Origin of the sequence: Bradyrhizobium sp. CCBAU 45384 (assembly GCF_028128665.1) — a bacterium.
GTDB lineage: Bacteria > Pseudomonadota > Alphaproteobacteria > Rhizobiales > Xanthobacteraceae > Bradyrhizobium > Bradyrhizobium manausense.
In genome coordinates, this window is the sequence record NZ_LBIZ01000112.1 from 1 (window position 1) to 109,830 (window position 109,830).

General features: G+C 63.8%; 114 protein-coding genes, 1 tRNA gene, 2 pseudogenes and 1 riboswitch (1 of these 118 only partly in view). Of the genes and pseudogenes, 59 read left to right on the plus strand and 58 right to left on the minus strand.

What is annotated here, in order from left to right; all coding sequences use genetic code 11:
• Positions 1-365: 365 nt before the first annotated feature.
• The 3 genes and pseudogenes from XH80_RS23395 to XH80_RS23405 all read right to left on the minus strand — a co-directional run bounded on the left by XH80_RS23395 (position 366) and on the right by XH80_RS23405 (position 2,281).
• A pseudogene (locus tag XH80_RS23395) lies at positions 366-1,336 on the minus strand (IS110 family transposase).
• 18 nt (positions 1,337-1,354) lie between these two features.
• A complete protein-coding gene (locus XH80_RS23400) occupies positions 1,355-1,918 on the minus strand; it encodes an ImmA/IrrE family metallo-endopeptidase (protein ID WP_271600588.1) in 564 nt (187 codons plus the stop codon).
• A gap of 6 nt (positions 1,919-1,924) precedes the next feature.
• Positions 1,925-2,281: a transcriptional regulator gene (locus XH80_RS23405; RefSeq protein WP_128921257.1), complete on the minus strand. Its 357-nt coding sequence runs from the start codon at positions 2,279-2,281 to the stop codon at positions 1,925-1,927.
• Between the two features lie 156 nt (positions 2,282-2,437).
• Here XH80_RS23405 and XH80_RS23410 point away from each other — a divergent pair, with 156 nt between their 5' ends.
• The 4 genes from XH80_RS23410 to XH80_RS23425 are packed head-to-tail and all read left to right on the plus strand — an operon-like array spanning position 2,438 to position 5,440.
• Entirely contained in the window at positions 2,438-2,866 is a 429-nt protein-coding gene (locus tag XH80_RS23410) for a hypothetical protein (RefSeq protein ID WP_271600589.1), read from the plus strand.
• Positions 2,866-3,372: a hypothetical protein gene (locus XH80_RS23415; protein WP_128921255.1), complete on the plus strand. Its 507-nt coding sequence runs from the start codon at positions 2,866-2,868 to the stop codon at positions 3,370-3,372. The genes XH80_RS23410 and XH80_RS23415 overlap by 1 nt, the downstream gene beginning before the upstream one ends.
• A gap of 2 nt (positions 3,373-3,374) precedes the next feature.
• The gene (locus XH80_RS23420; protein ID WP_271600590.1) at positions 3,375-3,914 is read left to right on the plus strand and encodes a Mov34/MPN/PAD-1 family protein; all 540 of its coding nucleotides are present in this window, start codon (positions 3,375-3,377) and stop codon (positions 3,912-3,914) included.
• On the plus strand, positions 3,905-5,440 hold the full coding sequence (locus XH80_RS23425; protein ID WP_271600591.1) for a ThiF family adenylyltransferase: 1,536 nt from the start codon (positions 3,905-3,907) through the stop codon (positions 5,438-5,440). The genes XH80_RS23420 and XH80_RS23425 overlap by 10 nt, the downstream gene beginning before the upstream one ends.
• A 49-nt stretch (positions 5,441-5,489) precedes the next feature.
• Here the strand turns inward: XH80_RS23425 and XH80_RS23430 are convergent, their stop codons facing one another.
• The 3 genes from XH80_RS23430 to XH80_RS23440 all read right to left on the minus strand — a co-directional run bounded on the left by XH80_RS23430 (position 5,490) and on the right by XH80_RS23440 (position 9,539).
• The gene (locus XH80_RS23430; RefSeq protein ID WP_271600592.1) at positions 5,490-5,936 is read right to left on the minus strand and encodes a hypothetical protein; all 447 of its coding nucleotides are present in this window, start codon (positions 5,934-5,936) and stop codon (positions 5,490-5,492) included.
• Between the two features lie 78 nt (positions 5,937-6,014).
• Entirely contained in the window at positions 6,015-7,049 is a 1,035-nt protein-coding gene (locus tag XH80_RS23435) for an LOG family protein (protein WP_271600593.1), read from the minus strand.
• 114 nt (positions 7,050-7,163) lie between these two features.
• On the minus strand, positions 7,164-9,539 hold the full coding sequence (locus tag XH80_RS23440) for a hypothetical protein (protein ID WP_271600594.1): 2,376 nt from the start codon (positions 9,537-9,539) through the stop codon (positions 7,164-7,166).
• A gap of 470 nt (positions 9,540-10,009) precedes the next feature.
• Between XH80_RS23440 and XH80_RS23445 the strand changes: the two genes are divergently transcribed.
• The 4 genes from XH80_RS23445 to XH80_RS23460 all read left to right on the plus strand — a co-directional run bounded on the left by XH80_RS23445 (position 10,010) and on the right by XH80_RS23460 (position 12,570).
• Positions 10,010-10,873, plus strand: a complete 864-nt coding sequence (locus tag XH80_RS23445; protein ID WP_271600595.1) for a S1/P1 nuclease — start codon at positions 10,010-10,012, stop codon at positions 10,871-10,873.
• A gap of 8 nt (positions 10,874-10,881) precedes the next feature.
• On the plus strand, positions 10,882-11,661 hold the full coding sequence (locus XH80_RS23450) for a hypothetical protein (RefSeq protein WP_271600596.1): 780 nt from the start codon (positions 10,882-10,884) through the stop codon (positions 11,659-11,661).
• 367 nt (positions 11,662-12,028) lie between these two features.
• Complete coding sequence (locus tag XH80_RS23455; RefSeq protein ID WP_271600597.1) at positions 12,029-12,415, plus strand: SGNH/GDSL hydrolase family protein; 387 nt, start codon at positions 12,029-12,031, stop codon at positions 12,413-12,415.
• Positions 12,391-12,570, plus strand: coding sequence for a hypothetical protein (locus tag XH80_RS23460; protein WP_271600598.1), 180 nt, complete (start codon positions 12,391-12,393; stop codon positions 12,568-12,570). Before XH80_RS23455 ends, XH80_RS23460 begins: the two co-directional genes overlap by 25 nt.
• A gap of 234 nt (positions 12,571-12,804) precedes the next feature.
• Here the strand turns inward: XH80_RS23460 and XH80_RS23465 are convergent, their stop codons facing one another.
• From XH80_RS23465 to XH80_RS23475, 3 genes are all read right to left on the minus strand, one after another.
• Positions 12,805-15,456, minus strand: a complete 2,652-nt coding sequence (locus XH80_RS23465) for a caspase family protein (RefSeq protein ID WP_271600599.1) — start codon at positions 15,454-15,456, stop codon at positions 12,805-12,807.
• Positions 15,457-15,471: 15 nt separating this feature from the next.
• Positions 15,472-15,870, minus strand: coding sequence for a hypothetical protein (locus XH80_RS23470; RefSeq protein WP_271600600.1), 399 nt, complete (start codon positions 15,868-15,870; stop codon positions 15,472-15,474).
• A gap of 526 nt (positions 15,871-16,396) precedes the next feature.
• Positions 16,397-17,446 carry a hypothetical protein gene (locus tag XH80_RS23475; protein WP_271600601.1) on the minus strand — a complete coding sequence of 350 codons (1,050 nt, stop codon included), beginning with the start codon at positions 17,444-17,446 and terminating at the stop codon, positions 16,397-16,399.
• Positions 17,447-18,221: 775 nt separating this feature from the next.
• Between XH80_RS23475 and XH80_RS23480 the strand changes: the two genes are divergently transcribed.
• Entirely contained in the window at positions 18,222-18,353 is a 132-nt protein-coding gene (locus XH80_RS23480) for a hypothetical protein (RefSeq protein WP_271600602.1), read from the plus strand.
• A 177-nt stretch (positions 18,354-18,530) separates the two neighbouring features.
• Here XH80_RS23480 and XH80_RS23485 read toward each other — a convergent pair.
• Positions 18,531-18,754 (minus strand): annotated as a pseudogene (locus XH80_RS23485) (zincin-like metallopeptidase domain-containing protein); the annotation flags it as partial.
• A gap of 26 nt (positions 18,755-18,780) precedes the next feature.
• Between XH80_RS23485 and XH80_RS23490 the strand changes: the two are divergent.
• Together XH80_RS23490 and XH80_RS44080 are read left to right on the plus strand one after the other, a co-directional pair.
• A complete protein-coding gene (locus XH80_RS23490; protein WP_271600603.1) occupies positions 18,781-19,872 on the plus strand; it encodes a ThiF family adenylyltransferase in 1,092 nt (363 codons plus the stop codon).
• Positions 19,860-20,360, plus strand: coding sequence for a Mov34/MPN/PAD-1 family protein (locus XH80_RS44080; RefSeq protein WP_442869169.1), 501 nt, complete (start codon positions 19,860-19,862; stop codon positions 20,358-20,360). The genes XH80_RS23490 and XH80_RS44080 overlap by 13 nt, the downstream gene beginning before the upstream one ends.
• Here the strand turns inward: XH80_RS44080 and XH80_RS23495 are convergent.
• Positions 20,326-21,282, minus strand: a complete 957-nt coding sequence (locus XH80_RS23495) for a hypothetical protein (RefSeq protein WP_271600604.1) — start codon at positions 21,280-21,282, stop codon at positions 20,326-20,328. The two genes, XH80_RS44080 and XH80_RS23495, sit on opposite strands and share 35 nt — an antisense overlap.
• A gap of 89 nt (positions 21,283-21,371) precedes the next feature.
• On the opposite strand from XH80_RS23495, the gene XH80_RS23500 reads away from it, so the two are divergent.
• Complete coding sequence (locus XH80_RS23500; RefSeq protein ID WP_271600605.1) at positions 21,372-21,932, plus strand: hypothetical protein; 561 nt, start codon at positions 21,372-21,374, stop codon at positions 21,930-21,932.
• 83 nt (positions 21,933-22,015) lie between these two features.
• Here XH80_RS23500 and XH80_RS23505 read toward each other — a convergent pair whose 3' ends face one another.
• From XH80_RS23505 to XH80_RS23525, 5 genes are all read right to left on the minus strand, one after another.
• Positions 22,016-22,240, minus strand: a complete 225-nt coding sequence (locus XH80_RS23505; RefSeq protein WP_271600606.1) for a DUF6527 family protein — start codon at positions 22,238-22,240, stop codon at positions 22,016-22,018.
• A 62-nt stretch (positions 22,241-22,302) separates the two neighbouring features.
• The gene (locus XH80_RS23510; RefSeq protein ID WP_271600607.1) at positions 22,303-23,358 is read right to left on the minus strand and encodes a nucleotidyl transferase AbiEii/AbiGii toxin family protein; all 1,056 of its coding nucleotides are present in this window, start codon (positions 23,356-23,358) and stop codon (positions 22,303-22,305) included.
• Complete coding sequence (locus XH80_RS23515; protein WP_271600608.1) at positions 23,355-24,137, minus strand: DUF6088 family protein; 783 nt, start codon at positions 24,135-24,137, stop codon at positions 23,355-23,357. Before XH80_RS23515 ends, XH80_RS23510 begins: the two co-directional genes overlap by 4 nt.
• Before the next feature lie 373 nt (positions 24,138-24,510).
• Positions 24,511-24,587: transfer RNA gene (locus XH80_RS23520), tRNA-His, on the minus strand.
• 365 nt (positions 24,588-24,952) lie between these two features.
• Complete coding sequence (locus XH80_RS23525) at positions 24,953-25,384, minus strand: phasin (RefSeq protein ID WP_271600609.1); 432 nt, start codon at positions 25,382-25,384, stop codon at positions 24,953-24,955.
• 579 nt (positions 25,385-25,963) lie between these two features.
• On the opposite strand from XH80_RS23525, the gene XH80_RS23530 reads away from it, so the two are divergent.
• Complete coding sequence (locus tag XH80_RS23530; protein ID WP_271600610.1) at positions 25,964-29,443, plus strand: PAS domain-containing sensor histidine kinase; 3,480 nt, start codon at positions 25,964-25,966, stop codon at positions 29,441-29,443.
• An 8-nt stretch (positions 29,444-29,451) separates the two neighbouring features.
• Here XH80_RS23530 and XH80_RS23535 read toward each other — a convergent pair whose 3' ends face one another.
• The 13 genes from XH80_RS23535 to XH80_RS23595 all read right to left on the minus strand — a co-directional run bounded on the left by XH80_RS23535 (position 29,452) and on the right by XH80_RS23595 (position 43,387).
• A complete protein-coding gene (locus XH80_RS23535) occupies positions 29,452-29,673 on the minus strand; it encodes a hypothetical protein (protein WP_409363906.1) in 222 nt (73 codons plus the stop codon).
• Between the two features lie 260 nt (positions 29,674-29,933).
• Complete coding sequence (locus XH80_RS23540; RefSeq protein WP_271600611.1) at positions 29,934-31,907, minus strand: methyl-accepting chemotaxis protein; 1,974 nt, start codon at positions 31,905-31,907, stop codon at positions 29,934-29,936.
• 196 nt (positions 31,908-32,103) lie between these two features.
• Positions 32,104-33,276: a thiolase family protein gene (locus XH80_RS23545; protein ID WP_271600612.1), complete on the minus strand. Its 1,173-nt coding sequence runs from the start codon at positions 33,274-33,276 to the stop codon at positions 32,104-32,106.
• A 292-nt stretch (positions 33,277-33,568) separates the two neighbouring features.
• Positions 33,569-35,158, minus strand: a complete 1,590-nt coding sequence (gene serA / locus XH80_RS23550; RefSeq protein WP_057741507.1) for a phosphoglycerate dehydrogenase — start codon at positions 35,156-35,158, stop codon at positions 33,569-33,571.
• A 152-nt stretch (positions 35,159-35,310) separates the two neighbouring features.
• Positions 35,311-36,483, minus strand: coding sequence for a phosphoserine transaminase (locus tag XH80_RS23555; protein ID WP_271600613.1), 1,173 nt, complete (start codon positions 36,481-36,483; stop codon positions 35,311-35,313).
• A gap of 79 nt (positions 36,484-36,562) precedes the next feature.
• The gene (locus XH80_RS23560; RefSeq protein WP_271600614.1) at positions 36,563-36,754 is read right to left on the minus strand and encodes a hypothetical protein; all 192 of its coding nucleotides are present in this window, start codon (positions 36,752-36,754) and stop codon (positions 36,563-36,565) included.
• Positions 36,755-36,924: 170 nt separating this feature from the next.
• Positions 36,925-37,389: a GNAT family N-acetyltransferase gene (locus XH80_RS23565; protein WP_057741516.1), complete on the minus strand. Its 465-nt coding sequence runs from the start codon at positions 37,387-37,389 to the stop codon at positions 36,925-36,927.
• Between the two features lie 17 nt (positions 37,390-37,406).
• Positions 37,407-37,997 (minus strand): glutathione S-transferase family protein, encoded by a 591-nt coding sequence (locus XH80_RS23570; RefSeq protein ID WP_271600615.1) that lies wholly within the window; start codon positions 37,995-37,997, stop codon positions 37,407-37,409.
• Between the two features lie 74 nt (positions 37,998-38,071).
• A complete protein-coding gene (locus XH80_RS23575) occupies positions 38,072-38,956 on the minus strand; it encodes an outer membrane protein (protein ID WP_271600616.1) in 885 nt (294 codons plus the stop codon).
• A gap of 168 nt (positions 38,957-39,124) precedes the next feature.
• Positions 39,125-39,961, minus strand: coding sequence for an outer membrane protein (locus XH80_RS23580; RefSeq protein WP_271600617.1), 837 nt, complete (start codon positions 39,959-39,961; stop codon positions 39,125-39,127).
• Between the two features lie 218 nt (positions 39,962-40,179).
• Complete coding sequence (locus tag XH80_RS23585) at positions 40,180-41,424, minus strand: MFS transporter (protein WP_271600618.1); 1,245 nt, start codon at positions 41,422-41,424, stop codon at positions 40,180-40,182.
• A 228-nt stretch (positions 41,425-41,652) separates the two neighbouring features.
• Positions 41,653-42,996, minus strand: coding sequence for a phosphoglucosamine mutase (gene glmM / locus XH80_RS23590; RefSeq protein WP_271600619.1), 1,344 nt, complete (start codon positions 42,994-42,996; stop codon positions 41,653-41,655).
• A gap of 220 nt (positions 42,997-43,216) precedes the next feature.
• Positions 43,217-43,387 carry a hypothetical protein gene (locus tag XH80_RS23595; RefSeq protein WP_271600805.1) on the minus strand — a complete coding sequence of 57 codons (171 nt, stop codon included), beginning with the start codon at positions 43,385-43,387 and terminating at the stop codon, positions 43,217-43,219.
• 101 nt (positions 43,388-43,488) lie between these two features.
• Between XH80_RS23595 and XH80_RS23600 the strand changes: the two genes are divergently transcribed.
• Entirely contained in the window at positions 43,489-44,625 is a 1,137-nt protein-coding gene (locus XH80_RS23600; RefSeq protein WP_271600620.1) for an alpha-hydroxy acid oxidase, read from the plus strand.
• A 326-nt stretch (positions 44,626-44,951) separates the two neighbouring features.
• On the opposite strand, the gene XH80_RS23605 is transcribed toward XH80_RS23600, so the two are convergent.
• From XH80_RS23605 to XH80_RS23625, 5 genes are all read right to left on the minus strand, one after another.
• Positions 44,952-45,578 (minus strand): hypothetical protein, encoded by a 627-nt coding sequence (locus XH80_RS23605; protein ID WP_271600621.1) that lies wholly within the window; start codon positions 45,576-45,578, stop codon positions 44,952-44,954.
• Positions 45,579-45,633: 55 nt separating this feature from the next.
• On the minus strand, positions 45,634-46,473 hold the full coding sequence (locus XH80_RS23610) for a shikimate dehydrogenase (RefSeq protein WP_271600622.1): 840 nt from the start codon (positions 46,471-46,473) through the stop codon (positions 45,634-45,636).
• 337 nt (positions 46,474-46,810) lie between these two features.
• Positions 46,811-48,859: an elongation factor G gene (locus tag XH80_RS23615; RefSeq protein ID WP_271600623.1), complete on the minus strand. Its 2,049-nt coding sequence runs from the start codon at positions 48,857-48,859 to the stop codon at positions 46,811-46,813.
• 191 nt (positions 48,860-49,050) lie between these two features.
• Positions 49,051-49,533, minus strand: coding sequence for a DUF992 domain-containing protein (locus tag XH80_RS23620; protein ID WP_271600624.1), 483 nt, complete (start codon positions 49,531-49,533; stop codon positions 49,051-49,053).
• A 169-nt stretch (positions 49,534-49,702) separates the two neighbouring features.
• Positions 49,703-50,905 carry a pyridoxal phosphate-dependent aminotransferase gene (locus XH80_RS23625; RefSeq protein ID WP_057741950.1) on the minus strand — a complete coding sequence of 401 codons (1,203 nt, stop codon included), beginning with the start codon at positions 50,903-50,905 and terminating at the stop codon, positions 49,703-49,705.
• Between the two features lie 608 nt (positions 50,906-51,513).
• Between XH80_RS23625 and XH80_RS23630 the strand changes: the two genes are divergently transcribed.
• From XH80_RS23630 to XH80_RS23655, 6 genes are all read left to right on the plus strand, one after another.
• Positions 51,514-52,164, plus strand: a complete 651-nt coding sequence (locus XH80_RS23630) for a glutathione S-transferase family protein (RefSeq protein WP_271600625.1) — start codon at positions 51,514-51,516, stop codon at positions 52,162-52,164.
• Between the two features lie 155 nt (positions 52,165-52,319).
• A complete protein-coding gene (locus XH80_RS23635) occupies positions 52,320-52,496 on the plus strand; it encodes a hypothetical protein (protein ID WP_254134336.1) in 177 nt (58 codons plus the stop codon).
• Between the two features lie 72 nt (positions 52,497-52,568).
• Complete coding sequence (locus tag XH80_RS23640; protein WP_271600626.1) at positions 52,569-52,724, plus strand: hypothetical protein; 156 nt, start codon at positions 52,569-52,571, stop codon at positions 52,722-52,724.
• A gap of 129 nt (positions 52,725-52,853) precedes the next feature.
• Positions 52,854-53,666: a PAS-domain containing protein gene (locus XH80_RS23645; protein ID WP_271600627.1), complete on the plus strand. Its 813-nt coding sequence runs from the start codon at positions 52,854-52,856 to the stop codon at positions 53,664-53,666.
• A gap of 78 nt (positions 53,667-53,744) precedes the next feature.
• Entirely contained in the window at positions 53,745-54,200 is a 456-nt protein-coding gene (locus XH80_RS23650) for a GNAT family N-acetyltransferase (RefSeq protein ID WP_271600628.1), read from the plus strand.
• Positions 54,201-54,454: 254 nt separating this feature from the next.
• A complete protein-coding gene (locus XH80_RS23655) occupies positions 54,455-55,396 on the plus strand; it encodes an aldo/keto reductase (protein ID WP_271600629.1) in 942 nt (313 codons plus the stop codon).
• Positions 55,397-55,431: 35 nt separating this feature from the next.
• Here the strand turns inward: XH80_RS23655 and XH80_RS23660 are convergent, their stop codons facing one another.
• The 3 genes from XH80_RS23660 to XH80_RS23670 all read right to left on the minus strand — a co-directional run bounded on the left by XH80_RS23660 (position 55,432) and on the right by XH80_RS23670 (position 58,660).
• Positions 55,432-55,755, minus strand: a complete 324-nt coding sequence (locus tag XH80_RS23660; RefSeq protein ID WP_057741548.1) for an antibiotic biosynthesis monooxygenase family protein — start codon at positions 55,753-55,755, stop codon at positions 55,432-55,434.
• 137 nt (positions 55,756-55,892) lie between these two features.
• Entirely contained in the window at positions 55,893-57,110 is a 1,218-nt protein-coding gene (locus XH80_RS23665) for a DUF1501 domain-containing protein (RefSeq protein WP_271600630.1), read from the minus strand.
• Positions 57,111-57,112: 2 nt separating this feature from the next.
• Positions 57,113-58,660 (minus strand): DUF1800 domain-containing protein, encoded by a 1,548-nt coding sequence (locus tag XH80_RS23670; protein ID WP_271600631.1) that lies wholly within the window; start codon positions 58,658-58,660, stop codon positions 57,113-57,115.
• A gap of 114 nt (positions 58,661-58,774) precedes the next feature.
• On the opposite strand from XH80_RS23670, the gene XH80_RS23675 reads away from it, so the two are divergent.
• Positions 58,775-58,981 carry a cysteine-rich CWC family protein gene (locus tag XH80_RS23675; RefSeq protein ID WP_271600632.1) on the plus strand — a complete coding sequence of 69 codons (207 nt, stop codon included), beginning with the start codon at positions 58,775-58,777 and terminating at the stop codon, positions 58,979-58,981.
• 78 nt (positions 58,982-59,059) lie between these two features.
• Here XH80_RS23675 and XH80_RS23680 read toward each other — a convergent pair whose 3' ends face one another.
• The 3 genes from XH80_RS23680 to XH80_RS23690 all read right to left on the minus strand — a co-directional run bounded on the left by XH80_RS23680 (position 59,060) and on the right by XH80_RS23690 (position 60,898).
• Positions 59,060-59,758, minus strand: a complete 699-nt coding sequence (locus XH80_RS23680) for a glutathione S-transferase family protein (RefSeq protein WP_271600633.1) — start codon at positions 59,756-59,758, stop codon at positions 59,060-59,062.
• A gap of 133 nt (positions 59,759-59,891) precedes the next feature.
• Positions 59,892-60,122: a hypothetical protein gene (locus XH80_RS23685; RefSeq protein WP_057741557.1), complete on the minus strand. Its 231-nt coding sequence runs from the start codon at positions 60,120-60,122 to the stop codon at positions 59,892-59,894.
• Complete coding sequence (locus tag XH80_RS23690) at positions 60,119-60,898, minus strand: sulfite exporter TauE/SafE family protein (RefSeq protein ID WP_271600634.1); 780 nt, start codon at positions 60,896-60,898, stop codon at positions 60,119-60,121. The genes XH80_RS23685 and XH80_RS23690 overlap by 4 nt, the downstream gene beginning before the upstream one ends.
• A 168-nt stretch (positions 60,899-61,066) precedes the next feature.
• Here XH80_RS23690 and XH80_RS23695 point away from each other — a divergent pair, with 168 nt between their 5' ends.
• From XH80_RS23695 to uvrB, 4 genes are all read left to right on the plus strand, one after another.
• Entirely contained in the window at positions 61,067-61,978 is a 912-nt protein-coding gene (locus XH80_RS23695) for a LysR substrate-binding domain-containing protein (RefSeq protein ID WP_271600635.1), read from the plus strand.
• 107 nt (positions 61,979-62,085) lie between these two features.
• Entirely contained in the window at positions 62,086-62,310 is a 225-nt protein-coding gene (locus XH80_RS23700) for a hypothetical protein (protein ID WP_220004565.1), read from the plus strand.
• A gap of 59 nt (positions 62,311-62,369) precedes the next feature.
• Positions 62,370-62,600 carry a hypothetical protein gene (locus XH80_RS23705; protein WP_271600636.1) on the plus strand — a complete coding sequence of 77 codons (231 nt, stop codon included), beginning with the start codon at positions 62,370-62,372 and terminating at the stop codon, positions 62,598-62,600.
• 91 nt (positions 62,601-62,691) lie between these two features.
• Positions 62,692-65,595, plus strand: coding sequence for an excinuclease ABC subunit UvrB (gene uvrB, locus XH80_RS23710; RefSeq protein ID WP_271600637.1), 2,904 nt, complete (start codon positions 62,692-62,694; stop codon positions 65,593-65,595).
• Positions 65,596-65,624: 29 nt separating this feature from the next.
• Here the strand turns inward: uvrB and XH80_RS23715 are convergent, their stop codons facing one another.
• Both XH80_RS23715 and XH80_RS23720 read right to left on the minus strand, forming a co-directional pair.
• Positions 65,625-66,011, minus strand: coding sequence for a hypothetical protein (locus tag XH80_RS23715; protein ID WP_271600638.1), 387 nt, complete (start codon positions 66,009-66,011; stop codon positions 65,625-65,627).
• 149 nt (positions 66,012-66,160) lie between these two features.
• On the minus strand, positions 66,161-66,397 hold the full coding sequence (locus XH80_RS23720; protein ID WP_271600639.1) for a hypothetical protein: 237 nt from the start codon (positions 66,395-66,397) through the stop codon (positions 66,161-66,163).
• A gap of 412 nt (positions 66,398-66,809) precedes the next feature.
• On the opposite strand from XH80_RS23720, the gene XH80_RS23725 reads away from it, so the two are divergent.
• From XH80_RS23725 to XH80_RS23740, 4 genes are all read left to right on the plus strand, one after another.
• On the plus strand, positions 66,810-67,250 hold the full coding sequence (locus tag XH80_RS23725; RefSeq protein ID WP_271600640.1) for a nuclear transport factor 2 family protein: 441 nt from the start codon (positions 66,810-66,812) through the stop codon (positions 67,248-67,250).
• 211 nt (positions 67,251-67,461) lie between these two features.
• The gene (locus tag XH80_RS23730; protein WP_271600641.1) at positions 67,462-68,382 is read left to right on the plus strand and encodes a hypothetical protein; all 921 of its coding nucleotides are present in this window, start codon (positions 67,462-67,464) and stop codon (positions 68,380-68,382) included.
• Between the two features lie 172 nt (positions 68,383-68,554).
• Positions 68,555-68,980, plus strand: coding sequence for a hypothetical protein (locus tag XH80_RS23735; protein ID WP_271600642.1), 426 nt, complete (start codon positions 68,555-68,557; stop codon positions 68,978-68,980).
• A gap of 316 nt (positions 68,981-69,296) precedes the next feature.
• Complete coding sequence (locus tag XH80_RS23740; RefSeq protein WP_164933651.1) at positions 69,297-69,434, plus strand: hypothetical protein; 138 nt, start codon at positions 69,297-69,299, stop codon at positions 69,432-69,434.
• Positions 69,435-69,470: 36 nt separating this feature from the next.
• On the opposite strand, the gene XH80_RS23745 is transcribed toward XH80_RS23740, so the two are convergent.
• From XH80_RS23745 to XH80_RS23755, 3 genes are all read right to left on the minus strand, one after another.
• Positions 69,471-69,617, minus strand: coding sequence for a hypothetical protein (locus XH80_RS23745; protein ID WP_164938884.1), 147 nt, complete (start codon positions 69,615-69,617; stop codon positions 69,471-69,473).
• Positions 69,618-69,818: 201 nt separating this feature from the next.
• Positions 69,819-70,298 (minus strand): MaoC family dehydratase, encoded by a 480-nt coding sequence (locus tag XH80_RS23750; protein WP_057741575.1) that lies wholly within the window; start codon positions 70,296-70,298, stop codon positions 69,819-69,821.
• On the minus strand, positions 70,298-70,750 hold the full coding sequence (locus XH80_RS23755; protein WP_271600643.1) for a MaoC family dehydratase: 453 nt from the start codon (positions 70,748-70,750) through the stop codon (positions 70,298-70,300). Before XH80_RS23755 ends, XH80_RS23750 begins: the two co-directional genes overlap by 1 nt.
• A gap of 153 nt (positions 70,751-70,903) precedes the next feature.
• Here XH80_RS23755 and XH80_RS23760 point away from each other — a divergent pair, with 153 nt between their 5' ends.
• Both XH80_RS23760 and XH80_RS23765 read left to right on the plus strand, forming a co-directional pair.
• On the plus strand, positions 70,904-71,200 hold the full coding sequence (locus tag XH80_RS23760; protein ID WP_092230128.1) for a DUF4282 domain-containing protein: 297 nt from the start codon (positions 70,904-70,906) through the stop codon (positions 71,198-71,200).
• Positions 71,201-71,445: 245 nt separating this feature from the next.
• Positions 71,446-72,006, plus strand: coding sequence for an acyltransferase (locus XH80_RS23765; protein WP_271600644.1), 561 nt, complete (start codon positions 71,446-71,448; stop codon positions 72,004-72,006).
• Positions 72,007-72,192: 186 nt separating this feature from the next.
• On the opposite strand, the gene ychF is transcribed toward XH80_RS23765, so the two are convergent.
• From ychF to XH80_RS23785, 4 genes are all read right to left on the minus strand, one after another.
• Positions 72,193-73,290 carry a redox-regulated ATPase YchF gene (ychF, locus tag XH80_RS23770; protein ID WP_057741581.1) on the minus strand — a complete coding sequence of 366 codons (1,098 nt, stop codon included), beginning with the start codon at positions 73,288-73,290 and terminating at the stop codon, positions 72,193-72,195.
• A gap of 118 nt (positions 73,291-73,408) precedes the next feature.
• Positions 73,409-74,014 (minus strand): aminoacyl-tRNA hydrolase, encoded by a 606-nt coding sequence (gene pth / locus XH80_RS23775; RefSeq protein WP_271600645.1) that lies wholly within the window; start codon positions 74,012-74,014, stop codon positions 73,409-73,411.
• 61 nt (positions 74,015-74,075) lie between these two features.
• On the minus strand, positions 74,076-74,801 hold the full coding sequence (locus XH80_RS23780) for a 50S ribosomal protein L25/general stress protein Ctc (RefSeq protein ID WP_271600646.1): 726 nt from the start codon (positions 74,799-74,801) through the stop codon (positions 74,076-74,078).
• Between the two features lie 261 nt (positions 74,802-75,062).
• Positions 75,063-75,314, minus strand: a complete 252-nt coding sequence (locus tag XH80_RS23785) for an accessory factor UbiK family protein (RefSeq protein WP_057741966.1) — start codon at positions 75,312-75,314, stop codon at positions 75,063-75,065.
• A 176-nt stretch (positions 75,315-75,490) separates the two neighbouring features.
• On the opposite strand from XH80_RS23785, the gene XH80_RS23790 reads away from it, so the two are divergent.
• From XH80_RS23790 to XH80_RS23825, 8 genes are all read left to right on the plus strand, one after another.
• Entirely contained in the window at positions 75,491-76,222 is a 732-nt protein-coding gene (locus tag XH80_RS23790; RefSeq protein WP_057741587.1) for a dienelactone hydrolase family protein, read from the plus strand.
• A 14-nt stretch (positions 76,223-76,236) separates the two neighbouring features.
• Entirely contained in the window at positions 76,237-77,082 is an 846-nt protein-coding gene (lgt, locus tag XH80_RS23795; RefSeq protein ID WP_271600647.1) for a prolipoprotein diacylglyceryl transferase, read from the plus strand.
• A 21-nt stretch (positions 77,083-77,103) separates the two neighbouring features.
• Positions 77,104-78,222, plus strand: coding sequence for a class I SAM-dependent methyltransferase (locus XH80_RS23800; RefSeq protein ID WP_271600648.1), 1,119 nt, complete (start codon positions 77,104-77,106; stop codon positions 78,220-78,222).
• Entirely contained in the window at positions 78,222-78,989 is a 768-nt protein-coding gene (gene pgeF / locus XH80_RS23805) for a peptidoglycan editing factor PgeF (RefSeq protein WP_271600649.1), read from the plus strand. Before XH80_RS23800 ends, pgeF begins: the two co-directional genes overlap by 1 nt.
• Positions 78,990-79,147: 158 nt before the next feature.
• Positions 79,148-79,756 carry a hypothetical protein gene (locus XH80_RS23810; protein WP_271600650.1) on the plus strand — a complete coding sequence of 203 codons (609 nt, stop codon included), beginning with the start codon at positions 79,148-79,150 and terminating at the stop codon, positions 79,754-79,756.
• Positions 79,757-79,949: 193 nt separating this feature from the next.
• Entirely contained in the window at positions 79,950-80,903 is a 954-nt protein-coding gene (locus XH80_RS23815; protein WP_057741970.1) for a ribose-phosphate pyrophosphokinase, read from the plus strand.
• A gap of 240 nt (positions 80,904-81,143) precedes the next feature.
• The gene (locus XH80_RS23820) at positions 81,144-82,172 is read left to right on the plus strand and encodes a putative zinc-binding metallopeptidase (RefSeq protein ID WP_057741601.1); all 1,029 of its coding nucleotides are present in this window, start codon (positions 81,144-81,146) and stop codon (positions 82,170-82,172) included.
• The gene (locus tag XH80_RS23825; protein ID WP_271600651.1) at positions 82,169-83,203 is read left to right on the plus strand and encodes a D-alanine--D-alanine ligase family protein; all 1,035 of its coding nucleotides are present in this window, start codon (positions 82,169-82,171) and stop codon (positions 83,201-83,203) included. The genes XH80_RS23820 and XH80_RS23825 overlap by 4 nt, the downstream gene beginning before the upstream one ends.
• 263 nt (positions 83,204-83,466) lie before the next feature.
• Here the strand turns inward: XH80_RS23825 and XH80_RS23830 are convergent, their stop codons facing one another.
• The gene (locus XH80_RS23830; RefSeq protein WP_271600652.1) at positions 83,467-84,012 is read right to left on the minus strand and encodes a 6,7-dimethyl-8-ribityllumazine synthase; all 546 of its coding nucleotides are present in this window, start codon (positions 84,010-84,012) and stop codon (positions 83,467-83,469) included.
• Positions 84,013-84,086: 74 nt separating this feature from the next.
• A riboswitch (FMN riboswitch) is annotated at positions 84,087-84,245 on the minus strand.
• 410 nt (positions 84,246-84,655) lie between these two features.
• On the opposite strand from XH80_RS23830, the gene XH80_RS23835 reads away from it, so the two are divergent.
• On the plus strand, positions 84,656-85,156 hold the full coding sequence (locus tag XH80_RS23835) for a YbjN domain-containing protein (RefSeq protein ID WP_057741605.1): 501 nt from the start codon (positions 84,656-84,658) through the stop codon (positions 85,154-85,156).
• A 212-nt stretch (positions 85,157-85,368) separates the two neighbouring features.
• Positions 85,369-86,193 (plus strand): pyrroline-5-carboxylate reductase, encoded by an 825-nt coding sequence (proC, locus tag XH80_RS23840; protein ID WP_271600653.1) that lies wholly within the window; start codon positions 85,369-85,371, stop codon positions 86,191-86,193.
• Between the two features lie 144 nt (positions 86,194-86,337).
• On the opposite strand, the gene XH80_RS23845 is transcribed toward proC, so the two are convergent.
• The 4 genes from XH80_RS23845 to XH80_RS23860 form a co-directional block, all read right to left on the minus strand.
• On the minus strand, positions 86,338-86,730 hold the full coding sequence (locus XH80_RS23845) for a thioesterase family protein (protein ID WP_271600654.1): 393 nt from the start codon (positions 86,728-86,730) through the stop codon (positions 86,338-86,340).
• Between the two features lie 112 nt (positions 86,731-86,842).
• Positions 86,843-87,085, minus strand: coding sequence for a tautomerase family protein (locus tag XH80_RS23850; protein ID WP_083513895.1), 243 nt, complete (start codon positions 87,083-87,085; stop codon positions 86,843-86,845).
• An 80-nt stretch (positions 87,086-87,165) separates the two neighbouring features.
• Entirely contained in the window at positions 87,166-88,686 is a 1,521-nt protein-coding gene (gene hisS, locus XH80_RS23855; RefSeq protein WP_271600655.1) for a histidine--tRNA ligase, read from the minus strand.
• A 183-nt stretch (positions 88,687-88,869) separates the two neighbouring features.
• Positions 88,870-89,952: a branched-chain amino acid aminotransferase gene (locus XH80_RS23860; RefSeq protein ID WP_271600656.1), complete on the minus strand. Its 1,083-nt coding sequence runs from the start codon at positions 89,950-89,952 to the stop codon at positions 88,870-88,872.
• 340 nt (positions 89,953-90,292) lie between these two features.
• On the opposite strand from XH80_RS23860, the gene XH80_RS23865 reads away from it, so the two are divergent.
• Genes XH80_RS23865 through XH80_RS23875 form a run of 3 tightly spaced genes read left to right on the plus strand, consistent with a single transcriptional unit; the run spans position 90,293 to position 92,967 of the window.
• Positions 90,293-90,832 (plus strand): MarR family winged helix-turn-helix transcriptional regulator, encoded by a 540-nt coding sequence (locus XH80_RS23865; RefSeq protein WP_057741615.1) that lies wholly within the window; start codon positions 90,293-90,295, stop codon positions 90,830-90,832.
• The gene (locus tag XH80_RS23870) at positions 90,829-91,560 is read left to right on the plus strand and encodes a response regulator (RefSeq protein ID WP_271600657.1); all 732 of its coding nucleotides are present in this window, start codon (positions 90,829-90,831) and stop codon (positions 91,558-91,560) included. Before XH80_RS23865 ends, XH80_RS23870 begins: the two co-directional genes overlap by 4 nt.
• Positions 91,561-91,578: 18 nt before the next feature.
• Complete coding sequence (locus tag XH80_RS23875) at positions 91,579-92,967, plus strand: ATP-binding protein (protein WP_271600658.1); 1,389 nt, start codon at positions 91,579-91,581, stop codon at positions 92,965-92,967.
• A 97-nt stretch (positions 92,968-93,064) separates the two neighbouring features.
• On the opposite strand, the gene XH80_RS23880 is transcribed toward XH80_RS23875, so the two are convergent.
• Together XH80_RS23880 and XH80_RS23885 are read right to left on the minus strand one after the other, a co-directional pair.
• Positions 93,065-93,595, minus strand: coding sequence for a DUF3617 domain-containing protein (locus tag XH80_RS23880; protein ID WP_271600659.1), 531 nt, complete (start codon positions 93,593-93,595; stop codon positions 93,065-93,067).
• Between the two features lie 176 nt (positions 93,596-93,771).
• Positions 93,772-94,077 carry a hypothetical protein gene (locus XH80_RS23885; protein WP_271600660.1) on the minus strand — a complete coding sequence of 102 codons (306 nt, stop codon included), beginning with the start codon at positions 94,075-94,077 and terminating at the stop codon, positions 93,772-93,774.
• Positions 94,078-94,259: 182 nt separating this feature from the next.
• On the opposite strand from XH80_RS23885, the gene XH80_RS23890 reads away from it, so the two are divergent.
• From XH80_RS23890 to XH80_RS23905, 4 genes are all read left to right on the plus strand, one after another.
• Positions 94,260-94,721 carry a hypothetical protein gene (locus XH80_RS23890; protein ID WP_271600661.1) on the plus strand — a complete coding sequence of 154 codons (462 nt, stop codon included), beginning with the start codon at positions 94,260-94,262 and terminating at the stop codon, positions 94,719-94,721.
• Between the two features lie 132 nt (positions 94,722-94,853).
• On the plus strand, positions 94,854-95,555 hold the full coding sequence (locus XH80_RS23895; RefSeq protein ID WP_271600662.1) for a ribonuclease T2: 702 nt from the start codon (positions 94,854-94,856) through the stop codon (positions 95,553-95,555).
• Positions 95,556-95,714: 159 nt separating this feature from the next.
• Positions 95,715-96,575 carry a 23S rRNA (adenine(2030)-N(6))-methyltransferase RlmJ gene (locus XH80_RS23900; RefSeq protein WP_271600663.1) on the plus strand — a complete coding sequence of 287 codons (861 nt, stop codon included), beginning with the start codon at positions 95,715-95,717 and terminating at the stop codon, positions 96,573-96,575.
• A 253-nt stretch (positions 96,576-96,828) separates the two neighbouring features.
• Positions 96,829-97,044, plus strand: coding sequence for a cold-shock protein (locus XH80_RS23905; RefSeq protein ID WP_027534220.1), 216 nt, complete (start codon positions 96,829-96,831; stop codon positions 97,042-97,044).
• 86 nt (positions 97,045-97,130) lie between these two features.
• Here XH80_RS23905 and XH80_RS23910 read toward each other — a convergent pair whose 3' ends face one another.
• On the minus strand, positions 97,131-97,754 hold the full coding sequence (locus tag XH80_RS23910) for an outer membrane protein (RefSeq protein ID WP_271600664.1): 624 nt from the start codon (positions 97,752-97,754) through the stop codon (positions 97,131-97,133).
• Between the two features lie 244 nt (positions 97,755-97,998).
• Here XH80_RS23910 and uvrC point away from each other — a divergent pair, with 244 nt between their 5' ends.
• The 9 genes from uvrC (at position 97,999) to XH80_RS23955 (ending at position 106,799) form a co-directional block, all read left to right on the plus strand.
• Positions 97,999-100,083: an excinuclease ABC subunit UvrC gene (gene uvrC / locus XH80_RS23915; RefSeq protein WP_271600665.1), complete on the plus strand. Its 2,085-nt coding sequence runs from the start codon at positions 97,999-98,001 to the stop codon at positions 100,081-100,083.
• A 92-nt stretch (positions 100,084-100,175) separates the two neighbouring features.
• Positions 100,176-100,793 carry a CDP-diacylglycerol--glycerol-3-phosphate 3-phosphatidyltransferase gene (pgsA, locus tag XH80_RS23920; RefSeq protein WP_057741644.1) on the plus strand — a complete coding sequence of 206 codons (618 nt, stop codon included), beginning with the start codon at positions 100,176-100,178 and terminating at the stop codon, positions 100,791-100,793.
• A complete protein-coding gene (gene moaD / locus XH80_RS23925) occupies positions 100,790-101,041 on the plus strand; it encodes a molybdopterin converting factor subunit 1 (RefSeq protein WP_220006456.1) in 252 nt (83 codons plus the stop codon). The genes pgsA and moaD overlap by 4 nt, the downstream gene beginning before the upstream one ends.
• A 3-nt stretch (positions 101,042-101,044) precedes the next feature.
• A complete protein-coding gene (locus XH80_RS23930; protein WP_271600666.1) occupies positions 101,045-101,527 on the plus strand; it encodes a molybdenum cofactor biosynthesis protein MoaE in 483 nt (160 codons plus the stop codon).
• The gene (gene prmB / locus XH80_RS23935; protein ID WP_271600667.1) at positions 101,527-102,486 is read left to right on the plus strand and encodes a 50S ribosomal protein L3 N(5)-glutamine methyltransferase; all 960 of its coding nucleotides are present in this window, start codon (positions 101,527-101,529) and stop codon (positions 102,484-102,486) included. The genes XH80_RS23930 and prmB overlap by 1 nt, the downstream gene beginning before the upstream one ends.
• 79 nt (positions 102,487-102,565) lie before the next feature.
• Entirely contained in the window at positions 102,566-103,153 is a 588-nt protein-coding gene (locus XH80_RS23940; RefSeq protein WP_271600668.1) for a phage holin family protein, read from the plus strand.
• Positions 103,153-104,283: a YihY/virulence factor BrkB family protein gene (locus XH80_RS23945; RefSeq protein WP_271600669.1), complete on the plus strand. Its 1,131-nt coding sequence runs from the start codon at positions 103,153-103,155 to the stop codon at positions 104,281-104,283. The genes XH80_RS23940 and XH80_RS23945 overlap by 1 nt, the downstream gene beginning before the upstream one ends.
• A 152-nt stretch (positions 104,284-104,435) precedes the next feature.
• Positions 104,436-105,929 (plus strand): EAL domain-containing protein, encoded by a 1,494-nt coding sequence (locus XH80_RS23950; RefSeq protein WP_271600670.1) that lies wholly within the window; start codon positions 104,436-104,438, stop codon positions 105,927-105,929.
• A gap of 15 nt (positions 105,930-105,944) precedes the next feature.
• Positions 105,945-106,799: a TIGR01459 family HAD-type hydrolase gene (locus XH80_RS23955; protein WP_271600671.1), complete on the plus strand. Its 855-nt coding sequence runs from the start codon at positions 105,945-105,947 to the stop codon at positions 106,797-106,799.
• A 73-nt stretch (positions 106,800-106,872) separates the two neighbouring features.
• Here XH80_RS23955 and XH80_RS23960 read toward each other — a convergent pair whose 3' ends face one another.
• Positions 106,873-107,268, minus strand: a complete 396-nt coding sequence (locus XH80_RS23960) for a response regulator (protein WP_027551917.1) — start codon at positions 107,266-107,268, stop codon at positions 106,873-106,875.
• A gap of 229 nt (positions 107,269-107,497) precedes the next feature.
• Between XH80_RS23960 and XH80_RS23965 the strand changes: the two genes are divergently transcribed.
• Both XH80_RS23965 and ileS read left to right on the plus strand, forming a co-directional pair.
• Positions 107,498-108,469 (plus strand): bifunctional riboflavin kinase/FAD synthetase, encoded by a 972-nt coding sequence (locus XH80_RS23965; protein ID WP_220006451.1) that lies wholly within the window; start codon positions 107,498-107,500, stop codon positions 108,467-108,469.
• Between the two features lie 219 nt (positions 108,470-108,688).
• A protein-coding gene (gene ileS, locus XH80_RS23970; RefSeq protein WP_271600672.1) for an isoleucine--tRNA ligase crosses the window boundary here: on the plus strand, positions 108,689-109,830 show its 5' end (the start). Its footprint extends 1,867 nt past the window's final position; 1,142 of the gene's 3,009 nt are visible here — the first part of the coding sequence; the start codon lies at positions 108,689-108,691; the stop codon falls past the right edge of the window.

Sequence of the window (109,830 nt, forward strand, 5' to 3'; positions counted from 1 at the left end):
AACTTCGAAGACATACTTCGCCAGATCTAGACCTATCCGAACGACCTGCATGATATCCTCCTTCACTGCACTTGACGCTCGAGCTTCCACCGCGGCAAGGGCCGACTTGCAAGGATTGGCTCTGGCAGCATGCTCGGCTCGCCTGCGCTCATATGTCCGGCCTGTTTTTGGGTCTTGCGATCACCGGCCAAGATGGGCTTCGCGGACAGTGAGATCCAAACAGAGCGGCATTTTCTGCCGGTAAACCGAGCGGAGCATTCCACTGACCGGCTTGCGCCGAACTTACCACCTCTTCCTGTCCTGCAAGTTCCGCCCCCAGCGTCAGACCTGCCGGTCTGGCGCCAAGCTCTGCTTTTCGTTCAAGTCTATGTCGACATCTGCGCGACGTTGCTTGCGGGCCGATACCGCTCGCCGCTGACCATCAGTTTCCAGGCAATCCGCGCCAGCTTGTTTGCCAACGCTATGGCCACCAGCTTCGGCGGCTTGCGTGCGATGATGTCGTTCAGCCAGGGCCAGGAGCGAGTTTCCCGTCGGCGCATATCTGCGATCACAGCCGTCGCGCCGGCCACCAAAACGGTTCGCAACATGCCGTCGCCGGCGCGTGTAATCACGCCGAGCCTGTTCTTTCCGGCCCTCGAGTGATTCTTTGGTGTCAGGCCGAGCCAGGCGGCGAAGTTTCTTGCCGACTTGAACCCGCGTGCGTCCACGACCTTGGTCGAAAGCAGCGTCGCACCGACGCCCGGGATTGCCGCCAGCCGTCGGCTCATCTCGTTACTCCGGTGGAGTTGCATGAGCTTCTTGTCGAGCCTGGCGATCTGTTCGTCGGCGCGCGCCAGTTCTGCTGCCGGAGCATCCACCAGCTCCTTCGTCAATTCGGGGATTGTTGCGTCGGCCTGAATGTCGATCAGCAATTGTTGAAGCCGCGAAAGCCCCTTGGGCGCGGTAAAGCCGAATTCCGCGGCGTAGCCGCGGATTGAGTTGGCGAGTTGGGTCCGCCTGCCGATGAACTGGTTGCGCACACGCGCCAACATTTGTCGCCCTGTTGCTCAGGACTTTTGATAGGTACAAAGTTCTTGCGCAGTTTCGGCCGGCTTGCCGCCTCGCAAATCGCTTCCGCGTCCGCAGCGTCGGATTTCCCGCGCTGCACATAGGGTTTGACATATTGCAGTGGGATCATCGCCACTTCATGCCCGAGCGATTGCAGCTCCCGCCCCCAATAGTGCGATGCCCCGCAGGCCTCCAGAGCCACAAGCGCAGGCGGCAAACGCCTGAAGAACTCCAAAACCTGCCCGCGCCTCAATTTACGCCGCAAAACCGGCTGCTCGGTGCCATCAATGCTTAAACAGCGCCGGGATCAACGGTCAGACACCCGCCGCATTTGGATGTCTACGCCGGTCATGCGCAAGCGGTATTCGCAAAGCGCTTTGCTTACGCCATATTGGATGCCGATCTCGGCGGCGCTCTTGCCACGTGAGCGCAAGCGAAAGATGCCATCGCGTGGAAGCAGGAACGAGCCTGCATACCAATCGGCTTCCTGCTCCTGCTCGTCCGAGAAGTCGCTCAGGAGCATGAGACCCGATGGCGAAACTTCAACGCGCGCGGGCACGTGCTTGAGCTCGATATGCGCCAGTTCATGCATGAGATCGTAGCGCCGCCGGGTATCGGCATGGGCCGGATTGACGACGACGCCGAACACGCCATCCTCCTGGATCGTCATGGCGGACCAGCCATCCTGATCGGTAACCGTCAGTTGCCGCACCGCATTGGCGGGGAGGCCCAAAACTTCGAAATCGAGGATGATAATGCCTAGATGCTTGGCATAAGCCCAAGGATCGAACGGCACGTTCACCGACAGGCCGAGCAGTTGCCGGGCCGCAGCCGCTGACCTTTCCGCCTGTGCTTTGAAGCCGCGCCGCACAGGAGTTTACCGCCCGACCAGATCCTCGCGGGCGCGTAGCGCGCGCTGGGCTGCCAGGATCAATTCACCTAGCGCCTTCGCGGTCTCCATTTGAACGGTTTTCTTTTTCTTGAAATGCACGACAGCCCTGCGTTGCCCGGCGACGTCGTGGACCTCATTCGTCTCCATACCGAGGAACTCGCGCGGATCGCGTTCAATCCATTTGCACAGGGCCGCGAAGGTCTTGAGATCGGGCATGTGGCCGTTTTCGACCCGGGACAAGGTGGCGGGGCTGACGGCGGCTTCCGCGGCGGCCGCGCGAATGCCGCGGCCTCCCCGCTTGGCGGCGACAAGCCTCCCAAACTCCTCGATCGTCAGTGACATCCAAGCTCCCTTGCGCAGAACCAAGCCCGCCTTGACGGCGGGGCGAACAAGGCGTTACTGTTTCATTAGTGAGACAGATCGTATCATGACCGATGCGCCTTATCTCTGCAACGGCGGTCTGTTGATCAATGTGCCACCAAACGACGAGGATTCGCAATGTCCGACGGAATGCACGGTAAAGACGGCTCCAAATCACTCGAACAGATTATCGAGAAGCTGGAACATGCGGAAACGCGCTTGGCCAAGCCTCGTCTCGAAGAGGCCGAGGCCGAGCGTGAGATCCAGGAAGCGCTGGACGAGCTGAAAGCCTTTGAACACCATGTGGTTGAGGTTCACGTCGTTCATGTGAACGAGGTGGAGAAGACGTCGTTCAAGGCACATATTGAAGCGACCCTCCAGGCGGTCTGGGACAAGGCTTACCGCAAGCTCGAGATCCCGCATCAGCCGAAGGACGTGTTCCAGACCGGCGGCGAGCACCCCAAATCCTTGATGAGCCATTTGTCCCTTTCGCTGAAGGAAGCGAAGGACACGGGAATCATCGAGAATTACCACTTCGGCATTGCGTCCGAGACCGGCGGCGCCTGATGCCCGCGGCAACCCCGCCCACCATCGATGTCCTCGCCGGTGCTGCCGCGCTCGACGAGGATATTCCACGCGTCCTTTCCCTGCTCGGGGCCGAAAGCCTCGAGCAGCTCGGCTGGTCGCGCGTGGACAAGCTGACGCTGTTGGTGCCGATGTGGGGTGAGAGCGGCACGACGCGTGACGACTACGTGCTTCGGCTTGGATTTCAGGCTTATCGGCGCTGGCCGCCGAGCGCCCTGTTCGTCAACCCGGGCACCCTCGCCTACCAGTATCCGGACGACCAGCGGTTCGTCCCGCGTTTGACGAGCAACGAGTGCCACACGCACACAGCCTATGAGAAGCCGGGTGGTGGCCGCATGCAGCTTGTGTGCTGCTCGGCCGTACTCGAATTCTACGAGGTTTTGCATGAGGTCGCGGACGATCATGTCTGGCGCCCGACCGATACCTTCTACAAGACCATTATGGCGATCCGGAAGGCCTTTGGTTCGGCCTATGGCGGGAGATCATGACAATGGATGCCGAAGACAACCTCCGTCGCCCGCCGCCGAAACGGCCCTACGCGCCTGTTGATCAGGTCCTGAAGGTTCCGGCTCAGGCGCTGGAGGCAACGCTATCACTGCTGCAACGTGCCGGAGATCGCGAGAGTGGCCTCTTCTGGTATGGCGCTCGCGATGCAGCCGGGAACGGAATTGTGCGCCACGTGGCGGCTCCCCGTCAGACGATGAGCTGGGGAAACTTTCATATTGCGCCCGAAGCGCTGGCAGAGATCGTGCATCGCTTGCCTCAGGGCTGCAAGCCACTTGCCCAGGTCCACAGCCATCCCGGCATGCGGGTCGAACATTCGAACTACGATGATCGCATGATGAGCAGCCGGCGTTCGCTCTCGCTGGTGTTTCCCTCTTATGGCGCGTCGCGCGGGGTTTTTCCCGAGGGTATCGGCGTCCATGAATGGCAGATCGATTATTGGCATCTGCTCGGCGATACCGAAGCCCGCCGGAGGGTCGTTGTGACCGATGGATCCGCCACAATGGAGGATCTGCGATGGCTGTAGCCGCAGGCATATCGGACCGGCATCTGCGCGAAGCCGAAGGGCTGTCGGATAAGCCCCTGCATCTCGCGCAGCGCGTCAGGATCACGATGAATGCCGCATGGGCTTCATCGCGGGCGGGACAACTGCTCGCGTCCTGCCTTGTCAATCTGCTGGCGCGTCAGGTGGACCTCGTCAGCGAAATCGAGCTTTTGCTTCCGACGGTTCCGACCATCATCAGGTTACCGAATGGCGACATTGCGGATGGCCCTCTGGACCAGTCGCTTGTTCGGATAGCCGCATGGGCCGTTGACGGCCGTGTCAAGGTATATGCCTCGCAGGCACCCACGATCGATGCCGACATCACCATCGCGATCGGGGATGAAGTGAGCGTCGGCAAGGGCATCACGCTCTTCGCCGCAGGCAATGGGTGGAAGGCTTGGGTTGGCGCCCCCGAGCGTGCACCGAGAGGCATTGTCCCCAGCAAGTCGAACCCGCTCGGACCGTTCCTTGCAGCAGCCCTAGCCGCCGGCGAGGTCTTTAAACGCGGCCGGGGGCTCGTACGGGGCCGTTTTCTTACGGCGAACGGCTATTCCTTATGGACTGGCGCGCAGTCCGACCGCTGGGACGAATTGGGGGACGGGCCTGATGTAAGCGGCGGACAGCTGAAGCCGTTTCACATCGTGGGCGCCGGAGCCGTCGGCAACGGCCTTGCCTACATCCTCGCCTATGCCGAGCTTGCTGACGCTTATGCAGCGGTCATTGATGACGATACGTATGACGCGACAAGTTTGAACCGGTGCCTGCTTGCCGGTCATAAGGATGTAGGGGACCCGAAGGTCGACGCAATCGAGGCATCGCTTATCAAACATGGCGTCGGCGCTTACGGGTTCGACGGCACGATCAGCCGCTATCTCACCGCCGCCCGAACAGGCCTTCGATCCGACCTTGCGCAGCAGGCGAGCAACCTGTCCTTCGATCTTGCGGTGTCGTGCGTCGATCGCGGGGTCTCGCGGCAAGACATTCAGGGGCTCGCACCATCGTCGCTCTTTGGCGGCAGCACGTTGCGGCTCGGCGCGCGGTCTGATTTCTATCCGGATCGCCCGGGGGCCGCCTGCCTCTCATGCTTCAACCCTCCGGAGCAGGACGGCGAAAAGCTGCGGGCCCTGGAAAAGAAACTACGACAGCTCAGCGAAGAGCAGCGATCCGCGTTTCTTCGTGAACAGGGTATCGACCCGGCAGTTGTCGAGGCCTATCTGGCCAGTCCGAAATGCGGAACACTCGGCGAAGCCGCGCTGCGCGACCTGACCACGCGATCGGTTGGTGAATTCTCGGTCGGGTTCGTGTCGCTGGGCGCCGCGATCTTGCTTGCGTCGAAACTCTTTCGTCAGGTGCTACTTAGCTCGCCCCCGGCCGGCGGCGATGTTACCGCCCTGAACTTTCTGAATGGCGGCCTTCAGAGTTCATTTCTCGGCGCGGACGAGCATTGTCATTGGGGTTGCCAGGAACGGCGGCGCAAGATTGGAATATCATGCGACGTTTGCGCGTAGCGCAGTGGCGCGCCGAGTGCTCGACGGCGCTAGCCCGTACCGAGCGCGGTCAGAAGGGCTCGATCACCTGTTTTACTGACGGAGCCCCGTTTGCGAACGTTATGTCGAGGATCAGATTGAAGACTTTACGGTCCCACGCCTCAGGATAGCTGCCATCGGGGAGCCCCAGCCCATAGGCCATATTCGGAATGTTGCCGTGATGCCAGCAGACGACGGTGAGCACCTGTTCATAGCGGTTGTTCTTCAGCAGATGATGGGCCAGCGCTCCATAATCCTGATCGGCAAAGGACGTATCCAGCGCGACCTTGATGTCTGCCGACAGCGGCTCGAGTGTTTCAATGGGCCTGCGGCTGTGTTTGGATTCGGCGGTGGCGAACAGATAGGACGGCTTGTCAAATTCTTGCGGAATATAAGTGACAAGCCGGTGAGCCCGCTGTTGGCCGGCTTGAGACAGGTGTGGATCCTCCGGATCTCCTGTTTTCTCAGCATGGCGCATGATGAGTATCCGGCCCGATTGCATCGGCACTTCCCTCGTTCGAAGTTCAAGAATGGCGCGAGGCCCCTGCTCCGCGCATCAACCTCGGTTCATATGCAACGTGCTTATTTTCAATGGCTCGGCAGCGAGCGCGTAGCTGAGATTGTTCTGGGCTTTTTCAGCGTGCTCCCGCAAGGCGGCGATGATGGCGGCATGATCGGTCGTAAAAAGCAGCTTCTGGATCAGGGAGGCATCGACAGCATCCTTGGGCTTTGCAGGTGAGGTCAGGCCGTAGGTAAGAATGTGCCGGATCATGGGTTCAACCAGAATGCCGGGCTTGTTGGCTCCGGTCGGGCCCATCTCGGCGTCAGTGCGCCAGAAATCATCACCATCGAAGAAAATCATTGGCGTGAGCTCGTCGAGCTTTTTGACGTAGTAGTTGCGTTCAACGTCCTGAAAGATCTCGCGCATGGTGCCGCCGCCGCGGCCATAGATGATGCCCGCGCGGGAATTGTTGATCAGAGCCTCTTCGCGCAGGCTGTTCTGGAAATACTTCGCGTAGTGCGTGGCAAAGGGCATCGTGGGGTCGGCGCCGTAGAGCCAGGTCGGTATCGCAAGGCTGACGGGAAGAATAGCTGGGGCCTTTGCCCGTGCCTCGAGCGCAACCTTGAGCCATTCGCGCGCCTGGGCGATAGCGTCCAGTTTGTCTTTCTTGATCGTCCAGTCATTCTCAAAGAGCTCGTCGAGCGACGGCGCGGTCGGGACCGCACTGACAACGCCGATCGCCTCGTCCAGCGGTCCGGTGTCCTTGGAAGACGAGAAGGCCACGCCGAGATGTGTGGCCTCCATCACGCCGGGGCCCCCGCCGGTGACCAGCAGGAATTGCTCGCGTGCAAGATCGCGGGCGAGGTACGCAATCGCCTTGTAAGCGGCATGGTTCCGCGGAAGACTGTGGCCTCCCATGATGCCAACGAGCGGACGCTGGACGGTCTTCAGGAAAATGCGCAGTGCATCGGCGATTGCGGCGTCATGCTCGGCCTGTGCGGCGCGGACCGCGAGCGAGGCTGGTAGCGGCCCTCCATTGGCGACGAACTCTCGGTAGATCGCAAAATCCTGCGAGAGCGTATAGCCCATGGTGTCCCATGGATTGAAGCCGCCAAGCAGATCGTCGGACGTGTAGAGCTGGTGCGGTATCACTGTCATAGCGAGAATCCTTGGATCGCGGGCGACGTCTCGACTTGACGATGTCTAGGGCGGCGGCTCGAACTTGCCGCTCTTGGCCATTTGATCGAGGCTAAGGCTGGGCACGAACGTGCGGTCGTTGCGGTAAACCGGCTGCAGCTCCTCCTCGGTGTATTCACGGATTTTGTTCTTGGCGATACCGGCGCTGCCGCCCTGCACCCAGGCCGAGGTCCAGAGCGCGGCAAGGACTTGAACGCTGTCCGCCAGGGACACGATCGTCGCCTCGCGGATTTTCTTGTTGTTCCAGAGCGCGGCGGCGCGTTTCGTCGGGCCTTGACTCGGGTCGTCGGCATTGATGATGTCCATCGGCTCGAGACGGTCTTGCGCGTCGGACATCAATTTGATGACCGCCGTCGCCGCATCATGGCCTGTCTTGCCGACGTTAAGGGGGCGCCGGCCTTTAAGCGCGTTATCGATCCCGGCTAGCGCCGTCGCCGTATCCACCTCGAGCATATTCTCTTCATAGATCCCGTGGATCTTGGCTGGCGCCGTTTCCTTGAACGCCTGGAACTCTGGATCATCGCGCGGCACGGGATATTCGCGGCCATTGACCTCACGCATCGGCGGCACGCCGTGATGCAAATAAGAGCAATGCAGCGGCTGCGACGCGTCGCCCACATAGTGAGCCATGACGCCGGCGGCCGCGACGAAACGCAGGACATCTTTCGCCTTGAGGTAGGCGACCATGGCGTCCCAGATTTGCCAGACACGGAACGGCAATACGCCGACTTCTGGACCGACGCCTGCATTGGCAAAGCCTTCGAAGTAGGCCTTCCAGACGCTGGCGGCAATGTCATCCGAGTTCTTGGCACAGCGCTCGAGCATCGAGGGGCCGCCGTTGATGTCCTCGATATCAATGTCGGCGAAATGCTGGATGGATTCGTAGGTGCGCCAGCTATGGACCCAGGCATAGTCGGGCACGTCGGCCAGCGGCACAAAACCTTCGCGGCCGACCTTGAAGGCCTTACCCTGCGCGATGGTGTCGTCCGGGAAGCCGATGCGCGCCTGGTTGAGCTGCATGAGCTCCTTGAGATCGCCAGAGACCTTGTCGCATGCCTTCCAGCCGATCGAGAAATGGCCGACCTTGCCCCAATATTCGTCGTGGCCGAGGCTCCAGTTGCGTACGACTTCCGTGTCGAGCGAACGGCAAATGCTGGAGAGAAACGATCCTAGCGCGTAGGCGCTTTTTTTGCCGTCGGGCGTGCGAACCCGCTGGCCACCCCATTGCATGGCGAGCGGCCGCAAACGCCGGGCGTGAGCGCCCTCCTCCGGGACGTCCGGGGTAGTGCCGAGATCTTCGTTTCCGTCCGCAGGGCGAGGTTTCGCCGGCGGATCGTAGAACCAGAGCGTGCCGGAGTCCCCCGGCCGGGTCAGCGGATGCTCGATCCTGGGGTCTTTCTTCTGGGCCTTATCATCGTCGCGGCGCGGACCGATCAGCATGTCCGTCACATGCTCCTGCCCCCCAACCACCTCGTAACGGAAGAAGAGCGCCCTCACCTCGCCCTCGATGACGCCGCTGACACCGCCGAATGCACGCACGGGGCAGCCGATCATATCGAGCGTGATCGAGTGCTCGGTCGCATCATAAATTTCGCCTATCTCGCCGATACCGAAGGCCTGCGAGGTCCAGTCATTGATGTTGTCGATTTTGACCAAGCCCGCATCGAGCGTCAGAAGCGCGCTTTGCTGGCCCCAGAGCGGGAACATGGATGCCATGGGCTGGCGATCGACGGCGATGTTTGATGTGATGCCGACGGGCTCATAGGCGCCGCGGATATAGGCCTTGACGCTTTCCCCGTCGCCGCCGGCGACATGGCGGTTGGTCAGCGCGTAGTACGAACCGCCCTTGCGCGTGAGGCAGGCGAAGGTGCCGAGCGATTGCTCTCCCTGATGCTCGCGTAGGCAAGCATAGCCGCCCCCGAGCAGATGGCTGGCATGGAAAGGTCCCTCGCTTGGCGCCGGCAGCTCCTCGTCGGGTGGTGCTGCGATCACGCAAGTGGGAACGACGCGTCCGTCCGGCAGGTAGAGTGTGCTGGGGACAAGATCGCTAGCAAGTTTGTGGGGCTGCTCCCACTGGCGCACGAAGACGAGGACTGCCGGCCATGACCAGGGACGGATGACGGAATTCGCCAGGGTGCGCGGCGCCGTGATGCGGTGCACATCTTTCGGCCGTGGCCGGTCGGGTGGATTATGGGCATACCAATCGTCCTGATGGATGCAGTATCGCCCGATCGCGGTGGCAATGACGTTGTCCAACTGCGAGAGATAGACATGATAAGCCTCGCGCGCGTCGAGCAGATCCTTGATGGAGAGCGACGTGTAGTCGCGTCGCGGAGGAAAAATGCTTTTGGTGCCGGCTGGACGGCGGGTCTGCATGGGCATTACCCCCTTCGGGGGGCGTGATGTCTTGGCCATGGAAGGTTCGCTCCCTGGAAAAATGCGGCGGCGATGAAAGGCAGGTCGAGCGAGCGGATCGCTCGCGGTGAAGACAATATGAATTTGATTCTGTGACGTTTTTTCTTCAGGATGATCACAGCCGGACGGCGGCAACGATCCGCAACAAGTGATTGCTCTTAAAAGCCTGTTCTTCCCCTAGAAAGTCTCCGCAAGCAGTCTACAACTGGAAATTGACGGACGGCAAGCGGTCAGCACTTATTTTCCGCAGCTGCGGGCGATGGGTTGGATGTAGCCCGCTCCGCGCTGCACGTATTGCGTGAACCTCAATTTGGTGCATGATAGCGTTTTACGTATCCGCTTAACCCCCGACTCTCTAGCCCGTGTGGCATTCACAGGCGTCTGCGGATCGGCAACGATTGCTGCCCACCGGTGTTATTCAGAGCTGAAAATTGACAATGTCTAATCGGATGCGTCCGGCCGCGAAGCGCCGCCAGCCTTTTTTGATCCTGCTTGTCACGCTTATCACAATTATTGCCCTCCCCATCGCGAAGGCCCGCGCATGGGGTCAGGAGGGGCATTCGATCATCGCCGAGCTTGCCGAACGGCGTCTCGATCAGGACACCCTGCGAAAGGTCAAAACGCTGCTCGGCGGCGTCTCCATGGCCTCGGTTGCCAGTTGGGCCGATGACTATCGCGCCAGTCATCCCGAAAGCGGGGGCTGGCATTTTGTCGATATTCCATTCGATCAAACGGCCTACGATCCGATGCGGGATTGCAAGCCTGAAAAGGGCGATTGCGTCATCCATGCCATCGCACGCTTCCGTGCCGACGTCACCGACTGCTCGAAGTCGCTCGCCGAGCGCGGCGATGCCCTGAAGTTCCTGATCCATTTTATAGGCGACGTGCATCAGCCCCTGCACGCCGAAACGCGCTTTGCCGCTGACGGGACCGACGACCAAGGCGGCAACAAGGTGATCGTCACTTTCTTTGATCAACCCAACATGAAGCTCCATGCGCTGTGGGATACGGGCCTCATCATGCACACCGTCTATAATTGGGGGGCTTATGTCACGCGCCTTCAGACCGGCTGGCTCAATGGGCGCGATGTGAGCTCTCTTGACGGCGGCACGCCGATCGACTGGGCCGTTGAAAGCCACAGGTATGTGGCCCTGGCCTATGATATCCCGGCCAATGGCGTGATTAGCCAAGCGTACTATGACAAGGCCCTTCCTGTCGTAGACCGGCAACTTGCTGTCGCTGCAATACGACTGGTGCGGTTGCTGAAAGAGACATTGCATAACGCCGACTCCTGCCCCTGAGAGCGACCATGATCAGAGTGTTTGGCGTGACTGCCGCGCTTCTCCTGGGCAGCATCGGTGGTGCGCAGGCCGACAAGGCGACGGAATGCACCCGCGCCGGCTTCTGCTATTGCATCAACACAGATCTACGCGGCGCCATCCAGCAGAACATTACCGACATCCGGGCCACGATCGCGGCGCAGCGCGCCGCCGGAAAGGCTGTCGGTTATCTCAGCATCCCGATCTCATCGGTGGCGGGCAGCGTTTTCGGTGAGAACATCAAGGTCGCAGCAGAGGTCAAGGAGCGCGTCGAAGAGCGCCTCGGCGTCCACGCCGCGTGGCTGCTCAATACGGGCGCGAAGGAGTTCTCGCTGCCGGCGCCCGCCAGTGGCGCCGACTACATGCTCATGTGGACCAACGTGCTTGAAGGGCTGGATGGTCTTGGTGATTTCGATTTTGTTTATTTCGTCGGCCCATCGGAGTTTGCGCGGCATTTCAGCCTCACCGGCAAGGCCGATCTGGAAAAGCTCGAGGCTTACTACGACGCAACGGCCAAGACCGACGCCGATCTCAAGAAGATCGACCGCCGTGCATTTCGCGACTATTACGGGCTCCGCGCTTCGGTCGCATTCAGCCTCGGCGCCCACAATGAGTGGGATATCATAAAGACCATTAATCAGAAACGCATTGCCGATACCAGGTTCGGCATTCCTAAGCAGATCGGTGTGTTCTTTGACGGTGCAGCAGTCGCGCCCGGCGGTCTGGAGAGTCCTGTTTCGGCCGGTTCTGCGGGCGCCTGTCGGGACTAAGGCATGCGCGCGCTTGATCTTTACGTCGGAAGGAAGCTGGCAGGACTACTCTACCCCGGTCAATATTTGGGTCACATGATCCTTGGTGTCGGTATTGCAGCCAAGCCACTTTTCGCACCCGCGCCCGCCGCGCATTGAAGGTTCAGTCCAATCGTCGGCGCGGCATTTTTGGTTGGGCTCGCGAACACGTCAGGAGCAATCGTCCATGGGAAACCCTCTCTCCTCAATACCCGTCGTCCCGCCGCCATTCGCCCACGACTTAACCCATTTTTCGCAGGCGCTGCGGGCAGGGTAAAGCAAAGGTCGTCGCCATCGGCTCATCAACGACCGCCGGCGAAGGCAATATCGTGCCCTATCCAGACCAGTTTTGCCGCTCCTGCGCGCACAGTATCCAACCGCTGCCATCGGTCTCGTTAATGAAGGTGTCAGCGGACAAGAAGCGCCGGTGGAATTGCTACGTTTCGATTCAGACGTCATCAGTCATCATCCAGATTTGGTGATTTGGCAGATCGGAACGAATGCGGTCTGGCAGGATCCAGGCCAGGTGCCGCGTCCGCCGACCTTTTTTGAAACGACAAAAGCCATCCAGGACGGGCTCGGTCGGCTGCGCAACGAGACCGAGGCCGACGTCATTCTCATGGACCTTCAATATGTCCCGGCCCTCCTGACGCCGGCCAAAAAGAATAAGGCGATCGCAATGGTGAGTTGGCCCGTGATGGGGGCGTCAACGTGTTTCGCCGCTTTGCCTTCATGAAGGCCCTCCGCGAGATCGAGGGCGCTTCGTTCGACAATATGGTCGATTCGACCGATGACAGCCGACTGCATGACAGCGATTGGGTAACACAACGCCTTGCATGGGCATTGAAGCTCGCGATTGCAGGAGCGTCGATATCGCTTGAGCCGTACTGAGAGTATTTGTTGTTGGCGGATATCCGTCAGAGACACGATCGCGCGACGCGTTGACAGTCGTTACAGCGGTAGCGTAGGGTACGCTTGCCAAGAGGCGCTGGGTTTCGGACAGGATTGATTCCTGCCGCGGGCGGTCCCCCGAGCACGCATCTCATCACCCCGTAGCCGGTCGCTTGCCAGCGATCCAGCGAAGTGCCTTCGGAAGCCTCCTCATATTGAGCGGCTTCATTGAATTTATGGCGCTGCGACCATCTTTATACGCTCTTGATCCAAAGCCTGCTCGAAGCCAAGCCAGATACCATCACTATCAAGCTCCGAGTGCTCCATCCACCCGGCGCGCCAGGCCAGTGCGAAATCTGGCATGGATGCCAGCTCCTTTTTTAGGACATTGATTTGCCTGAGCTTGATTTCAGAGCGAACGAGCGTCACGTCGGCGTGACGTGAGCGTTTGCGCGCCTCTGTCACAACCTCGGCCGCATCTGGTCGCACGACGACGTAGTCAGCAGCAAGATTGCGGACGGGCGGATCGCTAGCATTCAGAAGTCCGACTGCGTCATCAAAACTGCCGATCAGGGAATTGATAATCGTCCGGGCAATTCCAGTTTGGGTGGCGGCAAAGTTGACCAGCGCTTTCTTGTCAGTCGGAGCGATAACGATCGAGGCAAGTGCGGCGAGAAAAGCGCTGTTGATATTTCCAGCAAGAACCAGTCTGGTGAATTCGGCGCTAGCGCGCTGGGGATCGCTGCTCGCCAACCATCGCACCAGTTCGCGGTCCAGATCGGGTCTTTCTGGCAATCGATATTCGAGCGCATCCGCGCCCGACACTCCAAGATAGCGGAGTCGCCGCACTGCATAGATGCGGACATCCGCATTGACAGTCGCCTTGAGCACCGCCCGCAGCACGTTTTCACGTTCGACGCTGCCACTTTCGAGGATTGGAGCCATAACGTTCAACGCGTTTGCACCCAACTCTGAATTTAGCTTCTCCCTGACGATGACACGCTCTTGCGGCCCATCGTGCAGGACAATTGATAGCGCATCGGGCGACACACGTCCTTCGAGAGAAGCACCTTTACAATCACGAGCCGTCGCGACCGCGGCATCAAGCAAGGACTCGGCCGCGAGATTCCATTGAGGATCGAGCAGCCACTTGCCGCAAGCGGCCTTCCCTATATGTCGCCAGTACGTGGCGAGGCGAGCGATCAATTGCGGCCGCTGGCGTATGCCCGATCCCTCGTTTGTCAGCATACCGCCAAGCGTCTGCTGAAGTTCGGCCGCGGCATCAGGATCCGTCAGCCGCAGGGTAAAGATAGCATCCCGGGCGTAGCGTAACGGCGCGAGGAGTGCCCTCTCACTGGACAAGCGGCAACCTTTCGTCTTGACGATGGCTTGGAGCGCCTGGGGAAATGACAGAACCGCCAGAGAATCGGCAAGGATGCCGTCCAGCCAGGTTTGAACTTCAGGGGTGCATTTCCCGTCCCATTTCGCAATAAGGTTTAGCTGAGCACCGCGATTGGCGCTCGCGGGCGATGCCATATACGCCGTGATCGCCAGCCCCGGATCAACAGATTTCAGCGCAAGAACCGGTGCAATTGAGCCTTCTGGATTCAGGCGGCGGACCCATGTCTCCAGTTGAGATTTCTGGTCGGCACTTACGACGTAAGGCAGCAGCGTTAGATCGCCATCCGTTAGAAGGTGTGGATCATTGCCAGCTATCATCAGATCAGACCGTGCCGCGGCGAGATTATTTTGCCAGATCTCAATGCGAGCGCGCGGAGCCGGATTAAGCACCTCAATCAGCGCCGTCTCGGATGATTTTTCGCGGTCAAAAACCAAGGGCTGGCCGACCTTGAGCGCGGCTGAAGAAAGAAGGCCGTCCGGTCCCTCCATGTAAGTCCATTCGTCTTTTGGCAGACCAAATCCGGATAGGCCGGGATATCCATGCACCAGCGTAATATTGTCCCCACGAACCTCGAGATACTGATGTGAGTCGAGGAAAGCCCAGTATCCAATCAGGACAAGCGCCACAACGGAGATGATACTGGCTGCCGTAGTCAGCAGCCGTCGCCTCACGACATCCGGGGTGAGACGCGTCGTCTTGACCCGTACCTGGGCCAGCGTGAGTTCACGATTCAGGAAGAGCAAGGGATCGCCAGCATGGCTCCCGGCAAATACTGGCGTTTGCCTGGTGCCTGCTGGAAGTTCGCGCGCAGCGTCGGCCACGACGCCCGCGTAAAGGTACTCAAAGAGATCGTTAAAGAAGATCATTCCCGACGTATCGAGCCGATCTTCGCCCCGAAGCAGCCGTAGCAGACGGCGCGTAAATAGCGAGCCCTTGTCAGCGAGCTCCCAGGAGGACTCGCCCGCCCTGGATGCACTTATCAAGAGCCGAAAATCGTGCCCAGCCAACCCAAAGAAGAAGTCCGGCGCGGTTTCGGCAAACCCAGCACCACCGCAGCAGTCGAGAACAACGAGGACGCCGCGCGCTTTTGTGTCAGCGAGAGTCCTGACAATATCCTCGCGGGTTATTCCGCGTCGACCATCCTGTTCTCGCGAGCCCGTCCTGAGGATGAAGCTTTCCTCATCCGACTGACCGTGGCCGGCAAAGTAGAAGATCAAGAGATCATCCGCGCCAGCCTGAGCAGCCATCGATGCGAGTGCTGCGACAATGACATCGCGCGACGCATCGGCGTCGGAGACCAGATGCACCTGGGACGATGGAATTGCCCATGTCTGCGGCGCAATGAGCGCCTCAGACAGCTTTCTTGCCTCGCTCGCGCAGGCGGGCAGATCGGGTAGGCCACTCGCCTGGTAATCGGTAACGCCGACCAGCACCGCAAAGGTATTTTGGGAGAATCGGCGAGCGTTGTTGGCGAGACCGGCCATGAACGCTCCACGATGCTACAGCCAGTGGCGGAAGAAGGTCTTTTCCGGCTCGGGAAGGGCATCGGCTGTTGCAATGGTTCCGCCCCGGGCGGTGACCTGCCGACGCGCCGCGCCTCTCGTAACAGCCGCCCCCCCGGCAGAAAGACCCGCAGCCGATGCAAAGACGAAGAAGCCATTCACAACTGCGATGAAGTAGGTGGCGAACGGGCGATCGAACACGATACCGCCGGTGGTCGGATCAATGACGGCGAGCAGGATACAGAATAAGAGCGCCAGGACTAGCCCCAAGGGGGCCGTGTGCCGGATCGACGGAAACACCCTGCAGATGCCGTTTGTGACAGCGGTCGTCGCGGTCGTCGTGCCGGCAAACGTTGCAAGACTTTGCCATGTAAAGAAATCGTTCTGAACAGCCATATCAATTCCCCCGGTAGTACGATGCACGCTAGCTGCAGAGGCTGCAAGCACACAGGAATGAAAAACTCTGCACGATCGTGGTTCGAAGTACCTCGTTGACACGCGCAACCTTCGCTCACTCGGCGAAGACCTGAAGATTGAGGAGGCGTGGAGGCCCCTCGGTTTGTCCCGCTGCCTCTTAGTCAGGCGAGTGGACGACTATTAAGTGGGCAGCAAAGCAGGTGAGAAGGCGCCACAGCGACGAAGTCACGCGCCCTCGTGGACCAATGACAGCCGCGGTCCGGGATCTAATGAGCCGAGATTTTCCCAGTAACTTCGACGGAAACGTGAGTATTCTGAAATTGTTGAGGCAATCGTTCAGAGGTTCGGGCGTCTAGGACAAAGACTTTTAGCTCGTAGGCGCCTGACTTGGTCTTCCCAAGTCCTATTCCAACAATCCCAGGTAAGCTCGCAAATTTCCGTTCGAACTCTGACTGGATGCCGGCCATTTCTTTCAGCGTGTGCCTGCGAGACATCATGATTTCCCTCACGCTACCGCAATCGAGCAGTTCAATGCGGACAACACCGGACCTATTGGATTTGCAAAACTGAAGCCAAGTCCATGGGACCCGCCGACCTGCGAACTCGCGAAGCATAGCCCGACAGGATTTAAGGCTTCGTTCATGACCAGCGCACCCGAGTCGCCTCCCCTTGAGAAAGCGCCCTCAGCCCCCTCGATAGCGATCTGGCCATCGAATCTGGCAAGCTGCTGGCTTCGCTGCGGCATCATTGGGACGTATAGATGGTTCACATTGACTGCAACCACTCGACCACGGGTCAATCCCGTCGTCCGCCCAACCTTCATAACTGATTCGTCGCCGAATAGTTCCTCTGGTTGCGCTTTACATAGCCCGATTGCCGAGTTGCCCTCATAAACTGAAGCATCGACGTTCATGCCGGGCAGCAACGAGGCGACCGCAGCGTCAACAAAGTTTCGCGAGTTGGCCGCGAAGTTGATTCGTTCAAACGAATGAAGCGTCGCGACGCGGTGTGTTGGATCCTTGCCACCGTCACTTTTGCCCGGCTGTACGATGGCATCTCCGGGAGCCGCCTGATTGACGTTCGCCAGAACGTGATTGCACGAGAGAATGCCGGACTGCCCATTGTCGAGCGTGACACGAGCACCAAGCGTACCGGCCGTCACGACCCTGTGCCCAACAGAACACCCCATCCGCAATGGCCGCGTCATCGAATACTGCCACGAGGTCTTTCGAATTCTGCCGATATAGACGATACGAACTTCACCTGCGGCCATTCGCCTGATTTTATCGGTAATAGGCCCGCTCAACTGTTTCTTGTCCTGACAATACACGACGAGCTCGAATTCGCGGTTCGCTCCATGACGCGCGGGCTGCGATGACGGACCAATACCAATCGAGAAAAGCATCGCAGGACCCGCAATGGTCTCGCCACGCTCGGCAGCTTCGATAGCTTGCGGGTTCGCAAAGAACACGCCCGCCTTGTCCTCGATCTTCGTATAGCCGAACGCGCGGTCAAAAACATCCTGCTGCGCCTGAAGCGCGGCTTCAAATTTCATAGTTTAAAATCCCCCTGTCTGGTCACATGTTATGTGACAAGCAGGCCGCCAGCAAGTGCAACAGCAGCAAGCTGCAACTTGCCGCTACAAGACAGCTGAGAGTCAAGTCCGCCGGCGCCTCATGCCCCCGCGCTACCGTCGAACCGGCACCGGCAGCATCCGAGGCCACGCTTGATCGGCACGGCGAATTCATGCCGAATGCTCGCCACTTCGGTCGGAATGGAGTACGGGCCAAACTAAAGCTCTTCCCAGCATACCACAAGCAGGGAGTGAGGGATTTTATTGTTGCAATCTGAGATAAAATCGGATTTGCTGGCTCAGCATAGTTAAGAGAACGCATTTAGCCAGAGCTCACTTGACGTCAGATGGCCGTTTGCCTGATCTTTACAACAACATGCGCCCAGCGATTGATCGCTGTCTACCAGCAGTCATAAGAACGGTCGTCAACGACTTCGCTCCTTCGGGCATAGATGCGCTGCAGCAAATCAACCCGGAGCGACCGATGAGACAGATCCGCTTGCGAGGATTGGACATCGCTGCGACAGACCGCTAAATGACGGGCGGCGCGCCTGAAGCTTTAGGCCGCTTCCCGCCTGAATGCAAAGTAGGGCTGGCCACTTGACCAAACCTCCTGAAAACTGCAGATCGCCGACGCATCGCGCAAGAATAGCCATCTGGGCGCGACGCCTTGTCCTGCCCTTTCCATGACTGATCGAACGCTGTCATCCAGCGCGGTAAAGTCTACGATCACTCTGTGACTCGAAAGGAATTGAGAATGGCCAAAAAGCACTATCCGCGTGGACTCGACAACCGTATGCGGGACAAGGACGGAGAGATCCGCAAGAAACGCGCTGATACTCTTGTTCGGACTCTGCGTGACGAATACGGCGAAGGGTTATCGGAGTGACACCAAGCTAGGCACGGTGCTTGAACAAGAGGGCCTTGATAGCCTGGATCAACTGCTGAAGAAGGGAAGGTGAGGCTCTCTCGAGCCCGCGGAGCATATCGGCGTACAGATTGGCAAAATAATTGCGATAAGTGACACAAGTTCCAGTGGCTTTGACGGTCGTTGCCGCACTTAAGGAGCCGTCCGATGCCAGTTGATGGGCTCGAAATACGCTTGCGGCGGGGTACCTGCAGATAGTCTTCTGTCGGCACGTAGAAGGCGCAGTTGCCGCCAATGCGGAAGTCGATCCCGGTCGCCTTGATCAGGTATTCAACCATCGGCTCGATGAGGCCCAGCGGCGCAGGTGGCGCCGTCGTTGCGATCTCCGAAGGCAAGTCATCGCACTGATCGGTGTTGACGACTACCCCCGTTCCTCCGAGGGGACAAAGTGCGTGAGCTGGTTATTCCTTGGGAGCGTCTTGATACGGCGCCGTTTCCTGACAATGAAGACACTTTGCGAAGCCTCATGGGCAGCGCTGTCGCTTCGTCTTCTCCGGTTTTTCGTTTGTCGCCTCTATCCACGCACCACTTTCGCTTCAATGCTTTCCTGTATCCCTCTGAACTCGAGTGGAAACGACGGGGCGACGGCTGGCTATTCGCTCTGTCTCTCGGCACCAAAAAGGGCTTTCAAGGTCGCAAACCCATCACGGGTGGCGCCGTCAGGACCTTGCGGGCCGGACTTTCCGATTTGGGTTCAAGAGCACCGCAGGCCTCTGCGCTGCGCAACAAGAAGGTTTGTGTCATCGGCACCGGTGCGATCGGCGCTCCCGTAGCCATCGACCTGGCTCGCAACGGGATCAAGGAGCTCCGACTGCTGGATGCCGATATCGTCGAACCTGGGAATTCCGTGCGCTGGCCATTAGGGGCGAGTGCTTGGGGGCGGTCAAAGGTGGAGGCTTTGGACGCCTTCATCAGGAGCGAGTTTCCTTACTGCAATGTCCACATCATCAAGCATCAACTGGGCAGCCAGTCACAAAAATATCCATTCAGGGATGAACGTGCCCTGGGCGACGCAGTCGAAGGGGCTGACCTGCTTATCGATGCTACGGCTGCGTATTGGAATATGGCGCTTCTTCACGATTTCACTGCGCAGCGCGGCCTTCCCCTGATGGCGATGCATGCATCTCCTTCGGTCACAGGTGGTGTCGTGGTGCTTTACGGTTCGGAAGGAGGTTGTCCGGCTTGTCTTCTGCGTGCGTGGGATGACGGCTCAATTGCCAAGCCACCAGGCATCGGTGATGAGAGCGGTCTTGTGCAGCCGCCAGGCTGCTCGGAGCGAACGTTTACAGGGCTGTCTTACGACCTGCGGGAAATCTCGTTACATGCGATGCGAGTCGCTTCGGCCTTCTTAGCCACAGGCAGCATCAAGAGCTCGACGACCGTTCACACGCTGGCATTCGGTGAGCAAGCCGGCGTGAAATTACCGTCCTGGGGCGTCAAGACCTTGAACCGACATGCTAACTGCACATGCAATGCGTAACCGCGTGGATCTCGTCACGATCGCTGGACACATTGCGCGGTGAGGCGGACCGCTCGTACCCTAGAGAGACCGGCGGGGTATTGATCGGGTACTGGGGGGGCGACAACGACGTTGTGATCACAACATGGAAGGGACCGGGCCCCGCAGCCGTCCACAGGCGCTATTCATACGAGCACGATCATGAATGGGAAGCGGCTCAGATCGCAATTGAATATGAACGATCCGAACGTTTGCAAGTCTACGTCGGTGATTGGCACACCCGCCCCGACGCCCTGTCTGGCCATCTTAGCGGCACCGACAAACGCTCACTGCGACGCGTCCTTCGCTCAAGCCAGAGTCGGTTGTCCCGGGCTCTGATGGTTGTGCTCTTCGGAAGCCCGCAGGACTGGCGGCTGGATGTTTGGATCGCTGAGTTCGGGGTGCCGTCCTCTTGGTATCGGCCCTGCAGCTTGTCTATCGAGCGGGCCAGGCTCCAGTTGTATGATTGAGCTTCAAAGCTCCTCTTGGTGCGCTTCCATTGAACTGCTCAGTCGGGCGAGCAATGAAATGGCCTCGGGAAACGCCGCGAGCAAGGTGGCAGCCGCTGACATGAAGAGGGCTGGCATCCTGGATATCTGCCATGCGCGACACCCGGTCGAAATCGATCTGCCGAGCCATAAAAGTGCGGCTGTGCGAGTGGGGATCGAAACATCCGACTGCGGCGAATGAAATAGCATCTTGTTCATCTTCGACGCGGATTTTACGCAGCGAAAGCTCGAGAGCGGCCGCTGGCGCGCTTCGAGTCGCCCGCTCCCAGAGGCGGCGCGCACGGCCGCGGAGGAACGCATTCGCCGCTTCTTCGGCCGCAACCGTTCCTCGCTCCAGCAAGGTCAACAGAGGCATCACAATCGGACGCGGATCGGTATCTTGAAAGGTTAGCTGGTCGAGGCCTCGCGCCCATTCTGCGGGCGAGGTCAGCGAAGCGTTGCGCGGCACGCGCAGCCAGTCGCGAGGCAAGGCATCGAGCGCCGTTCCCTGGCCTGCTGCCAAGGCAAACAGACGCCGCACGCGGGCCTGGCTTAAACCGTGAAGCAGCACATCCGCGAGCGCTGCGCAACGCTGTCCATCAGGGGTGCCAAGACACGGCCTACCGTGCGGAAAACTCACCGGCAGTTCGGTTTCATCCGCCAGCGCCACGATGTACTCGTCCCATTCATCGGTGGTGGCGCCGCAGATCGCGATGCCGCTGGGCCTGGCTTGTCCTGAGGCGATCAAGGCGCGCGCCCAGCGGAAAGCCTCGAGCACCTCGTGCCGCGGATCGGTGCAGGTGACCTGCACCGGCGGTGCCGCCACGGCGGACGCCGTTCTGACCTCACCTCGAAACCAGGCCGTGTCGGCGCCGGGCGGCGCGGTCCAGACAACCGGCGCCAAACGCAGAGATCATGGATCATCGGACGCCAGACCGGCTCGATGTAGTGAACCCCCATAATGGAAACCGGGCCCAACACTGCAGGAGCCCATTGCATTCGGGCGCGCGCCTCGTCACGGAGATCCGTCGGCAGGCGCGCGCCGTCGGGAAGAAAGTCGCGCACGCGGTGCTCGAGCAGAGCGAGATCGCGGACTCGCGCGTTACTGCTGGGAGCGTCAGCGAGACGGGTGTCCGCGTTCCATGCTGCTCTCAACGTTCGCGCGACGGCGCGAGTCATCCCGGGAAGATGCCGAACGGTCTCGATATCCTCGAAACCTCCCGCATCGAGAGCGCAGGCGACAACAAATTCCAGTTCCTCACCCGTAACCTGGTGCAGGAAGCCGCCCGCCAGTCGCGCCGCCAATTGCGTTGCGGTCATGATCTGCAGACCATTCTCGCCGTCGCGTGCGGCGGCCGCGCGGCGGGGGGCGAACGCCAGCCCACCCTGGACGATAACGGTCTTCCTCATTACCACTGTCGGGTCCCCATTACCGGGAAGAAACGTTATCAAAGAACCCGGCCGCCCGAGACGCCCGGCGTTGAGTGCCCACACTCGTTGCGCCGACCCGTACGCGGGATCGTCGTCGGCCCCCGCCAGATTGCGCGAAGATAGTGGCCCCACGGCAGGTTGCCGCCGGGCCTGTCGTTAGGATCGGCCCGAGATCCACTGCCAGACGCGGCGCCAGATGGTTGGCGTTACCTTGGGCGGACTGGGCTGAAGGGTCGGCCGACGCTTGGCGGCTGCCCATGAAAGCGCCCTTTGGCGGCGCGATCGCGGCGCCGTTCGGCCTCGACCTGCTCATCACTCCAGGGGCCCGCTTCGATCACCTTGCCATGGTCGATCACATAGTGAGACCGGCACTTCAGCGTCCAATTGCCGATCGACGGGCGAAGCGAGATGGCCTCACCATCGAACGTCATCTTCCAGTCTGTGGCTTTGCGCCGGCATTGTCGTTTGATCGTTTCATCGCTCCGCTATGCCTTCACCGGCGGTTGTTCAGGCGCGCCTCGAGCGTGGCGACGCTCTCGAGGACCGCCTCGAACCTCGGCGGGTCGCTGAAGATCATGCCGGTCATGGCTCGGTAGTCGACACGCAGCTGCTCAATCATCTCGTCATGTGGTGCAAGCGCAAAGGAGCCGGGCACGGCGCTGGCGAGATCGAAATCGGGGCGGTTGAAGAACATCCGTCCGTGCGCAACGCAGTCGGCTCCGAGCGCCGGGTCCTTGATCGCGGAGGCTCCGGCCCGCGTCGGAAGCAGCTTATGCAGATCATAATAGTGACGCGACACGCGCTGGCCGCCACCGCGCAGTTCCCCGCGCTTGTCAAACCAGCGCCGTAGGCCGTGCAGGATGACGACCTTGTCCCAGAAGGTTCGTTCGGGGTCGACGGTCCGCACGGCCTGAACTGTCAGATCGAGCGCCGGTAGATCATCGTCGACATAGGGCTTGATCGGCACTTCGCTGTTCGGATCGAGGGCGGATTTGGCGCCCGACTCGATCTTGATCGCGGCGCGAATATAATCTGATTTCGGGGTCGCCGTCGGATACCAGATCAGAAGCGTCTGCTTGTCAGCGTCTGTGTCGTCGGCTTCTACCCGTGCGGAAGCTGCATCAAGACCGGCGGCCTTGAGCCGATCGGCGAGGATCTTCGTTAGTTCGTTGCGTAAAGAGCCGTTGATGTAAGCCTGGCAGGCCGCCTTGATCGCGTCCAGCCGCGCGCGGCGCTTGTTGTTGCTGAGAGCATTAAGCTCCTCAATGGTCGCTGGCTCGCCGATGTCGTTTCGAAAAACCGTGACGTCGATATCTTCGGAAAAGCGGTTGATCAGGCCGAAGCCTTTGGACAACGACGTTCCGCCCTTGAAGAGTAGGCGGGGCCCTCCCTCCTTCAAGCCATGGAACAGGGCGTCGAGTGTCCAGCAGACCCAGAAATCCTTTTCGATATTTTGGGATGCCGTGCCGAGGCGCTGCGCGGTCGTATCGAAGGCGCTCAACATGGCATCTGTTCCGGCTGCAAGGACCTCGTCAAAAGCCCGATTCATGTTTTCCTCACCCTGCGCTTGGCTGATTGCACCTTTTTGGTCGGGTCGTCCCTAGGCCGGGCGCCGGCGGCGAGATGATGACGATGATCATCATCGGCAGCATAGTTGGCATCGACATACCGATCTTGAACATTGGTATCGCCTTCGATCAGCGGCTTGAGGAACTCCCACATCCAGGTCGGAAGCGCGGTCTTGCCGACGTTGATATCGGCCTTGAGTGGCGGCCCGGTCGCCGGATCGTCGAAAAGCTTGGCTAGCTTCTGTCTAACCCGATCACTCTCGCCTTCGCGGACCAGGAGATCACGCAACCAGTGAAGTGCCTGGATGACGCGCATGGCGGGCCGACCGGCCCAAAACAGCTTGCTGGCTGCGGTTAGACGGAAAGTGATGGTGACGTTGCCGAGCTTGATCGGTTGTTTGCGAGCGTCGGTGTGGACCACGATTTTCGCTGGCACGGCGTCGGTCAGGCCAAGGTCGTTGGCGGCGGTCATGCCGTCGACGAGCATCCGGGCTTGGTCGCGCCGACCCACGGCGTCGATGACGGAGCGCGGATCGGGGGGGTTGGGCTTCTGGGTCAGCCTGTTGAAACCGAGCTGATCATAGAGCCCTCGGTCAATCCTTCTCAGGCTCTTGGCGTTGGTCAACCGCTGCAACGTTTTGTCGACGGCGTCCCGGGAGGCGAGGTCGACGAAGTCGGTCGGCGTCCAAACCTTGCGTGGCGCATCGGCCCGGATCCGCTCCAGGATTGCGGTTTTCAGATCAGGTGAGTCGTAGGCCATGTCCGAAAAATGTATACCTTTTTCGGACAGGGGTAAAATGAACTGCCCGAAATACGTACACAGATTTCGGACAGTTCACTACGCCGATTTCAGGATAGCAACGAGCGACGCCGGCTCTTCCATTCAATTCCGATAGGGCTTATTTGCTGATCGTCCCCATCCGGGACGATGCCCGTGCGAGTCCGTTCATTCTCATTCCTTCACACCGACGGCAACCTACAGGCCGCCCTAAGCGGCATCTGGACAACGTGCCAGACGCGCGAGTTTCGGTCGCGCTCAAGAGAGCGCAATGCACTAGGGCTCTCGTGGTAGCTATCTGGTAGCTACAACAATCCCTAAGCCTTCGATGATCTCTATAAGTCCTTGATTTCGCTGGTACAGTTGGGTGGGCTCGAACCACCGACCTCCTGTTCCACAGACAGGCGCTCTAACCAACTGAGCTACAACTGCATCCTTGCGAGCCGCGCCTCGGGGCTGCCTGAAAAGGCCTGCTGCCTAAGGGGGGCTGGACGGGGCGGAAACTAGGTGCAACGGGGGTTTTTGGCAAGGCCGCAAGAGCCGTTATTTGCCTCTCGATAGCGCGATAAATGCTTCAGAGTCCGGCCGGCCGTCGGTGATTCACCTCTCCCCGCAGGAGACAGGGCAATCGCATATGGAAGCGGCTTCCCTGCGGCGCATCCTTCGAGACGCCCGCCGATGGCGGGCCTCAGGATGACGGCGGAGTGCGTGGCAGCAGTATCAGGGGAAAGGTGAAGAAAAACCCGGGCCTTTTGGGGGCCCGGGTTTCTTGTTTGGTCGATCCGCCGTTTTTTTGATCAGGCTGCGGGGTAGAACTTCGAGGCGGAGGCCTTGATCGGCTCGGCGGTCGCGCTGGCGGTGCGCTGGGCGATCTCGAACAGCTCCTTGGCCTGGGCCTGGAAGGTCTCGAGCTGGGTCTTGGCGTGGCCGGACCAGAGCTGGAAGACGTCGGTCGGCGACTTGGTGCCGAGCAGCTCCTGGGTGAAGTCCAGATGGGCCGTGGCGTTGGCCTTGGCGAATTCCATCAGCTTGGCGGTGTACTCGTTCGCACCCTTCTGGGCGGAGGCGAACACGGCCTCGATGGTGCCGTTGTGGGTCTCAGCCGCGTCCTTGAACTTGGCGTAGTTTTCGCGGGCCTGCGAAACGCCCTTTTCGGCGAATGCACGCACCTGCTCGGGAACCTCGAACGGGATGATCGAGGCAGAAAACGGATCAGTCGCACCTGTCATGTTGGTCCCTCACGCTAAAGTAAAATGAAGTGAGCCTTCTGGCGCGCCCGCCGGGCCAACCGGGGCCGTTTCTTCTTTGAATGGCGGGTACGAAAGACTGGAAACGCAGAACATCGAGATCCTCTCGTCCAGCGTCAGCATTGTTGCTCACTAACATGTCAACATTGTGCAACGCAATGTGATCCGGGGGTGCGCTGCGAAAAATTTAATCCAGAGGGTGAGGTTCCTGCGGTGGGGAACCGGTGGTTGAGGTACGCCCGTCAACGGGTTGAGGTATGTCCGTCATTCCGGGGCGCGACGAAGTCGCGAGCTCGGAATGACGGGAGGGGGCTAATGCCGCGCCTCGGTCGCGTCCATCGCAGTGCGGCTGACAGGCCGGCCGCTCGCAAATCCTGCGGATGCAACGGAGAGGCGCCTTGCGGGTCCGGCCACATTAAGGTTATCGCGGCTTTAGGGTGCCCCCGTTAAGGTCCGGGCGTGGACCTGCCCGCGCCGGCGGGCGATAGTAACCCTTTCTTAAGGCTGCCATTCCCGGCAGACCTGACGTGAAGCGTGGCGCGAAGAGTTGAAGCCGGTCGGATGACGAATTCGGATTTCCAGTTACGGGGCGTCGGCGATCCCCGGCTGTCCGTGCATGCCACCTCCCCCCTGCCGGCCTGGCTGTGGTCGCTCGACGGCTGCCGCGTGCTGTGGGCCAATGCGGTCGGCGCCAAATTCTTCGGCGCGGCCAATGCGGCTGCGCTGGCGCAAAAAACCTTCGGCCCCGCCGACAGCCATCGCCGCCAGATCGTCCGCCTCGCCCACCGGCTGCCGGGCGGCGGAGCTGTGAGGCTGGAGCGGTTGCGCGGCTTCGGCGCCGGGCTCGGCACGCTGATGACCTGCGCCTGCGCGCGGCTCGAGTTTTCCGATGGCTCATCCGGCGTGCTGGTCAGCGCGATGCAGGGTGCTTGCCGCAGCATGCCGCTGGTCGAGCGGCTGCATCGTCTGGTCGACGGCGCGCGGACGCCGATGGCGGCGTTCGCACCTGACGGCCTGTTCGCCGGCGCCAGCGAGGCGGCGCGCTCCCTGCTCGGCTTTCGCGATCTCGGCGAAGCCGGCCTCGACCAGGCGCGCAACGAGGCGCTGGCGAAGGGCCGCGCCGAGCTGCCTGTCGGCATCGGCAAGATGGTGCTGCAACGGGTCGGCGTCGGCGCCGATGTCGGGCTCATCGCGCTGATCGAGCCGGCCATGGCGCAAGCCGAGCCTGCGGCGGAGCGCGCGCCGCCTCCCGCGGCTGAGCCAGCGCTGCCAGTGCACGGGCTCGATGCCGGGATCGCGATGTTCGATCCGTTTGCCGAACCGGATGAGACGGAGGTGACGGCCGCGGATGAGGCGACGGAGATCGTCTCGATCCAGGACGCCGCGAAGGAGGCCGAGGCGGCTGCTCCGGAAACCCTTGCGCAGACGGTCGATGCCACGCCGGAAACAGTGGTTGAAAACCCGCCTGAAGCCATCGTGCCGCCGCAAGCCGCGCCGATCACGAGCCACATGGTCGAGCCCACAGGACACGCGGAGACGCGGTCAGGACATGCGGAGACACCGCGCCAGCATCCGCTGCGCTTCCTGTGGCAGATAGATGCGCAAGGCCGCTTCGTGCTCGGCTCGGATGAATTCATCCGCCTGATCGGCGCGCTCACCGCCTCCCGCTTCGGCCGGCCCTGGCGCGAGCTATCAGAGGAATTTGCGCTCGACCCCGACGGCCGCGTCGCGCAGGCGCTCGCCAGCCACGACACCTGGGCCGGCATCACCGTGAACTGGCCGGCCGACGGCGGCGAACATCTGCCGGTCGAGCTGGCCGGGCTTCCCGTCTACGACCGCGCGCGCAACTTTGCCGGCTTCAAGGGCTTTGGCGTGTGCCGCGATCTCGATGCGCTCAATCGGCTCGATGCGCTGCGGCGCTTTGAGCTGTTCGCCGCGCAGGGCCTGTCGGCCGATATGGTCGAGCCTCAGTCTCGGCCTGGTTCTCAGCCTCGGCCTGAACCGGAGCACAAGGCGGAGGCCAAACCGGAGGCAGAGCCTCCGCGGAGCGAGCCGCCGCCCGAGCCTGAGCCGCCAACTGCAACTGAGCCCGAACCGCCCGCACCGATCACCGAAGCGAATTCACACCCAACCGAACCGGAAACGCCAGTGGAAACGCCTCCGAATGTCGTGCCGTTCCGCGCACCAGGTGACCTGAGGTCACAAGGTGACCAGAGGTCACAGGGTGACCAGAGATCGCCGACGCTGACGCCGGTCGAGAACAGCGCGTTCAACGAGCTGGCGCGGCAATTGTCCGAGCGGCTCGAACGCGAGCGCGAGCAGATCGCCTCTGATAGCGCCGAGCCGCCGGCGGACGCGATCGCGCCCGACGCGGCGACACCACCCGAGCCCTTGATCTCCGAGCCGCCGATCTCGGAGCTGGAGACGCCGCCGGCCGCGGCCGAATGGCTGAGCGAGCCCGCACCGCCCGCTTACGGCCACAGCGCGCGCGACCGCGCGCTGCTGGATCTCATTCCCACAGGGATCCTGATCTACCGGCTCGATCGCCTGCTCTACGCCAATGCCGCGTTCCTCGACCGCATCGGCTATGCCAGCCTCGGCGCGCTGGAAGATGCCGGGGGGCTCGATGCGCTCTATGTCGAGCCGGGCGTTTCCGCCGCCAGCAGCACCTCGCAATCCGGCACGCCGGTGACGATCAGCGCGACGGTCGCCCATGGCGCGCAGAAGCTCGCCACGACCGAAGCGCATCTGCACACCATCGACTGGGACGGCGCCAGCGCGCATGCGCTGATCTGCGCGCTGCCCAATCCTGAACCTGTCGTGACAACTCCCGTCGCCACGCCCGTCATCGTGGCGCCGGTGGCCGCGCCACAAGTGGCCGCCGAGACCGAAGTCGACGAGCCCGTCCTGTTCGCGCCCGAGCCTGACGTCGGCGATGCCGATGCGGAAGATCTCGCCGCGATCCTCGACACCACGGCCGAGGGCATCGTGATGTTCGATGCCGACGGCAACATCCACGCCTGCAACCGCAGCGCCGAGGCGCTGTTCGGCTATGACGGCGAGGCGCTGATGCAGCAGAATCTGCTGGCGCTGTTCGCGCCCGAGAGCCAGCAGATCGTGCTCGATTATCTCGACAGCCTGAAGAGCCAGGACATCGCGAGCCTGCTCGATCACGGCCGCGAGGTGCTGGGCCGCGAGAAGAAGGGCGGCGTGCTGCCGCTCGCCATGATCATGGGCCGCACCCGGCCTGATGGACCGAACTTCTTCGCCGTGTTCCGCGATCTGTCGCAGGCCAAGAAGGGCGAGAGCGAGCTGACGCAGGCGCGACGCCTGGTCGACGGCGCGGCCAACGCGAAAGCCGACATGCTGGCGCGGATCAGCCACGAGATCCGCACCCCGCTCAACGCCATCATCGGCTTTGCCGAGGTGATGATCTCTGAACGATTTGGTTCGCTGGGCAATGAGCGCTACGGCGAATACATGAAGGACATCCGCGCCTCCGGCGAGCGCGTCATCACCATCATCGACGATCTCCTGGAGCTGTCGCGGATCGAGACCGGCAAGCTCGATCTCAGCTTTGCCGACCTCAACCTCAACGACCTCGTCGAGGCCTGCGTCACCGTGATGCAGCCGCAGGCCAATCGCGAGCGCATCATCATCCGCACCTCGCTTGGCCATGCGCTGCCGCAGGTGGCGGCGGATCCGCGCGCGCTGCGGCAGGTGACGATGAACCTGATCTCGAACTCGATCCGGCTCGCCAGCGCCGGCGGCCAGGTGATCGTCTCCACCGCGCTCAACGATCGCGGCGAGGTGGCGCTTCGCATCCGCGACACCGGCCACGGCCTCAGCGACAAGGAAGTCGCCGCGGCGATGGAGCCGTTCCGCACGCCGCCGCCCGGCGATGCCGCGGACAATTCCGCGCTGAGCCTGTCGCTGACCAAGGCTCTGGTTGAAGCCAACCACGCCCGGTTCAACATCAAGAGCGCGGGCCAAGGCACGCTGATCGAGGTGACATTCGCGCCGGTGACGGCACGGGCTTAAGCGACGGCTTACCGCTTCGCCGGCTCACCGCTCTTGTTGCCGGGCAGGCCCTTGATGTTCGACGAATCCTGCTGCTGCACGGTGGAGTTCTGCGAGGCCGCGCCGACCGTTCCCTTCTGCGCGGGAGGACCGTTCTTGTTGCCGGGAGCTCCCGCGATTCCGGTGCCTGAATTCTGCGCGCTGGGCGATGTGGCAGCATCACTGGTGTTGTTGGTGCGGTCACCGGGCATCCTTGCCGCCGCGCCGGGCTTGTCCTGGTCTCCGACATAGCCCGAGGCGCCGGAATTTTGCGTCTTGATGCCCTTGTCGGCCTCGTTCTGCCCGTTCTGGTTCTGCGCGATCGCCGGCGCTGCCATGAGCGGGACCGCCAGAAGGAATGCTGCCATTATTGTCCGCATGAGCGTTCTCCTCGACCTGCCCCGTCGCGGGCTTAACGCGTGGGGCGCGAAAGATTTCCGATCGCTTGCGAATAAGCCTGGGCAGATGCGCGTTACGCCGCGCGCACCGTATCGAGGAACTTGCAGACCTCGAATTTGAGGCGGTTGCTGTCGCCGGACAGCGATTTCGCCGCGGACAGCACCTGCGCCGATGCCGAGCCGGTTTCGACCGCGCCCTGCCTGACGTTGCTGATATTGGCGCTGACCTGCGTGGTGCCGGCCGCCGCGCTCTGGACGTTGCGCGAGATCTCGCCGGTTGCGGCGCCCTGCTGCTCGACCGCGGCCGCGATGGTCGACGAAATCTCGGACAGGCGCTCGATGGTGCCGCCGATGGTCTTGATCGCACCGACCGAGTCCTCGGTCGCGGACTGGATGCTCGAAATCTGCTGGCCGATGTCGCCGGTCGCTTTCGCCGTCTGCTCGGCCAGCGCCTTCACCTCCGAGGCCACCACGGCAAAGCCGCGTCCCGCTTCACCGGCGCGCGCGGCCTCGATGGTGGCGTTCAGCGCGAGCAGGTTGGTCTGGCCTGCGATCGCATTGATGAGTTCGACGACATCGCCGATGCGCGCGGCCGCCTTGGACAATTCGCTGACGCGATCGTTGGTCTGGCCGGCCTGGCTGACGGCCTCGCCCGCCATGCGCTCGGAGGCCTGCACCTGACGGCTGATCTCGTGGACGGAGGCGGTGAGCTCCTCCGTGGCCGCGGCTACCGACTGCACGTTGGTCGCAGCCTCTTCCGAGGCCGCCTCGACCAGCGTCGCAAGCTCGGTCGACCGGCTCGCGGTGGTGGTGAGCGAGGTCGCGGAGACCTCGAGCTCGGTGGCGGCCGACGACACCGCCTCGACGATGCGGCCGACAGCGGCTTCGAAATGATCCGCCATCCTGATCATGTCGGCGCGGCGGCGTTCGGCAGCGAGCTTGTCCTGCCGGCTCTTCTCCTCCGCCTCCTCGCGCGCCTTCTGCTCGGCGTTGATCTTGAAAGTCTCGACGGCCCGCGCGATCTCGCCGATCTCGTCGGGACGGCCGAGGCCGGGCAACACGATGGCGAAATTGCCGTTGGCGAGCTCGATCATCGCGGTGCGCATCGCCGACAGCGGCTTTGCAACCGAACGGCCGATGAAGACACCGAGGCCGAGCACGCAAGCTGCGATCAGTGCGATCGCAATGGCGATCCAGAACTGGATGCTCTCGCGCTCCGCCTCGTTCTGCTTGTCGGCTTCGATGCGGATGATGTCGACCGATTTCGAGACCTGCTCGATGACGGGCTCGACGGTCGCAAACGCCTCCGACGTCGCCTTCAATTCGCCCGCGAGCTTGAGCGCGGTCTCCATCCAGGCGGAGAAGTCGCGCTGATAGTCCGAAAGCTTGTGCCGCAGCTCGGCCTTGGCGGCATCGGGAATCCCGCCCGCATCGAGGCCGGCGAGGAATTCGGATGCGCGCTTCTGCATCTCGCCGCCATATTTGGCGTCGCGACGCAGCATGAAATCCTTCTCGTGCCGGCGCATCATCAGCATGATCACCTTGAGCGAGGCATCGTGGAGCTGATCGACCTTGCCTTCGATCTCGTGGACGGAGCCGCGCAGGCGGCCTTCGAGGCCTGAATTCTCATCCAGCCCGAGGCGCTGCCGCTCCTCGACCACCGCGGCGAAGTGCGCCTGATAGGTCCTCAGCGACGCGTTCATCGCGTCGACCTTCTGCGCCAGCTCGGGCTTGCCGAGCGCTGCGATCTTGCCGCGCAGCGTCTCGATGTCCGGCGCGACCTGCCGCGAGATCTCGACCTGGCGCTGCGCCCGCGCGGGGTCGCTGCGCAGCAGGAAATCCTTCTCGGCGCGGCGCGCCTCCAATAGCTCGACCGCGATCCTGCTGTTCAGCTCGAACACCGCGCGCGCTTTCTCGGCGGCGGCGCGCGAGATTCCCATCGCGCGCTCGCCGTAGAGATGAATGCCGCCGATCAGGACGACGCCGACGAGGCCGATGACGCCGATCGCAGTGATCTTGTGAGTAAGCCGCAGAGAGAAAAGCCGCATCGTGATCGCAAGGCCAGTGATGACAGATGCGGTTCATGAGGCCGTAATGCGTGAAAAGTTCCGTTAATTTGCGAGCACGTAGGATTACGTGCTTTGTGACACAATGCACGCAAGAGTGCACCGAATGCGTCTTGGCTGCACAACGAAAAGGCACGGCGCTGGCGGCGCCGTGCCTTTCACGTCTCTGCGGGTCAGGTCAGCTGTAGATCTCGAACAGGCCGGCGCCGCCCTGGCCGCCGCCGATGCACATGGTGACCACGCCCCATTTGGCCTTGCGGCGGGCGCCTTCCTGCAGCAGATGGCCGGTGAGACGGGCGCCGGTCATGCCGAAGGGATGGCCGATCGCAATCGAGCCGCCGTTGACGTTGTACTTCTCGGGGTCGATGCCGAGCTTGTCGCGCGAATAGAGGCACTGGCTGGCAAAGGCCTCGTTGAGCTCCCAGAGATCGATGTCGTCGATCTTCAGGCCGTGACGCTTGAGCAGCTTCGGCACGGCGAAGATCGGGCCGATGCCCATCTCGTCAGGCTCGCAGCCCGCGGCGGCCCAGGCGACGAAGCGGCCAAGCGGCTTGAGGCCGCGCTTCTCGGCGTCCTTGGCTTCCATCAGCACCACGGCGGCGGCGCCGTCGGAGAGCTGGCTGGCATTGCCGGCCGTGACGTATTTGCCGGGACCCTTCACCGGCTCGAGCTTGGCAAGACCTTCGAGCGTGGTCTCGGGCCGGTTGCACTCGTCGCGGTCGACGACGTAGTCGACGATGCTCTCGGCCTTGGTGGCCTTGTCGACCACCTTCATCCTGGTCTTCATCGGGACGATCTCGTCCTTGAACTTGCCGGCCTGCTGCGCGGCGGCCATGCGGCGCTGCGATTCCAGCGAATATTCGTCCTGGTATTCGCGGCTGACCTTGTAGCGCTCGGCAACGATGTCGGCGGTGTCGATCATCGCCATGAAGATGTCGGGCGCGGTCTTGAGCAATTCCGGATCGATCGACTCCTTCGGCGTGCCGCCACCGGGGATCGAGATGCTCTCGACGCCGCCGGCGACGATGCAATCGGCGCCGTCGGAGCGGATCGAGTTCGCGGCCATCGCGATGGTCTGCAGCCCCGAAGAGCAGAAGCGGTTCACCGAGACGCCGGCGGTGCTCTTCGGCAAGCCGGCGAGCAGCGCGGCCTGGCGGCCGATGTTCGGCGCGCCATGGGCGCAATTGCCGAGATAGCAGTCCTCGACATAATCCTTCTCGACGCCGGCGCGATCGACCGCGTGATGGATGGCGTGGGCCGCGAGCGACATTGGCGGCGTGATGTTGAACCCGCCGCGGCCGGATTTGGCGAGGCCCGTGCGCGCATAGGAAACGATGACGGCTTCACGCATTGTTTTCTCCCTTCTTTCGAACGACTGATACGGAGCGTCCTGACCGCCATTGGTACACAAAGTTTGCGGAGAGCGGGAGAAAAAGCGGGTCGATCAATCAACAAAAAACGCCGCCCCTTACGAGATGGGCGGCGTTGTTCCGCGTGTCGGAATATATGATGGCCGTCATTCCGTAGGGCGCGCCACTCCTCCATCTGATCGTCATGGCCATGACGACGGTGAGAGCCTAACCCCTCACCCGGATCGCATCTTGCGATGCGATCCGACCTCTCCCTTCGGGAGAGGTGAAGGATCAGAACCTCAGCGCCTTGACCTGCTTGACCTGCGGCAGCGCCTGCACCTTGGCGAGCACGTCGGCCGGCACCGCGCCGTCGACCTCGATCAGCGCGATGGCATCGGAGCCCGGCGCGACGCGGCCGAGATGGAAGGTCGCGATGTTGATCTTGGCGTCACCCAGGAGGCTCGCGAAGCTGCCGATGAAGCCCGGCTTGTCTTCGTTGGTGACGTAGATCATCGACTTGCCGAACTCGGCGTCGACGCGGATGCCCTTGACGTCGACGAGGCGCGGCTTGCCGTCATGATAGACGGTGCCGGAGACCGAACGCTCCTGGCGCTCGGTCGCGACCGTCACGGTGATCAGGCTCTCGTAGTCGCTCTGGGCGGCGCGGACGATCTCGTCGACCACCATGCCGCGCTCCTTGGCGACGACAGGCGCGGACACCACGTTGACCTCGCCCAGCATCGGGCGCAGCAGGCCCGACAGCACCGCCGAGGTGATCGCCTTGATCTTCATCTCGGCGACGTGGCCCTCATAGGTGATCTCGACCTTGAGGATGCCTGATTCGGTGAGCTGGCCGGCGAACGAGCCGAGCTTCTCGGCCAGCGCAATGAAGGGCTTGAGCTTCGGCGCCTCTTCCGCGGTGATCGACGGGAAGTTCACCGCGTTCGAGATCGCACCGGTGAGGAGGTAGTCCGACATCTGCTCGGCGACCTGCAGCGCGACGTTCTCCTGGGCTTCCGTGGTGGAGGCGCCGAGATGCGGCGTGCAGATCACGTTGGGATGGCCGAACAGCACGTTCGAGGTCGCGGGCTCCTCGACGAACACGTCGAAGGCGGCGCCGGCGATATGCTTGGCATTGAGCGCATCGACCACGGCCTGCTCGTCGACGAGGCCGCCGCGGGCGCAGTTGATCAGGCGCACGCCCTTCTTCATCTTGGCGATCGCCGATGCGTCGATGATGTTCTTGGTCTTCTCGGTCAGCGGCGTGTGCAGCGTGATGAAGTCGGCGCGCTTCAGGAGGTCATCGAGCTCGACCTTCTCGACGCCGATGTCCTTGGCGCGCTCCGGCGACAGGAACGGATCGAACGCGATCACCTTCATGCGCAGGCCGAGGGCGCGGTCGGCGACGATCGAGCCGATGTTGCCGCAACCGACCACGCCGAGCACCTTGCCGGTGATCTCGACGCCCATGAAGCGGTTCTTCTCCCACTTGCCGGCCTGGGTCGAGGCGTCGGCCTGCGGGATCTCGCGGGCCAGCGCCAGCATGAGCGTGATCGCATGCTCGGCGGTCGTGATCGAATTGCCGAACGGCGTGTTCATCACGATGATGCCCTTGGCCGTGGCGGCCGGGATCTCGACATTGTCGACGCCGATGCCCGCGCGGCCGATCACCTTGAGCCTGGTCGCCTTCTCCAGGATCTTGGCGGTCGCCTTGGTCGCGGAGCGGATCGCGAGGCCGTCGTAATTGCCGATGATCTCGGCGAGCTTGTCCTTGTCCTTGCCAAGGTTGGGCTGGAAGTCGACCTCGACGCCGCGGTCTTTGAAGATCTGCACGGCAGCGGGCGAGAGCGCGTCGGAAATGAGAACTTTGGGCTTGGTCATGGGAATGATCCGTTGGTGCGAGCTGCAGTTACGGAACGTCATCCGCGGGCAAAAGCGGAAAGCGCGTCTTCGCGCTTGAGACCCGCGGATCCATCTCTCTTGATGGATGGATGGCCGGGTCAAGCCCGGCCATGACGAGGATTTGGTTTGGCTTACGCCGCCTTGGCGAGCGTAGCCTTGGTCTCGGCAAAGGCCCAATCGATCCACTGCGTCAGCAGCTCGACGTCCCTCGCCTCGACGGTGGCGCCGCACCAGATGCGCAGGCCGGCCGGTGCATCGCGGTAATAGGCGAAGTCGTAACCGGCGCCTTCCTTCTCGACCAGCGCAACCAGCTTCTTGGAGAACTCCGCCTGGGCGTCGTCCGAGAGCGAGGTGATCGCAGGGTCGGTGAACTTCAGGCACACCGAGGTGTTGGAGCGGATCGAAGCGTCCTTGGCCAGGAAGTCGATCCACGGCGTCTTCGCCTTCCAGTCGGCCAGAACCTTGGTGTTGGCGTCGGCGCGCGCGATCAGCGCCTTGAGGCCGCCGATCGACTTGGCCCAGTTCAGCGCGTCGAGATAATCCTCGACGCAGAGCATCGACGGCGTGTTGATGGTTTCGCCGACGAAGATGCCTTCGTTGAGCTTGCCGCCCTTGGTCATGCGGAAGATTTTCGGCAGCGGCCAGGCCGGCTTGTAGGTCTCGAGCCGCTCCACCGCGCGGGGCGAGAGGATCAGCATGCCATGCGCGGCTTCGCCGCCGAGCGCCTTCTGCCAGGAGAAGGTGACGACATCGAGTTTTGCAAAATCGAGCGGTTGCGCGAAGGCGGCAGACGTCGCGTCGCAGATTGTGAGACCTTCACGGTCTGCCTTGATCCAGTCGGCGTTCGGCACGCGCACGCCTGACGTCGTGCCGTTCCAGGTGAAAATGACATCGCTCTTGGGATCGACCTTGGAGAGATCCGGAATCTCACCGTATCCAGCGTTGAGCTTGGTGACGTCCTTGAGCTTCAATTCCTTGACGATGTCGCTGACCCAGCCCTCGCCGAAGGATTCCCAGGCGAGCGTGGTGACGGGCCGGGCCCCGAGCAGCGACCACAGTGCCATCTCGACCGCGCCGGTATCGGACGCCGGCACGATGCCGATGCGATAATCTGCCGGCACTTCAAGCACTTCGCGCGTCAGATCGATCGCGAGCTTGAGCTTGGTCTTGCCGACCTTCGCACGATGCGACCGGCCGAGCGCTGCGTCTTTGAGATTTTGGGCGTTCCAGCCGGGGCGCTTGGCGCAGGGGCCGGAGGAGAAATGCGGCACGGTCGGCCGCGAAGCGGGCTTCGCTACAGTCATGATCTACCCTTCCAGATAGTAAGCCTCCCGTTGGGGGGAGGTGTCCCGCCGCGGCTGATACGGGAAACAGGAAGATCAGTCAAGAAACTTCCGGTGGCTCACGGCGGAGTGCAGGCAATTCCGGCGCGATATCGGGGGATTCGACCACGGCGAGCGCGTTCAGCAAGTCCGTGGCCTCGCTGATCAATTGCGCGGCGCGGCGGCGGCTGCTGACCTTCAAGATGCATTTGTCGTTGGCCTGCACAACGTAGTCGTTGCCGACCTTGATCATGGAATAGCTTGTCATTGAAATCCCCGAACCGACCGAGCCCGGTACTGACGCTCCGTAGCACCGTTCGTTCCTCGATCCACGCGAACGACCAAGGGTAGTTTATCAGCTGTTAAGATGAACGAACGCGCGATCCGATTTCGCTGATGGCGCAACGGCCATTGCGAGCTGCATCAAAAACGCACAGTCATGCCGACATGACTCGCCGAAAATCCAAGCCGCTTGTAGAAGCGCTGCGCATCGACGCGGCTCGAATGCGTGAGCAGTTCGACCAGACTGCAGCCGCGCGCCTTGGCTTCGGTAACAGCCCATTGCACCAGCTTTTCGCCGATGCCGCGGCCGCGGCAATCAGAGGCAACGCGAACATCTTCGAGCAAACCGCGGATGCCGCCTTGCGAGCTGATGCCGGGCAGAAGTGCAAGTTGCAGGCAGCCGACCACCCTGCCCTCGCTCTCGGCGACCACGAGCTGAAGATTGGGACTGCGTTCGACCCGTTCGAACGCTTCGTAATAGACCTCAGGCAGCGGGTCCTCCAACCGCTCGCGGGCACGGCCGAGCTGGTCATCGGCGAGCATCGCGATCATTGCCGCGACGTCCTCGCGTCGCGCAGGGCGGATGGAAACGGATCTTTCATTCATCGAAAAGCACTCCAGGCTCAGCGCGCAGACGGCAGGCCGAGAAACGCCTCGGCCTCGCCGACCCAGCGGCGGATGGCGGCATAGCGGCCGAGATCGAAGCCGCCTTCATGCGCAACGCGCGTATAGGCGAGCAGCGAGACATCCGCGAGCGAGACCGCATCGCCGGCAAAGAAGCGGCTGGCGGCAAGATGCGCCTCCATGCGGTCCAGCGCCGCATAGCCGCGCTTGACCTTGTCAGGATCGAGCTCGGAGGCTGACTTGCCGAGATAGACCATCTGGAAACGACACACCGCGATGTAGGGCTCGTGGCTGTACTGCTCCCAGAACAGCCATTCGTCCATCTTGGCAGCGGCAAAAGCGTCGCGCGGAATGAGTGCGCTGTCGCGGGCGAGATAGCGGATGATGGCGTTGGACTGCGCCAGGGTGCGGCCGTCGTCGAAGGCGACGGTCGGCACCTGGCCGGCGCCGTTCATGGCCAAAAATTGCGGCGTGCGCGTCTCGCCCTTGCGCGTGTCGATCTCGATCCAGCGATAGGGCAATGCGAGATGATCGCACACCCATTTCACCTTCAGACAATTGCCGGAATTGCTGTCGCCGTAAATCTGCATTGCCGCCGCCTCATCAGGGGCGACAGAGCATCAGGCTACGGCGAGCCTGTCAACCGCGGCGCAGCGAAGCCGTGTCAGAACTTGTAGCCAAGCCCGACGCGCGCATTGTTCAGCGTCACAGAGGTGTTCATGACCGGCGAGAATTTCACGTATTCGTATTCGACGCGCGCGAACAGGCCGTCCCAGATGCAATACTCGACGCCGAGACCGGCAACAAAGCCCACCGCGAAGGCGTTGGTTCTATGCTGGGTCTGCGTCTGCGACTGCGCGGGAACGGGGTTCGGTCCATTCACGAGGATCGTCGTGACGCCACCGACCGTCGTCGTCATCACCTGGGTCAACGTCACGTCGCTTGTCACGGTACGCGATACGTCCATGCGGCCGACAGCAGCGCCAGCGAACGCGTATGGCATGAAATCGCCGCCATCCCAGCCCACGCGGCCGCGGAGCGCAATCATGTCCTTGACCTGTGCCGCGGCGGTGCCGGTCAACTTTACGTTCCAATGATCGGTCACGTTGTCGGGGTGAATGTCACCGGCAGGATTGATGATATCGAGTTGATTGGAACCGCTGGTCTGCGTGTAGAGGTTGTTGAAGTAGCTGTAGGTGCCCTCGAGGCCGAGAATGGCATCGTACCATTGCCAATTGCGGCCGACGAAGGCGCCAAAGTTCGTGCCTTGCGTGTTGGTCTTGTTCATGAGCGACCAACTCGCCGTCGGCTGCTGCAGCACGCTGTTGCGGAAGATGAAATTGGTCAGGCCGACCACGCTTTGGCTGAAATCGGTCGCGTCGGCCGTGTAGCCGCCGCTGACGCCGACATAGGCGCCGTCCCAATTGTGGTGCGTGTTGGACAGACCGTCGGTGAAGCCGCCGCGCAGGACGGGCAGATCGGGCATGTCGGCCGCGTGTGCGGCGGACACAGATCCGAACACCGCCGCCACCAACCAAAGCCTACGCATTGCAACGCTCCATCGGACTCGAACTCTTCAGCGTGATCATGGCTCGTTAACCTTAATCAATGGTTGCGTCCGAGGTTTTCGGCGCCGCTCGCCATGAAAAAAATGCAAAGCAAAACGGCGCGGGATGATCCCGCGCCGTTAAGAGACGTTAAGCGATGAGGCTTGCGATCAGCCCTTGGTCACGAGCGGCGGCGGCGGCGCGTAGGCCGGCGGCGTGTTGAGCTCCCAGCGTACGCCGAGCTTCAGGTCGTTCGACGTGATGTTCTTGACCTGCCAGACATAGGGGCTGAGCGGCGCATTGAAATTATGCGAGTTTGCCGTGACGCCGTCACCCAGGCTCACGTAGCTGTAGGCCAGTTCGAGCGTGGTGGACGGATTGATCTTGTAGGCGAGACCCGCATGCGCTGCCCACGCCAAATTCCATTTCGAGCCTGAACCAGCGAGGTTGACACCGTTTGTGGGCGTGTTGGTGTCCACGAGATTGTCGATGGTCACGCGAGCCGCACCGACACCGGCGCCGATGAACGGAGTGACACACCACCATGTACCGAGGTCGACGTAAGCGTTCGCCATCACCAGCCATTCGGACTTGGTTCCGGTGTAGGTATCGACTCCCGGCGTGACGACGCCGGCGTTCGTGAACGTATAGGAATCGGTGGCCAGGAAATTCGTCTTGCCGCGATATTGCCCGATGACGTCGGCCCTGAACCAGTTATTGACCCGATAGCCGACGCCGACATCGAAGATCCCGCCGGTGTTGACCGTCGAGGTCTGCTGGAAGGAAACCACCGGCGCGTAGAGCGCCGCGTTGGTGTTATGCAGATCCTTGAACTGCTGATTGCTGAAGCCGATATCGCCACGCAAATACCAGCCGCCGAAATCGACGGGCGGGGCGGGCGGCGCGTACATGGGGGGCGGAGCCGCGATCGGCATATCGGCGGCAAAAGCCATCGATGAAATCAGTGATGCCGCACCCGCGGCAAGGAGAGACTTAACGCAACGCATTGGCTTCGTCCTTATGGCCGGTGAGGCAAAATGCAGATGCCCCACGTTCTGGAAACTCGCGGAACGGACGATGGCAGCAAATGCTTAAGCGCCACTTAACCCTAATTTTTAAGGTTGATTTTTTCTGAGCGGCCACGCGGATGCGGCGCAAGCGATGCGAAAATGCGGCAGCAATTGCTAACGATGTATGAAGCCGCAACGCAGAGAAAGAAGGTTTGTTAACGCCTGTGCTGCGGCAGCCTGGGCAGGAACACCGCGAGCAGCCCGATCGCCGGCAGATAGGCGCAGACCTGGTAGACGAACGCGATGGAGGTGTGGTCGGCGAGCTTGCCGAGCACGGCGGCGCCCAGGCCGCCGATGCCGAAGGCAACGCCGAAGAACACGCCGGAGATCATGCCGAAGCGATGCGGCACCAGTTCCTGCGCGAACACGATGATCGACGATGTCGTCGAGGAGATGATGAGGCCGATGATGACCGACAGCACCGCGCTCGCGTAAAGCCCGGCATGGGGCAGCGCCAGCGTGAACGGCAGCGCGCCCAGGATCGAGATCCAGATCACGATCTTGCGGCCGAAGCGATCGCCCAAGGGACCGCCGAAGAACGCGCCGACAGCGTTCGCGGCGAGGAAGACGAACAGATAGATCTGCGCCACCTGCGTCGACACGCCAAAGCGGTCGATCAGGTAGAAGATGTAATAGCTCGACAGGCTCGAGACGTAGAGCTGCTTCGAGAACAGCAGCGCCACCAGCACCAGCAGCGCGACGGCGACCCGGCGCCGACTCGGTCCGCCGGGTTGCGCATGCGCGGGCGCGGCTTTCCTCGCGGTGATCTGCGGCGCGTACCAGCGGCCGATGCGCCAGAGGATGAGAATCGCGAGGAACGCGATCGAGGAGAACCAGGCGATGCTGCCCTGCCCGAACGGCACAACGATGAGCGCGGCCAGCACGGGCCCCATCGAGGTGCCGAAACTACCGCCGAGCTGAAACACCGATTGCGCAAAGCCGTAGCGCCCGCCCGAGGCGAGCCGCGCGATGCGCGCCGATTCCGGGTGAAACACCGCCGAGCCGAGGCCGACCAGCGCAGCGGCAACGAGGATGACGAGATAGCGCTGCGCGACGCTGAGCAGCAAGAGGCCGAAGAAGGTCGAGGCCATGCCGATCGACAGCGAATAGGGCTGCGCCTTCTTGTCGGTGTAATGGCCGACCGCCGGCTGCAGCAGCGAGGCGGTGAACTGGAACGCCAGCGTGATCATGCCGATCTGCGCGAAGTCGAGCGCGTAGGTGTCCTTCAGGATCGGATACACCGAGGCGATCAGCGATTGCATGGTGTCGTTGAGGAAGTGCGAGAAGCTGATGCCGGCGAGCACGATATAGGCCGGTCCTGCGGCTTTGGCGGGCGCGACATCGCTCACGACGACGGGCTCGGTCAGCGTTTCCTCTGAGACGACGACAGGCTTGTTCACTGGAGCATCCCGGCAGGCGCGGCGAGCCGCCGCGGTCTCACAGGTACGATGGGAGCGGCGGCCGAACCATTGCCAATCGCAAATGGCTGGGATGCGCGAGCCTCCCCGCAAGTCCGATATCGTAGGATGGGCAAAGGCGCCCTTGCGCCGTGCCCACGATCTTTCCGATACGGCCACAGACGCGTGGGCACGCTCCGCTTTGCCCACCCTACGACATTGTGGTTGCGGCTACGCGGCGGCCTGGCCCAGCGCGGTGACGATGGTGTCGACGATGTCCTCGACCAGGATGCGGTCCTCGCCCTCGCCCATGACGCGGATCACCGGCTCGGTGCCGGAGGAGCGGATCAAGAGGCGGCCGTGGCCGTTGAGGCGCTTCTCGCCGTCAGAGATCGCCGACTTCACGTCGGAATCGTCGAGCGGCTTGCCGCCCTTGTGGCGGACGTTCTTGAGGATCTGCGGCAGCGGATCGAAGCGATGGCAGACCTCGGAGACCGGGCGGCGCAGCTTCTGTACCACCGCCAGCACCTGCAGCGCGGCGACAAAGCCGTCGCCGGTGGTGGCGTAGTCGGACAGGATGATGTGGCCGGACTGCTCGCCGCCGAGATTGTAGCCGCCGCTCAGCATCTGCTCGAGCACGTAGCGGTCGCCGACCGGCGTGCGCACGAGATCGAGCCCCTGCCCCTTCAGGAAACGCTCGAGGCCGAGATTCGACATCACGGTGGCAACGATGCCCGGACGCGACAGGCGACCGTCTTCCTTCCAGCTCTGTGCGATCACCGCCAGCAGCTGGTCGCCGTCGACGACATGGCCGCGCTCGTCGACCAGGATGACGCGATCGGCGTCGCCGTCGAGCGCAATGCCGATGTCGGCGCGCATCTCGCGCACCTTCTTCGACAGCGCCTCCGGCGAGGTCGAGCCGCAATCCTTGTTGATGTTGAAGCCATCGGGCTCGACGCCGATCGGCACCACGTCGGCGCCCAATTCCCACAGCGCTTCGGGCACCACCTTGTAGGCGGCGCCGTTGGCGCAGTCGATCACGACGCGCAGGCCCTCGAGCGAGAGATCGCGCGGCAATGTGCGCTTGGCGAATTCGATGTAGCGATCATGCACGCCGTCGATACGGCGGGCACGGCCGAGGCTCGCGCTCTGCGCCAGCCGCTTCTCGATCGGCTCGTCGAGCAGCTGCTCGATCTGCTTCTCGACGTCGTCGGAAAGCTTGAAACCCTGCGGGCCGAACAGCTTGATGCCGTTGTCCTCGAACAGATTGTGCGAGGCCGAGATCATGACGCCGAGATCGGCGCGCATCGACTTGGTCAGCATCGCCACCGCCGGCGTCGGCATCGGGCCGACCAGCAGCACGTCCATGCCGACCGAGGTGAAGCCCGCGACCATGGCGTATTCGATCATGTAACCTGATAGCCGCGTGTCCTTGCCGATCACGACCCGGTGGCGGTGGTCACCGCGCTGAAACGCAAGGCCGGCGGCCTGGCCGACCTTGAGCGCGAGCTCCGGCGTGATCAGTCCGTTGGCGCGGCCCCGGATCCCGTCCGTCCCGAAATATTTGCGGCTCATCATCGTCCCCCAACGCAACAACCAGGGATCCCCACGACAACCTCCGGGTGCCCGAACAGGCCCCGCATCCCTGATTTGCTGGGGACTTTATAATGCTGGAGGGCTAAATTGGCTTCAAAAAATATGATGAATCATTACGGAACCGGGAACTGGGCTGTCCGGTAATCGGCTGTTAACATTATATTTCCGCTTTTGTCGCCGGAATGAGCCGGAACCGGCCTCACCCCTTCCGCTTCACATGACCATCCTCGCGGCTAGGCGCCGGCTGGGTGACGTTGACGGGATCGGAGCCCGGGAAGGTCTCCTCGAGGCCCTCTTCGAGCGCGTCGTCGAGGGCCTGCTTCTCCTTGATCTCTTCCGGCGAAGGCCCCGTGTGCGGCTTGGTCATCATGGTCCCTCTCGCAAACGATTTGGCTGCGCATCCAACCATGCTAGATGACCCCTCAATCTTCCGATGCAAGACTTCCAAGACAAGATGGGCCGGGAACGTTCATGAAGCACATCACCTGTATCGACGATCTTCGCGCGCTGCATAAGCGCCGCGTGCCGAAGGCATTCTTCGACTATTGCGACCGCGGCTCCTATGCCGAGGAAACGCTGCGCGCCAATCGCGAGGACATGCAAGCCATCAAGTTCCGCCAACGTATCCTGGTCGACGTCTCCAAGCGCGACACCTCGACGACTATTTTGGGCGAGCCCTCGACCATGCCGCTGATCCTGGCGCCGGTCGGGCTGCTCGGCATGCAGCATGGCGACGGCGAGATCCACGCCTGCCGCGCGGCGCAGGCCGCCGGCATCCCGTTCACGCAATCGACCATGTCGATCTGCTCGATCGAGGACATCGCGGCCGCCGTGGACAAGCCGTTCTGGTTCCAGCTCTACGTGATGAAGGACCGCGGCTTCATCAAGGAGCTGATCCAGCGCGCGATCGCCGCCAGGTGCAGCGCGCTGGTTCTCACGGTCGACCTGCAGGTGATCGGCCAGCGCCATGCCGACATCAAGAACGGCATGACGATCCCGCCGGAGTGGACGCTGTCGAAATTCCTGGATTTCGCCACCAAGCCGGCCTGGGTCTCGGGCGTGCTGCAGGGCAAGCGCCGCACCTTCGGCAACATCGCAGGCCACGTGAAGAACACCGAGGACCTCAACCGCCTCGCCGAATGGACGGCCTCGCAGTTCGACACGTCCTTGAACTGGAAAGACGTCGATTGGATCCGGAGCATCTGGCCGGGCAAGCTCATCATCAAGGGCATTCTGGACGTCGAGGACGCCGAGGAAGCGGCCAAGACCGGCGCGCAGGCGCTGGTGGTGTCGAACCATGGCGGCCGTCAGCTCGACGGCGCGCCGTCCTCGATCGAGGTGCTGCCGGAGATCGCGGACGCGGTCGGTGACAAGATGGAGATCATGTTCGACGGCGGCATCCGCTCCGGCCAGGACGTGATGCGCGCGCTCGCGCTCGGCGCCAAGTCGTGCATGATCGGCCGCGCCTATGCCTATGGCCTGGGCGCCGGCGGCCAGGCCGGCGTCGCCAAGGCGATCGACATCATCCAGAAAGAGCTGCTGACCACGATGGGCCTGTGCGGCGTCAACAGGATCGACGAGATCGACGATCACGTGATTGCGGTATAGCCGCAAGGGCGGTGCCGTAGGGTGGGCAAAGCGAAGCGTGCCCACCAACTCTGCATGATGGATAAAGGTGGTGGGCACGGCGCAAGTGCGCCTTTGCCCACCCTACGATCCTAAGATCTGCTCGACGACTGTGGCCAAGACATCCGCCGTCGTCCCGGACAAGCGCGCGCAATCCGGCACCCATAGCCACAGGCGGGTGTGGTTATGGGGACCGGAGTTTTCAATCTTCGCCAAACTTCACTCGGTGGTTATGGGTCCCCGCCCCCGTGCGCAATTGCGCACTGGGCCGGGACGACACCGAGAGTGTTGCGGCAGCTTGCTTCACTTCACATCGGCGGGGTCAGGCCGTCTCGGCCGACGCTGACGCGGTCGGTCTCGAACGAACCATCGGGCAGTTGCTTCATGAAGGCGATGACCTGGGCGCCGGCCTTCAGTTCCGATTTGTCGCCGGGAACGAAGGTCACCACGGGCGTCATATCGGAGACGAAAACTTTCTTCTCGCCGTCCTTGTACTTCACCAGCAGCGTATGACCGTCATTGCCGATCACGCTCTCCGACACCGTGGCGTTGGTCATGCTGGAATTGGGCTTGAGATCATAGGGCCGCGAGCCCTCGCCGGTGCCGCGCATGCTCTCCGGAAACACATGCACCTCGACGGCATTGTTGCCGCCATCAGGGCCCGGCACGGTGGTGGCGCCGACGAAGGAGCCGACCTTGATGTCGGCGAGCGAGATCCTGGTGACACCGACGACGCGCGCGTCCGGGGCGATATGCAGCTTGACCTCCTCGCCGCTGCGCGACTTGACCTGCAGCGTGTCACCATCTGCGTTCTCGATCGTGCCGCGCACGCGGGTCGGCACCGGCGCCTTTTGCGCGACGGCGGCAAAGGTGGAAGCAACCACCATCGCGGCAGCGATGAGCGGGCGCGTGAAACTGTCACGTTGGATCGTCATTGATGTCTCCGATTGTCCCCACGGGGTAGAACGCCGGAGACAGCGCACTATTCTCTCAAGTCTTTGTGAGATCGGCCTCGACCAAGGCACGGAGCTCGGCGGTCACCTCGGGCCGCCGGCCGAACCACAGCTCGAAGCCGCGCACCGCCTGGTGCAGCAGCATGCCGAGCCCATCGGCGGTCCGGAGCCCGCGGGCGCGGGCCGCCGCGAGCAGCGGCGTCACCAATGGAACATAGACGAGGTCGGCGACGACGGCGGCTTCCGGCAGACGCGCCACATCGACCTCGAGCGCGCCCTGGCCATGCATGCCGAGCGAGGTCGTGTTCACGAGAAGTTTTGCACGCGGCAGCACCTCATTGATGCCGTCCCAGGCCAGCGGATGCACGTTCGGCCCGAACTGCGCCGCAAGTGCCTCGGCGTTCGCCAGGGTGCGGTTGGCAAGATGGACATTGGCGAAGCCGCGGTCGAGCAGGCCGAATACCACCGCGCGCGAGGCGCCGCCCGCCCCCAGCACCAGCGCTTCACCGGCCTTGCCCCAGCCCGGCGCGCTGGCGTCGAGATTGCCGAGAAAGCCCTCGACGTCTGTATTGGTCGAGCGCAGCTCTCCATCTTCGAACCACAGCGTGTTGGCGGCGCCCACGGCCCTGGCGCGCGCGTCGGGGGTCGATAGCTCCATCACGCCGACCTTGTGCGGAATGGTGACATTTGCCCCGACAAAGCCGCGCAGCGACAGCCGCAGCACGAAATCGCGCAAATCATCCGGCGGAACGGCCTCGATGACATAGCCACCTGCGATGCCGAGCGTGCGCAGCCAGTAATGATGGATCAGCGGCGAGCGCGAATGCGCGGCCGGCCATCCGATCAGGCAGGCTGCGGGCGGTTTGGGCGTGGTCATCCTTCCCCCCGGTCGTGTTCGAGGGCGATCCATTTCGCGTCCGGCCGGTCCTGTCAAGCGCGCCGGCGTCACAGTGCCGATCAGGCCGCCGGCTCACGGTCTCGTCGGCGACGGGGGCAGCTGCATCTCGCGCGCCCCCGATATCGGCAACCGCACGCGCGATCGTCTCCCGAGGAAGACTTTGGATTGCTTCTAAACTCGCAATGACGTGGAGAGGGCGTGGCTCACATAAAGTGCCGCCCTCGTAGAGACGGTCCCCACGCCTCCCTCTCCCCGTGAGAACGGGGAGAGGAAGTGAGAGAGTGGGGCCTCCCTGACGACGCGACGCCCTAACTGATCACGCCGCGTGCTGATGCGCGGCGATGATCTGGTCGGCGGCGCGGCCGGTGACTTCGGCCATGTGGTCGAACTGGCGCGTGAAGCTGCCGGCACCGGCGGTGGCCGAACGCAGCTCGACGATCAGCTCGCCGATCTCGGCTTCCGGCATCATGGCGCGAACGCAGTCCCAGCCGCTCCAGCCCTCGCGGGTGTCGAAGCCGAGGATCTGGCCGCGCCGCGCCGACAGGATCGCGTTGATCTTGGCGGTGGCATCGGTCGGACAGACGATCTCGACCATGTGGATCGGCTCCAGCAGGACCGACTGGCATTGCGGCAGGCCTTCGTTGAGCCCGATCCGCGCCGCCGTGCGGAAGGCGAGGTCGGAGGAATCGACGCTGTGATAGGAGCCGTCCGTCAGCGTCACCTCCACATCGGTGACGGGGAAGCCGAGCGGGCCGCGGGCGAGCCCGTCGACAACGCCTTCTTCCACCGCGCCGATATAGTTGCGCGGCACCGCACCGCCGACGACTTTCTCGGCGAACCTGAAACCTTCGCCGCGCGGCAGCGGCCTGATGTCGAGCACAACATCGCCGAACTGGCCGTGACCGCCGGACTGCTTCTTGTGGCGGCCGCGCTGGACGATCGGCTTGCGGATGGTCTCCTGGTAACCGATCGCGGGCGGATGCGAGGTGATCTTGACGCCGAAGCGGTCGCTGAGCCGCTCGCTGGCGACACGCAGGTGCATCTCGCCCTGCCCCCACAGCACGGTGTCGTGGGTCTGGGCATTCTGCACGATGACGAGGGACGGATCCTCCTCGTGCAGCCGCATCAAGGCCTGGCCGAGCTTGACGTCGTCCTTGCGGTCGGTGGCCGCAACCGACATGGCGAGCACCGGCGGCGTCGGCTCCGAGGCCTTGAGCGCAGCCGGCGCAGTCTTGCCGCTCGAGACGGTGTCGCCGGTCTTGACCGCATCGAGCTTGGCGAGCGCCACGGTGTCACCGGCTTCGGCCGAGGCACGCTTGCTGTCGTAAGCGCCGCTGACGGCGAGGATGCCGGAGACGCGGCTGGCACCACCGGAGGAGGATTGCAGCGTGGCGCCGTCGTCGAGATGGCCGGCGAGCAGCCGCGTCAGCGACAGCTTTCCACCGTGCTGCGAATGCAGCGTCTTGAAGACGAAACCGAGCGCATCCTTGCTTTCCGGCGCACCGAGACGTTTTGCGGTCTCGGCAATGCCCGGCGCCTCATGGCGCAACGCCTTCATCAGACGCAGCACGCCGTTTTCGCGGGCGGCCGCGCCCAGAAGAACCGGGCAGATCTGCCCTTCGCGTAACTCGCGGGCGAGGTCGTCGAACACGGCATCGCGCGGCGGCTGGATGTCCTCGAGCAATTGCTCCATCAGCGCGTCGTCGTGATCGGCGAGCTTTTCCAGCATCGAGAAGCGGGCCTCCTTCTCTCGATCGAGATTGCCGCCGTCGAGCGCAATCACTTCGGAGGCCTTGTGCTCGCGATAGATGAACGCACGTTCCAGCGCGAGATCGACAAAGCCCTCGATCAGCTCGCCCTTCCAGATCGGGATCTGGCGCAGCACCAGCGGCACGCGCGAGGCGGGCTGCAGCATCGCGAGCGTCTCGCGGATGCGCTTGTTGGCGCGGTCGATCTTGTTGAGGAACAGGAAACGCGGGATCTTCAGCTCCTCCAGCTCGCGCAGGATGATCTGAAGCTGCGGCAGCTTCTTCTCGTCGGCCTCGCACACCACGATGGCAGCGTCGACCGCGGGCAGCGCGGCGCGCATGTCGTGGGTGAACTCGACGGAACCGGGACAGTCCAGGAAGGTATAGCTGTCGCCCATGAAACTCGTGGTGGCAGCAGTGAGCCCGACGCTCATCTTGTGATGACGGGCCTCAGGCGTGGCGTCGCCGACCGACGTACCGGCGTCGACGCTGCCGGCGCGCGGGATTGCGCCCGTCCGCGCCAGGATCGCTTCAAGAAGTGTGGTTTTACCTGATTGGAAAGGGCCCACCAGCGCAATGCACCGTGGACCTCGGGGACTTCTGACGTCTTGTCCCATTTCGCCGCCTCCTTGGTGTGGAGCTCGGCCCTTGATTGGGTCGGCAAACGCAGATGCTCTGCCCGTCCCCGAGATTTGGCAAGCGTCAAACGTCGCTGCGGTGCGTCGTCAGTTCGTTGGTACCGCTGTTGCCTGATGTTCCACCTCTCCCGGCAGGGAGAGGCGAACGCGACATCGCCGTCGAGGCGGCGTTAGCGGCCCGGACGGAGTTCCAGGCTCTCGAGTCCGGCGGCGACGTTGAGGCCGACCTGGCCCTGCACGCTCAGCGGCTGCAGCGCGATCGAATTGTTGGAGCCGCCGACGAGCACGTTGCCGCCGAGGCCGACGCCGACCGAGGCGCTACCCTGCGCGCCGGCGTAATTGCCGGCGAGATCGCCAGGACCGAGCCGGTTCACCGGTGCGAACACGCCCCAGGCGAGCGCCGTCTCCTGGGTGATGCCGAGGTCGAGGCCGACTTTGCGGATCGTCGCGACGTAGCGGTCTTCGGGCAGGCCCTCCGCGCGCAGCACGCAGCCGAGATTGGTGACGGACCCCACCACAAAGCCGACGCTGGCGCCGCCGCGACATTCGAGCACGCCGACCTGCACCATCCTCTGCTGCTGAGCGTCGCTGCTTGTGACGGAGGCAACGAGGCTGGCGGCAGCGAGCCCGGCGAAGATGAACGAACGGCGCATGAAATATCTCCGGCTATGTGTGATGCGAGCAGAGAGAGCACCCCACCCGTGTTGCGCGATGGTCTATGCCACAACAGCCGCAATGGCGCCAGATCGCACACGATGATAGGCGTGCGAACAAAAAAGGCCCGCCAGAGGTGGGCCTTTCCTGAAGTCGGTCGCGACAGGCTCAGCGCAGGTTGCCGCAGAAGCGCTGGATGCGCTTGCAGGCGTCTTCGAGGTCCGAGGTCTTGGTCGCGTAGGAGATGCGGAACGCCGGGCCGAGGCCGAAGGCCGAACCCTGCACGACGGCAACGCCCTCGGTCTCCAGCAGCTCGGTGACGAACTGCTCGTCATTTCCGATCACATTGCCCGACGGCGCCTTCTTGCCGATCGTGCCGGCACAGGAGGGATAGACGTAGAACGCGCCTTCGGGACGTGGGCACTCGATGCCATTGGCCTGGTTCAGCATGGAGACGACGAGGTCGCGACGCTCCTTGAACACCTTGTTGTTGGCGGGGATGAAATCCTGCGGACCGTTCAGCGCTTCCACCGACGCCCATTGCGCGATCGAGCACGGGTTCGAGGTCGACTGCGACTGGATGGTCGACATCGCCTTGATGAGCTGGGCCGGGCCGCCGGCATAGCCGATGCGCCAGCCGGTCATGCAATAGGCTTTCGACACGCCGTTCACGGTGAGCGTGCGGTCGTAAAGGCTGGGCTCGACCTGCGCGACCGTGGTGAACTGGAAGTCGTCATAGACGAGGTGCTCGTACATGTCGTCGGTCATCACCCACACATGCGGATGCTTGACCAGCACGTCGGTGAGCGCCTTGAGCTCGGCGCGCGTATAGGCCGCGCCGGTCGGGTTCGACGGCGAGCACAGGATCACCCATTTGGTCTTCGGCGTGATCGCGCGCTCGAGCGCCTCGGCTCCGAGCTTGAAACCTGATGCCGCGGTGCAGACCACCGGCACCGGCTCACCGCCGGCGAGCGCCACCATTTCAGGATAGCTGACCCAATAGGGAGCCGGGATGATCACCTCGTCACCCGGATTGATGGTCGCCATCAGCGCGTTGTAGAGCACCTGCTTGCCGCCGGTGCCGACGATGATCTGGTTCGGCTTGTAGGCGACGCCGTTCTCGCGCTGAAACTTCGCGATGATCGCGTCCTTCAGCTCGGGGATGCCGTCGACCGCGGTGTACTTGGTCTTGCCGGCCTCGATGGCGCGGATCGCCGCGAGCTTGATGTTGGCGGGCGTGTCGAAGTCGGGCTCGCCGGCGCCAAGGCCGATGACGTTGCGGCCCGCCGCTTTCAGCGCGCGTGCTTTATCCGTGACCGCGATGGTCGCGGACGGCTTCACACGGTCGAGCGCAGCGGCAAGGAAGGACATCGTCATCTCCTGACAAGCGTCGTGAACCCATGGTCGCACGACTCTGATTGTGGGAATGGAGCCACCCTAAAACGTGTGCCGCTGCACCGCAAGAAACTTCGGCCCGATCTTCAGAAAGTTTACGGGTTTGGAGCGTTTCAAGCCCGGATTTCCCGCAATAATCGGCAACTTTGCTGTCGAAATCGCTCATATCCGGGAAGGCTTGTCCTCGGAGCAATTTTGCGTGTTGTGCGCAGATATAATCGGAACGTCGTCATGGCCGGGCTTGTCCCGGCTGCGCGGCCGAAGCCGCTTCGGCGAGGCGAAGGCCCGGCCAGCCACGCCTTGCCACTGGAGGAAGAACGTGGATGCCCGGGACAAGCGCGGGCATGACGATGACGCGCGTGGCACACGATTGCGCGACGCGATGAGTCTTGCATGTTGACGCAAGCGTGATCTGATTTGCAGCGCGGCGCGAACATGATCTTCCCTCGTGATGCAGTGCGGTAGGGATTTCGAGTTTTTCTATTGCCGAGCCCTTGCGGCGGATTCGCATCGGCATCATTGTTTAGCCGCGGTGCGGGGCAACGAGCGTCGCGCCTTCCATCCTTCGGAATCGAACTCCCAGAATGTACAAGCTCTATTCGATGCAACGCTCGGGCAACAGCTACAAGGTCCGCCTTGCGCTGGCGCTGCTGAACGTACCTTACGAAGCGATCGAGGTGGACATTCTGCGCGGCGAGAGCAAGACGCCGGACTTCCTGGCCAAGAACCCGTCGGGACAAGTGCCGCTGCTCGAGGTCGGCGACAACCGCTATCTCGCCGAGTCCAACGCCATCCTCTGGTATGTCGCCGTCGGCACGCCGCTGGCGCCGGAGAACCGGATCGATCGCGCCGAGGCGCTGCAATGGATGTTCTTCGAGCAGCACGCACTCGAGCCGAATATCGGCGCCGCCTATTTCTGGCTGTCGCTGGTCAAGGGCGGCCGCGACCTGCAGACCCACGCGCTGGAGGACTGGATGGAGCGCGGCTATGGCGCGCTCCAGGTGATGGAGAACCACCTCAGAACCTGCGACTACTTCGCTGCCCGCCAGCTCACGGTCGCCGACATTGCCCTGTACGGCTACACCCATCTCGCCGACCGCTGCGACTTCGACCTGCAGCCCTTCCCGGCGATCCGGGACTGGCTGAAGCGCGTCGAGGCCGCGCCCGGCTTCGTGGCCATGGATTGGCGCCCCGCCGACATCGACGACCCCGCCAGCATCGCCGCCGGAGCCTGAGACCAGGCGCGGCGTTAAGAAATAGCGGGCATGGCGTTAACCTTTGCCTAAATCCTGCCATATTTGGCGCGGTCGCCGCCCCAATATTGCCAGTTGAAATTGTGAGATTGTTCGGCGTTGCGGGTGATTCGCTCGCACGTTGAAGGATTTAGACCATGATGCGGGCGTCCGGCACGGTCGGCTTTCAGGGCCAAACCGATACCGTCTCGTCTTCCCGGCTGACCAACGCGGTCGCGGCCTCGCTCGCCGTCGCCGCGCTCTCGCTGTGCCTGATCGTCACCCTCACTGTGCTGTCGACCAAGGCGACCATGGCGATGGGTCTGCCGGTCTGATCCCCGTTTCATCGCGGAATGGCTTCAAGGTGCCGCGCGGCCCCGCGCCCGATGCATCGTGACGGGACAGTGATGAAATCGCCTGTGGTCATCGTTGCAATCACCCTGACGGCGGCCATCCTGGTCGCGGCGTCGCTGTTGATTTTCGTCGGCACGCGCAAGGGGCCGGGGTCGTCGACATGGAATGCTCCGGCCCTGCAGCGCATCGAGCACGCGCATTTGGCCTAAAATCATCCGAAAGCTTTGGCGGCGCGGGCAAGCCCTGATTCAGCGCGCCACGCGAAATCGGATTGCGCTTGTACAGCCATGGGACAGTCTGGTGGCCTTATCTCGTTCAGGGAGGAATGAGCAAGGCCCATGCGGTTCGGATGGCGCGCCATGTCCGGTCCCGTGCTGACGGCAGCGATCGCAGCGCTGGCGATCCTGCTCGATCGCCATGCTCCCACTCTCTCGCTCGCGCCGCTGTTCGTCGGCATCGTGGCGCTGGCCGGGTCGCTTTCCGGCTTTGCATCCGCACTCGGCAGCGCCGTTATCGCCGTGATCGGCGCGGTGCTGCTCGCGCTCGGCCATCGCGCCGCGCCGGGCTTTGCCGCGAGCGAACTCGTGCAGCTTTCCCTGCTCGCGCTGACGACCACCGGCACCGCGGCCATCACCGGATTGGTGCGCGAGCGGCTGCTCGATGCCTTCGCTGCCGAGCGGCGCAACCACGCTACTGCCGCGCGGCTGTCGGCCGCGCTGGACCAAGTCGACATCGGCATCGTGCTGCTCGATGCGGAGACCCGCGCCGAATTCATCAACCGCGCATTTCGCAAATATTTTGCGTTGCCGGACGAGATGGCCGACGACAAGCCGCCCTTCATCGCACTGATGTATCACGGCCGCGACACCGGCGCGTTCGAATTGCCGCAGGACGAGCTCGGCGTCTTCATCGCGCAGCGCATGGAGATGGTGCGGACCGGCGATGCCACGCCGATCAATATCGCCTTTCGCAATGGCGAGGTGCTGCGCTTCGTCTGCACTGCGCTGCCCGACGGCGGCCGCATGCTGAGCTACACGCCGGTGACCGACCTCGTGCGCCACACCGACGCGCCCGAACGCGCCGACTATTATCGCTCGCTGCGCGATCCGACGGGGCAGAAACTGATCCGCCATTCGCGCGTCGCGGAGTGATGATGCGCCGCGGCGCGATTGATTCGCACCGCGATGATCCCGTATGAAGGATGCCTCATCGCCCCACGGATTTCCTAGATGTCGCTCACCGTTCGCTCCGTCGCCCGGCAGGACTACGACCAATGGCTGCCGCTGTGGGACGGCTACAACGCCTTCTACGGCCGCTCCGGTCCGACCGCGCTCGCGCCCGAGATCACTGAGATGACCTGGCAGCGCTTCTTCGATGCCTATGAGCCGGTGCATGGATTAGTCGCCGAGAGCGACGGCAAGCTGCTCGGGCTGACGCACTACCTGTTCCACCGCAGCACCACGGCGATCGAGCCCTCGTGCTATCTGCAGGACCTGTTCACGCTTCCAGCCGCGCGCGGCAAGGGCGTCGCCTCGGCGCTGATCTACGGCGTCTATGAGCGTGCAAAACTCGCGGGATCGCCGCGCGTCTACTGGCAGACGCACGAGACCAACACCACCGCACAGAGCCTGTACGACAAGGTCGCCGAACGCTCCGGCTTCATCGTCTACCGCAAGATATTCTGACTTTTGGGGCCTGTGGATAACTCCAGATGTCACCGGCGCGTAACACACCGGGACTATCCTGCAGTCGCGTCTGATCAGCCCCCCGTCACCGATCAAGCGCCCCAAGCGGCCCCCGTGAGTCGCCGCGTCTACGGGGGCCGCATTTTTTTGCCTGCCGCTTCTTGTCGGCATGGCTGCAACGCGAGGCCAGGCGCTTGCCGCTGCAGCGCACCGCGGTCACAATGGCCGCCGGCTCTCGTCTGACAGGATCTTCCATGGAAATTCGCAATCTCGGCGGCTCCGGCCTGCGCGTGTCCGCGGTCGGGCTCGGCTGCAACAATTTCGGCCAGCGCACCGATCTGGAAACCTCGCGCAAGGTGATCCACCGGGCGATCGACCTCGGCATCACGCTGTTCGACACCGCCGACATCTATGCCGGCATGGGCGGTTCGGAGACGGTGCTGGGCACGGTGCTCGGCGACCGCCGCAAGGACATCGTGCTCGCCACCAAATATTCCAAGCCGATGGCGGCCGACGGCACCAAGCAGGGCGCCTCGCGCCGCTACATCATGAGCGCGGTCGAGGCCAGCCTGACGCGGCTCAAGACCGACTACATCGATCTCTACCAGCAGCACGATTACGATCCGCTGACGCCGCTGGAGGAGACGCTGCGCGCGCTCGACGATCTCGTCCGCCAGGGCAAGGTCCGCTATATCGGCCATTCCAACTTTCCGGCGTGGCGGATCGCGGAGGCCGAGTTCACCGCGCGCGCGATGAATGTGAGCCGCTTCGTCTCGGCCCAGGACGAGTACAGCCTCGTGGTCCGCGATATCGAGAAGGATCTGCTGCCCGCAGCAACGGAATACAGGCTCGGCCTGTTGCCGTTCTTCCCGCTGGCAAGCGGCCTGCTGACCGGCAAGTACCAGCGCGGCGCAACTGCCCCGGCCGACAGCCGCTTCGGCAAGGTGCCGGCGCTGCGCGAGCGCTATGTCACGCCGCGCAACGAGGACGTCGTCGAAAAGCTGCAGGCCTTTGCCAAGGCGCGCGGCCATTCCATGCTCGAGCTCGCCTTCTCCTGGCTGGCTGCACGCCCGCAAGTGTCGAGCGTGATCGCCGGCGCCACCCGCGTCGAGCAAGTCGAGCAGAACGTCAAGGCGATCGCCTGGCAGCTCACGGCCGAGGATCTCGCCGAGATCGACAGAATTACGAAGGGGTGATGCGGCGCGTTACTTGGCGCCGCTACTTGGCACCGCTACTTGGCGCCGCGTCCCACCGTCTGCATCACCTCAAAGCCCTCGAACTGGGGATGGCCGAGGTAAAGCGGCTTGTTGTCGCCGGCCCGGTGATGCGCGGCGCGAAACGCTTCCGACTTGGTCCAGGCGTCGAACGCGGCGTGATTGGCCCATACGGTGTGCGAGGCGTACAGCGTGTGATCCTCGAGCTCGGGGCCACGCAGCAGATGGAATTCGACGAAGCCGGGCACCTTGTCCAGATGCGTGTCGCGCGTGAGCCAGACCTGCTCGAAGGCGGCTTCGGAGCCCTTGGCGACGCGGAAGCGGTTCATGGCGATGTACATGGGCGATTCTCCTGATGGCAGAAGATAGTTCGTCATTCCGGGACGCGCCGCAAGGCGCGGGCCCGGAATCCATTTGGCGACAGAACCAGTGGATGAATGGATTCCGGGCTCGCGCTTCGCGCGCCCCGGAATGACAGTTAGGCAACCAGCCCCTTCATCGGCTTTGCGCCTGCACTGTCCGGGAACACGGTCTGGGCCAGCACCTGATCGGACAGGCCGAACTGGCCCTGCAGCACGCCTTTGATCACGGAGCGCAAATCGGTGGTGGGCTTGAGGTCGCGGCCCTCATAGAGGTTGGCTGGCTTGAGGCCGGGCCAGTCGGAGATGACGCGGCCGCCTTTCACGGCTCCGCCGGCGAGCAGGGCGATGGTGCCGGTGCCGTGGTCGGTGCCGTCGGTGCCGTTGATGCGCGCGGTGCGGCCGAACTCGGTGGCGACCACGACGACGGTGTCGCGCCAGCGATCGCCAAGGCCGCTTTCGAATTCGGCGAGCGCGCCGTCGAGACCGCCGAGCAGGAAGGCGAGGCGTCCGACCGGGCCGCCTTCGTTGGCGTGCGTATCCCAGCCGTCGAAGGCGAGCGCGGCGATGCGCGGGCCGTCGTCGGCGGCCATCAGCTTGGCCGCGCCGCGCGCGACCTGCCGCATCTGCGCGACCTGATTGCCCGGCTTCGGCTTCATGTCGTCGCCGCTCGCGGCCTTCTCCAGCTGCAGGCCCTGCGTCAGCGCCGAGGCGAGCGCGGGATCGCGATGACGGTAGAGATCGACGAGACGCATCGCGGTGTCGTCGTCGGCCTGCGGCAGCGCGACCGGCGCCCAGCCGACGGTCGGCGCATTGCCGCGCAGCACCAGCGGCGTGGTGGGACCGACCGCGAGCCCGCTCGACACGCGCTCGCCGCGCGGCAGCGCTTCGAGCGCGCGATTGAGCCAGCCGGACTGCACGCGGCCCGGCCCCGCATAGCCGCTCTCGAGCACGTCCTGGCCGTCGAAATGCGAGCGGTCGCGATAGGGCGTCGAGACAGCGTGGATTACCGCGGCATGCTGATCGCGGTACATGCGCGCAAATTCCGGCATCGCCGGATGCAGCGCGAAGAAGGAATCGAGCTTCGTCGCGGCATGCGCGCCGTCCGCCGTGAGCGCGATCGAACCGTGCAGGCCGGCATAGTCAGGGTCGCCGATCGGCGCGACGGTCGCGAGCCCGTCGAGCGCGCCGCGCAGGATCACCACGACCAGGCGTGGGTCGCGACCGTCAGCGGCGCGCGCGAATTTCGGCAAGTAGGCCCAGGCCGCGAAGGAGGCACCGCCGAGCAGAAGGCCGCGGCGCGAGGTGAGGAGCCGGTTTTCGACGCAGTCGATCATCTTCATCTCCTCTGCAGTTCCGGCGACATCAATAATAGCGCCAGCGCCTGCTGGCGCGATTCCGCGCGCTCGATCGTTTTGCGCGTTTCGACCGAAGCCGCATCGGCTGCGGCGAACTCCAGCAGGTCGAGCGGATCGATGTTGGGCCCGAGCCGCGCACCCATCTGCGAGGCGATGTCGAGCCGCAGCTTCATGCCCTCGGGCGCCGCCCAGGCCGCAGCCGTATCGGGGAAGCCATTGGGACCGGCCGGCGACCATAGCGGCTGGCCGAGCAAATTGAGGCTGTTGAGATACGGGCCGGGATCCTCCGGCACGCGCGCGAGCAGCCGGCCGCTCGCGACCAGGAAATCGTAAGGCGAGCGCATCTTGGTGAGCGGCGCCTTCCATGCCTCGTCGGAATCGACCAGCGCTGTCGCGACCGACTTGAGATCGCCGTCGGTCCTGACGAAGACGTCGCGCAAGCGCGCCACCAGCGCCGGCGGCGGATCGTCGGCGACGAAGTGGCGCACGAATTTTGTGGCGATGAAATTCGCGGTCGACGGATGGCGCGCAATGTCGGCGAGCGCGGCTTCGCCCTGCGCCAGACCGGTCGCCTCATAGGTCTTGCCGAGCAGAACTTGCGGCCCGGGCTGATGCGCATTGGCGTTGAACACGAACGACCCGGGGGCCCCGAGCTGCCCCTGCCGGCCGGCAAAGGTCCAGCCAGTGATGATGCGCGCGAGCGAGGTGACGTCCTCCTGCGTATAGCCGCCGCCGACGCCGAGCGTATGCAGCTCCATGATCTCGCGCGCGAGATTTTCGTTGAGCCCACGCTTGCGGTTCTGGCCTGCGCGCGAATCCGGCCCGAGCGATTGCTGATTGTCGAGGAAGAACAGCATCGCCGGATGCTGCTCCACCGCCTTCAGCATGTCGGCGAAGCGCCCGAGCACATGTGGGCGGATCGCCTCGCGCTCGAACGCGCCGGCCCACATCCGCGCCAGCTCGCCCTTGCTCGCGGAGATGCAGAAATGATTGGACCAGAACACGACGAGGCGCTCGGTGAAGCCGCAATCGACCATCATCGCGCGCTGCAACCGCGCCAGCGCCTCAGCGCGAAACGTCTTCTGGATCACGTTGAGGGGCTGCTGCGGCTGTTTTGCAGCAGCAGGTGCCGCAGCGTTGGGCTGCATGGCCTCGGGCTTCGCCTCCGCCATCTGCCGACCTGATATCTCGCTCGCCACCGTGTTGAGCGAGAGATTGCGACGCAATTGGTTGTCGGGCTTCTGGTCCGCGGGCGGCGTCGGCGCCGGCGCTTCGGTCGGCGCCACGGCCTTCGCGGCCTCGCGCGCCTGCTTGACCTCGTCCTGATAGGCGAACACGGCCTGCCCGAGCTGCGGCGTCGATTGCAGGCCCGGCGCCTCCAGCAGCGCGCCAAGGGGGCGCGCCAGCTCCGCCTTCACGAAGCCGCGTGGATCGGAGGCCGCATTGATGAGATCGCCGGATGCGCCGCCGCGCGGCCCGAAGCCGAAGCGGTTCAGCGCAACGAGAGCGGCTTGGGAATCGCGGGCCATCGATTTGTCCTCCGCGCCTTGCCGACCACTTCCATGGCCTGCGCGCGGCGCCTAATATACCGCGGCGAGAGATGAACCCGACATGAAAATGACGGCAAAGCTTCGACGTAAATCATGACAAATCCGAAAGAAATCACGATTGCGCAACCGGATGTGCGCCGCCTTCTCTGTTCCCGCTGCGGCACCGAGTTCGGCTGCGATCTGTCGGGCCAGTGCTGGTGCGCGGAGGAGACGGCCAAGCTGCCGATGCCGGTGAAGGGCGAGGATTGCTTGTGCCGGGAGTGCTTGCGCAAGGCGGCCGCCGAGGCGGCAGTCTCGTAGGGTGGGCAAAGCGAAAGCGTGCCCACCATTTCCATCGCGTGGGCACGGCGCTTTGCGCCTTTGCCCACCCTACGAAGTTCAAACCGGATATCCCGGCGACGTCCGGGCCATTCCGTCGAACGCATCGAGCAGTTTTTCGCGCCAGGCACAAACGGGATCGTCGGCCTCGAGCAGCTTGAAGGGGCTCACCACGCGCGCCCATTGGAAACCGCCGAACACGATGTAGTCGGCGTAGTTCGGCGCGGCTCCGCCCAGATAGGGCTGAGACTTTAACGTCTGCCGCATGATCTCCAGCGATTTGCGAAACGCGACGACGCCGCTGTCGCGGCTCGCCATGATCTCTTCCAGCGTCCTGCCGCCGAAGCGTGCTTCACGCGACCTGCGGAAATAGGCGGCATCGACCTCGGCCAGATTGTTCGGGATGTCGGCGACGATGAGCGGGAAGATGCCGCCGACAATGGCGATGTCGCCCCACGCATTGATCATGCGCGCCATGGCGCGGCCGCCCTCGCCGCCGAACAGCGAGGGACGATCGGGAAAATTGTCTTCGAGATATCCAGCGATCGCCCAGGAATCGACCACGGGCCTGTCGTGATGCAGCAGCACCGGAACCTTCTCCGAGCCGTGCGGCGCGATCGCGCTCTTCTCGGTGAAGCGCCAGGGCAGCGATTGCGCCGTCAGCCCCTTATGGGCCAGCGCCATCCGCGTGCGCCAGCAATACGGGCTGAAGGGACGCGAGGCATCGGTGCCGACGAGTTCGTAGAGCTTGAGCGACATGCAGGGTCTCCACAGGCTCCGTCATTGCGAGGAGCTCTTGCGACGAAGCAATCCAGACTGCTTCCGCGGAGGCATTCTGGATTGCTTCGCTGACGCTCGCAATGACGATGTGCGGACAGAAGCGCTCTGCCAACTACCGCCCGTTGGCGCGCAAAAGCTTTTCCCCGTCTTCCGTCACGGCAATGACGAGCCCGAGGCCTGGCACTGTCTCGCGCGCGACGAAGCCGCGGTCGGCGGCGTCCTCCCAGATGGTGAGGCGCGGGCACGAGGTTTTCCAGGTCGAGATCACCTCGGCATAGGCGCGCGGCTCGCGGGCGATCCATTCGACGAAATCCAGCACCAGCGGGTCGGCCTCACAGCTCATTGCAAACCTCCCTTGTCGAAGGCGGCCAATACCGGCGTGCGAACCAAGAGCCAGCCGCCATAGGCGATGTAATAGCAGGCGATGGTGGTGATCAGCTTGTTCGACCAGGCGATGAATTGCTGGTCGGTCATGGCTTCGAGAATGCGCCGCGCCAGCGTGGTGCCGAGCATCGAGGCGAGGATTGCGACGCCGGCCAGAACCGGATCGAGCGAGGCGGCCTGGTCGATGATGCCGCCGAAATAGATCAGCTTGGTGAAATGGCTGACGAGCTGGCACATCGCCTTCGTCGCCACCTTCTCGCGCCGGCCGAAATTGCCGCCGAGGAAGAAGGTGTCGAGCAGCGGACCGGAGACCCCGGTCATCAGCATCAAGCCCATGCAGATCGAGCCATAGACCGTGCCCTGCCAGAGCTGATCCGGATCGGGCTTGATATTCGCAGGCAACAGCCGCGCCATGAACGGCGTGGCGCCGAGCAGCAAAAGCGCCGTCGGCTTGTCCGGCACGTAGCGCGTGAGCGACCATGCCCCGAGCGCGATGGCAGCGCCGACCATGTAGTTTGCAACCGGCCGCCAGCGGATATGCGCCCGCCACAGGAACGCGCGCCAGCCATTCGAGGCCATCTGCGTGATCGCATGCAGCACCATGGCGGTCGGCAGTGGCATCAGGGCCAGCAGCACGCCGATCAGGATCAGCCCGCCCGCCATGCCGAACAGCCCCGACAGGAACGCGGTGGCCACCATCAGCAATCCAAGGGCAGCGATCATGATGGGCGTCACGTGGGGATTCTCCTGTGGTGGGTCGGCGAAAGCGAGGGACGCGGACTGCCCATTCCCCCTCGCCACGCTTCTCTCCCCGCACGCGGGGGGCAAGGTGAAGGTGCCTCGCTTGCCGCGGCTGCGCAAACTGAGTTATCTTGGCCTGGCATCAGCTTTCCTGAGGGTCCCTTGCGGCGGCTGCTCTTTCTCAACGGCATCAAGGCATTCGAGGCGGCGGCGCGGACCGGCAGCTTTGCCGCGGCCGGGATCGAGCTGAACGTCTCGGCGGCCGCCGTCAGCCGCATGGTGCATCTGTTGGAAGAGCGGCTCGGCGTCGCGCTGTTCGAACGCAAGGCCAACAGGCTGGTGCTGACGCAGGCGGGCCGCGCCTATCAGAGCGGGCTGACGCCGATCTTCGATGCGCTCGCCAGCCTCACCGCGCAGGTGACGGCGCCTGCGAGCGTGCGCGTGCTCACCATCGGTGTCGGCCACACCTTTGCGATGCGCTGGCTGATCCCGCGGCTGTCGGAGTTTCGCAGCGAAGAGCCCGACATCGAGGTGCGCTTCACCACCGGCGGCGCCGAGGTGCCGTTCGGCGAGGACTGGAGCTGCGGCATCAAGCTCGGCACCGGCGACTGGCCGGGCCTCGTCGCCGAGCCCCTGTTCGCGGGCGATTTGACGCCGGTCTGCGTGCCCCGCCTCGCCAGCGGCCTGAAGCGGCCGGCGGACCTCAAAGGGCCCGGTCTGATCCGGGTCACCCATTCGCCGGAGGACTGGCCGATCTGGCTGAAGGCGGCGAACCTCACCCGCATCAACGCGCGCGGGCCGGAGTTCCAGTTCTACGGCCAGGCGCTGCAAGCCGCTGTCGACGGCCTCGGCGTCGCCATGGGCATCCGGCCCTATATCGACGACGACCTCGCCGCCGGACGCCTGGTGGCGCCGTTCGACCTCTCGGTGCCCAAGGGCATGCGCTGGTACCTGATCTACCGCAGCTTCCAGACCGAGCAGCGCGATTTTACCGCGTTCCGCCGCTGGATCATGCGGGCGGCGGCGGAACCGGCGGCCCGGCCGCGGCGGTCGGGGCGCGCCGCGCGGAACTGACGACCAATCGTTCAGCTGAAAAAGCCGGCCTCTTGTGAACAGCTTCACATATCGAAATCCGCAAACGTGGTCCTCTAACCCTCCATCTGAGCATTTGGGGACTTCCAATGACGACCCTCTACGACGGCTTTGACATCGAATCCTTCGAAGCTGGCAAGGGACTGTGGCACGCCCGTATCCGGCGCGCCGATTTGAGCCCGCTTGCCATCGACGGCGTGCTGTTTCCGACCATGGAAGTCGGCTTCGCCTGGCCGGATCCCGACGCTGCGATCGCCGACGCCAAGCATCACATCGACCGCTTCCGCCGGCACGCCGGCGACAGCGATGAATAGGCCGGCGGCACGACAACAGGACTGAAGGACATCGCGGCAAAGCAGGGGAACACCTGACCATGTCAGTGATCGAAATCGACGACGGTGGGCGGCCGCGAATTTATTCGCGCCAGGTGCTGTCGATCTGCCCGGAATGCGACGGCGATCTCGCGGTGCTCCGCGTGATCGGCGGCCGCGCCGGCTGCGAGTACTGGACCATGCGCTGCACCGATTGCGGCGGAATCCATCTCGATATCCTCGAGCCGCGCCTGACGGTCGTGGACGGCGACGGGCCGCTGCCGGCGGCGTAATCCGGCGCTGCTGCCAACCTGCTGTCAGCAGCCTGCTCCGGGACGTAGCTTCGCCCTTTTCTGGAGGGCGGAGTCGTCCCATATTCGCCTCATGGCGAAGAAACCTGCTCCTCCGAAATCCCCTAAAACCAAGGCTCCGAATTCGAAGGCACATCGGCCTGATGTGCAGCCGATCGGGCCGGCGCTGGCCGAACTGCTGAATCCTGCGATCAATCGCGGCGATGCGGGGCTTGGATCGGGCACCGGGCTGCAGCCGCCACCCGACAATTCGCGCGACCGCCGCGCCGGCGGCGAGGCTGCCGCGCATCGCGCGCGCGCCTCGACGCCGAAGGATTTTCCGGCCGACCGGCCGGCCGGACTGGAAGAAGCGCCGCAGGCCAATTACGGAACCGTGGCCACGATCCCGACGCTCGATCCGGAACTGGCGCGACAGCTCGGTCTTCCCACCGAGGAGGACGATGCCGAGGCGCTGGCGCGTCCGCCGCGCAGCAAGATGGAGGCGCTCGGCGTCAAGGCGACTGCCGACGCGCTGGAATCGCTGATCCGCGAGGGGCGGCCGGAGTTCCGCAAGGACGACGGCTCCATGAGGGTGTGGACGCCGCACCGGCCGCCGCGCCCGGAGAAGTCCGAAGGCGGCGTCCGCTTCGAGATCAAGTCGGAATACCAGCCGCGCGGCGACCAGCCGACCGCGATCAAGGAGCTGGTCGAGGGCATCGAGCGCAACGACCGTTCGCAGGTGCTGCTCGGCGTCACCGGCTCCGGCAAGACCTACACCATGGCCAAGGTGATCGAGGCGACGCAGCGCCCGGCGCTGATCCTGGCCCCGAACAAGACGCTGGCCGCCCAGCTCTACGGCGAGTTCAAGAACTTTTTCCCCGACAACGCGGTCGAGTACTTCGTCTCCTATTACGACTACTACCAGCCGGAAGCCTATGTCCCGCGCACGGACACCTACATAGAAAAGGACTCGTCGATCAACGAGCAGATCGACCGCATGCGCCACTCGGCGACGCGCGCCCTGCTCGAACGCGACGACGTCATCATCGTCGCCTCGGTGTCCTGCATCTACGGTATCGGCTCGGTCGAGACCTACACCGCGATGACGTTCGCGCTGAAGAAAGGCGAGCGCATCGACCAGCGCCAGCTGATCGCCGACCTCGTCGCGCTCCAGTACAAGCGCACCCAGGCCGATTTCACCCGCGGCACTTTCCGGGTGCGCGGCGACGTCATCGACATCTTCCCGGCGCACTATGAAGACCGCGCCTGGCGCGTGAATTTGTTCGGCGACACCATCGAGAGCATCGAGGAGTTCGATCCGCTCACCGGCCACAAGCAGGACGAGCTCGAATTCATCAAGATGTACGCCAATTCGCACTATGTGACGCCGCGTCCGACGCTGGTGCAAGCGATCAAGTCGATCAAGTCGGAACTGAAGCAGCGGCTCGACCAGCTCAACAATCAGGGCCGCCTCCTGGAAGCACAGCGGCTGGAGCAGCGCACCACCTTCGACCTCGAGATGATGGAAGCGACCGGAAGCTGCGCCGGCATCGAGAACTATTCGCGCTATCTCACCGGGCGCCGACCCGGCGAGCCGCCGCCGACCCTGTTCGAATACGTGCCCGACAACGCGCTGATCTTCGCCGACGAAAGCCATGTCACCATCCCGCAGATCGGCGCCATGTTTCGCGGCGACTTCCGCCGCAAGGCGACGCTGGCCGAATACGGCTTTCGCCTGCCCTCCTGCATGGACAACCGCCCCCTTCGCTTCGAGGAGTGGGACATGATGCGGCCGCAGACCATCGCGGTGTCGGCGACGCCGAGCAGCTGGGAGCTGAACGAAAGCGGTGGCGTGTTCGTCGAGCAGGTGATCAGGCCGACCGGCCTGATCGATCCGCCGGTCGATATCCGCCCGGCCCGCACCCAGGTCGACGATCTCGTCGGCGAGGTGCGCGCGACCGCGCAGGCCGGCTATCGCTCGCTGATCACGGTGCTGACGAAGCGCATGGCGGAGGACCTCACCGAATATCTGCATGAGCAGGGCATCCGCGTCCGCTACATGCACAGCGACATCGACACCATCGAGCGCATCGAGATCATCAGGGATCTGCGCTTGGGTGCGTTCGACGCGCTGGTCGGCATCAACCTGTTGCGCGAAGGCCTCGACATCCCCGAATGCGCGCTGGTCGCCATTCTCGATGCCGACAAGGAAGGCTTTCTGCGCAGTGAAACGTCCTTGATCCAGACCATCGGCCGTGCCGCACGCAACGTCGATGGCAAGGTGATCCTCTATGCCGACCAGATGACCGGCTCGATGGAGCGTGCCATCGCCGAGACCAACCGGCGCCGCGAAAAACAGGTCGAGTACAACACAGCCAACGGCATTACGCCTGAAAGCGTGAAGAAGCACATCGGCGACATCCTCAACTCGGTCTACGAGCGCGACCACGTGCTGGTCGAGGTCGGCGGTCACGACATGACCGACGACGTCATCTCGATCGGACACAATTTTGAAGCCGTGCTCGCCGACCTCGAGACGCGGATGCGCGAAGCCGCCGCCGATCTGAACTTCGAGGAAGCCGCGCGCCTGCGCGACGAGGTCAAGCGCCTGCGCGCCACCGAGCTCGCCGTGGTCGACGATCCCACCGCCAAGCAGCGCACCGTCGCGGGCAAGGCGGGCGCCTACGCCGGCACCAGGAAATACGGCGATGCCGCCAATTTGCCGGTCAGCGCGATGAAGAAGAAGACCGTGAGCTCCGCGCTGAAGGCAAGCGGCAGCGGCAGCGGCTCGAGGGTGCACAAGCCGCATCTCGACGAGATGCACGGCCCGGAATCGCTGCCCTACCGCGCCAGCCCAAGCCTGCCGGCAAAGCCGTTCGGCAGCACGAGCCGGATCATCCAGCCGACGGATTCAAGGCAATCAGGACCGGAGTTCGGGCCTGCGCCGAAATCGACGGGTGGAATGCCGGGACGACGGGGTGGGTGGAAGAAAAGGTAGGTTGTCGGATGTGAGGACGGTCAACGCCCTCACCCCACACTCGCCGTCACCACAGCCATCACCGACAGCAGCAGCACGATCGCGACCAGTTGCAGCGAGGCGACCGGGTGGGTGCGCCATTCCGTGATCTTGTCGGAAAGCGACAGACTGCCATCGAAGAATGCCGGTTCGTAGAGCGTCTTGAACAGCGCCGGGACGTTCGGGCCGAGCGTCACGGCCAGCATCGCGTGAAGCAGCGAGGCGATTGCGACAAAGATGGCGACGCCGGGGTCGCCGACGAGGTCGTGGTTGCCGCACAGCTTGAGCAGCAGCGCGGCCGCCGCGAAGGTCGGAAAGCTCTGCAGCAGCGCGGTCAGCGCAAGGCCTTCGAGCGCGTTGCGCGGGCGGGACTTTCTCGCGGTGGCGATAGCGGCCATGGCACGTCTCCCTGATGACATGGGGATGACCTTAGCCACAGGGTGAGGGCCGGGATGTGAGGTGACTCACGCCCCATTCAACTATCGGAACTGCCGCATGATGGATTCCGGGCTCGCGGCTTCGCCGCGCCCCGGAATGACGAAGTAGACTACAGCTTGCCCTGCCCGTTCGCCTGGCTCTGTTGTTGCTGCTGCCTGTCCTGCTCGTTGGCGCGATGGCGGCCGTAGAGGCAGCCGGCGGCGGCGCCGAGCATGCCGTGATGGCCGGCATAATGGCCGGCAACGCCGCCGACGATGGCGCCCTTGATGCAGCCCTTGGCGTTGGCGGCGGAGATTGCGCCGAGCATGAGAAGCGCGACGGTGACGGTGAGAAGCGGGGATTTCATCGATGTCTCCTGCGGTGCCAGCGTCTCAACGACGGCGAGCCGGCCGAGTTCCCGTGCTCGCCACATGGTGAGAGACGTCGGGCCGTTGATCGTGGGGGCGGGAGTGGAGGCGGAGCAGGTGTCTCCCCGGGGTCGTCCTGGCGAAGGCCAGGACGACCCTGGTTGTGCCGCGCGGGCACTCGCGCATCTCCAACGGCCCGTTGAACCTCCCCCGCTTCGCGGACCCGGTAAGATTACGGGGTCCTGTTGTAAATCTCACACTTTGCGCTCACTTGTGCCTTGCAAAAACGTGATTTGAGTTTTTCCAGAAATCCCGTATTTGTTCGCATACAAATGAATTCAGCAGCCCTCGGCACCTTACTGTGCATGGGGTTGTTTTCCGTTTTTACGCTTCAATTGCAGGACGCCCCAAATGACAGAGCACAGCCTCTGGCGTTTCTCGCGCGCGTTGCACCGTGCGATCAACGACCGGCATTTCGAGGATGTCGAGGCCCTGATCGACGACGACGTCGAATGGGCGATCTACGGCCCGATCGACATGTTTCCGTTCCTGGGCGCGCGCCAGGGCAAGGCGGCCGTGCTCCGGGTCATCCGCCAGCTCGCCGACAATTTCCGCGTCCGCCGCTTCGAGCGCGAGAGCATCATGCTGGGCATCGATTCCGCCTCCTCGATGCTGCGCTACTCGCTGACGGCGCTGGATTCCGACAAGCCGATCAGCCTGCGCGTGGCGCAGTTCGCGCAGTTCAGGGCCGATAGGCTGATCAGCCTGCGTGTGCTGGTCGACACTTTCGATCTGGTCGAACAGGCACTCGGCCGCTCCATTCATCTGCCAAAGATGACCAGCGTCGGCTGACGGGACACCAACGGGCTCCGAGAGTTCGGGACCGGTCGATTGATGCTCCCATGATTCGTCCTGGCCTCCAGCCCCGCCGGACGCCGTCATGGAGATGCTCGTCACCGGGCGCGCCATTTGCGCGCGGCCCGTTGGTTCGTCATTTTGGGCGCCACAATTTCGCAACGATAGTTCCGCATTTTCCGCGCGAACTGGGCTCGCGGGCAAGGCAATGGAATTCACGACAGGTTTCGGCTGGACCAGGCTGCCGCTGGCGGCCGCGTTCATTTTGGGTTCGGTGCTGACGGCTGCAGCGCAGATCATTCCGCCCTTCTCCCCGCCTCCCGCCGCGACCACGGCTGACGACGACGAGGCCGAGGTCGCCGAGGCCCCCAGCGTCAACGCCCCCGACGTGCTCAAAGGCATCGACGTCGACAAGCTCGACTGGAGCCAGCTCGCCATCGACGCGGGTACGCTCGACGACCTCGTCGCCGCCAAGAAGCGCGCGCAAGCCGCCGCCAAGGACGGGATGGACTGGTCGTCCAGCGCCAATGCCAACGGCTCCTCGGGCGTGAAGGTCAAGCAGTCGGTGTCCCCGTTCTGGGACACCCGCATCGGCGCCGACATGACGGTGACGAAAGAGCCGACCACGATGTCGGAGCTGCTGGCGCTGAAGGCCGAAAATGGCGGCAACCTGCCGCAATCCTCCGGCAGCGCCTGGGCCGCCGCGACCGCGCCGGGCGCAGGCGCGATCTGGGACAAGACTGCGGTCGAAGCCCGCGTCGATCCAGGCAGCGAACAGAGCAAGCTCGGGGCGTCGCTGACCAAATCAATGCCGCTGTCGGGCGACACCTCGCTGACGCTGCAGAACGGCTACAGCGTCAACCAGCAGGGCACCACGGCGCTGCCCGGCGTCGGCGGCCACGTCAGCCGCAATTACGAGACCGACCAGTCCGCCAAGGTCACGATCACCGACACCGGCACCAGCATCTCGGCGGGGCAGACCCTGTCGACCACCGACGACAAATGGCTGCGCAAGGTCGGCGCCGAGCAGAAGCTGTTCGACAACGTTACCGTCTCCGGCTCGGTCGGCGAAACCTCTCAAGGCGCGATCAACAAGAGCGTGACGGCCGGCTTCAAGAAGAGCTGGTGAGCCTTGTTCAGACTTCCCTAACCGTACGCCACGGCAAAGCCCCCGAATGGTCCGCCCTTGCCGCATCTCGGCCCTGTTGCGGTCAAAATCCGGCGCACAGATGCATCGGCCTGACACACATCGTCGTGCGGGGGACACTCGCGCTGCGCTCAACGCGAACAGGGGAATAACGATGAACGCCATGCGTCCGGAAAAGACCGAGACCACCGAGACCGAGACGGTCGACAGCGATCTCGCCGCCGTGACCGAAGTCGAGGCCGGTATCCGCGATTTCGTCCGCAACGACATCGCCTATCTGCGCCGGCCGGCCGCCGCCGCAACCACGGACTCGCCGCCGCTCGATCCGAGCGCGGAAGCCACCGTGACCAACGTCAACTCGCTGATCCAGCGCGTCGCCGGCACCTCGCTCGCCGAGATCGAGAATCTGATCTCCGAGCTCGAGAGCCTGCGCGACCTGCTTCATGCCGAAGGCCAGCGCGTCCAGCGCGAGATCTCGGGCTACGCCCAACTCAGCCAGGCCGCGATGAAGTCGACCCGCATGATCGCCGACAACGTCGCCCAGTGGAAGCGCGCCGCCGACGGCCTGCGCAATAGCTGATCGGACGGACGAAGCATCACCAGCCGCCGCGTTCCGAAAGGAACGCGGCGGTTTTGATTTTGGCACGTGAGGGGCTCACGCTGTCTCTCCAAGACAGGTGTCATCACCCGCGAAGGCGGGTGATCCAGTATTCCAGAGACGCTTTTGGTTGAGCCGAGGCGCCGCGGCGTACTGGATGCCCCGCCTTCGCGGGGCATGACAGCGCTGGGTGTGGCCGCGAAGGCGGCGAATGCGCCGGTTTGAACCCACCGCCTACTCCCGGCGACCAATGCCAAGCACCCGTGCCGCTGACGGCCGGGCCTCGGGGACATCTCAGATGGAAAGCATTCGGCCCGATACCACGGACCCGATACCGCTGCGGCCCGCGCCGAGCCAGTTCGGGACCATCATGCTGCGCTTTGTCGGGCTACTGGCGGTTGCGATCGCAATTTTGGCGTTCGTCTATAGCCGCTGAGGCCGGAGGCCGCTTGCCCGGAACGTAAACAGTCTCTTAACGGCTTGCGTCGACCGTCGAGGCTTCCAGGGTGTAGGCGCCGTCGGCGTAGCCCTTCACCACCATGCCGGCCACCAGCATCACGGCCAGCGTCGCGGTAGCGAAGATAAATCCGACCAATTTCAGTGCGCCGCGGTCTGCCATCGTTCTCGTTCCCTGTCCTCTGCCCAGTTCGTTCAAATAGACAGCGACAGGTTCATAATTGGTTAGCAACTCGATGGTTCCGGTTGCTGCTTCGCAGGCTCCCGGGCCATCTCGGGAGGCTTATGGCAGTCACCCTGAAACGCGTCCATAGCGCGCGGGCAACACTCGCGCGCTGTTTTGGCTGTTCATCCTGGAACTGGTCTAAGCGCTTTTCCGCATCGGCACGAAGGCGCTGGCGGTGATGGAATAGACCTCCTCGCCGCGCTGGTTGGTGCCGGTGGTGCGGGCGGTCAGGATGCCCCAGCCGGGACGCGAGGCGGAGCTTCGCTTGTCGATGACGACGCTGGCGTAAGAGATGATATCGCCGGCGAGCACCGGCCTGATCCAGCGCAGATCGCGAAAGCCCGGCGACGGCCCCCAGACGGCAACCTCCTCGCCGCGTGAAGCTGCCTCACGCGCCAGACGTTGGCCGTCGGCGACCACCAAGCTCATGCAGGCCGAGCCGACATGCCAGCCGGATGCAGCAAGCCCGCCGAACAGCGAATTCTTGCCTTCCTCCTCGTCGAGGTGAAAGCGCTGCGGATCGAACTTGGCGGCGAAAGCCTTGATGGATTCGGCGGTGAAGCTGTAGCTGCCGAGTTCGCGGCGCTGCCCGATCTCGATCTGTTCGAAGAACCGCATCAGGCCGCTGCCGCGCGTCGCTCGATCAGGATCGGCGAGGTCATCTCGCACAGCGCTTCGCCTTTGGCGTTACGCGCGGTGCATTTGAACTTGACGATGCCGAGGTTCGGCCGGCTCTTCGAGGTGCGCGCTTCAACGACATCGACGTCGAGCGTGAGATCGTCACCCGGCCTGAGCGGCGAGAGCCAACGCACCTCGTCGACCCCCGGAGACCCGAGCGAGGCGGCGCGGGTGATGAAACCGTCGGCCATCATCCGCATCATCAAGGAGCAGAGATGCCAGCCCGAGCCCGACAGGCCGCGCAGCATGCTTTTGCTGGCGGCCTCTTCATCCAGATGCATCGGCTGCGGATCGAACTCGGCGGCAAACGCCAAAATCTCGTCGCGGGTGACATGGCGCGGGCCGAACGTTCCATAGCGGCCTGGCGGGAAATCTTCGAAGGTCAGGGTCATCTTGGAAAAGCTTTGCGGGAAGGACAGATTGTGGCCGCACTTTGCGGCAATCTCAACCCGCCGGCCCGCATGGCTCGTGCTACATTCGGCGAGTCGGCTCGCCTCATTGTCCTGACGGCACGGCCGGGAGCGCGATTTGCCCGGGGGAGAGAGATGTTTTCATTCAGCGATCTGTTTCAGTGGGACCGCTTCATCACGCCGACGATCATCAAGACCTTCTACTGGCTGGTGATCGGCGTGATCTGCCTGTTCGGACTCTCCGGAATCTTCGCCGGTCTCACCGCGATGGCGATCAGCCCGTTCGCCGGTTTCCTGGTCGTGCTGGAATCGATCGCAGGCGTGGTCGTCGGCGTGGTGTTCTCGCGCATCGCCGCGGAACTGATCCTGATCGTGTTCCGCATCAACGAGCATCTCGGCGCCATCAGGGATCAGGGCGGCGGGATGCGATGAGGCGGGCGCAGCTGCCGTAGGGTGGGCAAAGGCGCAACGCGCCGTGCCCACCAGCATTCCGCGATTGAGAGAGGCGGTGGGCACGCTTCCGCCTTCGCCCTTCGAGCTACGGCGGACAAGTCGCTTTGCCCACCCTGCTGCACCGATGAGGCGGGACCTCGTTCTTCACCGCGTATTTACGCGCGGATGACAGGCTCGGCACCGCATGAAAGGCGCGGGACGCCACAAGGGTCAGGAGCGGATTGGTGGGCAAGATCGAGAACCCGGTGCTGCGGGCCGGTGCGCTCCTGTTCTTCGCCTGTCTGCGCGCCTGGCTGACGGTGCGGTACGGGCGCCGGCTCCAGCTCGGACCCGGGATCGTGTTCAAGGGGCGGCTGGTGCTCGGTCGGGGCGTCCGGGTGTCGATCGGTGCGAACTGCCGGATCGGCAAGCGCGTGCTCATCACCGGCCATGGCCAGGTGACGGTCGGCAAGGACACCTTGCTCAATGGCTGCTGGATCGGCTGCGCGCAGAAGGTCGATATCGGGTCGTCCTGCCTGATCAGCGACTGCGACATCGTCGACACGGACTTTCACAACCTTCCCCCGCGGCTTCGGCACGAGCCTGCGGTTGCTCGGGCCGTCGCGCCGGTGCACATCGGGGACAATGTCTGGGTGGGCGCGCGCTCGATCGTGCTCAAGGGAGTGACGATCGGCGACCACTCGGTCGTGGGCGCCGGAGCGGTGGTGCGCGAGGACGTCCCACCCCGCGTGGTCGTCGCCGGAAACCCCGCGGCGGTCGTCAGGCAGTTCCGCGACGACGAATAGGCACGGACGCGGGCTCTGCGCGTCATCAGCGCGGCGCGGTGCAGCGAGGTTCGTCATTCCGGGGCGCGCGTAGCGCGAACCCGGAATCCATCGAGCGTCAGAGTGGATCGTGAAATGGATTCTCAGGTGCGCAATTGCGCACCATAGCTCGCGCCAAGAGGCGCGCCCCGGAATGACAGCGAGCCCTTACGTATTAAACCTGAAATGCATCACGTCGCCGTCGGCGACGACGTATTCCTTGCCTTCGAGGCGAAGCTTGCCGGCATCGCGGGCGCCGGCTTCGCCGCCGAGCGCGACGTAGTCGTCATAGGCAATCGTCTCGGCGCGGATGAAGCCCTTTTCGAAATCGGTGTGGATCACGCCGGCCGCGCCCGGCGCCTTGGTGCCGCGATGGATGGTCCAGGCGCGTGCTTCCTTCGGGCCCACCGTGAAATAGGTGATGAGCTCGAGCAGCTTGTAGCCGGCGCGGATCAGACGATCCAGACCTGCTTCTTCGAGACCCAGCGTCTCCAGGAAGTCTGCACGCTCCTCACGCGAGATCGTCGCGATCTCGGATTCGATCTTTGCCGAGATGACGACGGCAACCGCGCCCTCCTTGGCGGCCTGCTCCTCGACCGCCTTGGAGAAGGCGTTGCCGGTGGCCGCCGAGCCTTCCTCGACGTTGCAGACATAGAGGACCGGCTTTGACGACAAGAGGCCGAGCATCGAGAACGCCCGCTCCTCTTCGGCCTTGCGCTCGACGAGGCGCGCGGGCTTGCCCTCGCGCAGCAGCACCAGCGTGCGGTTGACGAGGTCGAGCTGCTCCTTGGCGTCCTTGTCGTTGCCCTTGGCTTTCTTGGTCAGATTGTCGACGCGCTTCTCGAGGCTGTCGAGGTCGGCGAGCATCAGCTCGGTCTCGATGGTCTCGATATCGGCAAGCGGTGCGATCTTGCCCTCGACATGGGTGATGTCGGAATCCTCGAAGCAGCGCACGACATGCACGATGGCGTCGACCTCGCGGATATTGGCGAGGAACTGGTTGCCGAGGCCTTCACCCTTGGACGCGCCGCGCACGAGGCCCGCGATATCGACGAAGGTCAGCCGGGTCGGAATGATCTGGCCCGACTTGGCGATCGCCGCCAGCTTGTCGAGCCGCGGATCCGGCACGGCGACCTCGCCGACATTAGGCTCGATGGTGCAGAACGGATAGTTCGCAGCTTGCGCCGCGGCCGTCTCGGTCAGCGCGTTGAACAAGGTCGACTTGCCGACATTGGGCAATCCGACGATTCCGCATTTGAATCCCATAGTCGTCCTCTATCCGTATTCGTCATGGCCGGGCTTGACCCGGCCATCCACGACTTTGACTTGCTGCACCAAGAACGTGGATGCCCGGGACAAGCCCGGGCATGACGGAGAAGGTGGTCTATTCCTTGCCGTTCTCGTCCTTGGTCAAAAATCCCTTCGCCTGCATCGCCAGATGCACCCGGTTGGCGAAGGTCGCGTCAGTGCCCTTGGCGATCAGTGCGGCGTGCTCGGCCACCGCCTCGCAGAGCGTCGTCACCCACTCATTGTCGGCCTTGGCGAAGTCCGACAGCACGTGGCCGTGCACCAGCTCCTTGACGCCGGGATGACCGATGCCGAGCCTGACACGGCGATACTCGTTGCCGATATGCGCCGAGATCGAGCGCAGGCCGTTGTGGCCGGCGATGCCGCCGCCGATCTTCACCCGCACCTTGCCCGGCGGCAGTTCGAGCTCGTCGTGAAACACCGTGGTATCAGCAGGCGCGATCTTGAAGAAGCTCGCCGCTTCCTGAACGCTGCGGCCGGACTCGTTCATGTAGGTCGTGGGCTTGAGCAGGATGACGCGCTCAGGTCCGAGCGTGCCTTCCGACGTCTCGCCCTGAAAACGACGGCGCCATGGTGAAAAACCATGACGCCGCGCAATCTCGTCGACGGCCATGAAGCCGATATTGTGCCGGTTACGTGCGAATTTCGCGCCGGGATTGCCGAGCCCAACAAAGAGTCGCATGACGCGGCGCGCCCCTCAGCCGGCACGCGATCGAAGACCGCGCACCAGCTCGTCTGAAGGATTACTTCTTCTTGTCGCCGCCGGCCGGAGCCTTGGCAGCAGCAGCCGGAGCAGCAGCACCCGCAGCCGGAGCCGCGCCAGCCGCCGGAGCAGCAGCGCCCGCAGCCGGAGCCGCGCCACCAGCAGCCGCCGCAGCCGCGGCCTTCTGCTCTTCGGCGTAGCCGGACGGCGGCACGATGGTGACGAGGGTCGCGTCCTCGCGGGTCAGCGCCTTCACGCCGGCCGGAAGCTTGATGTCCGACAAATGCAGCGAGTAGCCGATTTCGAGCGTGCCGACGTCGGCCTCGAGGAACTGCGGGATGTTCTCGACCGAGCACTCGAGATCGATGGCGTGGGCGACAATGTTGACGGTGCCGCCGCGCTTCACGCCCGGGGAGGTTTCCGCCTTCACGATGTGCAGGGGCACGCTGATGCGGATGGTGGCGCCTTCGCCGAGCCGCATGAAGTCGACATGGATCGGGAAGTCCTTGACCGGATCGAGGTGGTAGTCGCGCGGAATCACGCGGTGCTTCTTGCCCTCGAGCTCGATGTCGACCAGCGTGGTCAGGAACCGGCCGGCGAGGATGCGCTGGCGCAGTTCACGATCTGCAATCGAGATCGTCAGCGGGGGCTGGTTGTTGCCATAGATCACTCCGGGCACGCGCCCGGCGCGACGCTCAGCCCGGGCGGCCCCCTTGCCGCTCTTCGGACGTGCGGTCGCCTTCAATTCCTTGACGGTCGTCGCCATAGTCTAAGTCCTTGTTTTTGCAAAAGTTAATGGGCCGCAGCGCGGCCCATGGCATGGTCCACAGCAAGCCTCCAGGGGTGCGGGGGCCGTGAACGTGGCGGGCTTTTACCCGGAAGATGCGGAAATGACAAGGAGAATGGGCGGGCGGGCTCACCCGAATCTGCCGTCATTCCGGGGCGGTCGCGGCAGCGACCGAACCCGGAATCTCGAGATTCCGGGTTCGATGCGACGCGCATCGCCCCGGAATGACGGCAAGCGGCGCTACCCGCCGAGCTTGGCCTCCAGCGCCGCGATGCGCGCCTTCAGGGCTTCGTTCTCCTCGCGGGCCAGGCGGGCCATGTCCTTGACCGCTTCGAACTCCTCGCGCTTGACCAGGTCCATGTCGCGCAGGAATTTTTCGGCCTGGTTGCGCATGACAGTGTCGAACTCGCGCTTGACGCCCTGGGCCGCACCGGCGGCATCGTTCATCATGCGGCCGATCTCGTCGAAAAACCGGTTGGTGGTCTGGGTCATGTCGGTCTCCTGATCGGTTGGCGGCCCCGATAAACTTTGCGCGAACGCACCAAAAGACAATGGCAATCTGCGGTGACGGGTTCAAGGGCCGCGCCGCGGTATCCTTGTCATGCCCCGGTTTCCTTGCAATCGTATTCAACGTCCCTGCATGTCAGGGAATCACAAGGCGGAACGACATGATCGAGCAGCAGATCGCTATTCCCACCAAGGACGGCCACACCGCGACCTTCATCGTCCATCCCGAGCGCGGTGGACCGTTCCCGGTCATCCTGTTCTACATGGACGCGCCGGCGATCCGCGAAGAGCTGCGCGACATGGCGCGGCGCCTTGCGACCTCGGGCTATTACGTGATGCTGCCGAACCTCTATTACCGCTCCGGCGTGATGGAGCTCGGCGCGCTGCCGGCCGATCCGAACGCACCGGAGCGCAAGCGCATGTTTGCGCTGATGAGCTCGTTGACCATTCCCCTGATCATGGACGACACGCGTGCGCTGCTCACTTACGCCGAAGGCCAGACGGCCGCGAACACCAAAATCGTCGGCACCGTCGGCTACTGCATGAGCGGCCGCTACGCCGTGAACGCCGCCACGCATTTCCCTGAAAGCGTCAAGGCCGCCGCCTCGGTCTACGGCACGCAGCTTGCGACCGACCAGGCCGACAGCCCGCATCTGGCGGCCGGCAAGACCAAGGCCGAGCTCTATTTCGCCTGCGCCGAGACCGACATCTACGCGCCGACCGAGATCATCGAGCAGGTCAAGCAGGGCATGAAGGGCGCGAAGGCCGAGGTCGAGATCTATCCCGGCACCCATCACGGCTTCGCCTTCCCCAAGCGCCCGGTCTATGACCGCGACGCTGCCGAACGGCATTGGGAGCGGCTGCTGGCGCTCTATCGCCGTAATCTCGTTTAAATCTAGAAGGCCTGATGCTTTTCCTGCTGATCGACTTCCCCAAATTCAACCCGATCGCCCTCGAGATCGGGCCGTTCGCGATCCGCTGGTATGCGCTGGCCTATATCGGCGGCATCGTCATCGGCTGGCTCTATGCGCGCTCTCTGCTGAAGAACGAGCGGCTGTGGGGCGGCCCTGCGCCGATGTCGCTGCTGCAGATCGACGACTTCATCCTCTGGGTTACGCTCGGCATCATCCTGGGCGGCCGCACCGGCTACGTGCTGTTCTACAACCTGCCCTTCTTCATCGATCATCCCGCCGCGATCTTCCGGCTGTGGGAGGGCGGCATGTCGTTCCATGGCGGCTTCCTCGGCTGCGTCGTCGCGGTGATGTGGTTTGCCTATCGCAATGGCATCTCGATCCTGTCGCTTGGCGACATCACCACCGCGGTTGCCCCGATCGGGCTGCTGCTCGGCCGGATCGCCAATTTCATCAACGGCGAATTATGGGGGCGCGCCGCCGATGCGAACCTGCCCTGGGCGATGATCTTCCCCAACGATCCCTCGCACCTGCCACGCCATCCGAGCCAGCTCTACGAAGCCGGCATGGAGGGCATCCTGCTGTTCACCGTGCTCGCGATCATGATCCGCCTCGGCGCGCTGAAGCGCCCGGGCATGATCCTCGGCAGCTTCATCCTGATCTACGGCCTGACCCGGATCATCGGCGAGCATTTCCGCGAGCCGGACGTCCAGCTCGGATTCCTCTGGGGCGGGTTAACCATGGGCATGCTGTTGTCGATCCCGATGCTTATCGTCGGCAGCATACTTATTGTAATGGCTGTCCGGCGCGGTGCGCCCAAGCCCGCCACCTCCATTCGTTAATTCATTTCGAGACAACAGCTCGTGACCGAACAGGCACTGCTCAACGAGATCAAGGCACTGATCAAATCCTCAGGCCCCATGCCGGTCTGGCGATACATGGAGACGTGCCTGATGCATCCGCGCTACGGCTATTACGTCTCGCGCGATCCCCTCGGGCGCGAGGGCGACTTCACCACCTCGCCCGAAGTCAGCCAGATGTTCGGCGAGCTCCTGGGGTTGTGGACCGCCTCGGTCTGGAAGCAGATGGGCTCGCCGCCATTCCTGCGGCTGATCGAACTCGGCCCCGGCCGCGGCACCATGATGGCGGACGCGCTGCGCGCGCTGCGCGTGCTGCCGCCGCTCTATCAGGGGCTCAGCATTCATCTGGTCGAGGTCAATCCGGTGCTGCGCGAGCGACAACAGGCGACGTTGTCGGGCGTGCGCAACAGCATCACCTGGCACGACAGCATCGACGACGTGCCTGATGGTCCCAGCGTCATCCTCGCCAACGAATATTTCGACGTGCTGCCGATCCACCAGATGATGAAGCGCGAGGACGGCTGGCATGAGCGCGTGATCGAGATCGACCCCAACGGCAAGCTCCAGTTCGGCGCGGCATCCGAGCCGACGCCCCGCTTCGACGTGCTGCTGCCGCCTTTGGTGCGGGCGGCGCCGGTCGGCGCGGTGTTCGAATGGCGGCCCGATACGGAGATCATGAAGCTTGCCTCTCGCGTGCGCGACCAGGACGGCGCCGCGCTGATCATCGATTACGGCCATTTGCGCAGCGATGCCGGCGACACCTTCCAGGCCATCGCCCGCCACACCTTCACCGATCCCTTGAAGGCGCCTGGCCAGGCCGACGTCACCGCCCATGTCGACTTCCAGGCGCTGGCGCGGGCAGCCGAGGACGTCGGCGCGCGCGTGCACGGGCCGGTGACGCAGAGCGACTTCCTCAAACGGGTCGGCATCGACACCCGCGCGGCCGCGCTGATGCAGAAGGCGACGCCTGAAGTTGCGACCGACATTTCCGTGGCGCTGAAGCGGCTGACCGATACCGGGCGCGGCGGCATGGGCTCGATGTTCAAGGTGCTCGGCATCTCCGAACCAAGATTGACGGGCCTTGCCGGCCTCAGCGATCTCGAACAGGCCGGAGGCAATTGATGACCCTGACTTCGTCACTGCTGTCGGCGGTGCCCGGCCTGCGCCATTCCTTCTTCACGCGCGAGGGCGGCGTCTCCAGCGGCATCTATTCCGCGCTCAATGGCGGGCTCGGCTCCAACGACGATCAGGCCCTTGTCGCCGAGAACCGCCGCCGCATGGCCGAGCATGTCGGCGTCGCGGCCGACCGCTTCATCAGCCTGCATCAGATCCATTCGCCCGACGTGCTCGTCGCCGACGCACCCTGGCCGAGCGGGCCGCGGCCGAAGGGCGATGCGCTGGTCACCAAAACCCCGGGCATCGCACTCGGCGTCTCCACCGCCGATTGCGGCCCGGTGCTGTTCGTCGATCCCAACGCGCGCGTCATCGGCGGCGCTCATGCCGGCTGGAAGGGTGCACTGACCGGCGTGCTGGAATCCACTGTTGCAGCGATGGAGAAGCTGGGTGCCACGCGCGGCGGCATCATCGCCGCGATCGGGCCCTTGATCCGACAGGAGAGCTACGAGGTCGGCAACGAGTTCGTCGCCCGCTTCATCGAGGCGGATGCGGAGAATGCGATGTTCTTTATTCCATCTGTACGCGAGGGCCATGCGATGTTCGATCTCGCCGGCTTCATCCGCAAGCGGCTCGAAGGTGCCGGCATCCTGATGATCGACGACCTGGGTCTCGACACCTACGCCGACGAACGCTTCTTCAGCTATCGCCGCTCGGTGCACCGCAAGGAGCCGGATTACGGCCGGCACATTCACGCGATCGCGCTGGAAGGGTGAACACAACAAAAACCCCGTGTCATTCCGGGGCGGCTCGAAGAGCCGAACCCGGAATCTCGAGATTCCGGGTTCGATGCTGCGCATCGCCCCGGAATGACAGTGGGATGTTTCGCGCCCGCCCTAGACCTTAATCGATTTTAACGATATCGCTGCCCTCAATGAGGGAAGCGTCATCCAACTTGCGCCGTGCCGGCTCGCGCGTGCTGGCGGCCATGCTGCTGGCAGCAGCGACCGCGCTGGCCGGCTGTGCCGGTGGCAACGCGCCCGCCAATTCCTATGCGATGGCAACACCGAGCGCCGGCTCCGGGGCGACGGTGGCCTTCGAATCCATCGACGGGCCGCCGCCGCAGGTGTTCGATCGCATGGTCGGCGTGCTCGACAGCGAATCGAAGCTGCGCAACCTGTCCGTTGTTTCCCGCGAAGGGACGGCTGCCTATCGCGTGCGCAGCTACCTCTCCGCCCAAATCGTGCGCGGCAAGACCGTGATCGCCTGGGTCTGGGACGTCTACGACGCCAACCAGCAGCGGGCGCTGCGTCTCTCCGGCGAGGAACCGACCGCGGCCAAGGGCGGCAAGGATCCCTGGACTGCCGCGGACGACCTCGTGCTGCGGAAGATCGCCCAGGCCGGATTCAGCGGACTTTCCAATATGATCAACGGGACGCCGGATGCCCCTGGCTCGGTTCCGGGCCTGCGCGGCCCCGCGATAGCAAGCGTGACGCCTGGGGCTCCGGCGCCGGCCACGGCGCTCGGCTACGCCCAGCAATAACCACCGCGAAACCACAGGCCCAACTATTGGCCAAACCGTTGGCCCGACTCAGGATTTCGGAGGGAAAACGTAGCATCCCGGGTTGCCATTGCGGCCTCTCGCCTGATATTTCCTCGCCCGTCGTAACCGTGCTGCCAGTGGGTATTCTCTGATGTTGAACGTCGTATCCAGCAAAGCGCGGGAGGAAGCGTCCATGTCGGCCAAGAACGGCTCCATCAAGCTTGTCGCCGGCAACTCCAATCCGGCCCTCGCCCAAGCCATCGCGCAGGGCCTCGACGTGCCGCTGACCAAGGCGGTGGTCCGGCGCTTCGCCGACATGGAGATCTTCGTCGAGGTCCAGGAGAACATCCGCGGCTCGGATGCCTTCATCATCCAGTCGACCTCGTTTCCGGCGAACGACAATCTGATGGAGCTCTTGATCATCACCGACGCGCTGCGCCGCTCCTCGGCGCGCCGCATCACCGCAGTGATCCCCTATTTCGGCTATGCCAGGCAGGACCGCCGCTCCGGCTCGCGCACGCCGATCTCGGCCAAGCTCGTCGCCAATCTGATCACCCATGCCGGCGTCGACCGCGTCATGACGCTCGACCTGCATGCCGGCCAGATCCAGGGCTTCTTCGATATCCCGACCGACAATTTGTTCGCCGCCCCCGTGATGGTGCGCGACATCCGCGAACGTTTCGACCTCGGCAAGGTGATGGTGGTCTCGCCTGATGTCGGCGGCGTGGCCCGCGCCCGCGGACTCGCCAAGCGCATCAACACCCCGCTCGCGATCGTCGACAAACGCCGTGAACGCCCGGGTGAGTCCGAAGTCATGAACGTGATCGGCGACGTCTCCGGCTACAGCTGCATCCTGGTCGACGACATCGTCGATTCCGGCGGCACGCTGGTGAACGCAGCCGATGCGCTGATCGCCAAGGGCGCCAAGGAGGTCTACGCCTACATCACCCACGGCGTGCTCTCCGGCGGCGCGGCCGCCCGCATCGCCGGCTCGAAGCTGAAAGAGCTCGTCATCACCGACTCGATCCTGGCGACGGAAGCGGTGACCAAGGCGCCGAACATCCGCACGCTGCCGATCGCCAGCCTGATCTCCGACGCGATCGCGCGCACCGCCGCGGAAGAGTCCGTCTCGAGCCTGTTCGACTGATTTTTCCCCGATCCGGAAGGTCTCGTAGGGTGGGCAAAGGCGCAAAGCGCCGTGCCCACCTTTTGTTTTTGGTGGGCACACTTCCACCTTCGCTCTTCGAGCTACGGCGGAAGCTTTGCCCACCCTACGATCTGGCGCTACGACCTCCGCGCCCTGGTCCGCATACCCCCGCGGGTTGTTGCCGGGAGCCGCCCATGACATCATCGTGACATCGAGTCATCACTGCGCTCTGGATACAAGATGCCCCGCCGGAAATTCGCTTGGGAAAAACTGTCGGATGACGAGTTGCTCCAGCAGCGCCTCTCCAGCCTGAGGGTTACGGTCGAAGGCACCTGGCTCGAGGATTGTGTCGCCACACTGCACGAAGAGCTCGACGAGCGCGGCATCCGGCTGCGGCCGCACACATGGATCTCGAGCGAATGGTTCAGTCCGGGAGACGTGCCCGGCATCGCGATTCCTTTCTATCTCGCTCATCCGCGCCTGATGAAGCTCGAGAAGAAGATGATGTTCGACGTCGAGGGCGGCACCTGGCGCGAGTGCATGGCCATCCTCCGCCACGAGGCCGGCCATGCCATCCAGCACGGCTTCCAATTGCAGCGGCGCCGGCGCTGGCAGCAACTGTTCGGGCCGTCGTCGAAGCACTATCCGCGCTACTACCGGCCCAATCCGGCGAGCCGGCGCTACGTCCAGCATTTGCGGCTGTGGTACGCGCAGAGCCACCCGGACGAGGATTTCGCCGAGACATTTGCGGTGTGGCTGCGCCCGCGCTCGAACTGGCGGACGCGATATGAGGGCTGGCCGGCGCTGAAGAAGCTCGAATATGTCGACGAGCTGATGGGCGAGATCGCTGGAAAACGTCCGCTGATCACGACGCGCGAGCGCGTCGATCCCCTCAGCCAGCTCAGCCAGACGCTCGAGGAGCACTACAAGAAGAAGCAGGCGTTCTACGCTTTTACGCCGCCGAAGACCTACGACCGCGACCTCTCGCGGCTGTTTTCCACCGATCCACGGCATCATCGCTCGAAGCCTGCTTCGAGCCTGATCAGGCGGCACCGCGCCCAGATCAGACGGTTGGTCGCGCGATGGACCGGCGAGAACCAGCTCACGCTCGATGCCGTGCTCGACGACATGATCTCCCGCTGCCGCGAGCTGGACCTGCGCGCGGTGGGATCCGAACAGAAGCTCGTTCTCGATTTCACTGTCCTCGTGACCGCCAAGACGATGCACGCGCTGTTCGGCCCGTCTCGGCGCAAATGGATCGCGCTATGAGACGACTCCGTATTCTCGTGCTGATGCATCCGGATTTCATGCCGCCGGACTCCTCCGATGGATACACGCCGCAGGAAATCAACAACTGGAAAACGGAATACGACGTCGTCAGCACATTGCGCGCGGCCGGTCATGAGGTCCGTCCGCTTGGCGCGCAGGAGGAAATCAGGCCGGTCCGTGTAGCGATCGAGGAGTTCAAGCCGCACGTGGTTTTCACGCTGCTGGAGGAATTCCACTACAACGTCGCCTACGACCAGCACATCGCCAGCTACCTCGAACTGATGAAGGTGCCTTATACCGGCTGCAATCCGCGCGGCCTGATCCTGGCGCGCGGCAAGGACCTATCCAAGACGCTGGTGCATCACCGGCGCATCGCCGCACCCGCCTTCGCCGTCTTCCCGATGCGCCGCAAGGTGAAACGCCCGAAACATCTTGCGCTGCCGCTGATCGTCAAGGCCCTCAACATGGACGGCTCTTTCGGCATCTCGCAGGCCTCGATCGTCGACACCGACGAGAAGCTCGCCGAACGCGTCGCCTTCATCCACGAGCGGGTCGAGACCGCCGCGATCGCCGAGCAATTCATCGAGGGGCGCGAGCTCTATGTCGGCGTGCTCGGCAACAATCGGCTACGCGTGTTGCCGGTGTGGGAATTGAAATTCGGCAGCATGGGCGGGCGCAGCTCACGCCACATCGCCACCGAAAAGGCCAAGCACGACACCGACTATCAGGAACGCCTCGGCATCGTCGACGGGCCGGCGAAAGACCTTGCGCCCGAAGTCACCGCGCGGATCCAGCGCGCCGCGAAACGCATCTACCGGGCGCTTGGTCTCGATGGCTATGCGCGCATCGATTTCCGTCTCGCCGCCGACGGCACGCCGTATTTCATCGAAGCCAATCCCAATCCCGAAATCGCCAAGAGCCAGGAATTCGCCACCGCGGCCCAGCACGACGGGCTGAAATACGGGGATCTGCTCCATCGCATCCTGGCGCTCGGGATCAGCCGGGCGAAAGCGGGCGTGTCTTTGGGTTGAGGGCTTAGCGCGGTTGGTCGCTCCTGCCGCCGCCGGCTTTGCGGACGGCGGCAGGATTGACAACCGGCTACGTGTGACGAGCTGTTTCATCCGTCATCCTGAGGCGCGAGGGGCGCGATGCGGAGCATCGTGCCGGGAGCCTCGAAGGATGTACGGGCGAGATGCAGCGGGGCCGTCGCCCTTCGAGGCTCGCCGAAGAGGCGAGCACCTCAGGGTGACGGATTGCGCTCCTCGGGATGAGAAGCGCGACCCGTTGTGCCGCGTCACACAATCCCCGCCGCGACCTGGCCGCGCAGGCGCTCGAGGCCGAGCAACGTCTCGGCACAGGCGGCTGCGACCTCGACGCCCTTGATCGCAAAGTGCCTGCGGAAGAAATCGTAATGCACTTCGGTCTCGTGGAATTGCTGCGGCGTCAGCACGGCCGAGAACACCGGCACCTCGGTGCGGAGCTGCACGTCCATCAGCGCCTTGATCACGGTGTCGGCGACGAATTCGTGGCGATAGATGCCACCGTCAACGACGAGGCCAGCGGCGACGATCGCGGTGTAGCGCCGCGTCTTGGCAAGGACCTGGGCATGCAGCGGGATCTCGAACGAGCCCGGCACCTCGAACACGTCGACATGGGTGAGATGGCGCGCCTCCGCTTCCTTCATGAAGGCGATGCGGGCTTCCGCGACGACGTCGCGGTGCCAGCAGGCCTGCACGAAGGCCACGCGCTGCGGCTTGGCGAAGCGCGGGTGCTCGGTCACGGGAACCGGCGGCTGGGTCTGGGAAGTGTCTGTCTGGGGATCTTGCAGCATCTGATTCATGGCTTTCCTTCAAGGGACCAGAATCAGGGCACACGGAACGACAAACAGCCGCATCTTGCGATGCGTCTGCCACCGACCGTTCTCTTTCATCCGGACTTTAACCGTCGGCTTCGGAGTTGCACCGAATCTGCTGACCCTTCCCTTCAGCAAAAACCTTGGGGAAGGCGCTCGCGGGCTTAGGCCTTTCGGCCCTTACCGCCGGTGGGGACTTTCACCCCGCCCTGAGAACATCGGCCGCCCGGGATTGAGCGACCTGGGCGGAAATATGCCGCCGGTCCGGGGCCGCAGGCAAGCCTGTTCCCTAGCCAAAAACCGCATGGTCCCATGCCGCCAGGGCGGTGCCCCCTCGCCCCGTGGAATTAACGGCTGGCGGTTTTCGGGAATCCGATTCCGGTTTGTTCTCAAGCGTTAACAATTATGGCCGAGATGAGCTGTGGACGAACGAGTCATGGCTTGTGGACGGACTCGCGACCCAGTTGCGCAGATTCCGCAAATCACATCAGTTGATCCGCGACAAGCCCGCGCTGATCCCGGGATCTCAACAGTGGCTCCCAGGGATCGCCTTCAGCGAAATTGAGGGAGCGCGCGCCGGACCAACCGCGTGCGTATCAAAGACAACAAGAAGGCAAGAGGTCGAGACGGCATGTCCCTGCTCGAAGGTACCATCGATTCCCGAAATCACCCGCTTGCGGTGGTCGAGGATATCGCTGCCAGCAACAACTGGCCGTTCGAACGCTCCGGCGAGGACGAGCTGACCATTGTCTCGAAGGGACAATGGACCGACTACCAGATCTCCTTCACCTGGATGGGTGAGATCGAGGCGCTGCATCTGGCCTGCGCGTTCGACATGAAGATTCCGCTCGCGCGGCGCGGCGAAGTGCAGAAGCTCGTTGCCGCCGTCAACGAGCAATTGTGGATCGGCCATTTCGACCTCTGGACCAACACCGGCATGATCATGCACCGCCAGGCCCTGGTACTGCCGGGCGGCCTCATCGCCTCGACCGCGCAATGCGAAGCCATGCTCGCCGGCGCCATCCACGCCTGCGAGCGTTACTTCCCGGCGTTCCAGTTCGTGGTGTGGGCCGGCAAGACCACCGCCCAGGCCATGGACGCGGCGATGTTCGATACGGTCGGCGAGGCGTAGGGCCTCCAAGACGAGAGGGAGCCGCAGCTCCCTCTCCACGTCATCCCGGACAAGCGCGCGCAGATCCGGGATCCATACCGCGTGATCTCGCTTGTGGCACGCGGCTTGTTGCTCGGCTCTCCATCCACTAGAACCAGTCGTGGTTATGGGTCCCGGCCCCCGTGCGCAATTGCGCACTAGGCCGGGACGACACCGAATTTGTGGTGACCACAATGGCAAACAGCACTCTCCAAAACATCACCGGCACCATCCTGCTTGCCGGCGCCGGCAAGATGGGCGGCGCGATGCTGACCGGATGGCTGGCCGGCGGGCTCGATCCGCGCCGCGTCGCCGTGATCGATCCGCATCTCTCGCCTGACATCACCGCGCTCGCCGCCCAGGGCGTTGCGCTCAATCCTGATGCGAAGGCGGCGGGCTTTGTCGAGACGATGGTCGTCGCGGTGAAGCCGCAGATGTTTCGCGAGGCCGGCGCCAAGCTGAAGGCGTTCGTCTCGGACAAGACGTCGGTGGTCTCGATCATGGCGGGAACCACGATTCTCTCGCTCGAAGAGGTCTGCGGCGGCGCCGTGGTGCGCGCGATGCCGAACACGCCGGCCGCGATCGGCCGCGGCATTACGGTTGCGGTCGCTGCGAAGAATGTCAGCGCGGGTCAGCGCGCGGTCGCCGATGCGCTGCTGCGTTCCACCGGCTCGGTCGAGTGGGTCGAGGATGAAGGCCTGATGGATGCGGTCACCGCCGTCTCAGGCTCAGGGCCCGCCTATGTGTTCCTGCTCGCTGAAGAGCTTGCGCGCGCCGGCGTCGATGCGGGATTGCCTGAAGCTCTGGCCACCAAGCTCGCGCGCGAGACGGTCGCCGGCTCCGGCGAGCTGCTGCACCAGTCGGATCTTCCCTCCGCGACGCTGCGCCAGAACGTCACCTCGCCCGGCGGCACCACGGCTGCGGCACTCAGCGTGCTGATGGGCGAGCCGGGCCTGCGAGACCTGATGATCCGCGCCATCGCGGCGGCGACGAAGCGATCGAAGGAGCTCGCGAAGTAAACAGGTGCCGTGGCCGCGTAGGGTGGGTTAGGCGAAGCCGTAACCCACCTCTTCTGTTTCTGCGGCGACAGAAGTGGTGGGTTACGCTAGCGGACCGCGCTTCGCGACCGCGAGCTAACCCACCCTACGGCATCGCGCCCTTGGCTAGGCACCGAGGCGCTTGTTGAACAGCTCGACATTGATGAGCCCGCGCGCGTGGCGGCCTTCGCCGAGCTTGCGCGTCCCCTCGAATGCCTCGACCTCGAAGCGGATCACGCGGCGCTCCACGGCGATCACTTTCGCCGTGGTCCGCACCGTCGCGCCGACCAGCGCGGCGGCGAGATGGCGGATGTCGACCTCGGTGCCGACGGTGACCCAGCCCGGCTGGAGCGCCGAGCGAATCGCATCGCCCGAGGCCATCTCCATTTCCAGGATCATCATCGGGGTCGCGTAGACCATGGGCATGCCCGGCACGAAATGCCCGACTGTGCGCTCGGCCGGCACGACCAGCGTGCGCTCGGCGCTCATGCCGATCTTGATGAAATCGCGTGCGTCCATGGCGCCTGCTCGTCATTCCGGGGCGCGCGACGCGCGAACCCGGAATCCAGAGATTGTCGATCGAGATTCCGGGTTCAGCCCTGACGGGCTGCCCCGGAATGACGCTAACGCGTTACTTTTTCGCCGCCGCCGCGCGCTCCACGAACGTCTTGCCACCCTTCATCTTGTGGCGGAGCGGGGCTTCGTTGATCTGGATGACGACGGCCTCGGCATCGACGCCGAGATTCTTCACCAGCGCCTGGGTGATGTCGCGCATCATGCCGGCCTTCTGCTCGTCGGTGCGGCCTTCGGCCATGCTGACGGTGATCTCAGGCATTGTTGTCTCCCTGCTGCTTCGATATTGCCGTTTCGTCATTGCCGGGCTTGACCCGGCAATCCATCATTTTGAAGATGGATGCGCGGGTCAAGCCCGCGCATGACGAATAGGGCGAATGGCTATCCCCACTTCACGTCATGGCGCGCGAGGACCTCGCGCACTTTTGCAACGAGGTCGGCCTCGCTGCACGAGAACTGCGCCGGCCGCGTCTCGCGCCATTCCTGGTTGGAGGCGATGGCGGCGGCCGCTTTCGCACCTTCAATCAGATCCTTGATCTGGAGCTCGCCGCGTGCCTTTTCATCCGAGCCCTGGATGATCACGCAAGGAGAATTGCGGCGGTCGGCATATTTGAGCTGGTTGCCCATGTTCTTGGGATTGCCGAGATAGAGCTCGGCGCGGATGCCGGCGGTGCGCAAGGTCGCCACCATCTTCTGGTAGTCGGCGACGCGGTCGCGGTCGAACACGGTGACGACGACGGGGCCGACTTCCGGCCGCGTGTCGAGCTTGCCGAGCAGCGTCAGCGCGGCCTGCAAACGCGAAACGCCGATCGAGAAACCAGTCGCCGGCACCGGCTCGCCGCGGAAGCGGGAGACGAGACCGTCATAACGACCACCGCCGCCGACCGAGCCGAAGCGCACGGGGCGGCCCTTGTCGTCCTTGGTGTCGAGCAGTAGTTCGACCTCGTAGACGGGGCCCGTGTAATATTCGAGGCCGCGCACGACGGAGGGATCGATCTTGATGCGGTCGGCGCCGTAACCCGACGCCGTCACCAGTTTTGCAATTTCTTCCAGCTCGCTCACGCCAGCCTGACCGACCGGGCTCTTGGCGAGGTAGGTCTCCGCGGCGGCGATCGCCTCTTTCCAGTCCTCGCGCGGCCTGGTGATGGCGAGAACGACGTCGGCCTCGGCTGCATTCAAATTAGCGCCCTTCGTGAAGTCGCCCTTGCCTTCCTCACCGCCATCCCACCGGCCGGGACCGAGCAGCTTGCGGACTTCGTCAGCGGAAAACTTGTCGAGCTTGTCGATCGCGCGCAGCACGGTCAGGCGGCGCGCCGCATTCTCCTCACCCGCAAGCCCGATCGCCTCGAGAACGCCGTCGAGCACCTTGCGGTTGTTGACCTTCACCACGTACTGACCGCGCGCAACGCCGAGCGCTTCCATCGTGTCCGCCGCCATCATGCAGATCTCGGCATCCGCCGCCGGCGTTGCCGAACCGACCGTGTCGGCATCGAACTGCATGAACTGGCGGAAGCGGCCGGGGCCGGGCTTCTCGTTGCGGAAGACATAGCCGACGCGGTAGCTGCGATAGGGCAGGACCAGACCGTCGGTGCCGTAGCGCTCGCCGACATAGCGGGCCAGCGGCGCGGTCAGATCGTAGCGCAGGCTGATCCACTGCTCGTCGTCGTCCTGGAACGAGAATACGCCCTCGTTCGGACGGTCCTGGTCGGGCAGGAACTTGCCTAGCGCGTCGGTATATTCCATCGCCGGCGTCTCCACCGGCTCGAAGCCGTAGAGCTCGTAGACGGCGCGGATCTTCTCGACCATCTCGCGCGTCGCCCGGATCGCGGCGGGATCGCGATCCTCAAGCCCGCGCGGCAGCCGCGCCTTCAGTTTCTGGGGTTTTTTGGGTTTTTCGGCCATGCGGGCGTTTACCAGCCGACGCGCAATGCGGCAACAGTGGGCCTTTCCCTCTTTCTCGACTGGCGTTCCCCGGATGCTGCGCAACGCGCCGCCTCTTGGCGGGGTGGTGCGCTGCTGATCCGGGGCCCGGCAACTCGCATTCTGGGCCCCGGCTCGCGCTTTCCGCGTCCGGGACACGAGGTCTCAAAACACCTTACGGATCCAGTTGTGCGGATCGTTGTTGCGGCCGTACTGGATGTCGACGAGCTGCTTGCGCAGGCCCATGGCGACGGGACCTGCGGCGCCGCCCGAGATCTCGAAATCGCCGCTGACCGAGCGCACCTTGCCGATCGGCGAGATCACCGCCGCGGTGCCGCAGGCGAAGGCTTCCTTCAGCCGGCCTGAGGCCGCATCCTTGCGCCACTGATCCAGCGAGTACGGCTCCTCGCGCACGGTCTTTCCGGCATCGCGGGCGAGCGCGATGATGGAGTCGCGGGTGATGCCGGGCAGGATGGTGCCGAGCGGCGGCGTCGAGAGCGAGCCGTCGTCGAACACGAAGAACACGTTCATGCCGCCGAGCTCCTCGATATAGCGGCGCTCGACCGCATCCAGGAACACGACCTGATCGCAGCCGTGCTGGATCGCCTCGGCCTGCGCGCGCAGGCTCGCCGCATAGTTGCCGCCGCATTTGACCGCACCGGTGCCGCCGACCGCGGCGCGCGTGTAGTTCTCCGAAACCCAGATCGAAACAGGCGCGGGGCCGCCCTTGAAATAAGAGCCGACGGGCGAGGCGATCACCGCAAAGATATATTCGGACGACGGCTTGACGCCGAGGAACGTCTCGCTCGCGATCATGAATGGCCTCAGATAAAGGCTGCCCTCGCCGCCCGGCATCCAGGCGCGATCGATGCGCACGACCTGCTCGACTGCCTCGATGAAGACGTCCTCCGGCAATTGCGCCATCGCCATGCGATCGGCGGAATCCTTGAAGCGGCGCGCATTGGCGTCGGGGCGGAATAGGTTCACGCCTCCGTCGTCGCGCTTATAGGCCTTGAGGCCTTCGAAAATTTCCTGGGCGTAGTGCAGCACCGCGCCGGCCGGATCGATCTGGAAATTGGCGCGCGCCTCGATCTTCGCCTCGTACCAGCCGCCCTTGGCCTGGTTGTAGCGGACCACGGCCATGTGGTCGGTGAAGACGCGTCCGAAGCCGGGATCGACCAGCTTGGCCACCCGGTCCTTCTCGGGCGTCGGATTGGATGCGGGCTGGATGTCGAATTTCATGCTCATGTCCTTGCCTCCCGCTGCCGGTGGCGGCGCTGTTCTGGCGCCGGCCGCCCCTGTTTGGGCCCGGCTGGCTTGATGTGGTTTCTGGCCGAACCACCGCCAGCCTTGTTACGGCCGGTTTCCGTGGCCAGCATGTCCTCGGCAGGACATGCTTTTGCGGAAGGCGGAAGTCCAGTATGTTTTGCCGAAATGCCGCTCGACAATCGCACGGTAGATCTGATCCGGCCGTCGCCACCTGTCCGGCTAACTCCGGCCACCTGTCAGGAATGCCGCCCGATGCGAAACGATCTAAAATTTCGTGCGGGCTGATCGTTTTGTAACATTGAACCCAAGATACGTCAATATGCCTGACATAAATTTCGCAACTCCCTCTCAAGACGCTGCCGCGCCACGGCCGGCAGCAGGCGATGGAGGCAATTTGCGCTGGGATATCATAGAGCTGCTGTTCTTCGCCTATCGCGACTTCGTCGGCGACCCCGACCAGGAGCTGGAGGCGTTCGGCTTCGGCCGGGCCCATCATCGGGTCATGCACTTCGTCTACCGCTACCCGGGCCTGAAGGTCGCCGACCTGCTCGACGTCCTGCGCATCACAAAACAATCGCTCGGCCGGGTGCTCAAGCAGCTGCTGGACGAGGGCTACATCGTGCAGAAGACCGGCGACAATGACCGCCGCCAGCGCCTGCTCTATGCGACGCCGAAGGGCGAGGCGCTGGTGCAGAAGCTCGCCGGCCTCCAGACCACGCGGATCACCAGGGCGCTCGCCGAGATGGCGCCTGCTGATGCCGAGACGGTCAAGCGCTTCCTGCGCGCGATGATCGACCGCGACGATCCGGACAAGGTGCTGGAGACCATCTTCGCCACCAATCAAGACTCAAAGGAGTGACCGTGCCGCTCGCTGCCACGCTCGTCCGCCCGCCGGCGCAACCGGCCGACGACGCCCCGCATCTGCTGCTGGTCGACGACGACCGCCGCATCCGCGATCTGCTCTCGCGCTTCCTCGCGGCCGAAGGTTATCGCGTCACCACCGCCGCCAGCGCGGGCGATGCCCGGGCGAAACTGCTCGGGCTGCATTTCGACCTGCTGATCCTCGACGTGATGATGCCTGGCGAGACCGGCTTCGATCTCGCCCGCTTCATCCGCACGTCGTCCTCGGTCCCGATCGTGATGCTGACCGCGCGGCATGAGGCCGAGGCCCGCATCGAGGGCCTGCAGATCGGCGCCGACGATTATGTCGCAAAGCCGTTCGAGCCGCGCGAGCTGGCGCTGCGCATCAACAACATCCTCAAGCGCGCCGCGCCGCCGGTCCAGGTCGCGGCGGTGGAGAAGATCGCCTTCGGCCCGTACGTCTATCACCTCGATCGCGGCGAGTTGCGCCAGGGCGAGGAGGTCATTCATCTCACCGACCGCGAGCGCGAGATGCTGCGCATTCTCTCGGAGACGCCCGGCGAGACCGTGCCGCGCAGCGCGCTCACCGGCAATGGCAGCGTCAACGAGCGCGCCGTCGACGTGCAGATCAACCGCCTCAGGCGCAAGATCGAGACCGATCCCGCCAATCCGTTGTTCCTGCAAGCGGTGCGCGGCATCGGCTACCGGCTGGTCGCCTCGCCATAGTCAAGTGAAGCGCGCCAGATGAGCACGATCGACACCGGCCTGACGCTGCTGAAAAGCGCCGCGGGGCGCGTCTCTGCCGCCAATGGCTGGATGGGCAATGCGTTCAAGGGCTGGATGCCGACCGGCCTCTATGCGCGCGCATTGCTGATCATGATCGTGCCCATGGTGATCCTGCAATCGGTCGTCGCCTTCGTGTTCATGGAGCGGCACTGGAACACGGTGACGCGCCGCCTCTCCGCAGCCGTGGTGCAGGACATCGCCACGCTGATCGACGTCTACAAGGGCTATCCGCAAGACAAGGATCGCGACCAGATCCGCCGCATCGCGCAGCAGCGTCTCGGCCTTGTGGTGGACTTCCTCCCCGCAGGCGACATGCCGCCGCCGGGACCAAAGCCGTTCTTCTCGCTGCTCGACCAGACGCTGTCGGTGCAGCTCGGCCGACAGATCGGACGCTCGTTCTGGATCGACACGGTCGGCCGTTCCAACCTCGTTGAGATCCGCATCCAGCTCGACGATGCCGTGATGCGCGTGTTTGCGCAGCGTAGCGCCGCGTACGCCTCGAACTCGGAGATCTTCCTGTTCTGGATGGTCGGCACGTCCTCCATCCTGCTGATCGTGTCGGTGCTGTTCCTGCGCAACCAGATCAAGCCGATCCTGCGGCTGGCGGACGCCGCGGAGAGCTTCGGCAAGGGCCGCGAGGCGCCGAACTTCAGGCCGCGCGGCGCGCGCGAGGTGCGGCGCGCGGCGGGCGCCTTCCTCGAGATGAAGTCGCGCATCGAACGCGCGATGGAGCAGCGCACCGCGATGCTTGCCGGCGTCAGCCACGACCTGCGCACCATCCTGACCCGCTTCAAGCTCGAGCTGGAGCTGATCGGCGACAGTCCGGAGCTCGAGGGCATGCGCAAGGACGTCGACGAAATGTCGATGATGCTGGAGGATTACCTCGCCTTCGCCCGCGGCGATTCCGGCGAGCAGTCGCAACCGACCGACATGGCTCAGGCGCTGGAAGAATTGCGCAGCGACGCCGAACGCCACGGTCACGCCGCGACCGTGACATTCACCGGGCTGCCCGTGGTGACGGTGAAGCCGGCCTCGTTCAAGCGCTGCCTCGCCAACCTGGTCACCAACGCCGCGCGCTACGGCAAGGCCATCGCCATCTCCGGCCAGCGCGACCACCGCTATCTGACCGTCACGGTCGACGACGACGGCCCAGGTATCCCCGCACATCTGCGCGAAGAAGTGTTCAAGCCGTTCCTGCGGCTCGACAACGCCCGCAACCAGGACGAAGGCGGCACCGGCCTTGGCCTTGCGATCGCCCGCGACATCGCCCGTTCGCATGGCGGCGACATCACGCTGGCCGACAGCCCGATGGGCGGGTTGAGGGCGAGCGTGAGGATACCCGTTTAGCTGCCGCGGCCCGGATGAAGCGAAGCGCAATCCGGGATTCTTCTTCGCGGCGCCCCGGATTTCGCTGTGCTCCATCCGGGCTAGGATCTCACCGCCTTTACTTCGGCAGCAGCGCTTTCAGCTTGTCGACGTCGCGTATGTTCATCTTGAAGCCGCCGGGCATCACGATGTCGCCGGGCTTCTGGTCCGGCTTGCAGGCGCCGAGCCATTTCGCTTCCAGCGTCATGGAGGTGTCGCGCCCCGCGGTGCCGGCGGCGCCGCCTTGCGCATGGGACGAAGTCTTCACGGTGTAGGCCGAGTTGAAATCACCTGATATCTCGGCATGCGAGGTCGTGTTGATGCCGGCGACGCTGCACTCGGAATCGCTGATATAGCCGGTCGCGGTTTTCTTGACGTCCTGCTTGGAGCAAATCTGCTTGGCCATCGGGGAAACGTTGTTGGCCATCTCCTTGTCGACGCTCTCGTCGGTGCAATGCTGCATGGTCATCTCCGGCATCGCCGAGCCTGACCTGGCCATCTTCATTTCCCAGAGGCCGGCCTTGCGCACCGGCAGATCGTCGGCCAAGGCGCTTCCTGCCGACACCAAAAAACAAGCGACTGATCCGAGCAAAGCAAGCTTGCGCGTCATAGGAGAGACTCCCGGCTGAGACGTCGTGGCTAAGGCGCGATGAGATTGGGTTGAATCGTCATCGCGCTTTAGCTGTTTGTTTGAGCATGATCTCCGCGCAAACGCGTTCCGCTGATGTCGCGAGGGAAAACCGCTTCACACCTTTCCGGATCATGCTTTAGCGTTTCGAACGCGCCTTAGTAGAGCGTGCGGATCGGCCGGTCGGCAGCGCCATAGGGCACCCAGCGGCAGGAAAACGAGATGTAGCCGCCCTCATAGGCCTGCACTGCGAGGAATTTCGCCACCTTGCCATAGCGCGCGCAGTGATCGACCGCGACCTGACGCGCATCGACCTGCGTCGCCATCGAATAGGCGATGATGCCGCCGGTGTCGTTGCCCTTGAACGGCGGCACCGGCAGGATATCGGCGCGCGCCGACTGGCTCGCCATCATCCCCGAGACAACCAGGCTGGCAAGAAGGCCCGCAGCCGCAATGATTCGCATTCCCGTCACTCCGATTGGTTGGCCCCAGCTTACGGTGCGGGCGCGGCGGTGAAAAGAACGGAAGGCCTGCCGGATGCGACGTTGTGATCAACTCCTGGCCGAGTGTTGCCGCGCTGCACTTGACCTCTCCCGGCCTTCGCGGCACCGTCCAGCCTCCGCAAGACCAGCTGTCCGGATTGCCCATGCGCGCCCCCTCCCCGAAATCGTTCCGCTTTGCCGCCGTCCTCGGCCTCATGTTCGGAGCGCTGTCGCTCGGTGAGGCCAAGGCGGCCAATCCGCTCGAGCTGAACTTCTGGCTGAGCGGACCGCGCTACGACGGCCGCGTTGCCGAGTGCGACAAGGCGCTGCCGACGATCTCGACCCAGTTCTGGGAGAAGGAAAGCTCGTTCTGGAATTCGCCGCTGCAGATCACGGGATTTTCGAACGTTCACGAGACCGCCTTCCGCCCCTGGGCATCGGACAACATTCCGCGCCGCTACTGCACCGGCGAGGCCATGCTCACTGACGGCAAGATGCGCCGGGTGCACTTCTCGATCATCGAGGATGGCGGCTTTGCCGGTTACGGCCAGGGTGTCGAATGGTGCGTGGTCGGGCTCGACCGCAACTGGGCCTACAATCCCTCCTGCCGCGCCGCCAAGCCTTGAACTGAAGAGCCTTAAACCGAGGCGCCTGATTCGGCCCGATCAAGCGACCTGCGCGGGTCGCTCGAAATTTGTTCTTGAAATGTTCTGGATGGCTGCTAGGCTGATTGCACAGTCTAGTTGAGGGGCGTTGCTATGTTTTATTTTAGATTGCATTCGTTCTCCCGCCTCCTGATCTCGCTGACCCTTGCGGCGGGGCTGGTTTCGCTGGCGGGTGGCGCGAGAGCCCAGGACAAGCGGCAGAACGCACCCGGCGAGTTCGACTTCTATGTGCTGTCACTGTCGTGGTCACCGTCCTTCTGCGAGGAAGCGGCAGAGCGCGGTCGCAGCGGCGGGCGTTCGAACATTCAGTGCGAGGGACGGCCCTATTCCTTTGTGGTGCACGGGCTGTGGCCGCAATACGAGAGCGGCTTTCCGGAATATTGCCAACGGCCGTCACCGCGGCTGAACCGCAACATCGTCTCCTCGATGCTCGATCTGATGCCCGCGCCAGGCCTGATCTTCAACGAGTGGGACAAGCACGGCACCTGCTCCGGGCTCGACGGCCGCAACTACTTCGAGACGATCCGCAAGGCGCGCGCCGCGATCAAGATTCCGCCCGAGTATCTTGAGCTGTCGCAGGCCAAGACGGTGGCCCCCGGCGAGGTCGAAGAAGCCTTCATCAAGGCCAATCCGGGCCTGAGCAACGCAGCCGTCTCGGTCACCTGCAACCGGACCCGGCTCTCCGAGGTTCGCATCTGCCTCAGCAAGGACCTGCAATTTCGCGCCTGCGAGGAGCTCGAACGCCGCAGCTGCCGCCGCGACCAGGTGACGATGCCGCCGATCAGGGGGGGTTAGGATTAGTCTTCAGATCGTCATTCCGGGGCGCGCGAAGCGCGAGCCCGGAATCCATCTGGGCCCATTGCCGATGGCGAAATGGATTCCGGGTTCGGTGCTGTCGCGCCGCCCCGGAATGACAACAGTTACTTTCATCGCGCGATGTCGTAAATCTCGCCCATGAACTACCGCCACGCCTTTCACGCCGGCAACTTCGCCGATGTCATCAAGCACATCGTGCTGGCGCGTATTCTCACCTATTTGCAGGACAAGCCGGCCGCCTTCCGGGTCATCGACACCCATGCGGGTGCTGGCCTCTATGATCTCGACAGCGACGAGGCGCGCCGCAGCGGCGAGTGGCTGACGGGAATCGCTCGGCTGATGCAGGCGCGCCTGTCGAACGAGACAGTGGCCCTGACCAAGCCCTACATGGACATCGTTCGCGCCTTCAATCCGAAGGGCGAGCTCAAGGCCTATCCGGGCTCGCCCCTGATCGCCCGCGGATTGATGCGGCCACAGGACCGCCTCGTGGCCTGCGAGCTCGAGCCGAGAGCCCGCAAGGCGCTGATCGACGTGCTGCGGCGCGACGAACAGGCGCGCGTGGTCGATCTCGACGGCTGGATGGCGCTGCCGGCTTTCGTGCCGCCGAAGGAGCGGCGCGGGCTGGTGCTGATCGACCCGCCCTTCGAGGCGAAAGACGAGTTCGAAAGGCTGAGTGAAGCCTTCTCCACGGCCTTCGCGAAATGGCCGACCGGTATCTATGTGATCTGGTATCCCGCCAAGTCCAGGCGCGCCACCGATACGCTGGCGCAAGACGTGGCGCGCACCGCAGCTGCAGCAAAGACGCCTGGAAAATGTCTCCGCCTCGAATTCAGCGTCGCGCCGCAACTTGATGGCGCGGCCCTCACCTCGACAGGACTTCTGATTGTCAATCCGCCCTACACGCTGCAAGGCGAGCTCAGGACGATCCTGCCCGAGCTGGAAATGCCACTCGGCCAGGGCGGGGCTGCCAGATACCGGTTGGAGGTGCCGAGGCCGTAACACCCCGGCATTCATGGGAAAAATATGCAGTAGCGGTAGTCAATCTGCAGAGAACCGTATTATGCTGTTTTCGTGACTGGCTTTACGTTCCGCTTCCGCGAATGGTTGCGGCGGAGTGAAGGCCCAAGAAAGATCCCGGTCGGACCGATGGGTCCGCCCGAGGATGGCCAGCTCTCCCGGGCTTCGTAAGGCCCGGTCATGTCGCGACGCGCGTCTGCGTTGCGACGGAGGAGCAATGAGGGGGAGTTTCCCGATGGCCAATACGGGAACGGTCAAGTTCTTCAACGGCGAACGCGGCTACGGCTTCATCAAGCCGGACGACGGCGGTCGCGATGTCTTCGTTCACATCACCGCCGTGGAGCGGGCGGGACTGAAGGACCTTGCCGAAGGACAGCGTATCACGTTCGAAGTCGAGCCGGACAAGAAGGGGAAGGGGCCGAAAGCGGTCAATCTCGTGATCCTTTCGTAGCGACCCCGACCTAAAAAACCTGACGCAAAAAAGTCCCGGCCGCGAGCGGCCGGGAGGCTGTAGTCCGGTATTTTCTTATTCCGCTATCAGAAGTGATAGTTCACGCCTGCGCGCACAACGCTGGCGCTATAGCCATTTGACACGCCTGTAATTGCGAACTGGCTCGACGACAGATCGATGTAGAGATATTCGAGCTTCGCGCTCCAGTTCGGCGCAAGGCCGACTTCCGCACCGACGCCGGCGGTCCAGCCGGCCGTCGTGTGCGATTCCGTCCAGCCGAAAGTCTGCGCGCGCAGCTCACCGAAGGCGAGGCCGGCGGTGCCGTAGACCAGAATGTTGCTGAAGGCGTAGCCGGCGCGGCCGCGCAGGGTGCCGAACCAGGGATTGGAGAACTTCCACGGCGCGAAGGTGTCATCGGCACCTGCGGCCTGGATGTCGCCCTCGACGCCGAACACCCATGGACCGTTCTGGAAATTGTAGCCGGCCTGCACACCGCCGACGAAGCCGGAGGGCTTTGCGGGATTGTTGCTTACCGAGCCCCATTCGTAACCGAGATTGGCGCCGAGATACGGGCCGGCCCAGCTATAGGCATTGAGCGGTTGATTGACCGTATAGGGCGCTCGCTGCCCGTAATTGAGATCGGCGGCCCCTGCCGAAGCCGTCCAGCCGGCCGCAACCAACGCAGCCGCGCCCACAACGAGCCTCTTCATTCCACACTCCAACGCAAACGCCGTAACCGGACGCGATGCCCGCACCGCCGGGCCAGGCCAATGGTTACGGAACCACCACTATTTCGCGTAGGATTTATCGAGAGTTTTAAGTTAAAGGGCTGTTAAGACCCCTTACCGCGCTGTTAACAGACTTAAGGAAGCGTTACCGGGAACTGCGCGCCATCCTGTGCGCGCGGCATGGCCGGAACTTCAAATCGGCCCCCCCAGCGCCTAAATTCGCACAATGGTTCACGATTCCCCCGACAAGCCGGGCGAGGCACGCGCGCGCAAAACGCGGCAGGCCGCGTCAGACGCCCCACCCCAGGACACGGCGCAGGACACGGCGCCGCCGGACCTCGATCCCGCCACCAGCGGCGGCGATGACGAGGACGATGCGCGGCTGCCCGATATTCTGGAAGAGAGCGGCGCGATCGGCGACGAGCCGCTGGCCTCAGGTCACGAGGCGATCGAGCGCGCGGTCCGGCTCGCGCCCACCTCGCCCGGGGTCTATCGCATGCTCAGTGCGAACGCCGACGTGCTCTATGTCGGCAAGGCCAAGAACGTCAAAAAGCGCCTGTCGAGCTACGCGCGCCAGAGCGCGCCGCTGCCGGCGCGCATCCTGCGCATGATCGCGGCCACGGTGACCGTGGAGATCGTCTCGACCACGACCGAGACCGAGGCGCTGCTGCTGGAAGCCAATTTGATCAAGCAGCTGCGGCCGCGCTTCAACGTGCAGCTGCGCGACGACAAGTCGTTTCCCTATATCCTGATCACCGGCGACCATTGGGCGCCGCAGATCCTCAAGCATCGCGGCGCGCAGACCCGGCCCGGGCGGTATTTCGGCCCGTTCGCCTCCGCCGGCGCGGTCAACCGGACCATCACGGCCTTGCAGCGCGCGTTCCTGATCCGCTCCTGCACGGACTCCTTTTTCGAGAGCCGCACCAGGCCCTGCCTGCTCTACCAGATCCGCCGCTGCGCCGGCCCCTGCACCCGCGAGATCGACTTTGGCGGTTATGCGACGCTGGTGCGCGAGGCCACCGACTTCCTCTCCGGCAAGAGCCATGCGGTGAAGCAGGAGCTTGCCGCCGAGATGGAGAAAGCCGCCGGTGAGCTCGAGTTCGAGCGCGCAGCGCTCTATCGCGACCGCCTCGCCGCGCTGTCGGCGATCCAGTCGCAGCAGGGCATCAATCCGCGCACGGTGGAAGAAGCCGACGTGTTCGCCATCCACCAGGAAGGCGGCTTCTCCTGCGTCGAAGTATTCTTCTTCCGCACCGGCCAGAACTGGGGCAACCGCGCTTATTTTCCGCGTGCCGAGAAGAGCTATACGCCTGAGGAGGTGCTCGGCTCCTTCCTCGCCCAGTTCTACGACGACAAGCCGCCGCCGAAGAGCATCCTGCTCTCGCACGAGATCGAGGAGATGGAGCTGCTCGCCAATGCGCTGTCGATCAAGGCCGGCCACAAGGTCGAGGTGACAGCGCCCAAGCGCGGCGAGAAGAAGGAGCTCGTCACCCACGCGTTGACCAATGCGCGCGAGGCGCTCGGCCGCAAGCTCGCCGATACTGCAACCCAGAGCCGCCTGCTCGACGCCATGGCCACGACGCTGAACCTGCCGCATGCGCCCAAGCGCATCGAGGTTTACGACAACAGCCATATCCAGGGCACCAATGCGGTCGGCGCCATGATCGTCGCGGGCCCCGATGGCTTCGTGAAGAACCAGTACCGCAAGTTCAACATCAAATCGGAAGGGATCACGCCGGGCGACGACTTCGCCATGATGCGCGAGGTACTGGAGCGCCGCTTCAAGCGCCTGATCAATCCGCCCGAGGAGAGCGCGGCCAAGGAAAATAACAAGGCCAAGGACGACGACTTCCCGCAATGGCCCGACCTCGTGATCATCGACGGCGGCCGCGGCCAGCTCAATGCTGTCAGGGAAATCTTTGCCAATCTCGGCCTGACCCAGGTCTCGCTGATGTCGGTCGCCAAAGGGCCGGACCGGGATGCCGGCCGCGAGACCCTGTTCATGCCGGAGCGCGAGGCGATCAAGCTGGAGCCGCGCGATCCCGTGCTCTATTTCATCCAGCGCCTGCGGGACGAGGCCCACCGCTTCGTCATCGGCTCGCACCGCAAGCTGCGCAAGAAGGACATTCGCGAGGCCGGTTTGCAGGAGATTCCGGGCATCGGCCCGTCACGCAAACGTGCCTTGCTGCATCATTTCGGAACCCTGAAGGAGATCGAACGGGCCTCGATCGCCGATCTCGGCAAGGTTCCTGGGGTGAGCGCCGAGAGCGCCCGCAGGATATTCGACTATTTCCATCCCCAGCCGGGGTGAACTAAAGGGGCGGTAGTCATATGGTCGTCGCATCCTGTACCCATCTGGGACGGACGGTTGACCTTCAGGCTTGAGCGGTATTGGTAGGACGGATGAACATCGCCACGACACGAGGGACGACCAGCCGCGCGATGTCCCTCCCGAACATCCTGACCTATGGCCGGATCGCCGCGATCCCGGTCGTGGTCGGATGCATCTATGCGCAGTCGATCATGGACTATCCGTTGTGGCTGCGCTGGGTCGCGGTCGCGATCTTCATCGGCGCTGCGGTCACGGATTATCTCGACGGCTATTATGCCCGCATCTGGAATCAGCAATCGGCATTCGGCCGGATGCTCGACCCGATCGCCGACAAGCTGCTGGTCGCCTCGTGCCTCCTGATGCTGGCCGCCGACGGCATCATCCATGGCTGGTCGCTGTGGGCTGCCATCGTGATCCTGTGCCGCGAGATCCTGGTCTCGGGCTTGCGCGAGTATCTCGCGGCGCTGCGCGTCAGCGTGCCCGTGACCAAGCTCGCCAAGTGGAAGACGACTGTACAGCTCGTCGCCATCGGCTTCCTGCTCGCCGGTCCCGCCGGCGACGAGGTCGTCCCCGTGGTCTCGCTGATCGGCCTCGGCCTGCTGTGGGCCTCGGCAATCCTGACCATGTATACCGGCTACGATTATTTCCGCGCCGGCATCCACCACCTCATCAAGGAGGATGAGGGATGAAGGTGAAGTATTTCGCCTGGGTGCGCGAGCGTGTCGGCAAAGCCGAGGAGACGATCGACCCGCCCGCGACCGTACGCACCGTCGAGGAGCTGATCGCCTGGCTGTCCGCTCAAAGCGAAGCCTACGCCTATGCCTTCGAGAAGCCGAAGGTGATCCGCACCGCGATCGACCACGCCCATGTCAAGGCGGACGCCGCCATCGCCGGTGCCCGCGAGATCGCGTTCTTTCCGCCAATGACCGGCGGCTAGGCCATGAGCTCCGCTGCCACCACCTGCCCCGTCGCCATCCGCATCCAGCAGGACGATTTCGACATTGCGCGCGAGATCGCGGTCCTGACCAAGAGCCGCACCGACATCGGCGCGGTCGTCAGCTTCTCCGGCATCTGCCGCGCCGACGAGGACAGCTCCAAGATCGCGGCGCTGACGCTCGAACATTATCCCGGCATGGCGGAGGAAGAGATCAAGCGCCATGTCGACGAGGCCATCTCGCGCTGGCCGCTGAATGGCGTCACGGTCATTCATCGTGTCGGGCGGTTCGAGCCCGGCCAGAACATCGTGCTGGTGCTCACCGCCTCGCAACACCGAAGGGCGGCGTTCGAAGCCGCCGAGTTCCTGATGGACTATCTCAAGACCAGCGCCCCGTTCTGGAAGAAGGAAGAGAGCGCCACCGGCACCGGCTGGGTTGAGGCCCACTCCCGTGACGACGAGGCCGCTGCACGCTGGGCCAAATCCTGATGGCGAGAGTTGCGAAAAAGACCGCGCGCGGCCGCGCCGCGCCGAAACTTGCGAAAGTGGGGCCCGGCGAGCTTCTCACTCTGCTCGACTTCGTCCGCTATGCGGTGAGCCGCTTTGTCGAAGCCAAGCTCGCTTTTGCCCATGGCACGACCGATCCGGTCGCCGAAGCCGCCTTCCTGGTCTGCGAAGCCCTGCATCTTCATCCCGACCAGTTCGAGAGCTTTGCCCACGCGCGCGTCACCGCGGCGGAAGGCAAGACCCTGCTCGATCTCATCCATCGGCGCGTCACGACGCGCAAACCGGCCGCCTATCTCGTCAACAAGATCTACATGCGCGGCCTGCCCTTCTATGTCGACGAGCGCGTCATCGTTCCGCGCTCCTTCATCGGCGAGCTCTTGGATTCGCATTTCGGCGGCGACGGCGAGGGGGGCTCACTGATCGACGATCCCACCGCCGTCGAGCGCGTGCTCGATCTCTGCACCGGCTCGGGATGCCTTGCGATCCTCGCTGCCTATCATTTCCCTGATGCCACGGTCGACGCAGTCGACATCTCCAAGGCCGCGCTTGAAGTCGCCGCACGCAATGTCGGCGACCATGGCCTCGATGAGCGGATCACGCTCCACCGCGGCGATCTGTTCGCGCCGCTCGGGGATAACAAATACGACCTGATCATTACCAACCCGCCCTACGTCGATGCCGAAGGCATGGCGGCATTGCCGCCGGAATGCCGGGCCGAGCCGAAGCTCGCCTTCGACGGCGGCGCCGACGGTCTTGATGTGGTCCGCCGCATCCTGCGCGATGCGCCCGATCATTTGACGGGCGATGGCGGCTTGATCTGCGAGATCGGCCGCGGCCGCGAGCTGGTCGACGAGGCCTTTCCGGAACTGCCCCTGCTCTGGCTCGACACCGAGGATTCCGAGGGCGAGGTGTTCTGGATCGCGGCCGCCGATCTCGGCTGATCGAACGCGCGCAACGGAACAAGTCAAATTCCGCCACGTTCATTCCCCGACGAACTTCTCGCTCTCGGAGGGTGTCCGCATGCTCGCGCCATCGGGCGAATTGCTGCGCGCCGGCATGGCGCTGAAACTCAACCATCTCAAGCGCGCCGCGCGGTCCTACCTGCGTGATCGCGCCAGCCAGACCACCGGACGGGTGACGTCCTATGCGGTTGCGGCGGCATTGTTCGCGGTGGCCGGTCTATTCGTGATCGCGGCCTTCTTCGTCGGCCTGGTCGCGCTGTATCGCTGGGTCGCCATCAACTACGGGCAGTTCTGGGGCTTTGGTGCCGTCGCAGCGGTGCTGCTGGTGCTGGCAGCAATCTGCGCCGGGGTGGCGATGGCGCAAATGAACCGCCGGACCAAGCCGATCGTGCCGCTCGCCAGCCGGATGCGCGTGGCGATTGCGACGCCACGGATCCCGCGCGGAACGGTCAAGCAGGCGGTGAAGGAAGTGGCGACGACGATTCCGCTGGCGCCGCTCGCGCCGGGCGAACGCGGCCATGAGAACAATGGTTCTTCGGCTCGCACCATCAGGCCCGTGCAGCTAGGCTTGATGCTGGCGGCTCTCACTTTGGTCGGCTTCACCGCGGCGCGCCGGCGGCGCCCCGCCCGCAGCCAGGACGCATGATGCCGGCGCGGCAGACCGAGCAGCTCGACAGCTGGCTGCTGGTGGCCGCCACAGCCGTGTTCGTGCTGACCGCAGAGCGCTATTTTCAGGAGTCCGGGTTCATCCGGCCGGGACCAGCCGAAGATCGTCGCAACAACGAGGCGAATTCACCGGAAACGAACCCGGCAAGCGCCGCCATGCAGCCCGGCCATGGCCGCCGCTCGACCAGCCCGTTCAAAATCCCCTGGGCTGGCTGGAAGGATATTTTCTGGCGCACCTATCAGCGCATCGGCGACGATCGTCTGCTGGCGACCGCCGGCGGCGTGGTGTTCTTCGGACTGCTCGCGATCTTTCCCGCGGTGACCGCGCTGGTCTCCTCCTACGGACTGTTCGCCGATCCCTCGACCATCAGCGGCAATCTCCAGACGCTGGCGACGATGCTGCCGGAGGGCTCGTTCCAGATCGTCTCGGACCAGGTCGCGCGCGTGGTCTCCAAGGGCAATACGGCGCTCGGCGCCACCTTCCTGTTCGGCCTCGTGCTGGCGATATGGAGCGCCAATGCCGGGGTCAAATCCATCTTCGACGCCCTCAATGTCGCCTATGAGGAACGCGAGAAGCGCAGCTTCATCAAACTTAATCTGGTGTCGCTGGCCTTCACGGTCGGCGGCATCGTGGCGCTCTTGCTGATGGTGGCCGCTGTCGTCGCCTTCCCGCTCGCGCTCGATCATCTCGGCCTTGCACCGGAGAGCAAGCTGATCGTGGCGCTGGCGCGATGGCCGCTGCTGTTTCTCATCCTGCTGGTGGCGCTCGCCATCCTCTACCGCTTCGCGCCAAGCCGCGACGCGCCGCGCTGGGAGTGGCTGAGCATCGGCGCGCTCACGGCCGCCCTGCTCTGGATCGCAGGCTCCGCGCTGCTGTCCTGGTATCTGTCGGCCTTCGCCAACTACAACGCGACATACGGTTCGCTTGGAGCTGCGATCGGCCTGATGATGTGGATGTGGATGTCGGCAATCGTCATCATGTTCGGTGCCGAGCTGAACTCGGAGATCGAACGACAAACCCTGCGGGATACGACGACCGGGCCGCCCAAGCCGCTCGGCAGCCGCGAGGCGGTCTCGGCCGACACAGTCGGCGCCGCCGCGCAGTCCTGACGAACACCCGCACGCCTGCGCAGTGCTATCCCCTCGAATCAACAATGATGTTAAGGTCATGCACGCTTGGGGGAGCATGAGGCGCGACGGGTGCGAATGGCAGCCCGTGTTTCCCGGGTGAGGCAGTCAGCTCTTGAGGCGTAACGCGCGGCATGATTCGCATTTCGACGATCTTCATCGCCATCTGCATGGTCCTGGTCGCGGCATCGCTCGGACTCGTGCTCTACTCGGTCGCCGGCATCAACGGAACCGAATCCGCGATCGTGGCGCTGACCGCGCTGACCTTCCTGATCCTCTACAACGCGGTGTCGATGCGGCTGCGCGACCGCAGCGACGTCGGCGGCCAGATCGCCGACTTGTCGCGCGGCACCGCCGACCTCGCCCGCCAGGTGGCCGAGTTCGGGCGGCGGCTCGCCGCGATGGAGGGCCGCATCGCCTCGTCCAACTCGACCAATTCCGATCGGGTCCAGTCGGTGGTCGGCGAGATCAACGAGCTCGGCGGGCTGGTCCGGCAGCTTGCTGCCACGGTGTCGACCCATGAGGACCTGCTGGCCGGTCATGCGCCCGCCCCTGCTCCGGTCGCAAGGCCGGCGGTGGAAGCACCGATCGACCTGATTGCGCCCTTTGATGAGCGGCCGGCCGCTCCTCCGCCGCTCCCTGCCGCACCGCCGCGGCCGACGCCGCCGGCGGTCCCGCCCCAGACCGCCAGCGCCGTTCATGCCGTCAACGGGCGCAACCAGACCCAGATGCTGGCGACGTTGCGCGGCGCCATCGACGAGAACCGCATCGACATCTTCCTGCAGCCGATGGTGACGCTGCCGCAGCGCAAGGTCCGGTTCTACGAGGCCGTGACCCGGCTGCGCGACGAGCGCGATCAGCTGATTGCCGCCGAGGAGTTCATCAGCCTCGCCGAGGCCTCCGGGTTGATCGGGCGGATCGACAACATGGTGTTGCTGCGCTGTGTCCAGGTGCTGCGCCGGCTGATGGTGCGCAGCAAGGATGTCGGCGTGTTCTGCAATGTCGCGGCTTCGACGCTCGGCAATTCCACCACCTTTGCGCAATGCCTGGATTTCCTCGAGGCCAATCGCGCGCTGGCGTCGTCGCTGGTGCTGGAGTTCAAGCAATCGACCTTCCGCGCGCTTGGTCCGGCCGAGACGGAGAATCTGGCGGCGCTGGCGCAGCGCGGCTTCCGCTTCTCGATCGACCATGTCACGGACCTCAGGATCGAGCCGCGCGAGCTTGCCGACCGCGGCGTCCGCTTCATCAAGGTTCCGGCGTCACTCCTGCTCGACCCGAAGCAGGCCTCGACTTCGGACATTCACCCCTCCGACCTGTCCGACCTGCTCGGCCGCTTCGGGATCGATTTGATCGCGGAGCGGATCGAGGGCGAGCGCGCAGTGGTCGACCTGCTCGACTATGACGTGCGGTTCGGCCAGGGCTTTTTGTTCGCGCCGCCCCGGCCATTGCGGCCTGAGGGGGCATCTGCTACCGGCGGGACCTCGCCGAACCAGGCGCAAGACATTCAGGGATCCAATGGCCCCGCTACCTCAAGCCCAGGCACGACGTCAGGCGCAGTATCAGCTGCGTCGCCTGCCGCCCCGTCGCAGCGGATCACCGGCAACGCGGCGCTCGCGCGCCGCATCTGATCGGCCGCGCGCGTCATGACCACGCTGCATTTTGCCCAAAGCCTGCGCGAGCTCGTAAGTGGAGTGGATGTCGTGCTCAGCGACATCTGGGGCGTGGTCCATAACGGCCTGGAGTCCTTTCCCGAGGCCTGCGAGGCGCTGCACACCTATCGCAGCCATGGCGGTACGGTGATCCTGATCACCAACGCACCGCGCCCGGCCGACTCCGTGCAGCGGCAATTGCGCAAGCTCGGCGTCGCCGACGAAACCTACGACGCCATCGTTTCCTCCGGCGATTTGACGCGGCTCTATGTCGCCGAGCATCCCGGCCGCAAGATGTTCTGGCTCGGCCCCGAGCGCGACAATTCGATCTATCGCGGCCTCGATGCGACGACTGCGCCGCTGGAAGAGGCCGACTACATCGTCTGCACCGGCCTCTACGACGACGAGACCGAGACCGCGGAAGATTATCGCGGCATGATGCTGAAAGCGCGCGAACGCAAGCTGACGCTGGTCTGCGCCAACCCCGATATCGTGGTCGAGCGTGGCGACCGGCTGATCTATTGCGCCGGCGCCATTGCCGAGCTGTACCGCGAGCTCGGCGGCGAAGTGATCTTCTACGGTAAGCCGCACCGGCCGATCTATGAGCGCGCGATGGCGCTGGCCGGCGAACGCCAGGGCCACCCGATCGACCGGAAAAAGGTGCTGGCGATCGGCGATTCCGTCCGGACTGACCTCACCGGCGCGCGCGAATTCGGTATCGATTGCCTGTTCGTCACCCGCGGCATCCATGCCGAGGAGTTCGAGGGCCTCGACCAGCTCGATCCGAAGTCGGTGCTGGAATTGTTCGGCCACCCGCCGAAGGCGCTGATGCGCGAATTGAAGTGGTGAGCTCCGAAATGCAGAAAGCCCGGGGACGATCGCCCGGGCTTTTCCAAATTCAGTTGATGGCTTTGACGCGCGCTTACGCGCTCGCCATGTCCGGGAAGACCGCTTCGATCTTGGTCTTCAGCGTCGCCGCGTTGAACGGCTTGACGATGTAGTTGTTCACGCCGGCCTTCTTGGCCGCGATCACGTTCTCGGTCTTCGATTCCGCCGTGATCATGATGAAGGGCGTGGTGGCGAGGTTGGGATCTGCGCGCACTTCGCGCAGCAGGTCGTAACCCGTCATCGGCTCCATGTTCCAATCGGAGATCACGAGCCCGTACTTCTTGCCGCGCATCTTGTTCAGCGCCGCCGAGCCGTCGCTGGCATCATCGATATTATCGAAGCCAAGCTGCTTCAGCAGATTCCGGATGATACGGATCATGGTGCTATAGTCATCCACCACCAGAACCGGCATCGACAAATCAACCGCCATCTCGACTCCCCCAACGCATACCTAGGAATATTCAAATTCGGACCTGACAGGCGGGGCCCCTCAGTTCCATCTCCCAAGCAGTAGCATCAAGGCGTTAAACAGCGCGTTAACTGCGGCGGCCCACGAGCGATCGAAATCGGGTTCCTTGCGGCAGCCGCGCCCCGCTTGACTTCATCGGCCGGGTCACGCCACGGTCGCGGCCGGTCCCGCCGGTTCGAGAATTCTCCTGATGGCCCCGCAATTTACCGTTATCCGCGATTCCACGCCGGATTCCGCCATCCTGAGGGGCGCGGTGGTCGCCATGGGCAATTTCGACGGGGTCCATCTCGGCCACCGGGCCGTCATTGCGGCGGCCCTGGAAATGGGCCGGGCGCATGGCCGCCCTGCGCTGGCGCTGACCTTCGAGCCGCATCCGCGCCGGTTTTTCAGCCCCAACACCCCGCAATTCCGGCTGACGGACGAGCGCGCCAAGCTGCGGTTGTTGGCCGGGACCGGGCTCGCCGGCGCCGTGGTCATGACCTTCGACAAGGCGAGAGCCGGGACCAGTGCGCAAGATTTCATTCACCATGAGCTGATCGGGCGCCTTGGCGTCAGCGGCATTGCGGTCGGTTACGACTTCCATTTCGGCAAGGGGCGGGTCGGCTCGCCGAGCCTTTTGGTCAACGAGGCGCCGCGCCTCGGCATCGAGGTCGACGTGCAGCCGCATGTCGATATCGACGAGCGGCCGGTTTCCTCCAGCGCCATCCGGATCGCGCTCGCCGAGGGGCTGATCGACGAGGCCACCACCATGCTGGGCGCACCCTGGTTCATCACCGGCGAGGTCATCCATGGCGAAAAGCGCGGCCGCGACCTCGGCTATCCCACCGCCAACATCCGGCTCGATGCCAATTGCGGCCTGAAGCACGGCATCTACGCCGTGCGGGTCGGCCGGGGATCCGAGCGGCTGGACGGGGTGGCGAGCTTCGGCCGCCGCCCGACCTTCGATAATGGCGCGCCGCTGCTGGAAATCTTCCTGTTCGACTTCAAGGGCGACCTTTACGGGCAGGCGCTGGACTGCGCCTTTGTCGGCTTCATCCGCGAGGAGCTGAAATTTGGCGATATCGACGCCCTGATCCGCCAGATGGACGAGGATTCCGCCCGGGCCCGCGCCATGCTGGCGGCCGCCCCGGACGCGTTTCCACGGCTCGGGACCGTCGATTGAGGGCCCAAAACCGGCCCGCCGTACCTTTGCGCTTCTACCTTTTGCGCTTCCCTTGGCCCCCTGCTATGGAGAGCCCATGTTTGCGCGGCGCATCATAGGGATTAGCAGCCCGGCTTCCGTCTGAGCCTCAAGGCTCGACGCAAGACCGGGATTTTGTCGTTTCACCCCGCGATTCCGCATCGCCATCCGTTCCCGCGCCATTCCGAGCCAGTCAGCCTCATGTCCGAAAAGCCGCAAAAGTCCGCAAAGTCCGAAGCCAAGGACTATTCGAAAACCCTGTTCCTGCCGCAGACCGAATTCCCGATGCGCGCCGGCCTGCCGCAGCGCGAGCCGGAGATCCTCAAGCGCTGGTACGAGATCGGCCTCTACGAGAAGCTGCGCGAGGCGGCGAAGGGCCGCGACAAGTTCGTGCTGCATGACGGCCCGCCCTATGCCAACGGCAACATCCACATCGGCACGGCGCTGAACAAGATCCTCAAGGATCTCGTCACCAAGAGCCAGCAGATGCTCGGCTTCGATTCCAACTACGTGCCCGGCTGGGACTGCCACGGCCTGCCGATCGAGTGGAAGGTCGAAGAGGAGAACTATCGCAAGAAGGGCAAGCAGAAGCCCGACTTCCGCGACAGTGCCGCGATGATCGATTTCCGGAAAGAGTGCCGCGCCTACGCGACGCACTGGCTCAACGTGCAGCGCGAGGAGTTCAAGCGTCTCGGCGTGATCGGCGACTGGGCCCATCCCTACGCCACCATGAACTATCCGGCCGAAGCCCAGATCGCGCGCGAGCTGATGAAGTTCGCCGCCAACGGCACGCTCTATCGCGGCTCCAAGCCGGTGATGTGGAGCGTGGTCGAGAAGACGGCGCTCGCCGAGGCCGAGGTCGAGTACGAGGACTACACGAGCGACATGGTCTGGGTGAAATTCCCGGTGACCTCGCCGGCGCATGGCGCCCTGGCATCGGCCAGTGTCGCGATCTGGACCACCACGCCCTGGACCTTGCCCGGCAACCGCGCCATCTCGTTCTCGCCGAAGATCGCCTATGGCCTCTACAAGGTGACGGATGCGCCTGCGGACAATTGGGCCAAGAGCGGCGATCACCTGATCCTGGCTGACGCCCTCGCCGCAGAAGTGTTCAAGCAGGCGCGCGTGACCGCTTTCGAGAAGGTCCGCGATATCCCCGGCGACACCATGGACGCGATCGAATGCGCCCATCCGCTCAAGGGGCTCGCCGGCGGCTATGAATTCACCGTGCCTCTGCTCGCCGGCGACCACGTCACCGACGACACCGGCACCGGCTTCGTGCACACCGCGCCGAGCCACGGCCGCGAGGACTTCGACGTCTGGATGGCGAATACCCGTGAGCT

What these genes read in the sequence shown, in the direction of transcription:
- XH80_RS23405 (WP_128921257.1), bottom strand. Translation starts at nt 2,281, where the DNA reads ATGTCACTGACGATCGAGGAGTTTGGGAGGCTTGTCGCCGCCAAGCGG.
- XH80_RS23410 (WP_271600589.1), top strand. Translation starts at nt 2,438, where the DNA reads ATGTCCGACGGAATGCACGGTAAAGACGGCTCCAAATCACTCGAACAG.
- XH80_RS23415 (WP_128921255.1), top strand. Translation starts at nt 2,866, where the DNA reads ATGCCCGCGGCAACCCCGCCCACCATCGATGTCCTCGCCGGTGCTGCC.
- XH80_RS23420 (WP_271600590.1), top strand. Translation starts at nt 3,375, where the DNA reads ATGGATGCCGAAGACAACCTCCGTCGCCCGCCGCCGAAACGGCCCTAC.
- XH80_RS23425 (WP_271600591.1), top strand. Translation starts at nt 3,905, where the DNA reads ATGGCTGTAGCCGCAGGCATATCGGACCGGCATCTGCGCGAAGCCGAA.
- XH80_RS23430 (WP_271600592.1), bottom strand. Translation starts at nt 5,936, where the DNA reads ATGCGCCATGCTGAGAAAACAGGAGATCCGGAGGATCCACACCTGTCT.
- XH80_RS23435 (WP_271600593.1), bottom strand. Translation starts at nt 7,049, where the DNA reads ATGGGCTATACGCTCTCGCAGGATTTTGCGATCTACCGAGAGTTCGTC.
- XH80_RS23440 (WP_271600594.1), bottom strand. Translation starts at nt 9,539, where the DNA reads ATGCCCATGCAGACCCGCCGTCCAGCCGGCACCAAAAGCATTTTTCCT.
- XH80_RS23445 (WP_271600595.1), top strand. Translation starts at nt 10,010, where the DNA reads ATGTCTAATCGGATGCGTCCGGCCGCGAAGCGCCGCCAGCCTTTTTTG.
- XH80_RS23450 (WP_271600596.1), top strand. Translation starts at nt 10,882, where the DNA reads ATGATCAGAGTGTTTGGCGTGACTGCCGCGCTTCTCCTGGGCAGCATC.
- XH80_RS23465 (WP_271600599.1), bottom strand. Translation starts at nt 15,456, where the DNA reads ATGGCCGGTCTCGCCAACAACGCTCGCCGATTCTCCCAAAATACCTTT.
- XH80_RS23470 (WP_271600600.1), bottom strand. Translation starts at nt 15,870, where the DNA reads ATGGCTGTTCAGAACGATTTCTTTACATGGCAAAGTCTTGCAACGTTT.
- XH80_RS23475 (WP_271600601.1), bottom strand. Translation starts at nt 17,446, where the DNA reads ATGAAATTTGAAGCCGCGCTTCAGGCGCAGCAGGATGTTTTTGACCGC.
- XH80_RS23480 (WP_271600602.1), top strand. Translation starts at nt 18,222, where the DNA reads ATGGCCAAAAAGCACTATCCGCGTGGACTCGACAACCGTATGCGGGAC.
- XH80_RS44080 (WP_442869169.1), top strand. Translation starts at nt 19,860, where the DNA reads ATGCAATGCGTAACCGCGTGGATCTCGTCACGATCGCTGGACACATTG.
- XH80_RS23505 (WP_271600606.1), bottom strand. Translation starts at nt 22,240, where the DNA reads ATGACGTTCGATGGTGAGGCCATCTCGCTTCGCCCGTCGATCGGCAAT.
- XH80_RS23510 (WP_271600607.1), bottom strand. Translation starts at nt 23,358, where the DNA reads ATGAATCGGGCTTTTGACGAGGTCCTTGCAGCCGGAACAGATGCCATG.
- XH80_RS23515 (WP_271600608.1), bottom strand. Translation starts at nt 24,137, where the DNA reads ATGGCCTACGACTCACCTGATCTGAAAACCGCAATCCTGGAGCGGATC.
- XH80_RS23525 (WP_271600609.1), bottom strand. Translation starts at nt 25,384, where the DNA reads ATGACAGGTGCGACTGATCCGTTTTCTGCCTCGATCATCCCGTTCGAG.
- XH80_RS23530 (WP_271600610.1), top strand. Translation starts at nt 25,964, where the DNA reads ATGACGAATTCGGATTTCCAGTTACGGGGCGTCGGCGATCCCCGGCTG.
- XH80_RS23535 (WP_409363906.1), bottom strand. Translation starts at nt 29,673, where the DNA reads ATGCCCGGTGACCGCACCAACAACACCAGTGATGCTGCCACATCGCCC.
- XH80_RS23540 (WP_271600611.1), bottom strand. Translation starts at nt 31,907, where the DNA reads ATGCGGCTTTTCTCTCTGCGGCTTACTCACAAGATCACTGCGATCGGC.
- XH80_RS23545 (WP_271600612.1), bottom strand. Translation starts at nt 33,276, where the DNA reads ATGCGTGAAGCCGTCATCGTTTCCTATGCGCGCACGGGCCTCGCCAAA.
- serA (WP_057741507.1), bottom strand. Translation starts at nt 35,158, where the DNA reads ATGACCAAGCCCAAAGTTCTCATTTCCGACGCGCTCTCGCCCGCTGCC.
- XH80_RS23555 (WP_271600613.1), bottom strand. Translation starts at nt 36,483, where the DNA reads ATGACTGTAGCGAAGCCCGCTTCGCGGCCGACCGTGCCGCATTTCTCC.
- XH80_RS23560 (WP_271600614.1), bottom strand. Translation starts at nt 36,754, where the DNA reads ATGATCAAGGTCGGCAACGACTACGTTGTGCAGGCCAACGACAAATGC.
- XH80_RS23565 (WP_057741516.1), bottom strand. Translation starts at nt 37,389, where the DNA reads ATGAATGAAAGATCCGTTTCCATCCGCCCTGCGCGACGCGAGGACGTC.
- XH80_RS23570 (WP_271600615.1), bottom strand. Translation starts at nt 37,997, where the DNA reads ATGCAGATTTACGGCGACAGCAATTCCGGCAATTGTCTGAAGGTGAAA.
- XH80_RS23575 (WP_271600616.1), bottom strand. Translation starts at nt 38,956, where the DNA reads ATGCGTAGGCTTTGGTTGGTGGCGGCGGTGTTCGGATCTGTGTCCGCC.
- XH80_RS23580 (WP_271600617.1), bottom strand. Translation starts at nt 39,961, where the DNA reads ATGCGTTGCGTTAAGTCTCTCCTTGCCGCGGGTGCGGCATCACTGATT.
- glmM (WP_271600619.1), bottom strand. Translation starts at nt 42,996, where the DNA reads ATGAGCCGCAAATATTTCGGGACGGACGGGATCCGGGGCCGCGCCAAC.
- XH80_RS23595 (WP_271600805.1), bottom strand. Translation starts at nt 43,387, where the DNA reads ATGATGACCAAGCCGCACACGGGGCCTTCGCCGGAAGAGATCAAGGAG.
- XH80_RS23600 (WP_271600620.1), top strand. Translation starts at nt 43,489, where the DNA reads ATGAAGCACATCACCTGTATCGACGATCTTCGCGCGCTGCATAAGCGC.
- XH80_RS23605 (WP_271600621.1), bottom strand. Translation starts at nt 45,578, where the DNA reads ATGACGATCCAACGTGACAGTTTCACGCGCCCGCTCATCGCTGCCGCG.
- XH80_RS23610 (WP_271600622.1), bottom strand. Translation starts at nt 46,473, where the DNA reads ATGACCACGCCCAAACCGCCCGCAGCCTGCCTGATCGGATGGCCGGCC.
- XH80_RS23615 (WP_271600623.1), bottom strand. Translation starts at nt 48,859, where the DNA reads ATGGGACAAGACGTCAGAAGTCCCCGAGGTCCACGGTGCATTGCGCTG.
- XH80_RS23620 (WP_271600624.1), bottom strand. Translation starts at nt 49,533, where the DNA reads ATGCGCCGTTCGTTCATCTTCGCCGGGCTCGCTGCCGCCAGCCTCGTT.
- XH80_RS23625 (WP_057741950.1), bottom strand. Translation starts at nt 50,905, where the DNA reads ATGTCCTTCCTTGCCGCTGCGCTCGACCGTGTGAAGCCGTCCGCGACC.
- XH80_RS23630 (WP_271600625.1), top strand. Translation starts at nt 51,514, where the DNA reads ATGTACAAGCTCTATTCGATGCAACGCTCGGGCAACAGCTACAAGGTC.
- XH80_RS23635 (WP_254134336.1), top strand. Translation starts at nt 52,320, where the DNA reads ATGATGCGGGCGTCCGGCACGGTCGGCTTTCAGGGCCAAACCGATACC.
- XH80_RS23640 (WP_271600626.1), top strand. Translation starts at nt 52,569, where the DNA reads ATGAAATCGCCTGTGGTCATCGTTGCAATCACCCTGACGGCGGCCATC.
- XH80_RS23645 (WP_271600627.1), top strand. Translation starts at nt 52,854, where the DNA reads ATGCGGTTCGGATGGCGCGCCATGTCCGGTCCCGTGCTGACGGCAGCG.
- XH80_RS23650 (WP_271600628.1), top strand. Translation starts at nt 53,745, where the DNA reads ATGTCGCTCACCGTTCGCTCCGTCGCCCGGCAGGACTACGACCAATGG.
- XH80_RS23655 (WP_271600629.1), top strand. Translation starts at nt 54,455, where the DNA reads ATGGAAATTCGCAATCTCGGCGGCTCCGGCCTGCGCGTGTCCGCGGTC.
- XH80_RS23660 (WP_057741548.1), bottom strand. Translation starts at nt 55,755, where the DNA reads ATGTACATCGCCATGAACCGCTTCCGCGTCGCCAAGGGCTCCGAAGCC.
- XH80_RS23665 (WP_271600630.1), bottom strand. Translation starts at nt 57,110, where the DNA reads ATGATCGACTGCGTCGAAAACCGGCTCCTCACCTCGCGCCGCGGCCTT.
- XH80_RS23670 (WP_271600631.1), bottom strand. Translation starts at nt 58,660, where the DNA reads ATGGCCCGCGATTCCCAAGCCGCTCTCGTTGCGCTGAACCGCTTCGGC.
- XH80_RS23675 (WP_271600632.1), top strand. Translation starts at nt 58,775, where the DNA reads ATGACAAATCCGAAAGAAATCACGATTGCGCAACCGGATGTGCGCCGC.
- XH80_RS23680 (WP_271600633.1), bottom strand. Translation starts at nt 59,758, where the DNA reads ATGTCGCTCAAGCTCTACGAACTCGTCGGCACCGATGCCTCGCGTCCC.
- XH80_RS23685 (WP_057741557.1), bottom strand. Translation starts at nt 60,122, where the DNA reads ATGAGCTGTGAGGCCGACCCGCTGGTGCTGGATTTCGTCGAATGGATC.
- XH80_RS23700 (WP_220004565.1), top strand. Translation starts at nt 62,086, where the DNA reads ATGACGACCCTCTACGACGGCTTTGACATCGAATCCTTCGAAGCTGGC.
- XH80_RS23705 (WP_271600636.1), top strand. Translation starts at nt 62,370, where the DNA reads ATGTCAGTGATCGAAATCGACGACGGTGGGCGGCCGCGAATTTATTCG.
- uvrB (WP_271600637.1), top strand. Translation starts at nt 62,692, where the DNA reads ATGGCGAAGAAACCTGCTCCTCCGAAATCCCCTAAAACCAAGGCTCCG.
- XH80_RS23715 (WP_271600638.1), bottom strand. Translation starts at nt 66,011, where the DNA reads ATGGCCGCTATCGCCACCGCGAGAAAGTCCCGCCCGCGCAACGCGCTC.
- XH80_RS23720 (WP_271600639.1), bottom strand. Translation starts at nt 66,397, where the DNA reads ATGAAATCCCCGCTTCTCACCGTCACCGTCGCGCTTCTCATGCTCGGC.
- XH80_RS23725 (WP_271600640.1), top strand. Translation starts at nt 66,810, where the DNA reads ATGACAGAGCACAGCCTCTGGCGTTTCTCGCGCGCGTTGCACCGTGCG.
- XH80_RS23730 (WP_271600641.1), top strand. Translation starts at nt 67,462, where the DNA reads ATGGAATTCACGACAGGTTTCGGCTGGACCAGGCTGCCGCTGGCGGCC.
- XH80_RS23735 (WP_271600642.1), top strand. Translation starts at nt 68,555, where the DNA reads ATGAACGCCATGCGTCCGGAAAAGACCGAGACCACCGAGACCGAGACG.
- XH80_RS23740 (WP_164933651.1), top strand. Translation starts at nt 69,297, where the DNA reads ATGGAAAGCATTCGGCCCGATACCACGGACCCGATACCGCTGCGGCCC.
- XH80_RS23745 (WP_164938884.1), bottom strand. Translation starts at nt 69,617, where the DNA reads ATGGCAGACCGCGGCGCACTGAAATTGGTCGGATTTATCTTCGCTACC.
- XH80_RS23750 (WP_057741575.1), bottom strand. Translation starts at nt 70,298, where the DNA reads ATGCGGTTCTTCGAACAGATCGAGATCGGGCAGCGCCGCGAACTCGGC.
- XH80_RS23755 (WP_271600643.1), bottom strand. Translation starts at nt 70,750, where the DNA reads ATGACCCTGACCTTCGAAGATTTCCCGCCAGGCCGCTATGGAACGTTC.
- XH80_RS23760 (WP_092230128.1), top strand. Translation starts at nt 70,904, where the DNA reads ATGTTTTCATTCAGCGATCTGTTTCAGTGGGACCGCTTCATCACGCCG.
- ychF (WP_057741581.1), bottom strand. Translation starts at nt 73,290, where the DNA reads ATGGGATTCAAATGCGGAATCGTCGGATTGCCCAATGTCGGCAAGTCG.
- pth (WP_271600645.1), bottom strand. Translation starts at nt 74,014, where the DNA reads ATGCGACTCTTTGTTGGGCTCGGCAATCCCGGCGCGAAATTCGCACGT.
- XH80_RS23780 (WP_271600646.1), bottom strand. Translation starts at nt 74,801, where the DNA reads ATGGCGACGACCGTCAAGGAATTGAAGGCGACCGCACGTCCGAAGAGC.
- XH80_RS23785 (WP_057741966.1), bottom strand. Translation starts at nt 75,314, where the DNA reads ATGACCCAGACCACCAACCGGTTTTTCGACGAGATCGGCCGCATGATG.
- XH80_RS23790 (WP_057741587.1), top strand. Translation starts at nt 75,491, where the DNA reads ATGATCGAGCAGCAGATCGCTATTCCCACCAAGGACGGCCACACCGCG.
- lgt (WP_271600647.1), top strand. Translation starts at nt 76,237, where the DNA reads ATGCTTTTCCTGCTGATCGACTTCCCCAAATTCAACCCGATCGCCCTC.
- pgeF (WP_271600649.1), top strand. Translation starts at nt 78,222, where the DNA reads ATGACCCTGACTTCGTCACTGCTGTCGGCGGTGCCCGGCCTGCGCCAT.
- XH80_RS23810 (WP_271600650.1), top strand. Translation starts at nt 79,148, where the DNA reads ATGAGGGAAGCGTCATCCAACTTGCGCCGTGCCGGCTCGCGCGTGCTG.
- XH80_RS23815 (WP_057741970.1), top strand. Translation starts at nt 79,950, where the DNA reads ATGTCGGCCAAGAACGGCTCCATCAAGCTTGTCGCCGGCAACTCCAAT.
- XH80_RS23820 (WP_057741601.1), top strand. Translation starts at nt 81,144, where the DNA reads ATGCCCCGCCGGAAATTCGCTTGGGAAAAACTGTCGGATGACGAGTTG.
- XH80_RS23825 (WP_271600651.1), top strand. Translation starts at nt 82,169, where the DNA reads ATGAGACGACTCCGTATTCTCGTGCTGATGCATCCGGATTTCATGCCG.
- XH80_RS23830 (WP_271600652.1), bottom strand. Translation starts at nt 84,012, where the DNA reads ATGAATCAGATGCTGCAAGATCCCCAGACAGACACTTCCCAGACCCAG.
- XH80_RS23835 (WP_057741605.1), top strand. Translation starts at nt 84,656, where the DNA reads ATGTCCCTGCTCGAAGGTACCATCGATTCCCGAAATCACCCGCTTGCG.
- proC (WP_271600653.1), top strand. Translation starts at nt 85,369, where the DNA reads ATGGCAAACAGCACTCTCCAAAACATCACCGGCACCATCCTGCTTGCC.
- XH80_RS23845 (WP_271600654.1), bottom strand. Translation starts at nt 86,730, where the DNA reads ATGGACGCACGCGATTTCATCAAGATCGGCATGAGCGCCGAGCGCACG.
- XH80_RS23850 (WP_083513895.1), bottom strand. Translation starts at nt 87,085, where the DNA reads ATGACGAAACGGCAATATCGAAGCAGCAGGGAGACAACAATGCCTGAG.
- hisS (WP_271600655.1), bottom strand. Translation starts at nt 88,686, where the DNA reads ATGGCCGAAAAACCCAAAAAACCCCAGAAACTGAAGGCGCGGCTGCCG.
- XH80_RS23860 (WP_271600656.1), bottom strand. Translation starts at nt 89,952, where the DNA reads ATGAGCATGAAATTCGACATCCAGCCCGCATCCAATCCGACGCCCGAG.
- XH80_RS23865 (WP_057741615.1), top strand. Translation starts at nt 90,293, where the DNA reads ATGCCTGACATAAATTTCGCAACTCCCTCTCAAGACGCTGCCGCGCCA.
- XH80_RS23875 (WP_271600658.1), top strand. Translation starts at nt 91,579, where the DNA reads ATGAGCACGATCGACACCGGCCTGACGCTGCTGAAAAGCGCCGCGGGG.
- XH80_RS23880 (WP_271600659.1), bottom strand. Translation starts at nt 93,595, where the DNA reads ATGACGCGCAAGCTTGCTTTGCTCGGATCAGTCGCTTGTTTTTTGGTG.
- XH80_RS23885 (WP_271600660.1), bottom strand. Translation starts at nt 94,077, where the DNA reads ATGCGAATCATTGCGGCTGCGGGCCTTCTTGCCAGCCTGGTTGTCTCG.
- XH80_RS23890 (WP_271600661.1), top strand. Translation starts at nt 94,260, where the DNA reads ATGCGCGCCCCCTCCCCGAAATCGTTCCGCTTTGCCGCCGTCCTCGGC.
- XH80_RS23895 (WP_271600662.1), top strand. Translation starts at nt 94,854, where the DNA reads ATGTTTTATTTTAGATTGCATTCGTTCTCCCGCCTCCTGATCTCGCTG.
- XH80_RS23900 (WP_271600663.1), top strand. Translation starts at nt 95,715, where the DNA reads ATGAACTACCGCCACGCCTTTCACGCCGGCAACTTCGCCGATGTCATC.
- XH80_RS23905 (WP_027534220.1), top strand. Translation starts at nt 96,829, where the DNA reads ATGGCCAATACGGGAACGGTCAAGTTCTTCAACGGCGAACGCGGCTAC.
- XH80_RS23910 (WP_271600664.1), bottom strand. Translation starts at nt 97,754, where the DNA reads ATGAAGAGGCTCGTTGTGGGCGCGGCTGCGTTGGTTGCGGCCGGCTGG.
- uvrC (WP_271600665.1), top strand. Translation starts at nt 97,999, where the DNA reads ATGGTTCACGATTCCCCCGACAAGCCGGGCGAGGCACGCGCGCGCAAA.
- pgsA (WP_057741644.1), top strand. Translation starts at nt 100,176, where the DNA reads ATGAACATCGCCACGACACGAGGGACGACCAGCCGCGCGATGTCCCTC.
- moaD (WP_220006456.1), top strand. Translation starts at nt 100,790, where the DNA reads ATGAAGGTGAAGTATTTCGCCTGGGTGCGCGAGCGTGTCGGCAAAGCC.
- XH80_RS23930 (WP_271600666.1), top strand. Translation starts at nt 101,045, where the DNA reads ATGAGCTCCGCTGCCACCACCTGCCCCGTCGCCATCCGCATCCAGCAG.
- prmB (WP_271600667.1), top strand. Translation starts at nt 101,527, where the DNA reads ATGGCGAGAGTTGCGAAAAAGACCGCGCGCGGCCGCGCCGCGCCGAAA.
- XH80_RS23940 (WP_271600668.1), top strand. Translation starts at nt 102,566, where the DNA reads ATGCTCGCGCCATCGGGCGAATTGCTGCGCGCCGGCATGGCGCTGAAA.
- XH80_RS23945 (WP_271600669.1), top strand. Translation starts at nt 103,153, where the DNA reads ATGCCGGCGCGGCAGACCGAGCAGCTCGACAGCTGGCTGCTGGTGGCC.
- XH80_RS23950 (WP_271600670.1), top strand. Translation starts at nt 104,436, where the DNA reads ATGATTCGCATTTCGACGATCTTCATCGCCATCTGCATGGTCCTGGTC.
- XH80_RS23955 (WP_271600671.1), top strand. Translation starts at nt 105,945, where the DNA reads ATGACCACGCTGCATTTTGCCCAAAGCCTGCGCGAGCTCGTAAGTGGA.
- XH80_RS23960 (WP_027551917.1), bottom strand. Translation starts at nt 107,268, where the DNA reads ATGGCGGTTGATTTGTCGATGCCGGTTCTGGTGGTGGATGACTATAGC.
- XH80_RS23965 (WP_220006451.1), top strand. Translation starts at nt 107,498, where the DNA reads ATGGCCCCGCAATTTACCGTTATCCGCGATTCCACGCCGGATTCCGCC.